The sequence below is a fragment of the Photobacterium angustum genome, assembly GCF_002954615.1.
Classification (GTDB): Bacteria; Pseudomonadota; Gammaproteobacteria; order Enterobacterales; family Vibrionaceae; genus Photobacterium; species Photobacterium angustum_A.
In genome coordinates this window covers 1,441,194-1,556,536 of sequence record NZ_MSCJ01000003.1, presented here as the reverse complement: position 1 = coordinate 1,556,536, position 115,343 = coordinate 1,441,194, and the positions used below count along the sequence as shown (strand labels likewise).

Genomic DNA, 115,343 nt, shown 5'->3' with positions numbered 1-115,343 from the left:
TCCAAGAGCTAAAATCTATCAGTTTAGTGGTAGTGGCATTGATGAAACGGCTTATGAGGATACCGAGCATTATGAGATCACTCGAAACTTCCTTAATCGCCATCAGCAGATGATGAAAATCTTAATGGAAGAAGAATAATTGAGTTTAATATTACTTGATGAATCGCCCAAATTTACGTATTCAGATTTGCAATGAAATCATAATTAGTCTATTAAATTAATGACATAGGTGTATTAAGATGTCATTGTTATCAGGGAAAAATGAAAAAAAAATTTATAGTTGTTTCATATATATGCATTACAGCGACAATGTTGCTGGGTTTACTTATTTCATACCTTTTGATTAATTTCTCTGATGTTGTTAGTAGCAATTATTTAACTTACCATCATGCAAAAAATGATAACTTGTTTGAAAGAGGATGGCTGCCTGATATTTTACCGCCATCAACATTTATGATTTCAGTAAATAATAATTTAGATTTGAATACGTCACATGGAAACTTCTATTTATCTAAGCCTGATATGAATGTATTTATCGACAACCTACTCATAACAGAAGATAAAGACAAGTATAAATATACCGATGAATATAATAGTGTTTGGTATTTCCATATTAATGATAATGGAAAAGTAACCTATGAGTTGAATTAAATAGCTGACTTATACCTTGTTATTATCTAATGAGTAAGGTCAGCTTTATATATTCTACGTTATTAAAACTTGCTTATTATTTAAGTTTACTTTGAATAAAGTTAATAAAACAGCGAGTCTTGGCGGGTAGTAACCGTGTTTCGGTTATGGCATAAATCGGTACAGGGGAGCTTTGCCAGTCCGGCAATATGCGTTGTAATTTTCCTTGCGCTAACTCATCAGTGATCATTTCTTGTGGAAGCAATCCCAATCCCATATTAAGCACTATTAATTGCTTGATCATGCCAATACTATTTACAAACAGCTTGCTGTTTACCTTAATATCTGCCGATTTATCTTTGCTATGTAATGCCCAATGGGCTGATTTTACGATACTAAAACACTGATGTTGGGTAAGTTCGTCTGGTGATTGTGGTTCGCCATATTGCGCTAAATAAGCGGGTGATGCATAAACATAGTGATGGAAGTTAGCGAGTTTACGAGCAATTAAGCTTGAGCTTTCACTTTCACCAGCTCGAATTGCCACATCGAAATATTCAGATGTCATATCCACACGCCGTGACGATAAATCAAATTCCAATTCAATCTCTGGGTACTGTTTTGAAAATTCGGGCAGTAATGGCGCAATGAAGTGGGTCGCAAAATCAATAGGGGCAGACACGCGAACTGTACCACTAGGGTTTTCTGCTATATCACTCAATTGTTGATGGGCGAGTTTGGCTTCTTCAACAATACGACGACAACGCTCGTAATACAGTTGACCTGCTTCTGTGAGTTCAATTTTTCGTGTTGTACGGTGGAGCAAACGCAGCCCAATGGCTTTTTCTAATGCACTAATGCGTCTTGAAAGGGTGGAATTAGGCACTCCAGTAATCTCAGCTGCTTGGCGAAAGCTCATTACGTTGGCGACTTCTACAAATAACGCCATATCATCAAGTGATTTCATGATTATCCCATTTTTGAACCAATCATTTCCATTTTATAGGATTTAATCCAAATATAGAATTATATAACATAGCTTCAACGTCAGAGATTAACGAGAAAATGATTATGCAAACTCAAAAGAAGAAAGTACTTGTTGTTGGTGCCACAGGTTTCCTAGGTCGTAAAATTTTACGTAGTTTAATGCAGCATTCAAACGTCGATATTAAAGCGATGTCACGCCGTGGTGCACCAAAAGGTGAATTTTCAGAGCTAGAGTGGGTACAGGCTGACATGATGGATCCTGCTTCTTTAGATGCTGCATTACAAGGTGTGGATGTTGTGATTAGCTCTGCTAACGGTTATATGAAAGAGAGCCTTGATGCCGATTTCCAAGGCAATAAAAATCTCGCAGAAGCAGCAGCACGAGCGAACATTGAACGCTTTGTTTTCTTGAGTATTGTTAATAGCGATGAAGCGCAGAGCGTGCCACATTTTCATGCTAAAAAAGTTGCAGAAGATGTGATTAAACAAGTCGGTATTCCTTATGTGTTTGTGCGTGCGCCAGCGTTTTTAGATCAAACGTCTGATTACGTTGCGGATGGTTTTAAAGCTGGTCGTTTTTACGCAATTGGCGATACAACGACTAAGTGGTCGTACATTTTAACTGATGATTTGGCTGATTATCTTGCTAAAGCAGCCGCATTTGAAGGCGATGAAATCAACAATAAGTCGATTGATGTAGGTTGGAGCGATGGTGCTAAAAGCCAAGCGGAATTGGTGCAATTAATTAGTGAAGTGACAGGTAAAAAGTTATCGACATGGACTGTGCCATGGTTTGTTTTCCAGTTACTTGTTCGCCCAATCAAACTATTTAGTGAGCTTGGCTATGACATGCTTGAAATGTTCCTGTTCTTCAAAAAAGGGCGTTTTGTTGCTGACATTAGCGATCAAGAACGTTTCTTTGGTCCAGCGCCATTAGCAAAAGATGTGATAACGCGTTGGGCAAAAAATAATAAGTTTATTGATTAATATACAATGTTTTTAATAGAAGCTGACTTAATGTCAGCTTTTTTATTTCAACTCCATTTAAGTAAGCATAAACCTCGCCAATAACATAATTCATTTTTGGTAAATGAAGTTTTGATAAATATTACTCGTCCTTGTTTGAAAATATTTTTATCGGAGTAGCATAAATGACAAGATAAAAGATAATAATTATTTGAAAGGTGCGTATTATGAAAACTTCAATAATTAAAAGAATAAATTTTGAAATTATTCCTGCTCAAATTTTCCTTTTTGCGTTTTGGCTTAAAAATGGGTTTATTGATAAAGTTTTTGGTGTTGCCTTAGGTGCATTATATCCGAATAACGCAATATATAGAGGTGACTCATGGGCTGGATGGGAGTCTTATATTGCAGGTAATTGGAATAAGTCAGAAGTTGCACATACTTTATTTTCACCTGTATATAACTATCTATTTCCTGTCATTATTATATTACAGTGTTTACCTGCTATTTTGATGATAGTTGCTTTTCTAAAAGGTGAGTTTTTAACTGGCGTTAATACGGTATTCACTAAACGCGCAGCGATTGCTTCTTTATTCGTTACTAGTGTATTGCTATTTAGTCAAACTATCGCTGGTGCACCTGATGGTCAGTACCTATGGCAACTTTTAGGATTGGGTATGATAGTGATGATGTATATTCACTATCAAGCAACGAAAAACAATCAATTAATTAACCTTCCTCATTAATTATGTGATTCTATTTATTATATAAAAGTCAGTTCCATGTGTGAGCTGGTTTTTTCATAATTTGTAATAATGATAGGGTATTAAAAACTTATTATGTTAATTTTTTCAATAAAACTGTTAACGATTGGTTTATTTGTTTAAGTGTTAATGGGTTTATGTGCTTTGTGCATAGATTGAATGCGGATGTATCATTTTACTACAAATTACCGCTGTAGTATTTTTATTCAATGTTAGTTAATTGCTTTAGTTCCTATTTTAAAAGTTACTTAAATTTAGCTGCTTATTTAGTGATTTTTAATATAAGTATTAATTATTATTGGAATATGAATCAGTGAATAAATTAACAGACGAAATTCAATTAGGCTTATCACAAGCAAAATTAAAAAATCGCATTGTTATGGCACCTATGACCATTCAATCTGCATTTTTTGATGGTGGTGTTACACAAGAAATGATCGACTATTATGCTGCTCGCTCTGGCGATGCTGGCGCAGTCATTGTTGAAAGTGCATTCGTTGAAAATTACGGCAGAGCATTTCCCGGTGCATTAGGTATTAATACCGACAGTAAGATTGCTGGGCTTAAGAAGTTAGCATCGGCAATTAAAGAGAAAGGCTCAAAGGCTATTCTACAAATCTACCATGCTGGCCGTATGGCAAATGGCGAATACAATGGTGGTCATCAACCTATATCGGCGAGTCCTGTCGCTGCGCTTCGCGATAATGCAGAAACACCACTTGAAATGACGAAAGAGCAGATTGGCTTCATGATTGATGCTTTTGCTAATGCTGTTCATCGTGCAATTGTTGCGGGCTTTGATGGTGTTGAGATCCATGGCGCTAATACATACATCCTTCAACAGTTTTTCTCTCCGCACTCAAACCGTCGAAATGATAAGTGGGGCGGTGATATTGAAAAACGTACGACATTCCCTCTTGCTGTTTTAAATGAAGCGAAAAGAGTTGTCGCTGATCACCAACGCGATGATTTCATTATTGGTTACCGTTTCTCTCCTGAAGAAATTGAAGAGCCTGGTATTCGTTTTGAAGATACCATGTACTTGCTTGATAAGTTGGCTGCGAGTGGTCTTGATTATTTCCACTTCTCGATGGGTAACTATACTCGAAATTCGATCGTAAACCCTGAAGATAAAGAACTACTTATTCGTAAATACCATGCGCTTAAATCTGACAATGTTGCCAAAATCCCTGTAATAGGTGTTGGTGGTATTGCTCAGCGATCTGATGCTGATCAAGCATTAGCGCAAGGCTACGACATGGTGAGTGTGGGTAAAGGTTTCCTTGTTGAGCCAACATGGGCGACTAAAGCGATCAATGGTGAAGAATGTGCCGAGTTCGCTGATATTGAGCAACAACATCAACTGAAGATCCCAACACCACTTTGGGAAATCATGGACTACATGATTGTTGATAGTAAAGCAGAGGCATTAAAGCACCAGCGTATTAAAGAATTACAAAACGTTGAGATCACCTTTGAGCCTGGTGAGTACACCGCTTATGGCTACGGTCATAATGGCAAATTACCTGTAACGGTGACGTTCTCTGAAGACAAGATCCTAGATATTATCGTTGATTCATCAAAAGAGTCAGACGGTATTGCTAACCCTGCGTTTGAACGTATTCCACAACAAATTATGGAAGGCCAAACGCTAAATATTGATGTGATTTCTGGTGCGACAGTGAGTAGCCAAGCGGTTATTGACGGTGTATCTGATGCTGTTGATTTAGCGGGTGGTAACTCGGAAGCGCTTCGTTGTAAAGCACGTGAAGCGGTTGAATGGTCTACGGAAGTTATCGAAAAAGCTGTCGATGTTGTTGTTGTCGGTGGTGGTGGTGCAGGTTTAAGTGCAGCGCTTACTGCTTTAGATAATGGCAAGTCTGTTATTTTGCTAGAAAAATTCCCTGCTGTTGGTGGTAACACTGTACGTACAGGCGGTTGGGTGAATGCAGCAGAGCCTAAGTGGGTCAAAGATTTCCCTGCGATTGCTGGTGAAGTAGATTACCTTAAAGCAATTGCTGATACACCTGAGTCAGACATTGCAGAAGAATATCTTGCAGATTTCCGCACTCTGAAGGATCAATTAGCCAACTATTTCCTTGATACTGAAAGTGGCAAAAATTACCTGTTTGATTCCGTTGAACTGCACCTAATTCAGACATACCTAGGTGGTAAACGTACTAACCTTGATGGCGAACCAATTCATGGTCAATACGATTTAGTACAGACGTTAACAAGTCGTGCAATGGAATCGATTGATTGGTTAACTGAAAAAGGCATCGACTTTAACCGTGGCATGGTGGATATCGCTGTTGGTGCGCTATGGCGCCGAGCACACAAACCTAGTCGTCCTAAAGGTGTTGAGTTTGTCGAAAAACTGCAAAAGCAAGTAATTGCCCAAGGTGGACATATCATTACGGATGCGCGAGCTGAAGAATTGATTGTTGATGATGGAAAAGTGGTTGGTATTAAAGCAACGCATTCAGACGGTACAAAATATGTGTTGACCACTCATTGTGGTGTTGTACTGGCGTCTGGTGGTTTTGGTGCTAACACCAAAATGCTGCAAAAATACAACAACTACTGGAACGAGATTGCCGACGATATTAAAACAACCAACTCACCTGCACTTATTGGTGATGGTATTGAAATCGGTGAAAAAGTCGGTGCTGATTTAGTGGGCATGGAATATGTTCAGTTAATGCCGATTGGTGATCCTAAATCTGGTGCGTTATTAACGGGTCTTATTGTTCCACCTGAAAACTTTGTCTTTGTTAATAATCAAGGCAAGCGTTTTGTCGATGAATGTGAAAGTCGAGACGTGCTTTCTCGCTCATTCTTCGACAATGGCGGTGTGGTTTATATGATTGCTGATGAAGCTATTCGTAAAACGGCAGCTAACACCACAGATGAAACCATTGAGCGTGAGATCGAAGAAGGTATTATTATTAAAGCGGATTCAATTGAAGAATTAGCTCAAAAAATTAATGTACCGACTGAAGCGTTAACAGAAACGATTCGCCGTTATAACAGTTACGTTGATGAAGGGCGTGATCCTGAATTCCACAAAGGCGCACTTGGCTTAAAAGTGGAAAAAGCACCGTTCTATGCAACGCCACGTAAGCCATCGGTTCACCATACGATGGGTGGTTTGAAGATCAATACTAAAGCGTGTGTATTGGATAAAACGGGGACACCAATCTCTGGGCTATATGCAGCCGGTGAGGTGACAGGTGGTATTCATGCTGGTAACCGTTTAGGTGGTAATGCGTTGATTGATATCTTCACTTATGGTCGCATAGCGGGTGATAGCGTATCTAACCGCATTTAATTAGATATATACCCAAGCATCTTGAAGTTACTTGGGTATAAAGGGAAGCCATGTGCTTCCCTTTTTACTATTTAACGAGAACAGACTTAATGGCAAGTTATAAAACACGTTTTCCTATGATGGGAACCTTTATTGATCTTGTAGTTCATCATGAACGTGGTGAAGCGTTGATCAAAGAATGTTATCTGCAACTTCAAGAATTTACTCAACGTTTTACGGTTAATCAGGCGCAATCTGAATTGATGCGCGTCAATAATTACGCAGGCATTCGAGCTGTCCGTGTAAAGCCGGATCTTTATGCGCTGATTAAGAAATCAAAAGCGATCAGTATCGATCCTCAAAATCCGTTTAATGTGGCGATTGGGCCACTAGTTAAAACATGGCATATCGGTTTTAAAGATGCCAAGTTACCCACAGATGCGGAGTTTGCGGAAAAATTACAGCTTGTCGATCCGTCAAACATTATCCTAGATGATGACTATCAGTCGGTATACCTTTCTCAAACGGGTATGCAGATAGATTTAGGTGCTATTGCTAAAGGATATTTTGCTGATCGGATCAAAGATTTTCTTACGGCTAACGGGGTCGAGCATGGCTTTATTAACCTTGGTGGTAATGTGCTGACCATTGGTTACTCGCCTGAGAATGCTTCACAAACATGGAATGTCGGTATTCAAAACCCGCTGGCATCTTCGCGTGGCGATATCTGTCGAGTTGTGCCTTTAAGAGGTTATTCAATGGTAACGTCTGGTATTAATGAACGTTATTTTGAATACAACGGGCAGCGATACCATCACCTTCTTGATGGGCAAACGGGTAAGCCTATCTCAACCAATATCGCGAGTGTGACGATTATTTCAAAGCTTTCTGTGGACGGTGAAATATGGAGCACTGCTGGCTTTTTATCATCCATTGATGATGCGCTTGCTTATCTTAATCGTCAGGCAGGCATTGAGGCGGTATTAATATCAAATCAAGGTGACGTTTTTTTCACTAATGGTCTTACTGACAACGGTACAGTTATTCAGATGCGCTAAATAGCAATATTTGACTATTAAAGTGAAATACAGCTCTATATTTTCCTGTTTTCACCACTTAAAACGACAAAAAATGTGTAAGTTGCATTTCCTACATTGCCCCATAATGATAAGTTTCTCACACAGATAGATGACTGGCTGGTATTTGAGTTTGTCAGTGTTTGTATAAATGAAACGATATTATTCAATTGCCAATTATTCGGTATGGAGAAATGAACATGGCGTGCTCAGCGATCAAAACAGCGGTTATTGGTTATGGTTTTTCCGCTCAAACCTTTCATATTCCATTTATTACAAGCCTAAAAGAGTTTGAGCTAACGGCGATAAGCACAAGTAAGCAACAACAACTTCAAGAAGATTGGCCATTAATTCAACATTTTGATAGTGCAGAAGCGCTGATAACTTCTTCCGATGCTGAATTAGTGATCATTACCGCGCCAAATGATGTCCACTTTCAGTTAGCTAAAGCAGCCTTAGAGAATGGTAAACACGTCATTATTGAAAAGCCATTTGTCACCAAGGTTGAAGATGGGGAAGTACTGATCGCATTAGCAAAAGAAAAGGGACTAATGCTGAGTATTTACCACAATCGACGTTGGGATGGTGATTTTCTTACCGTGAAAAAAATGATCGATGAAAAACGTTTTGGAGAGTTAAAACATTTTGAATCTCACTTCGATCGCTTTCGCCCTGTGGTTCGCGAACGTTGGAAAGAGCAAGCCGCAGATGGGGGCGGTATATTGTTTGATTTAGGCTCGCATTTGCTGGATCAATCGATCACCTTGTTTGGATTACCAGACGCGATCACTGCCGATTGTAGAGTCACGCGAAAAGGCTCTAATAATGTTGATTACTTCCACTTACTTTTACATTACTCAACTCACCTTGTTGTGCTTCATGGCGACATGATAAGTGCTGGCGAAAATAGGCGTTTTACTATTAAAGGTACTGGTGGCTGTTATGAAAAGCTGGGTATTGATCCGCAAGAGCAATACTTAGTTTCTGGTATTAAGCCTGTAAATGAAGATTGGTCGGCAGAATTACCCTCTCAGTATGGTCACTTTTATGATGAGAAAAACTGTTCGCCTGTACCAACAGTGAAAGGATGTTATCAGGAATATTATTACCAAGTGGCTAAAGCCATTCGCCAAGGTGCGACATGTCCTGTTAAAGCAGAAGACGCATTGTTAAACATTAAATTAATCGAGTTGGCGTTGGAAAGCAGCCGTTTAGGTAAGAAAATTCAACTTAGAGATGCAGTCTAAATACCGCTTCAATAGGCTTTAGATATTTAAGAACGCTAACCAGTTTTAAATAAAAGCCAAACTTAACTTTTTAAGTTTGGCTTAATTTTTGAGTTAATGAAATTAGATTGGTCTTATTGCACCGTTTTCATCTGTACTCCAGTCGACCATAGCATTATTTTTACCCACTAATCGACTTATGCTACTGACAAAATGACTTTCATCTGTGTTGGTATTATGACTATAAATTAAACCATAGAATTCATGAGCAAAAGCGTCAACGGTTTTGATACCATTATCATTTGAGAAGGTAAAAGTACCACCTAAATACACTTGGTCGGATTCGACTTCTTGAATATTGGCTTCTTGATCTGTTGCCTCTGGTATTTTAATAAAATTTGTTTCTTTTTGTGTGTTAGCAATATTATTTTGATTGAGCTTAAAAGTATTTGTGTTTTGATTAATTAAAGGTGCATGAAATTGTATGTCTTTAACAGTGCTTATCTGAATCTTATCAGCTTGCTTTTGAACAGATAAAGTCCCTGATATCTCTTCAATACTCAACCCTTCATTATGATTGCCACTATCGATAACTGCACAAGCATTATCGGTTTCGCCAATGTTAAGATCTTTTGCACAATTTAGAGCGCTTTCAGTAATAACTAAAAAAGTATCATAATTAACTTGTGCGTATTGCTTTTTAACATCAGATGTTAAATTACCAAGATCAAGTGGAGTAGCTTTGTCTGTACCACCGCCACCACCGCCACCACCGCTATTATTATCGTCATTACCGCCGCCACCGCCACAACCCACTAATATTGTTGAAATGAGTACGAATAGGCATAACTTTTTCATATAAAAACCTTTTTAAAAATGTGGGAAAATGTCATGTAAATAGATATATTTGAAAGATAATCAGCAAATAAATGTTAATAAATCAATTTTAAGTGACTGATTTAATTTGGTTATCGTTTTTAGGTTGGCTGTATTTTATTATTATCTATTGTCATGATATATAAACAAGCATTTATATAACCCATAACGAAATATTATGTTTTATATTGCTAATTATTATTGATAAGAAAATTAATTAGTGGTTTTTTAAATTAGGTCGTGAAAATATTTAATAAGCTTAAAAAACAAAGGTTATTGGTGATGTTTTTTACCAAGTATATTTTTACAGAAGTATTAAATAATAAAGACGTTTTCTTATGGTGGAGAGTATATACATAAATAGCTGGTATTACGCCGGCTTTTAAATGTATTGTTCTCTATTGGTCATATCTGGAGAGTTTGGTTACTAGAAATATGCAACCTCTATTCGCTGGAGATTCCGCTGAGTCTACCAGAATGAGTTATGTATACAGTAAACGACACATCGAGACTAGTAGTGATAAGTGGTGCGTAGCTATTACTACCAGTCCAAATGCTATATCCAATAAGCTCGACTAGCTGTGACTCTATCACCGAGATGCAGAGTCACATATTTAGCTAGATCAGAAAATACGTTTTAGGACGGGGGTCTTGCAGATAAGATAGCCAATTGCAAAAGAACCGATCACAGAGGGGATGGCAATGACCGCAAAGTTGATTAAGGGTGTTTGGGTCATAAGAGGTTGATAAAAGTCTACGGTTAACTTCATTGGGATAATCTGCACCACATAAGCCGCAAAAGCGGTGCGGGCTAAGATTGAACTCCATTGTCCCTTAGTATTGAATAGCATTTTGAAGCTATAGAGCAGAAACATCGACATCCCAATAACGGTAAATCCACGCATTACCATTTCACCATTCAGGTCATAACCGGAAGCTGTCGGAGAGATGAATGCGAATGCGACAATCCACATAAGAATCCCGAAAAAAGCATGTTTAAACTCTAGCTTATCCAGCCACTGATACCTATATGCTAAGATGCCAAAGTAAAACATGCTGATATACATCGGAAAATATTTTAGAAGGTGAAAACCTAAGAAATCGCTACCTAGAACTTCCATCATATACAAGCCAAAGAAATTGACAGGAATCATTATCACGGCAAACAGCAAGATCTGCCATGGTGCCGGAAACGGCTTATCAACGTAAACCTTTTGACTGCCAGTACGGCACAATGTAAATACCCCGCTAAATACAATCAAGGTCCAGCAGAACCAGGTTACTCCTAAGGAAATATTACCGTTGAGGAAAAAGCCTTTAAGATTTGATGCGGCAAGTTCAAGAGATACAATTGGAGTGATTATAAATAGGGTCATTAAGGTTGGGATACCGAGCCGCTTGAGCTTATCCAACATAAACGTCCTAGTTCCTTTACGCTCAAAAGAAGGGATCACGAAGTAGGCTGATATAAAGAAAAACAGCGACATAAAAAATGACTGGTTGAAACTCTGAAATATGCTTAAAACCCCATATTGATATTGCATCGATTCTTTAACATGGGGCAAATTAAATCCTATTTGATCGAGTCCTGCTGCGCCTGCACTATGGTGCAATATCACCAATACCGCTAACACCCATTTGATATTATCTAGGTAGTCGTAGCGTTTAACTTGTATTGAATTATTCATTGAGTATCCTGTTTTTATATGCATTTTTAATAAAGATATAAAAAGAGTGAGCCACTTAAATTCATGATAGAAATATTGGATGATTTGAGACGATTATCAGCAAATAAATATAAAATTTGATAAGAAACTGACTATTTTAAAGTATCTTTCTTTAAGTTGTGCGTACATTATTGATCTTTATTGTAATGATATATAATCACAAATTTAGATAATCCATAACCAAAAATTATGCTTTATATTTTTGTCTGTTTCATTAATAAGAAACGCATTTTCTGGAATTTATTTTCTTATTAATCGACTTTTATAGCATTTATCATTATTCATAATTGGATGATAAGGTGGATTGCTAAAAAGTAGAAATTCGTTTTAAGATGAGGTTGCTAAGGGTTTTTAATAAACTTGAAAAAATAAGGTTATTAGTAATGATATTTTTCAACCATATATAATTAGCCGACACTACGCCGGCTTTTAAATGCATTATTCAAAAAATGCTGGGTGATAGCTTACTTCACCTGTCGGAATTGAATCTTTAACAGGCAGGGCTAAGAAGTATTCAGCTGGCACACCTGTTAGGGTTAATTCTGGTTTGGCTTTAAAACCAAATCGACCATAATATTCAGGCTCACCTAATAGTACGAATCCCTCTGCACCATGTTCTTTTAACTGGGCTAATCCTTCGTTAATTAACGCTTTACCAATCCCTTTTCCTTGTTGTTCTGGCAATACTGATACAGGTGCTAAACCGTACCAGTTTGTAGCTTCACCATTGATTAGTACTGGGGAGAAAGCGATATGACCAATAACTTGATTGTTTACTTCTGCGACTAACGACAGTGTTAAGGCGTTAGCATCTCGTAGGCGGTTAACGATTAAGTGCTCGGTTGGTTCTGAGCCCGGTTCATGATGAGGATGATCTTTAAATGCACTGTAAGTTAGCGTTTCAATCACAGTAATGTCTGAATCTTTTTCTACTCGAATGATCATGTTTAACCTTTTTTCTTTAATACAAATAATTGATAGCCGTATTGACCTAAATAGTGCTCATGAATATGGATTTCGTTCTTAATATCTTTAATGGCATTGGACGTGAAATGTTGATTATCCAATTGAGCGATCTTGTTTTGTAATGGTGCTAGGTAGTTTGTCCATGACTGATCACTTTGGGTAAAGTGGCTGATCACTTCAAAACCTGCTTGCTGCATCTGTTTGACTCGTTGTTCGCTGGTGGTCATATCTGGATAGTTTTGCTGCCAGAAATCGACTGCTTCTTGGCTTGGATTATCGGCTAACCACACCAAGTCACTGATAACCAAATAACCATGAGCCTTAATAAATGGTTTCCATTGTTTAAGTGCTTGCTCAACCCCCATGATGTAAGCACTGCCTTCAGCCCACAGCACATCAAAATGTTGCTCTTCAAAAGGCATTGCAGTCATACTGGCGCAAACAGTAGTGATGCGATATTCAAGTCTGTTTTCAATGGCCGCTTCGTTTACACAACGTAAGTTATATTCATCGTTGTCTAATGCCGTGATATGAAAATCGCCATGTTTAGCTAATAGGGTGGTGACAACACCTTTACCACAGCCGATATCTAATACTTCACCAGATTTAATGGGTAATGTTTCGAGTACTTTTAGTGAGTCATCATCACAACTAGGGCCAAGTCGTTCTAAATCATCAAAGATCGATTCAAAGTCTGCCATGTATTGCTCATGTTCGTTCATATCTTTTGATAGCCATTTTAATCGTAAGGCTTGTTTTTCACTGAAACCTTGCTTCATTAGCCATTCTAAGTGAGCCGAGGGTGCTGCTGATTCCATTGATTGATGCCATTCTTTCATCGAATTTATACCCAGCATGGCAGAAAGCAAATCACGGGCTTTCAGTTTGTGGGCGATTTCTTCATCAAGAATATTTAGCCGTTGAAGTAGCAGATCTCGATCTATTTGGGCATCTAAACAGGATTGGCACTCTTTCAATGAAAGCCCGCCTGCTTGCAGTTGCTGTAACAGTTTTACCCGTTGCACATCTTTGTCGGTATAGCCACGATAACCATTGCTTAAGCGTGTGCCAGTGATCAGTTTAAGCTTTTCGTAATAAAGTAATGTGGAACGACTTAATCCCACCTTTTGCGCTAATTCTGAAATACGGTACATGGCAGTTTTCCCCTCATTGTTGATAGGCGAACTATAAACTATGAAGCTTTAGACAGGTCAAGGGTTTTGAGAGTGATGTAGTGAATTGAGATGTAATACGTATTGAATAAGTGCTTTGTGTTTAAAGCGATAGTTGAGATATGAAATTTGACTATAAAATTGCTTACTGTTGATAAGGCGTTTTAAAATTTGAACAAGCATAGGTTATAGAACACATGAAACAGTCTCTCATTACTGGCGTTATCTTAGCAGTTATTACATGCAGTGTTAGTGGTAAAGAAATTAGTGATTTAAAGGATTTTTTTATAAATGAGTCAACTGTTATCACTCAATATTCTGGTGTTTATATGCGTTTATTACGTGAAGAAATGGGGGATTTAAGCGCTTATCGTGGCTCAGAATGTTCTTTAAACATGCATCTAAGCGATAAAGGTTTGGTTGAGCGTGTAGAAATGCAATCACAGAGTAAGTTATGTCGAGTGGCATTTAATGCTATTTGGGATATTACGTTTTTTCCATTGCCTGCTGATAAACAAGATGCAGATAAGCTCAGAGATGTGAAGTTATTAGTGTCACCGCAATAGAATTGATTTAAAAAGCCGACATCACGTCGGCTTTTTCGTTTTATTGGTTACAGTAACTATTAATCATCCGCAATTTCATGGGTCCAGAACAAAATCACTGTCGCAATTAAGCTTAAGATTATTGGGACAAGTAACGCATACCTGAAGGAGTAATCCATCACTTGCGTTCCTGCAATTGCGCCAAGAAAGATGGATAACCATAAGCTGAAATGGCGAAAAAACGTGCTGCGATCGCCTTCACCCATAAATAGCATGGCAATAGAACGTCCAGTATTAACTAAAAAACCCGTTACGTAGGTTAGCGCGGTTGATTTTTCAATGGTTAACCGCAGTGCGATATTTTGAATCCCCATAGCAAAGCTTAAGAAGAAATTGGTCACAATCGGCTTAGCGATAGGTTCAACAAACAATGTTGCTGATAGCACTAATGTGACTAGCGCCATGATCATACTGCGATAAAAAGGTTTATTAGCAATCGCGATAGCTTCACCGACGGCAGCACCTAAAACAAATAATACAATAACCCCAATGTAGTGCCACGCTTGTGGTGTATTGCCTGATGTTAACAATATTCCCACATGGGTTGTGTTACCACTCATAAAAGAGATAAATAGGCCATTTTTCAGATGGATAAAGCCAATAGCATCAACAATACCTGCAATAAAAAGGAGATAGAAAGGCATGGTTGAATGAAGGTGTTTTTTCTTAATCATTTGTCATATTCATAAAGTAGGGTGGTAAATATCCATCTCGTGAAACTCAATTATAAAACAGTTCCTTCTTGTTCGTCGTTTTGTGTCGACACTACTGTCGAAATAAGGTGTCGACAGTAGTGTCGATGAGCGATCATCCTATGCTTATTTACTTTTGTTAGTGATAAAAAGTGAAGAGTAGGAGAGCGCGCTAAGTATAAGTGAATGATCTTTAGCTAATAAAACACAAGAATACCTTATTGGTATGATTATTGCTTTTTGTGATGCTTTTTGCAATTAACTGGAAAGATCATGAAAAGCTTTGTTGTTGCAGATCCCGACAAATGTATCGGTTGTGGTACCTGCATGGCAGCGTGCTCCGAAGAACATAAAAAAGTCGGACTGCAAAGTCATCCTCGTCTTACCGTGGTTAAGCATGACAATGCTACGGCACCTGTGATGTGTCGTCACTGTGAAGACGCGCCTTGTGCGGCTGTATGTCCGGTACAAGCTATTTCTAAACAAGCAGATCGTGTTGTTCTTAACGAGTCGCTTTGTGTTGGTTGTACATTATGTGCAGTCGCGTGTCCGTTTGGTGCTATCGCTTTTGATGGTAGTCGACCAATCGCGATGGCAAACAGTTACGATACCTATATCCCTTCTACTCCTCGTTCTAGTAACCCATCAACGTCAATCCCTAGCACTTTTGGTCAAGATATTTTGGCATGGGAGCCGGGCGTTAAAAGTATCGCTGTGAAATGTGATTTATGTGGTTTCCGTGAACAAGGGCCTGCCTGTGCGCAAGTATGTCCAACTCAAGCAATTGTGCTGATTGATGAGAGTAAAGTGATGAAAGCACGCCACAGTAAACGTGAAAGCGCGGCTGACAGTGTCGTTTCTGTGAAATCTGGAGCTATGAACAAATGAATCCGTTAGTTTTAGTTTTATTTGCTGTGATCAGCTACGGTGTAGCGGCCCTCATTTCTTGGCTTGGTCGTAAGGATGAACGCGATAGCTTACGTTTGGCAGGTGTCATTAGTGCATTTGGAGGTGTGTTTGGTGTTTTAGCTGGCGTGTCTACCATTGTGGGTCATTATGATTCAGCTGATTTTGCACTAGCGACGCGCTGCGTGGTGAATATGGATATGCTTTCAGCCTTAATGGTGGTGGTAATATCCATAGTGACCATGGCGGCGTCTATTTATTCGATTAACTATTTAAAAGAGTATCTAGGTAAATCTGGCTGGAAAATCAATATTCTATTTAACATCTTTGCTGCGGCAATGACGGTATTAGTGATTTCAGCCAATGTGATCACTTTTATGGTGTTTATGGAAGTGGTCTCAATCGCATCATGGTTGATTGTGATCAGCGATGGTAGTTTGGCAAGTCGTAAGGCAGGTTTGAATTACTTTATTGTCGATCATATTGCTAGCTTTTTGATCATGGCTGCATTTTTGATTCTATCGATAAATGCCCATAGCTATGACTTTAGTGCGTTCACGACTACACCATTAAGTGCTGGCTTTGCATCATTAACCTTCCTATTAGCGTTAGTTGGTTTCGGTATTAAATCAGCGGGTGTTGGTTTACACGGTTGGTTAATTAAAGCTTATCCTATTTCGCCTTCGTACTGTTCTACCTTGATCTCGTGTGTGATGGTGAAAATTGGTATCTACGGCATCCTAAAATTCAGCATTATTTTCCTTGGCGCAACCCAGTTATGGTGGGGCTTCCTTATTCTTATCTTCGGTGCGGTATCGTCTGTTTTAGGCGTAATGTATGCGTTAGCAGAACATGATATTAAGCGTCTATTGGCTTACCACACGATTGAAAATATTGGCATCATCTTAATTGGTGTCGGTGTCAGTATGATTGGTATTGCAAGTCATCATCCAGTGCTTGCGCTATTGGGCTTACTGGGTGGTTTATACCACTTGTTAAACCATGCGATCTTCAAAGGCTTATTGTGCTTAGGCTCCGGCTCTATTGTGTATCGTATGCATACCAAAGACATGGATAAAATGGGCGGTTTGGGTAAGACCATGCCAAAAACAGCCATTGCTTTCCTAATTGGTACCTTAGCTATTTGTGCGTTGCCACCATTTAACGGTTTTGTGTCTGAGTGGTTTATTTATCAATCACTATTTAGCATGGGTAAAGTAGGAACCGCTGCAAATATGTTGTTTGGCCCGTTCGGTATGGTAATGCTGGCACTGACAGGTGCATTAGCTTGTATGTGTTTTGTGAAGGTTTACGGTATCTGCTTTACTGGCGCACCGAAAACAGAGCAAGCGGCGAATACTCGTGAAGTGGGCGCTGGCATGACAACAGCAACAACGATGTTAGCGATATTATGTATCGTATTAGGTGTGGGGTCTCCTTGGATTGCACCTTATTTCTCTGATATTGCATCTTCAATTCTTCATCTTGGCCCTGTTCCTGTTGCAACAGGTAGTGCGGTTTATCCGGCTGTTGCTGATCAAGCGATCCTCTCTACGCCTGTTATTGCAATTATGCTAGCGCTATTAGCACTTGTTCCTGCGTTATTGCTTTATGTGTTCCGTCAACGTCGTTTGGTACGTCGCCAACAAGGCGATCCTTGGGCGTGTGGTTACCAATATGAGCAGCGTATGACAGTTTCTGCCGAAGGTATTACGCGTCCAATGCGTCATATGTTTAGCCTTATTTATGACAACCGCCCAAAGCAATCTTTGATTGATCGTCATGTATTACCTCATTTATTTGCGGTAGCTGACGGTAGTCAACTTAATGGTCGAAAAGTCTGCATTATGTGCTGCGCGGCTGCGCTATTTGTGGTGTTGTTCTTTCCTTTCATTTCAGGAGTGAGTTGCTAATGTCCCCACTTGAAATGCCTTCTGCTAGTTGGATCATGCTAGCTGTTGTTCAGGCTTTATTGATGCTACTGCTTGCCCCTTTGGCAACCGGATTTTCCCGTGTTATTCGCGCTAAAATTCATTCTCGTAAAGGGCCGGGAGTACTACAAGACTACCGCGATATTTATAAGTTATTGCAGCGCCAGTCAGTATCACCGTCAAATGCAGGCTTTATTTTCTGGATCACACCTTGGGTAATGGTGATCACTATGTTGTTGATCGGTATGGCATTGCCAACCGTGACGCAAGTGTCACCTTTCCCTATTTCGGGCGATATTATTACCGATATTTACTTATTGGCTATTTTCCGTTTCTTCTTTGCGTTATCAGGTATTGATTCAAACAGTATGTTTGGTGGCTTAGGTAGTAGCCGAGAATTGACTCTTGGTATCTTGGTTGAGCCAATGTTGATCCTGTCGATTGTGGTTGTTGCATTAGCAATGGGTACAACCGATCTTGGTTATATTAGCCATGCGATGGCAAATGACAGCTGGCATTCACCACTAGCGATTATCTTGGCAGGTCTTGTGTGTGCATTTGCACTGTTTATTGAGATGGGCAAATTACCATTCGATAGTGCAGAAGCAGAGCAAGAGCTACAAGAAGGTCCTGTGACTGAATATTCAGGTGCTGGGTTAGCGATGGTGAAATTAGGTCTAGGTCTAAAACAGCTCGTTGTTGCTCAGTTCTTCCTTGCGATTTTCATTCCTTGGGGTAAAGCCCAATCATTAGGTTTCGGCAGCTTATTCTCAGCAACCGTGATCTTATTCATCAAGCTTTTTGTGGTTTTCTTCATTGCAGGTATTGCGGAAAACACCATGGCGCGTTTCCGCTTTATGAAAATCCACCGCGCTATTTTCCCTGTATTTTTAGTGGCCGTGTTGGCACTTATCTTTTTAATTTTTGGTTGGTAAGAAACAGTAATGACAAACAATACATTTGAACAATATGCCACTAAACCGCAATCAAATCGGATTGGCAAACAGTATGTCGATGGTGTGAATCATTTCTTTCCATCAGCCATTATTGATGAAGAGTGGCAAACGGATAATCAAGTGACCATCACGGTAAAAATGACCTCTTTGGTCGAAGTGATGAAATGGCTTTATTACGATCAAGGCGGTTGGCTGACCGTTACATTCGGTAATGACGAGCGTACCTTAAATGGTCACTTTGCGGTTTATCATGCGCTTTCTATGGAAGGGGAAGTCAAAAGTTGGGTAACGGTAAAAGTACTGGTTGATGTCAATAGCCAAGAGTTTATTTCTATTACGCCAACTATTCCTGCTGCCGTTTGGGGCGAGCGTGAAGTACGTGATATGTACGGATTACGTCCAGTAGGTTTACCTGATGAGCGTCGCTTAGTCCTTCCTGATGATTGGCCTGAAGATCTACACCCACTACGTAAAGATGCGATGGACTACCGTCAGCGTCCACAGCCTACCACTGAAACTGAAACCTATAACTTTGATAACCAGTTAGGTGATGACAGCAACCGTATTGTACCTGTTGGTCCATTACACATTACCTCTGATGAACCGGGTCACTTCCGTTTATTCGTTGATGGTGAAGACATTGTTGATGCGGATTACCGCATGTTCTACGTTCACCGTGGGATGGAAAAACTGGCAGAAACACGTATGGGTTACCACGAGGTAGCGCAGTTAACTGACCGTGTTTGTGGTATTTGTGGCTTTACTCATAGTGTGGGTTACAGCAACACGATTGAAAACGCATTATCGGTTGATGTGCCATTCCGCGCCAAGATGATCCGCACTGTTTTACTTGAAGTTGAACGTCTACACAGTCACTTATTAAACATTGGCTTATCGAGCCACTTTGTTGGTTTTGACTCAGGTTTCATGCAGTTCTTCCGTGTCCGTGAAAAGACTATGGAACTTGCAGAGCTACTAACAGGTGCCCGTAAAACTTACGGTATGAACTTGATTGGTGGTGTACGTCGAGATTTTCTTAAAGATCAACGCTTAAAAGGTATTGCGATGGTCAAAGAAGTACGCAAAACCTTTTCTGAGTTGGTGGAAGTGCTTCTAGCAACACCTAATATCGAAAGCCGTATTGCAGGTGTAGGTATTTTATCGAAGCAAGTTGCTCGTGATTACAGCCCTGTTGGGCCACTTATTCGTGCTAGCGGCTTTAAGCGTGATGTACGTATTATTCATGGACAATCTTTAGAGTCTTACGGTGATGTTCCAATGGAATTACAAACCATGGACGGCGGTGATGTGCAATCACGTGTGATGGTTCGTATCCGTGAAGTATTTGATTCACTAAATATTGTTGAATACGGCCTTGATCACCTACCACCGGGTGCAATTCTCACTGAAGGTTTTAACTACGTACCGAATAAGTTTGCGTTGGGCTTTACTGAAGCGCCGCGTGGTGAAAACGTGCACTGGAGCATGACAGGGGATAACCAAAAACTATTCCGCTGGCGTTGTCGTGCAGCAACGTATGCGAACTGGCCTACGTTACGCTACATGTTACGAGGTAACACCGTTGCTGATGCGCCTTTAATTATCGGTAGTTTAGATCCATGCTACTCATGTACTGACCGTGTCACCATTGTCGATACGAAGAAGAAGCGTAGCAAAACTATTCCATATAAAGCGATTGAGCAGTACAGCATCGACCGTAAAAATTCACCGTTTAAGCTGTAGGAGGCGTTGTGTTTAAGTTATTAAAGACCGTCTTAAAAACCGGTGAAGTAACAACCAAATACCCATTCGCACCATTGGAAGTGAATGAAGACTTCCGTGGTAAGCCAGAGCTAGATGCAGATCAGTGTCTGTCTTGTGCTGCGTGTATGCGTGCTTGTCCTGCCAATGCGTTGGTAATGGAAACTGACGAAAAAGCGGGTACACGCCGTTGGGAATTGTCGATGGCACGTTGTATTTACTGTGGTCGCTGTGAAGAAGTCTGCCCAACGAAAGCCATTAAGCTTTCGCAGAACTTTGAATTAGCGGTAACCCGAAAAGAAGATCTGTATGAACATGCGGTGTTCCAACTGGCGAATTGTCGCCAATGTGAGCGTCCGTTTGTAGCGAAAAAGCTATTGGACTATGTGCTAGACACCTTGGCACAAACTGGTGTTTCAGCTGATCAATTAGAGTTACGTCGCCAACAATTAGAAACCTGTCCTGAGTGTCGTCGTAGTAACAATATGCTAGATAGCGAAAACGTTAGCCATCTACGTTACCTTGAGGAGGAAATGTGAAAGGTATTAAACAGCTAAATGGTACAGCTCATACCCAAACTGTTCCTGTTCCATTACCGCCTAATAGCCAGAAATTAAAAGACGCACTTATTAAGCAGATTCGTCGCTCGGCGTATGTGTACCGTGTTGACTGTGGTGGTTGCAACGCCTGTGAAATCGAAATTTTCGCAGCCACAACCCCTGTATTTGATACTGAGCGTTTTGGTATTAAGGTTGTCGCATCGCCACGCCATGCCGATATTCTTCTCTTTACGGGGGCTGTGACTCGCGCAATGCGTGCACCCGCCCTTCGTGCTTATGAAGCAGCACCTGATCCTAAGATTGTGATTTCTTATGGCGCGTGTGGTTGTGATGGCGGTATCTTCCACGACTTATATTGTGTCTGGGGCGGTACTGACAAGATTGTACCTGTTGATGTGTACATTCCGGGCTGTCCTCCAACACCTGCGGCAACGATTTATGGTTTTGCGGTAGCTTTAGGTTTACTTGATCAGAAACTGAAAGCGAAAACGCACAATCCTGATGAGCAAAAAGCGAGCCTTAAACATACTGAAATTCCACTGGATATTAAGGTGATGATTGAGCGTCAAGCCCGCTTACTTGCAGGTTATGTTCAAGGCCAACGTATTGCAGATGAAGTGATGGATGTATTGGCAACCTGTAGTGCAGATAACGTTGATAGCAAGATTGCTGATTACTTAACGGAAAAAGACGATCCACGTTTAACGGAAATCGTGAATATTCTGCTAAGCAAAACCATGGCTGCATTAACCGGACAACCTGCGTGTGCGGCAGAGCAAAAAGCGTGCTGTGGAGGCGAAAATGCCTAATAGCAAGATTGCCGATTTACCTGAAGAATTAACGCAATCTCGTCACCTTGAGCAGAATGTGTATTTCTACAGCTTGGGTCGCAAGTTTGTTGATGAAAGCTACGATGTACCAGAAGAAGCCAAGCAAATTATGTACTACAGCTTGGCGATTGGTCACCATCTTGGTGTGGTCGATTGCTTAGATGCGGTATTGAAATGCTCAGGTCATGAGTACCTTGAATGGATCAGTGGATTAGACCAAAGCGGTGAAGCTTTTCGTAAAATGAAAGGCTTTCTGGTGTTTGGTGAAATCACGATTTATCCCGAGCATTTAAACATGTTGGCACTGGCGTTTGATGGTATTGATAGTGCGACTCAAAGCGAGAAGTCAAAGCAGTTAACCCACGGATTTATTGAAGCCTTAGGGGATATTCATCGCGAACCAACCATGTACATGATGATCCGAGGAGGACAGTAATTGTGTTAGAGGAAATTAACCTCTCTTCTGTCATGGGCGTAACGGTGTCGAATGACGATGTCGATCTGTCGGTCAGCAATATTGTATTGACGGTTGGTAACAGCATGATGGCAGACGATGGTGCTGGTCCATTACTCGCAAAGATGATGAAAGAGAATCCGATTGCGGATTGGAGCGTGCTGGAAGGCGGCTCGATGCCTGAGGATTGCTTACACCTTATTCGTAAAGCAATGCCGAAGCGAGTGCTGGTGGTTGATGCCGCAGATATTGGTGAAGAAGCAGGAGAAGTGCGAATTATTGATCCTGAGACTATCGTTGATATGTATGTGGTGTCGACCCACAGTTTGCCGCTGAATTTCTTAATTGATGAATTGAAGACCTTTGTGCCAGAAGTGATCTTCATTGGTATACAGCCTGCGATTGTTGCTTTTTCATTCCCTTTAACGGAAATGGTACAACAAGGTATTGAGCAAATTTATCAACAATTGCCAACTTGGCAAGGATCAGGCGGATTCACCCATTGCTAGCAGTAAACTGCGATAGTGACGATGCTTAATCGTTTGCCTGTCGATAAAGTGTCGATGAGATGTGACGAAGCGTGTCGATGATGGTTATCGATACGTATCGCACATGTTCATTGCTGTAAATAAAGCCTGATCTCGATCAGGCTTTATTTTTTTGTCTTAAATATTAATGGGTTGAGTTTTTACTGTTCAAGGTGTAAAAACTGGCATAGCTCATGCTTATAAGGTATCGCAATGCAGATAAGTATTGCGATGTATCGACATCAACAAGGGATACACCATGAACCGATTTGTTTTTGCAGATCCAAATTTGTGTATTGGATGCCGAACTTGTGAAATTGCTTGTGCGTTATCGCATCAAGCAGAAAATACGGTAGCAGGAATGGCACCATCGGATTTTGCACCACGTTTAACCGTCGTGAAAAATGCCCATGTAACTACGCCTGTAATGTGTCGTCAATGTGATGATGCGCCGTGTGCTCAGGTTTGTCCCAATAACGCCATCGTATTAGAAGATGGTTTTGTCAAAGTGATTCAATCTCGTTGTATCGGTTGTAAAACCTGCGTTATTGCATGCCCCTACGGTGCAATGAATGTGGTGACAACGATGGTTGAAGAGACAAAAGGTGCTGCGTTGTTTACGCGTAAAGTACCGCAAACCCAAGCATTAAAATGTGATTTATGTCATCACCAAGAGTCAGGCCCTTCTTGTGTTCAAGTTTGTCCTACTGGTGCGATTCGAATCATTGAACCTGAGACGTTGACTGAAACTAGCCAACAAAAACGTGAAGCAGCGGCAATGAGCGCTGTAGTAGCAACAGGTTGCTAAGGTGATTGTTTAATCACAATGCTATTGACGTTTATTATTACAACCCAAGGTTAGTATGAAGAAATCAATTGTTGTTTGTCCCTACTGTGGTACTGGGTGCAAACTAAAATTGGTTGTCGAAAATAACAAAGTAATTGCAGCAGAGCCTGCAGATGGCCGTACCAACGAAGGTCAACTGTGTTTAAAAGGTTACTATGGCTGGGATTTCCTTAACGACACCAATTTATTAACTCCACGCTTGAAGCAACCGATGATCCGCCGTACACGCGATGCCGCGTTAGAAGCGGTTTCATGGGAAGAAGCTATTGATTTTGCCGGCGAAAAGCTAATGGCAATCAAGAAGCAATATGGCCCTGACGCGATCATGACAACAGGCTCTGCGCGCGGTCCAGGTAACGAAGCTAACTATGTGATGCAGAAGCTCGCACGTGCGGTGATAGGGACGAATAACGTCGATCACTGCGCCAGGGTGTGACACGCTCCATCAGTCTCCGGTCTGGAGACAACAGTAGGTAATGGCGCAATGAGTAACGCCATTCCCGAAATTCAAAAAACAAAATGTTTACTCATATTCGGTTACAACGCGGCTGATTCTCACCCAGTTGTAGCAAGGCACATTCTTAAGGCTCGCGCTAATGGTGCGAAGATCATTGTTTGCGACCCACGTAAGATCGAATCTGCACGTGTCGCTGATCAATGGTTAGCGTTGAAGAACGGTTCAAACATGGCACTGGTTAATGCGTTAGCGAATGTCATTATTGAAGAAAACTTATACGACAAAGAGTACGTTGCAAATAACACTGAAGGCTTTGATGCGTTCCGTGAACTTGTATCTCGTTATACACCTGAAAGTGTTGAAACAACGACAGGTTTAAAAGCAGAAGATATTCGTTTAGCGGCACGTACTTATGCAGCAGCACCTGAAGCGATGATCCTTTGGGGGATGGGTGTTACCCAATACGGACAAGCTGTTGATGTTGTGCGTGGTTTAGCTGGTCTTGCATTATTAACCGGTAACTTTGGTCGTGAAGGTGTAGGTTGTGGTCCTGTTCGTGGACAAAACAACGTACAAGGTACCTGTGATATGGGTATGTTGCCACACCAGTTCCCAGGTTATCAGTCAGTAGAAGATGCCGACATTCGTGCAAAATTTGAAGCGGCTTGGGGTGTACAATTATCTGGTAAGCCGGGTTACCGTTTAACAGAAATTGGTCACAAAGTTGAGGAAGGGATCTGTAAAGCATTTTATGTTTTCGGTGAAGATCCTGCACAAACTGAAGCCGATCTTGCTGCGATGCGTGAAACCATGCGCAAGATGGAATTGGTGATTGTTCAAGATATCTTCATGACACAAACAGCAGAATTTGCTGATGTGATTTTCCCTGCGACAAGCTGGGGTGAACATGAAGGTGTATACAGTAGCGCCGACCGTGGTTTCCAACGCTTCTATAAAGCGATTACGCCACCGGGAGACGTGAAACCTGACTGGGAAATTTTCAGTTTGCTAGCAACCCGTATGGGTTACCCAATGTCTTATCAAAATACCCAAGAAATTTGGGATGAGATGCGTCAGCTTGCGCCATTATATTCTGGTGTAACGTACGAGAAGATGGAAGGGTTAAAATCTGTACAGTGGCCATGTCCAACTGAGGATCACCCGGGTACACCTTTCTTGTTTGAAGGTAATAAATTCAGTACACCATCAGGTAAAGGTCAGTTTATTGCTGCGGAATGGCGTGCGCCATTAGAGCAACCTGATGCTGAATACCCGTTAGTATTATCTACTGTGCGTGAAGTAGGCCATTACTCTTGTCGTTCAATGACGGGTAACTGTTCTGCATTACAGACATTGGAAGATGAACCGGGTTATGTGCAGATGCACCCTGATGATGCGCGTCAGTTAGGTATTGACGATCAACAATTGGTTTGGGTTTCATCACGTCGCGGTAAAGTTATTTCACGTGCAAACTATAATGAGCGTGTAAATAAAGGCGTGGTATACATGACTTACCAATGGTGGATTGGTGCATGTAATGAATTAACCATTGAGCATGTGGATCCGATTTCAAGCACACCTGAATTTAAATATTGTGCCGTTAAGGTAGAAAATATTGAAGATCAGTCATGGGCGGAAAATTACGTACAAACAGAGTACAGTAATTTGAAAGCACGCTTGAAGAGCCATGTTGTTAATGCTTAATAACAAAAAATGAGTGTATTTGTTTATTTTATTATTCAAATAAACCATTAATGAAAATAAGGTTTCCAAGATAGAATATTGTATATTTTAAATTTGGAAACCTTATATTTCATTGCTTTGCTGTATATTGCTACTAGTCATTCATATCGCTCAAATAATTAGCGTTCACTCTATTTTTCATCATTAGTTTGCATTTATATTTATTGTTTATTGATTGATATCAATACTTGGTTATTAAAATGGTTGAGAATTGTATAACAAATGCTTGAATTATTACTCTCTATTCGAGCGACATTATCAGCAAGAGTTAATGCCAACATGGAACGCTTTGAAAGTGATTTGATGACTTTTTCTAAAGCCTTATTATCAATCAATGATATTTCAGGCGTAATGGATTTTCTAAACAATGAAGATCTATTATTTATCAATGTTGAACGTGTAAATCTACTTTTAAAAAATGATCTTGATAGTCAACCAAGCCTTTACTACCTTGATCAAGATAAACAATGTCAGCAATTTGATTATACAGGCGCAAGCATTGGGCTGCATGGGGTTACCATGCGTGACTATTGCCATCAGATGGATGGTGAAACGCTATATCAAACTTTTCCTCAGCTAGAAAGTCATCCTGCGTATGACTCGGTTTTTAATTATTGCAAAATACCGCTATCTATTTGTAATCAACCTTTAGGTGCTATTGAATATATTAATTTAACAATGCCTGATGATAGTGAGAGCGAGAAGCAATTCAAATTATTTAATAATATGATTTCAGCAATGATTGAACATATTATAGAGCACCAAACTGCATCAACGTTTACTGAAAAACTAACAACTGAGAAAAACAATTTTCAGGTTCTGGTTGATGTGACGAATACTGTTATAAGTCAAAGTACAAAAAAAGAATTGATAGGCTCATTATTACGCTTTTTATATCAGCATTTTGGTATGACTGATCTATCCATTATTCAATTACAAGATGGACATTACAATCAGCATTCTGCTTGTTTTATTAATAATGAAATTGATTATCAATGTCATTTCTTTACCAATGATAAATTAATTAAAAATGCAATTAAGTATAATCAACCGGTATTTTTAAATGCGATAGATATTAAGAAAATGCAGGATGATGATAATAGCCCGTATTTTCCTTGTCGTGTTAAAACCGCTTGTGTTATGCCACTCGTATTTAGAGGCATTGCAGTGGGTTACATCAGTTTTATGAAGCCTAATGAAGCCCCTTATAAAAACACGGATCTTGAGTTATTTAAACAGATAGCTGCACGTGTTGCCTTAGCAATGCATAGTATAAAAACACATCAAGCGAGCATTCCAAATCGACCAATAACTAAGTTTGTAAACATTGATGAAGGAATGGGTGAGCACGTTATTTTTGACGATATTATTAGTCAAAGTGAAGTGATGAATAAAGTCCTTGAACAAGTCGCCCTTGTTGCTAGTTGTGACAGTACGGTGCTGATTTTAGGCGAATCGGGGACGGGAAAAGAGTTAATTGCTCGTGCTATCCATAAGTTAAGCCTACGTAGCAAAACGGATATGGTGAAGATGAATTGTGCCGCCATTCCTGCTGGCTTGTTTGAAAGTGAATTATTTGGTCATGAACGTGGCGCTTTTACTGGTGCTATTAGCCAGCGTGTTGGTCGTTTTGAGCAAGCGCATAAAGGTACGTTATTTTTAGATGAAATTGGCGATATGCCTTTAGAGCTTCAGCCTAAATTACTACGTGCATTACAAGAAAATGAAATCGAACGTGTGGGTAAAAACGCATTAATTAGTGTTGATGTGCGAATTGTTGTTGCCACGAATGTTGATTTATTACGCCGTGTGGAAGAAAAGAAATTTCGTAATGATCTTTATTATCGTTTAAATGTTTTTCCTATACAAATTCCGCCATTGCGTGAACGTGCTGAAGATATCCCATTATTGGTTAAACATTTTACCCGTGAATTAGCCAAAAAAATGGGCAAAACGATCACCGTAATTGCAGCAGAAGATTTAGCGGTTATGAGCGCATTCCCATGGCCGGGCAACGTTCGTGAATTGCGCAACTTTGTTGAACGCTCTGTGATTTTAACGCGTGGTAATGTGCTTAATGTCCCTGTTCATGAGTTAAAAACAACGACTCATTCTGTCAGTGTACAAATAGAGAATGTGCCCCCTGTAGGATTGGTTAACCCTAAAGCTGAAGGTGATATCAATACGTCAGAATCAGCAATTAAAGGTGACGTAGTTAAACCCATTATTGGTAAAGAAGACGTCATCAAAGCATTAAAGGCTTGTCATGGTGTGGTGGCAGGGCCGAATGGTGCGGCAAACCAATTAGGACTGAAACGGACAACCTTGTTATCTCGAATGCAGAAAATGGGGATTAATAGCCAAGATTTTCGAGGTGGTATCTGATGCGTTTTATACCAGCCTACATTTTTATTTAATTATAGGATCACTATTTTGACCACTCTTGATGTGCAATCAACCGATGCCGTTAGTGATGCTTGTCAGCGTCCGATCATTCGCTATCGCAAAGGAGAAAGCGATTTTAGAGAGATGGATTTCATTATTGAAGAAACGCCAGTGGCTCTTGCGTTTAATGGCGTTGCGTACACCGTGATGATGTGTACCCCTCACGATTTAGAGCAGTTTGCGATAGGTTTTTCATTGTCTGAAGGAATTATCGATCATCACCGTGATATTCACGATATGGTGATTACCCATCATGATAATGGGATCAATCTTGATATTACGGTTGCTAATCGTTGTGCTGAGCGTTTAAAGCAAAAACGTCGTTCATTAGCGGGCTTAACGGGCTGTGGTATTTGTGGTGAAGAAAAATTGGAAACCGTATGTCGGATGCTAATGCCATTGCCGATGACAGTTGAATTTGATTTAAGCCACTTAGAGCAAGCGTTACAGCAATTACTTGAACACCAAGCTCTTAATCAACTCACTGGTGCTGCACATGCGGCGGCATATATCGACGCTAATGGTCAATTACTCGCAACATTTGAAGATGTTGGTCGCCATATCGCGTTAGATAAATTAATTGGTTATATCCATCAACAGCGTTTATCTGGCGGCGCTGTGTTAGTTACCAGTCGCGCTAGTTTTGAAATGGTACAAAAGGCGGCCTCAGCCGGTGTTGAAGTATTACTTGCCGTTTCTTCTGCAACAAAAATGGCCGTCGATTTAGCGGATCGCTTAAATATGACGTTATTAGGGCATTGTCGCCGCGGCCGAGCCGATGCTTATTCTCACCCAGAACGTGTTTTTGGCATGATTTGATCTCGTGCTTTCATCGTACTTGACGCTTAATCATCGCGTGAAGTGTTTTATAACTCTCCGGATTTCCGGTTACTTTTATTAAGAAGATATTAATATGAAAATGAAACATCTAATGTTGGGCTTGCTAACTACTTCTTTTTCTCCTCTTGCTTTAGCACACCCAGGTCACATTGGTCCTCACGCTTCTGCGTTCATGAGTGGTTTTGTTCACCCATTTACTGGCATGGATCACCTAAGTGTTATGGTGGGTGTGGGTCTATTAGCGGCAATGATGGGGGGGAAAGCGATTTCACGTCTACCTCTTGCTTTCATCTCAATCATGATTGTTGGTGCTGCATTAGGTGTATCAGGTGTTGTGATCCCAGGTGTTGAACTAGGTATTGCTGTATCTGTGATTGCAATGGGCGGCATGCTATTAGCGGGTGGTCGTATATCTGCGAAAGTAGCGACAGGTGCGGTAATGGCATTTGCATTATTCCACGGTATGGCTCACGGTATGGAAATGCCTTTAGGCGCAACGGCTGTTGAGTTCTTTATCGGTTTCGTACTAGCAACGGCAATTCTACACGCGTGTGGTGTGGTATTAGGTAAAGCTATTGCGGCTTCAGCTGCTAATCGTCGTGTTACTAATGTCCTAGGTGTCGTTATGGCGGCATTTGGTGGCATCTTAATGCTGTCTTAATTCAGGGCAGTTAGCGTGACAGACAACATTGCACGACAATATATTCATATTACCGGCATTGTACAGGGGGTCGGTTTCCGCCCCTTTGTCTACCAACTAGCGACACAACATGCGCTAGTTGGTTCGGTGATCAATGATTCAGAAGGGGTGAAAATAGATGTGCAAGGCTCTCTTGATACATTAACTATTTTCACTTCGCAGTTAATCGACCAAGCGCCTCCTTTAAGTCGCATTTATGATGTGGCAATTCGCACTTTATCGCTATGGTCTGAATTGGAAAAGCCGAATACCTTTGGTATAGAGCAAAGTCAGTGCCGTGAAAGCACAACGGTATCTATTTCACCAGATCAAGGGCTTTGTGATGCTTGTAAGCGGGATATTTCCAATCCAGATTCTCGATACTTCCAATACCCATTTACCAACTGTACCCATTGCGGTCCACGTTACAGCATTATAAAAGCGCTACCTTATGATCGTGCAGTAACCAGTATGCAAGACTTTTCGTTGTGCCCTGATTGTGCCAAGGCATATCAAAATCCAGTCGATCGTCGTTATCATGCTCAGCCGATTAGTTGTGACTGCTGCGGCCCTTGGGTAACGCTTTATGATGCACAGCAACGAGTGAGAACGAGTGCAGAATTACCACTTGTTGCAACTAAACAAACAGCGATTGAGCAGCTTGCGCAAAAGATTAAAGACGGCGAAATTGTTGCAATTAAAGGCATCGGTGGTTTTCATTTAGCGTGTGATGCCACTAACGCTCAAGCTGTGGCGAGTTTACGTAAGCTTAAATATCGTCAGTCAAAACCGTTAGCCATCATGGCGGCAAGTGATGACATTGCTCAACAATTCGTTGAAGGTTGTGATGCTGAATGGAGAGCATTAGCAGCGCAAGCTAGACCTATTGTTCTCATGAATAAGCGTTTAGATATTGTTGTAGAAGAAGTAACGCGAGCAGATGACGTATTAGCTGAAAATGTAGCTCCGAATGTACCGTATCTAGGAATCATGCTGCCGTATACGCCATTGCATTATTTGTTGTTTGATGAATTAAAAGCAATAGGTGCGACAAGTGCACTTGTTATGACCAGTGCGAACTTATCAGGTATGCCTATTGCCACTGAGTTAGCTCAAGTCTGTACTCAATTTTCAGGGAATATCAGCGGTATTTTAGATCATAATCGTCCGATTGAGAGTGCGTGCGATGATAGCCTTGTACATTATGCTGGCGGAAAGATCCGTGTGCTACGTATGGCAAGAGGCTATGCGCCTGTGAGTCATTTCGTTACAGGTAGCAAGCAAAGTACAGGCAATATCACCGTAGCCTTAGGCGCTGAGCAAAAATCAACCATAGGGTTAGCATTACCTCAGCAATGGCTAATATCTCCCTATATTGGTGATTTAGATGATCTCGATACAGAGCTGCGTTATCAAGAAACCTTTAACCATTTAACAGCGCTTTATAATGTTAAGCCACAGCAGTTGGTGTGTGATAAACACCCTAATTATCATTCCTCTCAATTTGCTGAAAAATACCAAACCCAAGCCCATTTGGTCACACCACTTTTAAAGGTGCAGCACCATCATGCCCATGTATTAGCAGTGATGGCTGAGCATAATTTAACGGAGCAGGTTTTAGGTTTTACCTTTGATGGGACTGGTTGGGGTGACGATCACACCGTGTGGGGAGGTGAAGTCTTACTTTCTACACCACAAAGTTATCAACGTGTCGGACATTTACGTCAATTTCGCTTAATTGGAGGCGAAAAAGCGATAAAAGAGCCTGCTCGTTTGTTATTTGCCCTTTTATTGGAATGTTACTCAGTCGATGCGATTAAAGCGATGCAGTTATCAGCCTTTAAAGAGTGGAGTGATATTTATTTTAATAATTTATACCAATTATGGCTAACAGGCAGTCAATCGCCTTATACCTCATCGATGGGACGTTTAATTGATGCGTGGGCAAGTTTGTTAGGTTTGGTTGATCGCGTTGATTATGAAGGTGAATGTGGGTTGAAACTCGAACAAGCGGCAATGAAAGATCGATGCCATCAACCTATTTCTTTTGCTGTTGATGCTAATGGTGTGATTGATTGGCAACCACTTTTTGAATATGCATTACCACTGTTAAGTTTAGTTGCCGATGATTATCGCCCAGCATGGCGAAATTGTTTGGCGCACAGTTTTATTAGTGCCATTGCTGACGTCATTGTCACCATCGGACAAACTTATAAGCCATTACCGATTGTTTTAGGCGGTGGGGTATTCCAAAACCGTGTATTAGTTGATGAAGTGTTTGAAAAAGCCAGCGCGCACAGTTTATCCCTTTTTTGTGGTGAATCACTCCCTACTAATGATGCATCTATTTCAGCAGGTCAGTTGTGGTTTGCCATACATCAAAAATAAAAATGAAGAGATCTCGTCATGCATGAATTATCACTGAGTATGAATACGGTAGATACCGTGGTTGAACAGGCGAAAAAGCAAGGCTTCCATCGTGTAACTCGAGTGACATTATCGATTGGGACATTATCGTGTATAGAGCCCCATGCATTGGCAACAGGATTTGAATTTGCAACACGAGGAACTATTGCAGAAGGCGCGAAGTTAGCCATTGAGTCTGTACAAGCTCAAGTTTGGTGTATGGAGTGTCAGCGCTATATCGAAATGGATGAGCGTGGTGTCTGCTGCCCTCATTGCCAAGGTTATCAGCTTAAAGTTGAAACCGGTGACGAATTAATGATAAAAAATATTGAGGTAGAGTAATGTGTAATGTATGCGGCTGCGGAGATAGCCATGTAGAAGGTGTCGATCACCATCATCATGGTTCTCACCACCACGATCATCATGGGCATAGTCATCACAATGACCATCACCATGATCACGCGCACTCCAATGTTCATAAAGCGAGTAATGAACAGCCTGTTGTGATCCATCATCACTACTATCATCAAGGTGATGTTCACCATCATGTACATTACACGTTACCCGCAACATCGCACCATGAACACAGCCACCCACATCATCAACATTCTCACCATGACCATGCATCGCACGAACATCACAATCACGCTCATGATAGCAATGGCCATCATCAGCCTGAAACCTTAGATAAAGGTGATTTGCACTACGGTAAAGGCGAAGCTGAAGTGCATGTAGCTGGGGTTTCTCAACGTCAACTCCTGACGTTAGAGATGGATATTCTAGGTAACAACAATAAACTGGCTGAACATAATCGCGAGCATTTCAAAGCCAATAAACAGCTTGTGCTGAATCTAGTATCAAGCCCAGGCTCTGGTAAAACGACCTTACTTACTGAAACCCTGATGCAGCTAAAACAGCAGTATCCATGTGCGGTGATCGAAGGGGATCAGCAAACCTCTAACGATGCGGATCGTATTCGTGCTACCCAAGTGCCCGCTATTCAAGTTAATACAGGAAAAGGCTGCCATTTAGATGCACAAATGGTGCACGATGCTTATCATCAATTAGCAATGAATGAGCCAGGTTTCTTGTTTATCGAAAATGTCGGTAATTTGGTGTGCCCTGCGAGTTTTGATTTAGGTGAAGCATGTAAAGTCGCGATTTTGTCTGTTACTGAAGGTGAAGATAAGCCGCTTAAATACCCTAATATGTTTGCTGCCGCTGACTTAATGCTGATCAACAAGGTCGACCTATTGCCGTATGTTGATATCAACATTGAAGATTGTATTGCTAATGCACGAAAAGTGAATCCCAATATTCAGGTCATAAAACTTTCAGCCAAAACGGGTGAAGGGATGGATGCGTGGTTAAATTGGCTGACTGAGCAACTTCAACAACATCAATAGTTATTACGGTTCAGTAGACATTTAAAACCACAGGTTCATGAAAAGTGCCTGTGGTTTTTTATAAAGATGCGCACAAAAGTATGAATTAAAATGTAATGCCCCTTATTTACCTTCCTCTCAATTCACATCCTCCGTGTTTAATTTTGCTATACCTCATTGCTTAATAGATATTTCTATAAAATTTCCAAGCAGGGATCTGCAATGCATAAATATGGTTGGCTTATCGCATTTTTATTGGCTGGGTGTAACTCTTCAAGTTCTGATCAAAATCCCTTACCCGTTAGTTATCAATCATTAAAGACTACTGATTTTAATGAAGATACCAGTGACTTATCGTCTTTTGTGAGTACGGTGAAAGGCTATGACATGGTGGGATTAGGGGAAAGCTCTCATCAAGGTAAGAAAACATTTAGCTATCGAGCAAGGATGCTAAAAGCATTACATGAGCAAGGTGATCTTGATTTCATTGCAATGGAGTCAGGTTTATATGATGGGCTTACGGCATGGCATAATTACTTAACGGGTAAACAATCTTTTATTGATGCCGTTACAGGACCTGATGCTAATTACTTATTTATGTATCGCTTAAGTGCTGATTTAGCACCGCTATTTAATTATGTAAATAATGTTGATCAAAATGATAATCCCTTATTGTTAGTGGCTTATGATGCAAGGATAAATAGCGACCCCGGTTGTAGTGTGATGTTTGATGAATTAGAAATGTATTTAACAGAGCAACATTTACTTCTGGATGAGTTTGCAACGATCAAAGCTATCTCTCCTAGAATGATGTGCCCTTGGTCTTTTGAACAAAAATATGTTCAGTCAGATCATGATTTGCTTATTTCTGCATTGGTTAAATTAGAAACTTTGCTTGCGCAGCAAAAGCAACATGAAATTGTTCCATTATACGAACACCAAAATCCTAGAGATTTTAGACATTACGCCTCATTCTGGCTACAGATCGCAAAAAGTCTTCAAGCTCATGCCAATACAAATTTAAATAATCTTAATCATGTTTATGCGGATTTTCAGTCTGCAGACAATATCCGTTGGCTAAGAGAAGAATGGTTTAATGTAAAAGGGCAAACCGCGGTGTGGGGACATAATATTCATGCAACCCCGCTAGATAACTCAGTTATTGATGCTACACAAACACGCTATCCGGATGTGTCTATTTATAGTGTGATGGATATAACGCATTCTGGTTATCGTGCACCATTTACTTCTGATACCACTAAATGGGCGACAGATGTAGAGAATATAGTAACGACGAAAGGAACTGTGAACCATCGTTTATTTGAATCAGGATTACCAGATTCATTTATCGATTTAACGGGGTTGAATAATGATGAGAAAGTGTATTTTGAGTCGATTCAAAAGATAACACCCTATACAGGCAAACTCCAAGTTGCAGCACCATCTTCATTGATGGATGGTATTCTATTTATTCCTGTTGAAGAGCCGACGGTTGCAAGGTAAGCCATTCATTATTGTTATATTTCTAATTAGAAATAAGGGTAAATATGATTAGTTCTAAAGGTATCGAGTACCATTACATTACAAATACTTACGCTAAAGATTGTGTAGTGATCAATACGGGAGCTAACGTTACCATCGAAGATAACCGATGGTTACAAGATGAGTTAGCAAAGCGTTACAGTGTACTTTTATTTAATCGAGGTGGTTATGGCAGAAGTCCACTCAATACAAAGGTAAGGACACCAGAGGTTGTATCTCAGGAGTTGCATAGTTTACTTATAGAGTTAGATATTAAAAATGCCATTTTGCTTGGTCCATCCTTGGGGGGACTTTACGGTCGATATTTTAACTATAAATACCCTGATTTAGTTAAAGCCTTGGTGGCTGTTGATTCGCCAATTAGCTTTATTTTTGAGAAAATTGAAGCGCATCTTCCAAAAGATATTAAGCAATTCGTTCAGCAAGAGCTTTCTCTTTTAAAGTCAATAAATCCCGTTGTTGACTCTGAGCTGCTGGAGGTAACTAAGTTGGAGTTTACGGACTTTTCTTATCATCAAAAGCCTGTACTTAATTTTTATAATACCTATTTAGGAGATGATGCAGAGTTCGTTAGTCAGTTAATTGTTGATGTTGCTAAGCAAGAAGCAGAAAAAGAAGGTTGCGTTAGATTGGCATTTTCAGCAACAGGACATGATATTATTTCTAATGATTTGGATTTTTTCTTGGCAACATTTCATCGTTTTATCGATGATATAAATAGTGACTCTAAATTTTAAATAACACAGTGACGTTAAGTATCTGCTTTGATTGAAGCCCTGATAAACAGGGCACTATTAGTTACTTTTTATAAATAACAGAAATGATATCTTCAGGTTGCTGATGATTTAATTGTGCTATTTGTACAATGGACTGCTTAGGATTATCAATTGTAAAACCAGCCAATTTTATTTTATCTATTAAGTTATCAATGGGTTGATGAGTTAGCTCTGACATCAACGTAATTGGAGCATTATCGATAGAATCAAACAATGCGACAGAGATATTGTTAGACTGTTCGACTTCTTTATCGCTTTGGATCATTGCGATACCCAGTAATAAAATAGCCGCCATCATTACAATGTTATTCTTACGTGATAAGTGCTTGATAATTGAGTTCTTATATAAGAAAGCATGCCCGAGAACGGCAATGACCATTAAGATGCCAATCCACTCATGCATAAGAACAATATTTTTCGAATTAATATCTAAAAATAGGAGAGAACCAGAAGTTAGCACAAGTAGTGCACAAACGAGTGTTAGTGGCGTCCAGTATTTTTTCATTTGATCTACTTTTAGTGTTTATAAAGACAGAGCAAAAAGTAGCATGATTAAGCTTTGCTCATTTTCGTTTGAGCGCCAACATCATCATTCTTTACGCCATTCCTATGAATAAAGACATTCTCTAAATTGTGTATCTTGAATAAGGTGCAACATTCATTAGCCTGTTGATTATTGATGCAACTAAGCAAGTTGCGTTAGATGGTTTTTTTCTCGATAGGACATGACACAACGGCTAATGATTTGGGATTTTTATTGGCAACACTTCATCGTTTTATCAGTGGCTTAATAGCTTCTTAATAGGATATTGCTTCGATAGTTAATTTCAGTAACGTTAAATTACAATGCCTATTAATTAAGTGTTATTTTTACAAGGAATTAACTTGGTGCTTTATGAGAGTGATCTTCTTCAAAAGAATAACTGTCGAGGTTAATTAACACTACCAATTTTTTTGTTTATCTATAGAATTCCGCGCAACTTCGCTAATGGCATTTCGTTGATAGTCATATTTCGCCTGCAATTAGTGACACATTTTGATGCTATGAATAGTCTACGATGAAAACTAAAATCTTACTGCTTGCTCTACTGCTTTCTGGCTGTGATATGACAGCGACTCCTTTTACTCCACCTTCTACCAACGATATCGAGCAGTGCCAAATTTTGGTAACGAATACAACGCAATATGCTGCTGAAACCATTATTGCCAATGATTTTGAAAATAAATCTGAAAGTAACCGAGGCTGGGTGTTTGTCGATCACATAAAACCGGCTCAACGTGGTGATATTAACTTTCGTTGTAATTTAGAGAAAAATAAAGTGGAAGTATGGGCACCGGGTGCCGCAATGTGGAATGAATTGTAATACTTTCATTGCTAGTGCTTAAAGTTAAGCTTAGCTTTCTGCTTATATAGTAAAACTACAGTAAAAAAACGGCGATACCCCAATATCGCCGTTTTTTATTAATCGTTATTTGCCGTTTTTAATCGGTAGTCAACACGTCCAAACTTTTTCTCTGCACTTGCTGTACGACCAATCATCGCCGTTGTAATTAACATGAATAAAGACGGCAATAACCAACCTGCATGTGCGTTGTAAAGCGGTAATGTATCGCTGAAAAAGTCACCGAGTTCTTTTGGCATCTTACCTAAGATATTAATAGCATCAATAGTACCGAAAAGCGTCGCTGTGATCAGAACCGCACTGTGTGTAAGGCGTGAAACGGTAAATGTTGATGCCGCCAATGATGCTAAGACTAATGCGATGGCAACCGGACAAAGTACAAGGATGGCAGGTAAGCTTACTTTTAGAATATCGTTTAAACCAAAGTTTGCGATAACCCCTGTTAGCACAACAATGATTGTTGCTGTGAAACCAAATGAAGCTTTAAACGTATCTTGGTAATATTCAGCACACGCATTGGTTAAACCCACTGTGGTGGTTAAACATGCCATTAAGATAATAGCGGCTAATAACCATTGACCATAATGACCAAACTCACCTGCAACGTAACGAGTTAAGATCACGCTACCATTAACACCATGTTCAGCAATCGTTGATGATGTTGCGCCTACATAGCCCATAATGATGTAACAAGACGCCATTAACGTGGCGTAAATTAATGCTACTTTAATGGAAGTTGATGCAATACCTTGTTGTGTTGTAACACCCTTAGCTTTTATTGCATGAATGATCACCCAGCCGAAACCGACAGCAGCAATGGCGTCCATCGTCATGTAACCTTGGATCAAACCACTTGTAACAGCACCGACTTGGTAATCACCAGATGGAGCAGCAGGTGTACCGAGAGGGCTAAGAAATGCAGCTAAGCCTAATCCACATAATAAAATAATCAGTGCCGGCGTCATGATCTTACCTATGTAAGTCACAAGGTTCCCTGGTTTAAATGCAAGAAATAGGGTAGCTGCAGAAAAAATGATTGAAAAAGCAACCAAATGGTCATTAGTAAAAAATGGTTGAATACCCATCTCATAAGCAACAGTAACGGCGCGAGGCATACCAAATGCAGGGCCAATAGCGGTAAAGAGTAATACCCAAAAAGTTGTACCTAGCCACTTAGGTAAAGCCTTGGTTAAATTATTGGTATTACCAATTCGACCTAGCACAATAATAGTAAATGCGGGTAAGCCTACGGCAGTAATTAAAAAGCCGGCCATTGCGGAGGTCAGAGAAGTACCGGCATCTAACCCCATTGCTGGTGGAAAGATCAAGTTACCTGCACCAAGAAAGAGGGCAAATGTTGTGAGACCGAGTACGAAGATGTCTTGTGTTTTCAAATGTAGTTCCTGCATTTTTGAAGTTATAGACAACCATCGCGATTAATGCGCAATGAGTTAAACGTCCATGATTGAAATCGTATTCCGCAGGTTTGCTGAAAGAAGATATTTGACTTGATAGTATCCTCCGCCAGCTCGGCTGACGGAAGCTTGCCCGCCAGCCTAGCGAATAATCACTAGGATAATAGCGGTAATAATTCGTGTTGTATGTTTTATATCAACAACAGAAGCCTCGCTCCAATTAGTCAATTGGCTCGATGCTAAGTTTTTTCGTGTTTTATGTTCGCTTAGTGCTGAATACATAACTTAACAACTTCTGTTTTGTGATTGAATTAACGCTTACAACATATAAAGAAAACGTAGAGTTGTAAACGAATTTTTTATGGTATGCGTTTTATTGTGACTAAATAAAACCAATTAACTAACTAAAATCATAATGATAGGTAAATATATGAGCATTTACGCAGAATTTTGTATTTTTATGCTTCTATATAAATGATGGAAGGCTGTAGTAACGCTGATATTGAAGCTATACCAGTGGCATAGCTTCAATTCTTTATGTTAGCCGATAGCAACTGCATTTCGATTACGTTGAATAATATGAATCACTTTACTGCTAAAAATGGTTACTAGAACAGGGAGTAGCCATGACGCATGAGCATTAAACAAAGGTAACCATGCTGTTAGATCTTGATGAATAGCGGAAGGGATTTTACCCAAAATGTTTAGTGCATCAATACTGCCAAATAACGTGGCGATAATGACGATCAGTGTTTGGCTCATCGAGAATTTACGCTTTTCGTTACTCACAGTGTTCGGCATAAAAATAATGGCGATGATGAGTGATACAGCGATAGGGCATAAAATCAAAATAGCAGGTAGGCTGACTTCAATAATCGTTTCTAAGCCAACATTAGAGATAATGGCTGTTAAGCTCATGATCACAGCGGCACTGATTTTAAAAGGGACGTTATAGGTATTCTTGTAATATTCGCCATTTGCATTGGTTAAGCCAATGGTTGTGGTTAAACAAGCCATTAAAGTGATAGTTGCTAATAAAATTTGACCAAATGTACCAAACTCACCAGCAGCATAGCGCGTTAAAATTTCACCGCCATTGGTTGAGTTGGGAGCAATAGAAGAGGAAGTCGCACCTAAATACCCCATAGCTAAATAACACAAAGACATCAGTAATGCGTAGATACCAGCAATACGCAATGTATAGTAAGAAATCGCTTTGTTACAGCTAATACCCGTACTACGAATCGTTTGAATAATCACCCAACCAAATGCAACCGCTGCGATAGCATCTAATGTCATGTAACCTTGGATCATACCGTTAACCGTCGGTGCTGATTTATAAACAGCATTGGCATCTGTCGGAGAGCCCAATGGGTTAATCAAAGCGGCAATCACTAAGACTGCTAGCATCACGATTAATGCAGGCGTCATTACTTTACCAATATAGCTAACTAACTTACCGGGCTTCAGTGCCAAGATTAAGGTTAATAAGCAAAATAGAACTGAAAATAGCATTAATCCGTTTCCGTGGTAGAAAGGTTTAATACCCATTTCATAGGCTACAGTTACCGCCCGAGGTAGAACAAAGGCTGGTCCAAGAGTCGTTAATACTAAAAACCAGAAAGTACGATCCATCCAATGTGGTAATGAGGCAGTGAGTTTATCTGCAGATGAGAGTCGACCTAAAACGATCAGTGTTAAGGCTGGTAAACCAACGGCGGTTAGTAGGAAGCCTACTATGGCGATTAACCAGTTTTCACCGGCTTGTTGTGCCATCATAGGTGGAAAAATAAGGTTTCCTGCCCCTAAAAATAAGGCAAAAGTCATAAATCCAATGGCGGCAAGTTCTCTTCTCTTCAAACGGCGTACCTTCTAAATGAATGGTCAGTTTGGCTGGAAGATAAAAAGGAGAGTTAACATATCCGCCAGCAATAGTAACTGACGAATAAGCTTAAACGTCAGCGTTATTTGACGACGACGACAACAGAGACAAGCGCAATAGTATTCATAACAAATACAGTAGAAGATACTGCTAAATTGTTGTGATTGATTGAATACATAATTTATGCGCTCGAATGAAATAATTGACCCAAAACTAAAGCTATTTAAGATGATTGTAAAGTGATATTCGGCAATTATTCGTATTTAATACGGAATGAACAGTGTATATATCGCGAATATAAAATAAAAATTCGCGATATATATCAGTTATCAGATTTAACTTGTTGTTTCTAAGCTAATATTTTTTCAAGTTCAGCCAGTGTTGATACTTGATAGGTTGGTTTTATATTTTCAGGTAATAATTGGTTTTGATGGTTAAACCAACATGTATCTAAACCTGCATTAATACCACCTAAAATATCTGACTGTGGGTTATCACCTACCATAAGTACAGAAGTTGGCGCAGGGTTACCCATTTTTTCAAGACTATAATCAAATATACGGCGATCGGGTTTAGCGACGCCGACCTGCTCTGAAATAACAAGTAGATCAAAATAATCGGCTAGTCCTGTTTTTTCTAAGCGGATTTTTTGCAGTGCAGTAAAGCCATTAGTAATAATGCCTAATTTAACTCGACCATTAAGAGAACGAATTAGTGATGTTGTCCCCGGTAATACTTCGCAAATATCAGCCATCGCTTGCATGTAATCATCATTAAGCTGTTGCTCTGTTGTTTTTAGTTTTTTTGCCCATTCCCGAAAACGTGTTTGTTGAAGCTCACTAGCTGAAATATCGCCATTTTGATATTGCACCCATAATGGACGATTAATTAACTCGTATTGTTTGAAGTCAGCGTCACTAAAGGCGATATCATAACGAGAAAACATGAGCTGTAGACCTTTAAAAGCGTCAAAATAGAACAGGGTTTCATCAGCATCGAAAAGAATCCAATCGTATTTCATATGTATCATCGCCTTATAACATCTATATAAAAATCATCGAGTAGCGCGCATATTACACTATAGTGAATGAATAAAAAGTGTGATTTTAGGTGAGAAGAAGTCAAAAGATCTTATGTGATAAAAGTTAATGTAATCATATTTGGTATATAAGTTTCTTATTATTTTATAAAATCTCTGACAAAGATTTGAACTTCGTTAGCTGATACCTGTCTACACTTACCAATTATAAGTATTTACAATTTTAATAAGTATAGGAGCTCTTAATGGGTATTTTATCTTGGATTATTCTTGGTTTGATTGCTGGTGCATTGGCAAAGTTTTTAATGCCTGGTAAAGATGGCGGTGGTTGGATTGTAACAATGGCATTGGGTATTGGCGGTGCATTTGTTGGTGGGTTTGTTGGTAAATTTATTGGTTTAGGCCATGCTACTGGTGTAAATATTGGCAGCATCATTACCGCTACCTTGGGTGCATTTATTATTCTGTTTATCTATAATCGTTTTATTCGTTAATCTAATGCAATAATAGATTATAAAAGCGAGAAATTACCGATAGTAATATAACTGGTGATTTCTCGCTTTTTCATTTTAGCTGTTTAATGCTAAATGCTGCTCCGCACCTCGTAACATCGCATGAATTAATTCATTCGCTTCAAATTTTGTCAGTGCTTCTTGAGCACCAACTTGGTGTGCTTGAGATACACTTATTTCACTTGAAAGGGATGTGTGTAAAATAATATAGGTTGAGACGAGCGCATCGGTGTTTTTGACATTGAATGCGAGTTCATACCCATCTAGCCCTGGCATTTCGATATCACTAACCAAAATATGGAATGGATCTTTTGCTTGCGCAGCCGTTTGCATCATATTAAAAGCATCTTGCCCATTTTTGGCAACAAAGTAGGGCACACTGATACTATCAAGTGCTTGAGTTAATTGTTTTCTGGCGACGGCGGAATCATCAACTAATAATATTTTTAACGGGCGTAAAGTCTCACGTTCAATATCTGTTAATGTCGGCAGTAACGTTGAAGGATCATCTGGAAAAATTTTAGAGAGAAGCAATTCAACATCTAATAGTTGAATCAATTTGTCTGCATCGCGCATAACACCAGTAACAAAAATATCACTACCTAAATGTTGGGGAGGTGCTTCAATATTTTGCCAGTTACACTCTGTGATCCGTTCAATCCCTCTTACCAAGAATCCGACTAACTTACGTCGACAATCCGTAATGATAATAAAGCAACGTTGACGCTCTTCTTGGCTGATAGCGGGATAACCAATTGCTTTGGCCATATCAATAACAGGAACGGTGTCACCACGTAATGTAGTGGTACCAAGTACAGTTGGGTGAGATTTTGGGATAACACTTAAATTTGTATAAGGTACGATTTCACGGACTTTAAGCGTACCAATCGCAAAGCTTTGTAGTGTGGACAGCTTAAAAAGTAACATCCCTTGTGATGCATTCGTTGCATTCTTTATCATACCGAATCCATTGCATAGATAATTTATATTAATAAGTCATTATAATAACACTATCGTAATTTATACCAAACGTTTATAAATAAAAATCCACAATTAATATATTAGTAAATTAACTTTAATATTATTTTTTGATCTTAGTGGAAATAATGAGTAAAAGTACATTTGTTATCTTTATTTACTGCGAATATCGTTACTAACGATAAGTATTATTCATTGGCATTGTCTTTCTTTCATCGTGGTTGGTTTTTTGATTGCTGACTAATAACTCGGCCTTATTTTTCTATCTAACATATCTTTATTATTTATTGATGAACAAGGTAAGAGATAAATTTGGTATGGCGACATAATGCTACTAAGTGGTTGGTTATAGAAATAGTGTTGGAAATATCACTACGTTGTCAGTGAGATGATTGCACTACCTGTACTAGGTAGATGGAGTGGAATATGTGTATAAAAATAAAAAAAGCATGGATAGCATGTGTTACATCTAGCCTAATTGTAACTTGTACCTCAACTAATGTGTATGCAGTACCTATGCATAATAAGAATGTTATTGGTTATCTTACGCAGTGGGAAGCCGCAAAAGGTGTTGAGGCTGGGTATTCTATTCAAGGTGAAGCGACACAGCTTAATATTAATTTAGATATATATTCTATGATTAATTTCTCTTTTTTTGGTGTCGCAAAAGATGGTTCTTTGCATAGTGGTGATTTTCGTAATAGTGAACTGTATCTAGAGAGCACAGCTCAAGAACCAGCCCCATTATTTAGTACATCAAATAGTTGGGACCTTCCAATCTTATGGGGGGAGGTAGAATATATTGATTACTTCCCTTTTAACGAAGTGTCTGATGCGGATAATTTTGCCAAAGTCAAAGCGCAAGGATTTGTTCCCCAGGGACATGGTTGGAGACATTTGCCATCAGGAGTTACGGGTAATATGCCGATCCCTCTAAAAACAAAAGGAGAGGCACTGGGGTTGCTTGAACTAGCTCACCGTAAAGACGTTAAAGTGATGGCATCAATTGGTGGCTGGAGTATGTCTAAACATTTTCCAGAGATGGCGGCTAATCCGGATAAAAAAGCCCGCTTTCTTGCAGATATCGATAAATTAATCGCCTTTGGCTTTGATGGTATTGATATCAACTGGGAATATCCTGGTTTTGGAGGCATGAATTTTAGTGGTAGTACCGATGATTTCGCCAACTTTGAACAATTAATGGAAGATATTCGTACTCATATCGGACCTGATAAATTACTGTCTGCTGCATTTTCAGCCTCGACATCAAAGCTTGCTGGATACGATTGGGGGCGTTTAGCGAAATCGATAGATTATTTTAATATGATGACGTATGACCTTGATGGAGGTTGGTCGACTGTTGCAGGTCATAACGCGCCACTTTACCCTTATCCGGAGAAAACCAGTGATTCACTTAACCTTGATACTCTTCGAGGTTGGCTATTAGAACGTGGTATCGCGCCTGAAAAAATAAATCTAGGCATTGCATTTTATGGTCGTGGAGTAAAAACCACAGCAGCCAATGCCTATGTCGGTGCCCCTACAGCTAAAAGTAAAATGGAATTCGTTATAGATGGTCCAGCTATGTCTGCTGCTGATACTTACCATTGGGCTGCACATGATGGTCAACCTAATTACAATAAGATTGTTAAAGCGATTGGCTGGGAGCATAAGTGGGATGCAAACGCACAAGTTCCGTATGCAATAAAAGAGCAATATTTTTTAAGCTACGATAACCCCCAGTCAGTAACGGAAAAAGCCAAGTACGTGGTTAATCACGATTTAGGTGGGGTCGTGGTTTGGCAGGTCAGTGGTGATATTCAATGTTATGGTCAGTTCCTATCTTACGGTGATAAGTTAAAGCAATGTACTCAGTTGTCTTCGCCATTAGCCGAGGCGATAGATAATGTTTTTTCAAATACAGAAAAGAATACAGCTCCAAAGCTTATCGTACCGTCTCAACAGTCGACTGCGTCACAGCAAACGTTACAATTTATGGTTGCAGCAACTGATGCGGAAAATAATTCATTAACTTTCACAGCAATAAATGCACAGATTGTCACTGCAGAAAATGGCAGTGCGATTGTTAGTTTTACAGCGCCTAAAACGACAACTGATGTCACCACAAGCGTGACGATTATCGTGTCAGACGGGCAAGCTGAAACGATAAAATCAGTTATTATCACTGTGAAAGGAAAAAAAGAACCCCCTTTAAATGAAGAGCTCTGGGATATAAATACCGTGTATCATGCAGGTGATAGTGTCATGTTTAACACTGTGCGTTATATCGCACAGTGGTGGACGAAAGGTGAAAAACCAGATGTATCACCTGTATGGGTTGCTGACAATCGCGATGATACGAATGTAACCCTTCAATGGCAGCCCAACAGTGTTTATCATGGTGGTGATAGCGTGAATTATCAGGGGCATATTTATCAAGCTAAATGGTGGTCACAAGGTGATAAGCCTGATCATAAAAATTCACCATGGAAATTAATTGAATAATTGAATGGCTATTTATTCATTGTATATTGCGTTAAATATTCATAATGATCTTTTCACGGCAGGATTTTTATTCAACGTTATACTCACAATGGTATATCAACAAAGATCGGTTAAGGAGTGAACATGGACTTAGTGAATAAAAAAGGCGAAATCGCAGTCTTGGCAGATAATCTAACATTAAAAGAAATTGTTGATATGGGATTTTCCGTCGACTTATGCGATAGCGCTTATGATAAAAATGAACATTGGACAGTAGAATCTAAATCAGAATCACAAGAGTAATCGGAAAAATAAGAAAAGCTTCTTTATTAAAAGAAGCTTTTTTGTGAATTCTATTATTGAATAAGAATCGATATTAATATCAATTAAATAAAAAATATTTAAGCGATAATCTAAATACCGATAAGATGTAATTTTTATCAGATAGGAGTAAGTTATTATTTTTTACGTAATGGGTATAACGAGTACTTTACGATGAATACTGCAGATCGAGAATTATTAGACAAAATTATTGAACTTGATGGTAAAGATTTAACTGCATTAAACCATGAAGAGAGAAAGATATTTGAAAGCTTTAAAAAACGTGAACATGAGTTTGGTTTACGTGTAGAAGTTGTTACTCAAGCACCGATTGAAGATTTACAACAAGGAACATCAAGCTATCTAGTCGAGAGTGAGGAGCATCGTTGCCCAAACCGAGTTTTGATCGTTAAAGAATAAGTGATGATATAGTCGTATCCGATTTTAAAAAATCTGTTCTAAATAATGCAACTTGATTCTTAATTGGTATTTGCTGTATATTTACAAAATATCGAATTCATGAATTATAGTAATGATTAATGCTGCTGAAGAATATTTAACGCCATTTTTAGCTGGTTTCCCTGGTTTTCTATGCGTTCGAAATAAAGAACATCGAATTGTTTTTATCAATGAAAACTTGAAGCATTGGCTGAATTTTCATACTAATGTTGATTTATTGGGTATGACGTATGAAGAAGTGATGTCGACTAATGTTCTTTCATCCTGTTTTATAACTTACGTTTACCACCATAATCTAGCTACGGATGTAAGTGCTCATTCATCGGCAAATGTTATTGAATGTAAACTAAAGAATAATACTCTCTATTTTGATGTAATAGAGTTTGACACAGTTATAAACACAGAGACGTTTTATTATACAGTTGCAAAAGATATTACTGATCTTTATTGTGAAAAAGAGCAATATCAGCATATATCATTAATTGATGATTTGAGTGGATTATATAATAAACGTTTTTTTAATAACTATTATTTCACAAATAAAAGTACCATTATTCTTATTGATTTAGATAACTTTAAACATGTGAATGATGATTATGGACATGTGAAAGGTGATGAATTAATTAAAAAATTCTCTTCATTGTTGCGTTCAATTTTTCGTTCAGAGGATTCGGTTATTCGTTATGGTGGGGATGAGTTTGTGATCATTACTGAAAATAATAATGCCTTGGCAATTAGAAATAGAATTAAGTTGATTAATGAAAAAATAAGTAATGATTTTGGTGACTTATCATTTGTATCATTTAGTTATGGTACTGAAAATTATCAAGGTGACATCGTTAAGACAATGAATATTATTGATAAAAAAATGTACGAGAATAAGAAATCAAAATTGTAAAATAATTTTACCTTGGATAAATTGAATGAGTTTAGACGTTGTTCATCTTCGATTAATTTAAGATACATAATATATCTGTTACAGGTTATGCGTGGTCAACCAGTATTTTAGACCTTTTAAATTAAGTCACTGTGCATAGAGGATATTTTATGAAACGTTCTATTCTAGCAGTTGCAGGTATTGCTGCTGTAGCGTGTATGAGTACTGCTGTATGGGCTGCTAATAATACCACTGAATCTATCAAGCTATATCAAGAGCCTAATGTTTCAGCCAAGGTAATTGAGACGATAAAAACAGATGTACCTTTGATCACTATCTTTAAAAATGAGGGTTGGTCTAAGGTCGGCGATCCAAGTAATGGTCAAACAGGTTGGATCCAAACGGTTGATTTAAAGAATGTAGATAGTGCATCAGCTAATGTGCAACCAAATCAAACGACTAAAACGGTAAAAACAGATAATGGTGAAAAAACCGTTACTAAAGGGACTGTGCAGACTCCACAGGGCCCAATGAATTATGAGATTGTTCAATTTCAATCCAAAGGTGATAACGCCAAAGTAGATAAAGCATTCTTTAAACAGTTGCAGCAACAACAAATTGAAATGAATAATGTATTTGCAAACTCATGGAATGATATGGGGGATATGCAAATGAATATGTCTAACTTAATGGCAAAACAGCAGCAGCAAATGATGGAAATGCAAAAGCAATTTCAGCAACTTGCGCAGCAAACAACGGTATCTTCCAATAATAAAATTGAATTAAAAGATGCAGCACCAGCGCAGGTACAGCCAGCAGCGAAATAAGCTTATTTTTAGTTAAGCAAGAAAGCCTCCAATAGCTTTAACTCTTAGAGTATAAAGATTATTGGAGGCTTTTTTTTGCTGAAATTAACAAGCCGTTTATGAAAAGCTCAGGTTTCAGATTGATTGAGGTGCTTGATTTGCTGAAATAGTTCATCAGCTTCTGCTGTTAACCGAGAATAGGTTCTGATGTCGCCATTCCTTTGTGCATGCATGGCTTCTTCAAGTAGCATTGAGTGGCGTTTTTTTAATTTTTTGGCGGGATAGTTTTTAAACCAAGAAAACATATAGATAACTCCATTAATTATATTTATATCGTATACGTAGTATGTGATATAAAAGATTAATTAAGCTAAAATTTAGACCTACTAATTATATTAACGCATTGAATAATAAACGTTCTTATGTTCTATTGTTTGTCTGACCTTGATTGGAAATATTACTGTGTTAATTGATATTCACTGCCATCTAGAAGGTGTGCTAGCGGTTGATAGGGAACGGTTTTTTAAGCAAAGCGGCAAAATAGGTGCTGTGTCTATGACCGAGGCAAGCGCGTTAGAATTGATACGCTTAAAACAACAATATTCAGATCAGATTTATCTATTTCTTGGTATTCACCCTGAGAAAGATGTCAGTGAACAAGAGATCCAAGCTGTTATTGATCTTATATACCAACATCGGCATTTATTATCTGGAATTGGCGAAATCGGTATTCCGTTTTTTTATTTAGATGAGAAAACAGAACAAGAAAAACACCTTATTAAACAGCACGGAAGTGAACGGTTAGCGCGTTTTGTTAAGATTGCAGCAGAGCTAAAACTACCTGTAAATTTGCATGTGGTAGAAGATGATATTCATTATGCGCTGCCTATTTTAAAGAACTATCAAATCAAAGGGGCGTTGTTCCATTGGTATGAAGGCAGTGACGAAAACCTCGCCTTACTTCATCAACAAGCGCATTTCATTTCAGTAAGTCCTTGGATCTTTGTCGAGCCCCATTACTTAGAGTTTGCGAAGAAAATTCCGCTTGATATGCTGTTGGTGGAGTCAGATTCACCGTGTAAATACAATGGCGTGCAAGGGGAGCCAAATATGATCAATCAAGTGATTGATGTATTAGCAGAACACCATCAATTATCTCGGGAACTAATGACAACACTAATCAATGAAAATACGAAACGCTTTCTGAAAATTTGAATTTGATGGTTTGTGGTTGTTTTCGCGTGCGACTATCAAGCTGACATATGAAAACCAAAGCCGCCTCGAATATATTAATTTGTGGAATACATTAAAGACGGCTTTTATTGTGGTGTGTTTAGCAAAGCAGAGGATTGCGCTTGGTTGCTTTAAGTACCCCAAGCTTGCACAACAACTGTTTTTCGATACGATTCGGTGAACGTCTGAAATAGAACAAATACTCGGTCATAACGGTGAGTTCTGCTTTTTCATTAACCGTTAGCGCATCAACACTTGCTAGTAACAAATCAACAGACTCAAGCTCTGTTATTACGCATTGTTTCTTTTTATGAAGTTGATCATAGAAGAATTCTAAATTGATATCACACTCTTGTTTATAGCTCTGTCTTACAGCAATTAAACGGAGTAGAGCAATAATGTAAGCTTGGCTCATCTCTTTAGCTTCAAGTTCAGCCAACTGGTTAAGTACATACACGCGCGCTGAAATACGTAATCGTACTTCGCTAAGGGCTTTTTGTTGTACCCATGCGTCCCAAAAGCCAGTGATTAAGGTAGAAACCAACGGAATATAAACACGTACGCTACTACGTGATAGCGATTTTTGTAGTAGTGCCTTAATAATAAAATTGCTGAGTATGTCTTTACCGGTATACAAGGCAACTTTGATATAGCGGAATTTACTAAACTGTTTATAAGGTTTTATTCCATGAATATTATCAACGGGCTCTGAAAGCTCCATAACGGCACGCACTAAGGATGCTTTCATTCTGTCACAAAACTGGTATTTAGCTGACGCGCGGTTGATGAGAATTGCGGTGGTAATAAACCCAATTTCAAATAGTAAAAATAATTCCAAGCTGATAAAGACAATGTTAATGACAACGAGTCTTATTAGGTTATCTAAGGCTAACCAGTTTTCTCCGAGTAACTCTAAATAGATTTCGAAAGAAACGATAAAAAAGGTTGTGATGAATCCAATAAAAAAAGAAAGCACAACACATAACTGACATAGTTTTTTATCATTTATAGTTTTGAAGAGACCCTGAGTTATTGGTAAATAACGCTCAACACGTTTGAGTCCCCAGTTTTCAATTTTTGCTTCAATCATGTTGTATATATCAAGCTCTTATAGAACATAATAATGGATGAGCATTTTAAATTGTAGAAAGGGAAACACATAATTAATTTCTAGAGGCGTATTAAAAATAAGCAGTTAGAAAAAATATCCAACTGCAATTTAAAATAATGAGTTGCTTTTAACGCATAATCACATAAAAAAGAGAACCTAATAAAACGGTAGTTTATTGTGACTGCTGTTTTGTTATTTCGTTACTTAGCAAGAAAACCAACATGAGATAATTGTTTTTTTGCTGATTGTTTTGATGGCTCATTTGATGATATTTGCGGTGTTTGTTCTGGCGTCTTAGCTTCTCTTGCAAGTAGACGGAAAACGGGTTGTCCATCTTCTTTTCTCACAAAAGCAACATCACGATAAAGTAGCTCGTCATCACTTTTAATGGCATCTAATTCTTGGTCTTTAATCAGTGATAATGGACCAATCATGGCTGTACAGTGATAGATTTTATGCTCGTAGTTATTAAATAACTTACAAGGCTGGTCGAGTACAAAAGTTTCACCAGGTTCTAAATGACGGCTATTTTCAACTGCACGGTTGATGTCAGAGATGCTAGCAAAAACTGTTGTTGATAAGCTAAGTAGTACAATACTCGTGAGCATTGTTAAGGGGGATTTTGATTTAAAAGTAGACATAATGATTATCCAAACAAAAAGCCAATACCTTATTCTCATCGACTAAAATATTGGCTTTATTAGTATGATGGCTATTGCGACTGGAGTTTACTATCCGTCAGGGGCAAATAAAAAGACAATTATCACAACGTTGTTTTTATTTACCACCTGGCGCTTGTTGTATAACCCAAAAGCGCAGCCTAATTTTCTGAGTCTACAGACCGTGAGACGCTAGCAAGTTATGAAAATACATTGAGATACTTGCCCAAATTCGGGTGAGCCAACCACCTTGCTGAACGCTATTTAGCGCGACAAGTGGCTCGGTTTTAATGACTTTGCCATTATAAGTTACCGTCATTTCGCCTAATTTTTCACCCTTATCAACCGGTGCTTTGATATCATGGTCAAATTGGAGATTAGTTAGCAGATCTTTCTCATCAATACTTGAAGGAAGAACTAAGGTTAGTGGCTTCTCAAGACCTAAAGAGACATTATCTTGCTGTCCTCCCCAAACGTGTTGTTCAGAAAGTTTGCTGTCTGCTTTATATAAGGTGTCTTGCTTGAAGAAACGGAAGCCATAATTGAATAGTCCTTTACTTTGAGCTGCGACATCATTCAGTGATTGCGTGCCTAGAACTACCGCAACCAAGTTCATTGGGTTATCTGGCATCTTAGCAGAGCTTACCAATGAGTACCCTGCGGCTTCTGTACTGCCTGTTTTCATACCCGTCGCATATTGATAAGTAAACAATAAGCGATTGAAATTTGGTTGGCGGATATGATTGTATTCAAAATACTTTTGACTGAAAAAATGAAAGTATTGAGGGTAGTCGTTCATGATGTGCTCTCCGAGAAGACCAAGATCATAAGCGGTAGAGAAATGTGCTGGTGCTGGCAGACCCATAACAGTGGTGAAGTGGGTATTGTGCATACCTAACTTGACTGCAGTCGCGTTCATCATCGAAACGAATGAAGATTGCGAACCCGCTACGTAATTTGCCAGTGTTACAGCGGCATCGTTCCCCGATTCAACAATGACACCTTGAATAAGATCTTTCACTGAAACATAAGAGCCTGGCTTCAAGAACATTCTTGAACCACCAGTGCGCCACGCGACTTCTGGCACGAGTACTTTCGAGTCTAGTGAGATTACACCGTCGGCCAGTTTTTGCTCAACAATGTACATTAGCATTAATTTTGTGGTACTGGCTGGAGCCATGCGCATGTTGGCATTGTTGGAAGCAATAATCTGTCCAGTGTTGGCATCAATTAAAATGAAAGCCCGTGCATTAAGACTCGGTGGGAATACTCCTGCCTGAGTCCACTTCTGCACCATAGTTTCAGGGATACCATTTGCACCACCGGCTTCTACTGGTGCAGGGGGCACTTGCACATTTTCTGGGATACTAACTTTTACGTCGATAGCACCAAAGTTATTGAGTGGAGCTTTTGCTTCTTTGTATTGTGTTGCCGCATAGTAATCACTATTAGGCATGGTGTTCGCCGCATCATTGCTAGGCGTGGCAAATACTGTACTGGAGGAAAATAATGCAGCGATTGCTACTGCTAAGGAAAGCTGTTTTATAGTTGTCATAAGGGTTTTAAATTTACAGTTATTCACTAAAAGCGCGATATAAAAAAGCGATTAGATAAGATACTGACTTCAGCGGGTCATTATTGCCCGCTGGGTCAATCCATCACTACCACGGCAATGGTGAGTGCTTTTCCGTTCTTAATCAGCTTTACGATGACTTTGGTCACGGACCGCATTATCCATAATGATGTCCTGAGCATTACGCGCTCTAGTGACCTGAATACTGTTGATAGCTATAACCAAATTATGGTGTTTAAGTCCTGCTTTCTCAGCAGGTCATTCGTTACCCGTATTGGTTATAGCCCTCGTATCTTGTCTGCTTCTATCCTACCAGCAGAACCATTATGGAAACCTGAACGGTAATGATATTTATGCAGCAGCAAATTCGGCAAGTAGCTCTTTTTGACGCTCACTTAGGTTCTGTGGTGTTTCAATTGTTAATTGAACAATTAAATCGCCAGTATTGCCTTTACGATCTGTGACTCCTTTGCCTTTGAGGCGGAATTTACGACCGTTTTGTGTCCCTTCAGGGATCTTAAGGCTAATCGCACCATTTAAGGTATTTACTTCAATCTTGCCACCTAATGCAGCAGTCACAAAGTCGGTAGTTGCTTTACAATGTAAATTATTACCTTCGCGCGTGTAACGTGGGTGAGGGCGAATATTCATTTGAATAAACACATCACCTTGTGGACCACCGTTGATACCCGGGTGACCTTTGCCACTTAAACGAATTCGACCGCCATCTTCAATACCTGCAGGGATCTTGATATTGAGCTTTTTATTTACTTGGCTCGTGCCTTCAAATACGGGTAAATCAATAACACGAGATGCACCATTAATCGCATCTTCTAAATCAATTTCCATTGTGTATTGAAGATCTTCGCCTTTTTGTGGACGAGTGGAATGACGGCTACCAAAGCCTCCACGACCACCACGAGCATTTGAGAACATGTCACCAAATGCGCCACCAAAAATATCTTCAAAATCACCGTAACCGCCACCTTGGAAACCGCCGTGATGACCGCTACCATGATGTCCACCGCCCATACCTGGGTTATCAAACGCAGCATGACCAAATTGATCGTAAGCTGTACGTTTTTCTTTGTCGGTTAAAATTTCGTAAGCTGCTTTTACTTCTTTAAATTTGTCAGCAGCCGTTGGATCATCCGGATTTTTGTCTGGGTGAAACTTCATTGCGAGTTTTTTGTACGCTTTTTTAATTTCTTTTTCTGATGCAGTTTTGGCGACACCAAGAACTTCATAAAAATCACGTTTTGACATTGGTAACACCTCTTATCTCAACTGAGATAACTATCTGGAACATTCTCCGCTAATCATACCCAAAAACGATAATTGATTTAAGCGTAATGAACGATTAAAGGCACAGATAGTTAGCCAAATTAGATTTACATTTTGCATGTTGTTATTGTAGAAAAGGGCGAGAGATGTTGATCTCTTCGCCCGTCTCTATTCATTGCGATTGAATGCTACCACTGATAGCAAACTATCGGGAGTAATTACTTCACTTCTTCAAACTCTGCGTCCACAACATCGTCGCTTTTTGCTTCATTTTGCGTTTCTGCTTGATGCTGGTTGTTCGCTTGAGCCTGCTCCATCAGCTTTTGTGCTGCAGTCATCAATGCTTGAGTGTGTTTTTCAATGGCGTCTTTATCATCGCCAGATTTCACACTCTCAAGTGCAGAGATAGCTGCTTCAACGCTTGCTTTATCTTCTGCTGGTATATTATCGCCAGCTTCAGTTAACTGTTTGCGTGTGCTGTGGATCAATTGATCTGCTTGGTTACGCGCTGTGACCAGTTGTTCAAATTGCATGTCAGCTTCTTTATTTGCTTCAGCTTCTTGAACCATTTTTTCAATCTCAGCCTCAGTTAAACCACCTGATGCTTGAATCGTGATCTTTTGCGCTTTACCTGTCGCCTTATCGGTTGCTGATACATTCAAAATACCGTCAGCATCTAAATCAAAAGTAACCTCAATTTGTGGCATGCCACGAGGCGCAGCTTGAATACCTTCAAGATTAAACTGACCAAGCGATTTGTTATGCATCGCTTGTTTACGTTCACCTTGAAGAACATGGATCGTTACTGCACTTTGGTTATCTTCAGCGGTTGAGAACACTTGCTCAGCTTTCGTTGGGATTGTGGTGTTCTTGTTAATTAAACTTGTCATCACACCACCCATGGTTTCAATACCAAAAGAGAGAGGAGTAACATCAAGTAAAAGAACATCTTTTACATCACCCGCTAATACGCCACCTTGAATCGCAGCACCCATAGCAACTGCTTCATCAGGGTTAACATCTTTACGTGGTTCTTTACCAAAGAAGTCTGCAACTGTTTTTTGTACCAGTGGCATACGTGTTTGACCACCTACTAAAATAACGTCAGTGATATCACTTACATTCAAGTTAGCGTCTTTAAGTGCTGATTTTACAGGGGTCAATGTACCTTGTACTAGCTCATCAACTAGTGATTCCAATTTTGCACGCGTGATCTTAACATTCATGTGCTTAGGACCTGTTGCATCCGCTGTCACATAAGGTAGATTCACATCAGTTTGCTGTGCAGAAGAAAGCTCAATTTTCGCTTTTTCAGCCGCTTCTTTTACACGTTGCATTGCAAGTGGATCATTGCGTAAATCAATACCTTGATCTTTCTTAAATTCATCAACAAGGTAGTTGATCATACGAGTATCGAAATCTTCACCACCAAGGTGTGTATCACCATTGGTTGCTAATACTTCAAATGTTTGTTCGCCATCAACGTTATCAATTTCGATAATAGAAATATCAAAGGTACCACCACCTAAGTCGTACACTGCGATTGTGCGATCGCCACCTTTTTTATCTAAACCATAAGCTAGAGCTGCTGCCGTTGGTTCATTGATAATACGTTTAACTTCAAGCCCTGCAATACGACCAGCATCTTTGGTTGCCTGACGCTGTGCATCATTAAAGTAAGCTGGTACTGTAATTACAGCTGCTGTTACTTTTTCACCTAAGTATTCTTCTGCTGTTTTCTTCATTTTTTTCAGAACTTCAGCAGAAACCTGAGGTGCCGCCATTTTTTGACCTTTTGCTTCTACCCATGCATCGCCGTTGTCAGCTTTGATAATTTTGTATGGCATCACAGAAAGATCACGTTGAATTTCTTCGTCTTCAAAACGACGACCAATTAAACGTTTAATTGCAAATAACGTATTTTCAGGGTTGGTTACCGCCTGGCGTTTTGCTGGTTGACCGACTAAGGTTTCACCATCTGTATATGCGATCACAGAAGCTGTAGTACGTTCGCCTTCCGCATTTTCAATAACACGTGGCATGTCACCGTCTAATACAGAAACACAAGAGTTAGTTGTACCTAAGTCAATACCGATAATTTTACTCATAAATCTTTTCCTCAATGTATCGCATTGATTAGTTATTCTTATCTGAACCATGTTCGATATTTTATTAACGATAAGAGTGATGTTAGTTGAAGCGCTTACTTCAAGCCAAATATCAATGCAATTTAAATATGTTTTCCCAATAGGGGATGAATATAGTGAGCTATCAACCAGTCGAATTTAGGTCGAAATAAGGTGATAGCTCTAAATATGTTATCTACTTAAGGCTAATTAGTAGCGTTGAAATTACTCTTCAGTTGGCAGTGTTGCTGCTTTACCAATAGCAATTTTGCGTGGTTGCATTGCTTCAGGTACTTCACGCTCTAAATCGATATGAAGTAAACCATTCTCTAAATTTGCACCAACAACTTTTACGTAATCTGCAAGTTGGAATTTACGTTCAAAGTTACGCTCAGCAATACCTTGATAGATAAAGTTCTTGTTTTCTTCAGGAGCCTTAGTTCCTGTTACAACAAGCATATTTTCATTTTGAGTAAGATCTAAGCGATCTTCAGAGAAACCAGCTACCGCCATTGTAATGCGGTAATTATTCTCGTCAGTTTGCTCGATATTGTACGGAGGGTATCCGGTTGCCTGTGCTTTGTTGCTGCTTGCTTCAACAAGGTTGAATAAGCGATCAAAACCAATAGCGTGGCGGTATAGGGGAGTGAAATCTACATTACGCATAGTAACTATCCTCAATAATAAGCAATAGTCTTAGTGTTGACAGAGGTTATATAAAGCTGTCGTTTTACACTAAGCGGATCGATTAAGTGATCCGATAAAACAGAACTAATAAGGCATTCCCTAATCAGGCGAATCTTATTAGCATTTTGAACTCCATTTGGCAGTTCGTGTAATTAATATATGCTTCCGTGGTTGTTCGGTCAATACATTTTAATAAGTTTTTCTAATCTTTTTATTGTCTGGTTTGTAACTGATTGATTTTACATGTTAACCATAACTAAAAAAGTTGAACTTTCATCTAAATATGTACGATTTACACGTTTAATAAACGTAAATCGGTGTAACTAAATAGTCTCTCTAAATAAGAAATAAGGGCGTGAAAGTGATTTTCAAGGGGGAGTTATGAGCAAAGTTTAACCGTTTATTACTTGGGTTGATGCTTATTGTGAGGTGGTGTGTACGAGATAAGGTACTGCTAATAGATCACATGATTAACAGATGGAATGTATAAATAATCAAAAATAAGAATGACATAGTGAACAAATTCACACTCTATTACGTATAAATTAATCGCATGTTTCTACTTTTGACCATTCATCTATGCTCTACACTAGAAACAAGATCTGATTATTGAAATGCGCTGATTAGGGATTAAAAGCATGCATGTAATGGTAAGACGATTACTACCTTTGGTTATTATTACAATATTTATTGTGGCATCAGTGCTGTTGATTAATACCAAAAAACGCCCAGAGCAGCAAAAAGTCACTGTGCAGGCTCCTGTTTTAGAAGTCATTAAAATACAAAAACAAGATGTACAACTCACCGTAGGTTCATATGGAATTGTTGAACCCAAGCAAAAAGCTGAAGTTGTCTCTGAAGTAGTGGGCTCGGTTAAATATATTTCTCCTGACTTTGCTGTGGGCAAGTTCGTTACGAAAGGAGAGTTATTAGCACGCTTAGATGATAGCGACTATCATGCTGATCTTGCTCAAGCTGAAGCGACACTGGCACAAGCTCAAGCGAAATTAAAAGAAGAAATTGCGCGAGGAAAAGTTGCTAAAAAGATTTTACGTGATGTTTCTCCGAATAAAAAAACGTCTCTTGGTTTACGCGAGCCTCAACGCAAACAAGAAGAAGCTAATGTAAAGTTTGCTCAAGCTGCTGTAGAGCGTGCTAAACGCAATCTGACTAAAACAGAAATACGTGCCCCTTTCGATAGTTTAGTGACAGCTAAAGAAATCAATATCGGTAGTTATGTAACGAAAGGTAAGTTAATTGGTGAGTTGTATGGTACGCAAACGGCTGAAATTCGCTTACCTATCACGCCGCAATCTATGGCTTATCTTGATTTACCCGGTCTTGAAACAACAAAGATCACCTTAGAATCTCAATATAACGAAGTGAAAGTTATTCATTGGGCGGCACAGTTAGTGCGTAATGAAGGTGTAATTGACAAAGGCAATCGAATGATTTATCTCGTCGCAGAAGTTAATGATCCTTATAACCGTCATTCACCCCTCGTCAACAATTCAGCGTCGTTCTCACTACCAATTTTGCAATTTGGTACATTCGTAACAACAAAGATCCAAGGACGGAAAGTCAGTGATGTGATTAAGTTACCTCGACACGTTGTACGATCTGAGCAGGTCATTGTGGTTGATGCTGATAATAAAGTCACAACTCGAAAGGTGCATGTTGTCCGTTCAGATAAAGAGAACGCTTATATTATCGGGGGGCTAAAAGATGGAGAGTTAGTTTCCTTAATAAGCCCTGATAGCTTAATTGATGGTACTGAAGTCACAACGGTGATGAGTAAAAGCTATTCCCCTGATATTTCACCGCTAATGGCTGCCGATAAAAAAGTGGTAAATCCTAAAGTCGTGAATAAGGGAGAATAGCGATGAAAGCAAAAGGATTAATTGCTTGGTTTACCCATAATCATGTTGCTGCCAATTTACTTATGTTGCTTGTTATTTTAGGTGGCTTATTTTCTATTAGTTTAATTAATAAAGAAATTTTCCCCGCTTTTGCTTTGAATCGCATTATGATCACGGCAAGTTATCCAGGCGCATCTCCTGAAGATATAGAGCAAAGCATTAATATTAAAATTGAGCAATCGCTCGATAATGTAAAAAACATCAAACGCATTGAATCTGTCGCTTCCCAAGGGTTGGCTTCATTGACTCTAGAGCTTGATACGGGGGCCGATCTTGAGAAAGTGTTAGATGATGTCAAACAACAAATTGATGCTATCACGACGTTTCCAGTCAATATGGAAAAGCCCTTAATCAAGCGAGCTGAATTTACCAGTAATGTTATGTTCATTTCGCTTTATGGCAATCTCAATGAACGGCAATTAAAAGAATATGGCAAACAAATTCGAGACGATATTTTACTCCAAACCAGTGCTTCTGACGTTGTAGTTTCAGGCGTAAAAGATTATGAAATAGCGATAGATGTCTCTGAAAATGCACTAAGAAAATATGGCTTAACCTTTGAGCAAGTTGCAAATGTCGTTCAACAGCGATCTATAGATTTACCCGGTGGCATTATTAAAGCCAAAGATGGTGATTTATTGGTTCGAACTAACGGTCAACTTTATAGCGGTGATGCGTTTTCATCGATTGTTTTACGGACACGCTCAGATGGGAGCCGATTATTATTATCAGATGTAGCCACTGTTTCAGATGGTTTTGTTGAAAATCGGATTTTAAATCGTTTTAATCGCCAACGAGCCGCAGTCATTCAAGTACGGAACTTAACAGATGAAGATGCGACTAAAATCTCACAACAAGTCAGTGAATATATAGTCAAAAGACAAGCCCAATTACCTTCGGGAGTCTATCTCGATACATGGGGAGATATGTCACATTATTTGGAAGGGCGTTTGAATATGATGCTTTCCAATATGCTATATGGTGGCGTATTAGTCTTTGTTATTCTGGCTCTTTTCCTTGATATACGCGTTGCGTTTTGGGTCATATTAGGGATCCCATTTTGTTTTCTTGGTACCCTTTTGTTTATGCCAACACCGTTTATTGCGGTATCAATTAATCTTATCTCGCTGTTTGGTTTTATTTTAGTGCTAGGGATAGTTGTTGATGATGCAATAGTGGTGGGGGAAAGTGTTTATACCGAAGTAAAAGACAAAGGCCAGAGAATCGAAAATGTCATTAAAGGCGTAAAAAACGTTGCGATTCCAGCAACATTTGGTGTTTTAACGACGATGGCGGCGTTTATCCCGATGCTTATTTCGGATGCGCCCAGAACTGAATTTTTTAAAGCCATTGCTTGGATTGTATTGCTTTGTTTAAGCTTTTCTTTGATTGAGTCAAAACTTATCCTTCCGGCTCATTTAGCGCGTATGCGTTTAACACCGCCGAGTAAGGCACCTCATTTACTTTCACGCTTAAAATTGCGTTTTAATAGCGCAGTCGATCGGTTTATTAATCATAACTATCGTCGATTTATTACCGTGTGTACGAGGCATCGCTATAGTGTCTTAGCGACTTTTTCTGGCATCTTAATGCTTGCTATCGCACTTGTTGTGAGTGGCCAATTGCGATGGGTCTTTTTCCCTAACCTTCCATCTGATTATATTCAAGTGAATGTAGATATGGACGTGTCTTCTTCCGATGAAAATAACGCACGTGTTGCGGCTCAAATAGAAGATGCATTGTATCAAGCTGATGCCAAAATATATCAAGAGTTGGGTGTGAATGTGGTGAAACACACTTTTATGAATATGGCGAATCGCCAAGATTTATTTATCTTAGCAGAGCTTCATAAAACAGAAACGTTACCGATCAGTAGCTTTGAAATATTAAAACAATGGAAAGCACAAATGCCGCCTTTGGTCGGAGTGAAAAATATCACCTATGATGCCTCGATTGATCGTAAGCAAAGTGATTTACAGTTTAGTTTAAAAGGCGAAAATTTAACGGAACTTACTGCCGCATCGAAAGCAATGCAACAACTGTTATCTGAGTATGATGGCACGTTGAATATTAAAGATGATCTCTCATCACCAATACCTGAAGTGAAATTACAATTAACCGCAGCAGGGGAAGCATTAGGCTTGTCATTATCAGCGTTAGCTAACCAAGTTCGTCATGCTTTTTTTGGTTACGAAGCACAGCGTGTTTTGCGCAATAATGAAGAAGTTAAAGTCATGGTCCGTTATCCACAACAAGAACGCAGTACGATTGGATATTTGGAGAATATGAAGGTGAGGTTACCAAATGGCAAGTTTGTTCCTTTTACAGAGGTTGCTACGGCTAATATTGAATCTTCTTATACCAACATCAATCGAGTTGATCGTAAACGTTCTGTGATTGTGTCTGCTAATGTTGATAAAGCACAAACAGCACCTTCTGATATCTATAATGATATTTTGACAAATAAACTCGACAAATTACAACAGCAATACCCCGATATTAAGATAGCGTTAGATGGTCGAGCAAAAGATGAAAAAAATACTAAAGGTAGTTTAATTCGTGATTCTTTACTGGCACTGCTTACTATTTTCGCTCTAATGGCGATTCCGCTGCGATCTTATAGCCAGCCACTGATTATTATGTCAGTGATCCCATTTGGTATTATCGGCGCAATAGCTGGGCATTATTTAGCTGGACTTACCCTTAATTTACTCAGTGTGTTTGGTATTTTGGCGTTAGCCGGGGTAGTGGTAAATGACTCGTTAGTTTTAGTCACATTTATTAATCGAGCATTAAAGCAAGGCGTTGCATTACAACAAGCGGTCATTGATGCAGGATGTGCTCGATTTAGGGCGATTGTATTAACGTCATTAACGACCTTTTTTGGTCTAGCGCCTATTTTATTAGAAGATAGCTTACAAGCACAGATCGTGATCCCGATGGCAACATCATTAGCTTTTGGGATTTTATTTGCCACCGTTGTGACCTTATTATTAGTTCCATCACTGTATTTAATATTACAAGATGTTCAATCTATAATAAGACGCTTTTATCACTGGTGGTGGCAACCACGCACATCCGAATAATGATTACGGATGGACGTGATTATTGAGTCTGGGATCTTATTATTTTCAGTAAAAATATGGCGTAATCTAGAAACCAATGCCGACACCAGCAGAAATACCCGTATCATGCTCTGAGTCGTCAGATGCAGCAACAGTAATGATGCCTCGTTGTCCAACATCAAATTTACCACCTAATGCAATTGCAGATTGGTTATCGTAATTTGCCGTACCTAGGCCAATGGTATAGTGATAGCCTTGACGGAAAGGGATTGCACTCATCGCCATTGCACTTGCAGTACCAGCATTGGCTTCGTTATGTACTTTGTTTATATCTTGGCTAAGTTCACCAAAACGTTGATCGGTATAGCTATTAGCTTTATTGAGTGTTGATGCCGAACTTTGATCCGCATAATGGTCAGCTTTATTTACGGCATTATTAGCGTCAATATCTGAATAATGGTTAGCCTGTTTAACGGCTGCTGCTGTTTTATCATCGGTATATCGATTAGCTTGATGTAAAGTGTTAGACGCTGAAGTATCGGTATACTCATTAGCTTGGTGTAAAGTGTTAGCCGCTGAAGTATTGGTATAACTCTTTGCTTGGTTTAATGTTGATGCTACTTGAGTATCAGTATACTTATTTGCTTGTGAAATACCTTGATGTAACTGACTTACGTTAACCGCATCTGTTTGTGCTATACCGGCTTGAATATGCTCTAAACGACGCTGGATCTTATCGCTACCAAATGATACTTGGCCATCAGTAGAAACAGATTGATTGCCAATCGCAATAGAACCTGGTTTGCCTGATGCAGTCGCATAGTTACCAATTGTAATATCTTTTTCACCCGCAGCCGCTTTAGTCCCTAATGCCATCGAATAGTTACCGTCAGCATGGCTACTTGTACCCATAGCCATTGCATATGTACCTTTCGCTACACTACTGGTACCCAACGACGTCGTTGAATACCCAGTGGCTTTAGCACTAGAGCCAAAGGCAATAGAAGCATTGCCATCAGCATTGGCTGTAGATCCAAATGCTTCAGTTTGAACGCCTGTTGCACTAGCACCAGAGCCAAATGAAGATGAACTATTACCGTTTGTTTGTGCATTAGAGCCAAAAGAGGCGGATTGATCACCTTGGCTTTTTGCTGCAATCCCCATAGCTATCGCAGCATTACCATTAGCACTGGATGAGTAACCTTCAGCAACACTCGATTCCCCTTTCGCTGATGATGCATAACCAATTGCAACAGAATTATTACTTTGCGTAACAGAGGCACCTTGGCCTAAAACAACATTATTCGTATTCATTGTTGCATTAGAGGAATTATCACTTAAATTAAGAGGCTGAGCGAAAGCTGGTAATGAAAAAAGTGACATTAATAAATAGGTCTTTTTATTTAATAGCATGGCATAACTCTAATAGTTTAATTTGTTGTTAGCATATACAAATTAATTAATAACGTTAGAGTTAGGAATAGAATTAAAGTTACCATAAATGCATATTATGCATAAAACTGGGTCATATATTCGCTATTCGTGAGTTTTTATTAAAAAATAACGCCGAACGTGTCATTTTTTTGACTTTTCAGGTGTTTTGAAATTTAAGGAAAATATGGTTTTTTTTAAGGTAAAAAGAAAGATAATTAATTTTGACTAAAAATCTACATTTAATTTTTAGATTTAATTTCATCTTTAATCTTATTTCTTTTAACAGTTAAACAAACTGAATAATCATTAATGCCATTTTCTTGACACTTGATAACATTTTCTTTTAATTTTTTTAACTCTTTTTGATTGCGAACAGAATAAACCATCCCGTTTACGCAAGAAATCGTGATCATACCTTGAGGTGAGAATTGATAACCTTTTACCTCACTCCCGCACGGATTAAAGTCAATGCCTGCATTTACACTGACTTTTTTGGGTACAACTCTCACACTTTCAGTTACGCAACCTACTAGTAAAAAAAGGCTTAAAACAATGATTGGGGTAGGTATCAATTTCATGAGAATTCTCTGATTGCAAATCTTAATAATGTCGTGTCTCAAGTTAGGATGCAGCAATGATCGATAGAATGCTAACGAATAAGAACAATACATGATTCTAACATCTCGCTTTGCTATTTATCTATAATACGAGCTATTCATATGTTAATAAGCATTTAGCTTGATTAAACAATAGAGCTACTTATTATTTTTTACTAAGTTTATGAAAATATTGCGTTATAATAGATATAATAAAAATGAATTTGTTTAAACTTAAAGGAGGACAACTTAATGTTTAGTGATGTACTGTGGTTTGTTCCCTTTATAATTTTGTTTCTTGTCTTTAATTTACTTGTTATAAAAAAACGAAAAAAGAAATCACATGGCAGTTATTTCTCTCTTCTTAAAAATCGCTTTAACACTTATCAATCAATGCAAGATAGTGAGAATGACGAAGACGACAGTATGATTGAAGATGACACCATCGAAGAAAAACCGACCAAAAAACAGGGTATAAAAAAGCGTCGTCAACCTGATGTGACAGAGCCTGTGAAGAAAACAAGCAAGAAAACACCACCACCAAGAAAGAATACCCAGATAGACAGTGATCATTGGTTAAATCAAAAAGCGAAGCGAACGCCTAGTAATAAATTATAGGTGTTTTGTATTTTTATTGGTGTCACTAGAACGCTATATAGCCGCTATAGAAAAGGATAAAGGATTATGAAACCAAAGAATAAAGCTCTCTGGGGAAGGGGGAGTTGGGTTGATGTCACGATAAGAGTGACGCTGCTATTAGTCTTTGCTTATGCGGTAAAAACGTTCCATGAATTCGTGACCATTGATCGCTGTTTAGATGCAGGCCATAGCTATAATTACATTGAGAAACAATGTAATACGATAGAGTAAACCGCTTAACACTGCCTATTGGCGGGATATGGTTATAGTCTGATATCCCACTTTAACTATTCTACAATCATCTTTCCCTCCCTGAAGATTTACATACATCGAACAAACGCTTTTTTACTCTTGGTTCATTGTTGACATTAAAAGTATATCTACATATATTAAAAATCATATATATGAAAAATCGTATGTGAGTTTATGGAAACACTATCTTTCTTCAAATCAATGGCTGATGACACTCGTCTTAAAGTATTAATGCTCCTTAGCTTGAAAGGGGAGCTTTGTGTATGTGATTTACAACAAGCATTAGATATTAGCCAGCCTAAAGTGTCTCGTCATTTAGCAGAATTACGTCGTACTGGGTTGTTGGTCGATGAGCGCCGAGCAAAATGGGTGTATTACCGACTGAATCCGACAATACCACCTTGGATGAGCGAGATAATTTCAACATCGTCACAAAACAGTAATAAATATTTAGAAGACTGTTTATCTCGACTCGAATCAGATTGTTCTAGTTGCTAATTACATATCGATTAGTGACAGGGTTAAAGACTGTTTATACATAGGCCATAAGATGGAAATTAAAGACTTATCGTTACCAAATCTTGATGAAAACCAGTTCAATGTTACGACATCAGAAGATTTAGTTGCGCCGAAATCAACCCATAAACCACGTATTCTGTTGCTTTATGGATCATTACGTAAGCGTTCTTTTAGTAAGTTAGTGATTGAAGAATCAGCGCGATTATTAGTAAAAATGGGCGCAGAAGTCCGTATTTTTGATCCAGAAGGATTACCACTGCCTGATGCAGAAGATCCAACGCACCCCAAAGTCGCAGAGTTAAGAGATCTTGTGATCTGGTCAGAAGGGCAAGTGTGGTGCTCACCAGAGCGACATGGCTCAATGACTGGCATTATGAAAGCACAAATTGATTGGATCCCACTTTCAATGGGGGCTGTTCGTCCTACTCAAGGGAAAACACTGGCGGTAATGCAAGTGTGTGGCGGTTCTCAGTCATTCAATGTAGTAAATCAGCTTCGTGTATTGGGTCGTTGGATGCGTATGGTGACTATCCCTAACCAATCATCAGTAGCGAAGGCGTTTTTAGAGTTTGACGATAATGATCGTATGAAGCCATCTGGTTACTACAACCGCATCGTTGATGTTATGGAAGAGCTAGTCAAATTCACGCTATTAACCCGCGATAACAGTGATTTCTTAGTCGATCGTTATTCAGAACGTGTCGAAAGTGCAGAGCAATTAATGCAACGTGTAAACCAAAAAGAAGGGTAATAAAATGGGACTGTTTGAACGTTACTTAACCGTATGGGTTGGGGCTGCCATTATTGCCGGTATTATTCTTGGCAGTGCAATCCCACAATTATTTAGTGTGGTGGCATCGTTAGAATACGCGCACGTTAATATCGTCATTGCGGTATTAATTTGGTTAATGATCTTCCCAATGATGATGCAGATTGATTTCTCATCGATCAAAGATGTGGGTAAAAAACCGAAAGGCCTAGTACTAACGCTAGTGATTAACTGGTTAGTAAAACCATTTTCTATGGCATTTCTAGGTTGGTTATTCTTCAAAGTTTTCTTCGCCTCTTGGGTTGACCCAGAAACCGCTTCTCAATACATCGCAGGTATGATCTTATTGGGTGTTGCACCTTGTACCGCAATGGTATTTGTGTGGAGCCAAATGACTAAAGGTGATGCGAACTACACCTTGGTACAAGTATCAGTTAACGATCTGATCATGATCTTTGCTTTCGCACCAATTGCTGCATTCTTGCTAGGCGTGACAGACATTACTGTGCCTTGGGATACCCTAGTGTTATCAGTAGTACTTTATGTTGTGATCCCATTAGTGGCGGGTGCCATTACTCGTAAAGCGTTAGATAAATCAAACGACCATTCTCGTTTAGATAGCCTATTAGCCAAGCTAAAACCTTGGTCAATCATTGGTTTGTTATCAACAGTGGTTTTATTGTTTGGTTTCCAAGCTGAAACAATTATCGCTAACCCTGAAGCGATTGTATTAATTGCGATTCCATTGTTAATTCAAACCTATGCGATTTTTGCTATTGCTTACTGGGCTGCAAAACGCATGAAGTTAGCCCATAACATTGCAGCACCCGCTTGTATGATTGGTACCTCTAACTTCTTTGAATTAGCGGTAGCCGTTGCAATTTCATTGTTTGGTTTACACTCAGGTGCAGCTCTTGCCACCGTGGTTGGCGTGCTGGTGGAAGTACCTGTTATGTTGTCTTTAGTATGGTTTGCTAACCGAACCCGTCATTGGTTTGATGAAAACGAAACTGCATCAAACACTATTTCAAAAGTACACGGAGAGTAAAAACATGGTTGTTATTCACCATAATCCAGAATGCGGTACCTCAAGAAATGTGCTGCAAATTATCCAAGATGCAGGCTATGAGCCTGTAGTGATTGAATACATTCAAGAAGGGTGGACGAAACCTCAGCTTCAAGCGTTATTTGCAGCGGCAAACTTAACCCCACGTACCGCATTACGTACCAGTAAGTCGCCAGCTAAAGAGCTTGGTTTATTAGATGAAAGCGTATCAGACGACGTGATTTTAGAAGCAATGCTAGAACACCCTGTATTGGTGAATCGCCCAATCGTATGTACGGCAAAAGGTGTAAAACTGTGTCGCCCTAGTGAAGCGGTCTTAGATGTGCTAGAAAACTGGCCGAAAGGACCACTAATTAAAGAAGATGGTGAAGTCATCATCGATGCCAACGGAAACCGTCTACTGTAATTGCTTTTGCCACTACAACTTAAGTAAGTATAAATAGACATGTTTAAAGCTCTGATGAAAGTCAGAGCTTTTTTTGTTGTAAGATGGTCTTGTTTGACAAAGTGAGACCCATTAACTTTGAGGCTATAGGTCTGATATTTTGATAAAAGGTTTTTCGTTTCATGTTTTCTTGAAACCTCAAGATATTAGGATTTTCTTTTGCAGCTTTTAAAATATTGTTTCTACTTTTCCTTGCGCAAAAACACGAGCATGAATGACTTTTTGAGTCGCCGTATTCTTCACTTTTATTTGTTCGTGCATTTTTCCATGTTCTAAAGCCACTCCCTTGGTTGATGCTTCAAACTTACCTTTCTTAGCGACAATCAGTACTTGCTCCCCTTTATTAATAAGAAACGGCTTTTTTAACAAGTTTTCAGTAATCAGCTGCCCTTGGCGAATTTGACGGATGGTATGTAAGCCTATCACTTGATCCGCATCAGTGATGATGTGCTTAGGTACTTTAAGCTGCAGATTTTGGCTATCTAGCATGTCCCTCGTAATAACCTCGTCGCGATGGATTAACGTGCGGGCAATTATTACTGGAAGTGTTAATTGGACGTAAACCGTAGCATTTAGTCGCCAGTTCACCGTTGAGCTTTCACACGTTATTTGTTTTTTTAAGCGTCCAATGGGCTGTTGTTGATTATCTTGGCTAGCAATCATGAAGGTAGTTGGACAAACAGGTAATGAGGCTGCTGCAGCTGGCAGTTGTACTTTAATTTTACTGACTCCGTTCGACCAATGATGGCGCTTGCTATATTGCTGGATCTCTTTATTGACTGTTTCTTTTAGCTCTTCTGTTAATGCGTTGGTATCGAGTTTTTGTGCTTGAGACGTCAGATTTTGTTGCTCAGCATTGGCCCAGCAAGAAAGCAGTAAACAAAGTAATAAAGTAAGGCGTAAAAAAGTCACAGATTTTCCTTTCCGTACTGCTTCCCTGAGGGGGAAGTTCCTGTTCCGTTGTGGTTTTAACTTATTGAATATTAATGCTTATATTTATGGCACGTATTTTGGATTAATACACTCTATTGCAATCTTGGTTGTACTGTCTAAGGAGTGGTTAATGGCAATAAGTTTTGAAAATGCACTCGGTGTTCATCCTCAAACGCTCGACTTTCGGGTGCAAAGAGCCAAGGTGCTTGCCAGTAATTTAGCAAATGTCGATACCCCTGGATACCTAGCAAAAGATATTCGCTTTGATGCCATTGTAAGTCAAATAGAGGTTGGAAAAGTACAAAAATCACCGACCCAATTGGTGGTGTCTGATGGTTACGCTGTGCCTTACCAAAATTCGAAAGATGGCAACACGGTGGAGCTCAGTGTTGAACAGGCGAAGTTTACTAAAAATAACATGGATTTTCAGAGCAGCTTAACGTTTATGAATATGAAATTTAAGGGTTTAGCTGCCGTGATTAAAGGACGTTAATAATGGCATTTACTGATATTTATTCCATTGCGGGTTCCGCAATGAATGCGCAAACCATACGTTTAAATACTGTCGCAAGTAATTTAGCGAATGCCGATGCAGTCGCAGCCAATCCCAACGATGCTTACAAGGCTTTAAAACCTGTATTCGCCACAGTTTACAACAAAACTCAATTAACTGGAGATCAAGCAGACTATCCGAGTGCTGAAGTACGCATTATGGATGTGGTTCAACATGCTGGAGAGGCTGAAAAACGCTTTGAGCCGAGTAACCCACTGGCCAATGAAGAGGGATATGTCTATTACCCTGATATAGATGTAGTCGCAGAAATGGCAGACATGATGTCAGCAACTCGCAGTTTTGAAACCAATGTTGAAGTGTTGAGTAATGTGAAAAGCATGCAGCAAGGGTTGCTTCGTTTAGGTGAGGGTAACTGATGACCATTGCACAATTTAACGCACTGAGTACCGATGTGCCTGCGATTGAGTCGACCAATATGGCTGTCGCGGGTAACCCGAATAATGCTAACGATGCTAACTCATTAAAAAATGAATTCATTAATTTAATGGTGGCTCAAATTCAAAACCAAGATCCGTTAAATCCGCTTGATGGTACTGAATACGTCGGGCAATTAGCACAATTTTCTCAGGTTGAAAGTACTGAGAACATGGCGAAGTTGATGCAAAACAGCATGGTTTTACTGGATAACATGCAAGTTCTGTCAACGGCTGGGTTAGTAGGGCAAACCGTGTATGTTGAAGGCAGTGAGGTTGAATTAACGGATGCTAAGCAGCAAGGGCGAATTGAATTAGATCATGCATCGAGCACCGTCTCGATTGTTCTAACTGATCTTGTTGGTAACAAGAAAACCATGCCGTTAGGCCCTAAAAATAAAGGTGAAGTGGAATTTACGATTGATCCTAACGCATTGGGTTTGGCTAAAGGGCAATACCAGATCAGTGTTGAGGTCGCGAAAGATTTACCACAACCCAGTGTTTTGCTTGCAGGAGAAGTGTCACAGGTTCGTGTGCCCTCTAATGGTGGTGCCGCGTTGGTAAATGTTGAAGGTATTGGTCGAGTACCGTTTTATCAAATTAGCCAGTTTGGCGAGTAAATCTATTTAAGCTTTCGCTTGGTTTAAACCGTGAACGAAAGTAATCAAGGAATGAAGAAAAGAGGAAGTTATGAGTTTTGATATCGCATTAAGTGGATTAGACGCAACCAATGTTCAGTTAAATACTATTAGTAATAATATTGCCAATGTTTCTACCTCGGGCTTTAAGGAGTCACGTACTGAATTTTCAGCGGTATACAATGGTATGCAAGCAGGAGGGGTTGAAGTAGCAGCTATTTCGCAGAATTTTGATAAAACAGGTTCAATTACCGGGACCGGTCGACCGTTAGATTTGGCGATTTCGGGAAGCGGATTTTTTGTTACTAAAGATCATACTGGGCAAACCTTATATACCCGATCAGGTGTGTTTGGTTCTGATAAAGATAACAACATTGTTAGTAATAATGGTGCCAAACTTCAAGGCTATACCGTTGATGCGAATAACAATTTACAAGCAGGCGCGGTAGGGAATTTAAAAATCACTACCGCTTCACTGCCGGCAAAAGCGACAGATGAGCTTGCTTTTGTGGCTAACTTAGATGCCCGTTCTAGTGTGATTGATCCTGCTATTAATCCTTTCGATCCTAATGCGACTGACAGCTTTAACTCGTCTTATACCTCTAAAGTTTATGATTCTTTAGGCAACCCCCACACCGTTACACAGTATTTCACAAAAACCAATGCCAATGAGTGGCAGGTGAATGTGGTCGTTGATGGTGCGGCGACCCCGACGCAAACCCAAAATGTTGTTTTCAATACCGACGGTACATTGCAATCACCAACGACTCCTTTCGCTGTGAATTTCAACCCTGCAGGTGCGGATGCGGCGGATATAAATATTGATATTGCAGGCACAACCCAGTTTGGTGCGGATTTTGGCGTGAGTACCAATGCGCCGAATGGCTATACCTCGGGTGAACTTGCTGGTGTGCGTGTTGAAGATAACGGGATGGTGTTTGCCACTTACACTAATGGGCAATCTCAGTTACAAGGTCAAGTGATGCTGGCTGATTTTGCTAACCCTCAAGGATTGGTAAAAACCAATGGTACTTCTTGGATCCAAAGTTTCAGCTCGGGTGCTCCTGTTAATGGTGCGCCAAGTACGGGGACCTTAGGTGGATTAGTTGCTGGCGCTTTAGAAGGCTCAAATGTTGATCTTACTAGCGAACTGGTAAGTCTAATGACCGCTCAGCGCAACTATCAAGCGAATGCTAAAACTATTTCGACGTCAGATAAATTAACTCAATCACTCTTTAACGCGGTGTAGTGAGAGGCTGTTATGGATAGTTTTTTATATACCGCAACCAGTGGCGCAAGCCGAGTGATGAAAGCCCAGCACGTGCGTTCAAATAACTTATCAAATGCTGACACAGCAGGTTTTCGTGCGGATATGGAGCGGGTGAAAAGCATCCCGTTACAGGGCGCGGGATTTGATGGTCGCACTATGGTTGTGACTAATTCAGCAGCGACACGTTTTGATGCAGGGGATGTAATCAAAACAGGGCGCGCACTGGATATTGCAATTAATGGCGATGGTTTTTTTACCGTACAAACAGTCGCTGGTAATGAAGCCTATACCCGTGCTGGCAACATTCGTGTTGATGATCAAGGCATGATGCGAGTTAACGGTTTTCCATTGATGTCTGAAGGGGAAGCCTTAGTGCTACCAGAACATCAAGATGTGGAAATCAGTGATAAGGGTGTGGTGACTGTGGTACCTCCTGGCGGTGGTGCCAAGCTTGAAGTCGGACAATTAAAGTTGGTTAATCCGGACTTTAATCAACTGCAAAAACAAAGTGATGGCTTGTTACATCCAGTGAATGATCAAGTCTTTGCTCAAGACCCGAGTGTAGCGATGACGGCTGGGCATTTAGAAGGCAGTAATGTGTCGGCAATTAATGAGCTCGTCAGTGTGATGTCGTTAACTCGTAACTTTGAAATGCAAGTGCGAATGATGAAAACCGCAGAAACATTAGCACAAGCTGGAACCCGCTTAATGAACCCACGTTAATCACGTAGGACGCAATAACTACAAGGAGAGTCATCATGCATTCAGCACTTTGGGTCAGTAAAACAGGAATGGCAGCACAAGATACAAAAATGACTGCGATTTCCAACAATCTTGCCAATGTTAATACGGTAGGTTTTAAGCGTGATCGTGTTGTTTTTGAAGATTTATTTTACAGCATTCAACGTCAACCAGGCGCACAAGTTGATCAGTTAAATCAATTACCGAGTGGAGTTCAGCTTGGTAGTGGTGTGCGTGTAGTCGGTACACAAAAAGTGTTTACGCAAGGGAATTCACAAAATACCCAACAACAGTTGGATCTTGCTGTAATGGGATCGGGCTTTTTCCAAATAGAAAATTCCGATGGTGAAGTGATGTTTAGCCGTAATGGACAGTTTCACGTTAATTCTGAAGGCTTAATGGTGAACGGACAAGGTCTGCCACTTCAACCGCAAATTCAAATACCTGAAGAAGCGAATACGATATCTATTGGCGTTGATGGCATTGTCACGGCGACGCTTGCAGGGGATCCTCAGCCGCAAGAGTTGGGACAAATTACCTTAGCGAAATTTATTAATCCAGCAGGCTTAGAAGCGGTTGGCGGTAACCTTTATAAAGAAACACAAGCCAGTGGTCAGCCGCAAGAGATGATTGCAGGAACTGATGGCGCAGGTAGTTTGAAACAAGGGGCGCTAGAAGGTTCGAACGTGCAAGTGGTTGAAGAAATGGTTGATATGATCACCACTCAACGCGCTTATGAAATGAATGCCAAAGTAGTGTCTGCTGCTGATGACATGCTGAAATTTGTCGCTCAAGCCGTATAGGGAGTGAGGATGAAGACGCTTTTAATGCTGCTATGTTTTCTCGCTTTTGTATCAGGTTGTGCAGTGCGTGAAGAATTTATTCCGCCTGAACCTAATGATGCTGCATTTGCGCCACCGGATCTTGATTACAGCTTACCTGAAGCCAAGCATGGCAGCTTGTATCGCCATAATTATTCGATGACCTTGTTTCAAGATCGCCGTGCCTATCGGGTCGGCGATGTATTAACGGTAGAGTTGGATGAGCAAACGCAGTCAAGCAAAAAAGCCAATACCAAGTTTGGTAAATCCTCTTCAATTGAATTTGCAGCGCCGACATTAGGTAATAAAACCTTTGATGATCTCTCAGCCAGTGTTAGCGGTGATCGAGGTTTTGATGGCACTGCTGCCAGCACTCAAGGCAATAAGCTTCAAGGGGCAATTACTGTCACTGTACATAAAGTATTACCAAATGGTGTGCTGATGATTAGAGGTGAAAAGTGGATCCGACTTAATCAAGGGGATGAATACATACGCTTAACGGGCGTGGTTCGGGTTGATGATGTTAATCGTCATAACCAAGTGTCTTCTCAACGTATTGGTGATGCGAGGATCACTTATTCTGGCAGAGGCGCACTGGCTGATAGCAATGCTGCAGGCTGGTTAACACAATTTTTCACTAGCCCATGGATGCCTTTCTAATGAAAAAAATGGTTTATTTTATCCTTTCTTTTTTGTGTGTGACGTTTGGTTGGATGCCGCTTAACGTTAGCGCTAAAACAGCAGTACCTATGATGGATTTAGTGGATGTGCAAGGCATACGCTCAAATCAGCTGGTGGGTTATGGTTTGGTGGTTGGTCTTGATGGCTCAGGAGATCGAAATCAAGTGAAATTTACCAGCCAGTCTATCACCAATATGCTGCGTCAATTTGGGGTACAAATTGGCGATAGGATCGATCCAAAGCTTAAAAATGTCGCTTCAGTGAGTGTGACGGCTACCGTTGAAGCGATGGCGGGACCTGGCCAAGAGCTCAATGTTGTTGTTTCATCTATTGGTGATGCAAAAAGCCTACGTGGCGGTACTTTATTATTGACGCCACTTAGAGGTATCGATGGTGAAGTTTATGCTGTTGCACAGGGGAATGTTGTTGTTGGAGGGGTAAAAGCAGAAGGGCAAAGTGGCTCAAAAATCACGGTCAATACACCCACAACAGGACGCATTCCTAATGGTGCAACGTTAGAGCGAGAAATACCGACAGACTTTAATAACAGCAGCATTGTCACGTTAAATTTACGCCAACCGAGCTTTACTACAGCGAAAAATATTTCCCGTGCAATAAACGCGACTTTCGGCCCAAAAGTGGCGACTGCGATCAGTAAAGGTCGAGTGGAAATGCGCGCGCCACAAGACTTACAACAGCGGGTGACTTTTATGTCGATGTTGGAAGACTTAAAAGTGATGACAGGGAGAAAAGCTGCGCGGGTGGTATTTAATGCGAGAACAGGAACGGTTGTGGTTGGCAAAAATGTCCGTGTTAGTGAAGCGGCTGTGAGCCACGGTAATCTTACAGTGACGATTTCAGAAAGTGATCAAATCAGCCAGCCCAATGCCTTTAGTCAAGGCACAACAGAGCGAGTTAATAATTCTAAAGTTGATATCAACCAAGATGAGGCACAAATGTATATTTGGCCTGAAGGGACTGAGCTTAATACTATCGTAAATGCCGTGAACAGTTTAGGTGCGTCACCTGATGATCTTATGTCTATTTTGCAGGCGCTACATGAAGCAGGCGCATTGAATGCAGAGCTGGTAGTGATTTAGGAGAGTTAGATGAAGATCGACGACAATATCAGCACAATTAACAAAAATAATGTTCTATACCATGATAATAATGGTTTGCAGCAAATCAAACATTCGCTATCTGATGAGCAAGGTTTAGAAGTGGTTGCTGGGCAATTTGAAGCGATGTTTTTACAAATGGTTTTACGCCAAATGCGAAGTAGTAGTGATGTCTTGGCTGATGAAGATAATCCATTTTCCAGCAAACAACAGAGTGTCTATCGCGATTTTTATGATGGTCAGTTGGCAATTGAAATGGCGAAACAACAGCAAACAGGCATTAAAGAAATGTTGATGAAACAGTTAAATCCTAACCAAGGATTTAATGATGTTCAAAATAGTGCCGCATTAACTCATCAAGCACTGGAAAAACAAGACACACCAAAGCCTGTTAATAATGAAGCGGCCGATCAATTGGCAATGCGAACGTGTACTGCTTTTCAACAATCATTGCAATCTTACAAGGAGCAGTAATCGCTATGAATATGATTAATATTGGTTTAACAGGATTAAATGCCAATAAAACGGCGCTTGATGTTACTGCTCATAATATTGCTAATGTTAATACGCCTGGATTTAGTCGACAGCAGGCGATGATGAGCGCTCTTGCTGGCAACGATATATTAAGTGCGGGAAGTGGTGTTGAAATTGCCAGTATTCGACGTATATCAGATCAATTCATTGTAAAACAAACATGGGCAGCAACCAGCCAACAGGCAGCAAGCAATGCGAATTTAGACAGTATGACGATGCTCGAAAGCCTATTAGGTGGAGAGGGCTTTAATATTAGTGCAGGTCTTGATTCTTTATATTCGGCGTTAAATGACGCGACACTTAAACCGGAATCTACCCCTAATCGCCAGCAAATTATTAATGAAGCTAAAGCGTTATCTCGTCGCTTTAATACTTTGTCTGAATCTTTACATGGCCAAGGTAAGCGTATTAGTGACAAGGCTACGGCGTCTATTGAGCATGCTAACAGCTTAATGAACAATATTGCAGATATAAACCACCGCGTTGTAGAGACACAAGCGACAGGCGGTAATCCTTCTCAGCTTATTGATGAACGTGATGTATTAATTAAACAACTTTCTGAAGTGGTAGAGATCAGTTCAACTCAGCAACCAGATGGTAGCCTACAAGTTACTCTGGCATCTGGTCAGCCTTTGATTTTAGGTAGTGATGCTGCGCAATTAAAATCGACTCCGATAGTTAATGAGCCGTTTATTAAGAACATCGAAATTAATTTTTCTGGGCAAACCTTTGCTGTTACAGGTGAGTTAGGAGGGCAGTTAGGATCATTTGATAACTATCTCAAAGAAACCTTAAAACCGACCCAACAAGCCCTTGATGAGATGGCACAAAACCTAGCAACCGAATTTAATCAGGTATTAGCGACGGGTTTTGATTTAAATGGTAATCCAGGCCAAGCATTGTTTTCATTCGATCCTAATTCACCAGCGGGCAGTCTTGATATCACAGCGATCACACCGGCTGAGCTGGCATTATCTTCAGATGGGGCACCGGGTAACAGTGATACGTTACAAGCCTTGATCGATTTGTCGACAAAACCAATGGCGATCAATGGGTTAGGTAGTGTGACCTTGAGTGATGCATTTGCTTCTATGGTGGGTAAAACGGCAATAGAAACGCGACAAGCCTCCGTTGATCAAAAAGCCGCAGAAACCTTATTTAGTCAAGCCAACGCAGCACGAGATAATTTAAGTGCGGTTAACAGTGATGAAGAAGCGGCAAACCTAATGACATTTACTAATGCTTATCAAGCAAACATGAAAGTGATCAGTACAGCCAATGAACTGTTCGACTCAGTATTACGATTATTGTAAGGGATGAATGATGAGAGTCAGTGATACGCAATTTAGCCAGCTAATGTTAACCAGCCTATCAAAAAATAACCAAGGTTTAGGTGAAGTGTTAGCGCAGATGTCAACAGGTCAGCGCTTACTCAAATTATCTGATAACCCAATTGATTCTATTAACTTATTGAATTTAGATCGTGAAAATAGCGCGATAAATCAGTACCAAGATAACATTAGTAATGTGAAAACCGCGCTATCTTCGCAAGAAGTTCATTTAATGGCCGCAAGTGATACGTTAAAGGATATGCGAGATACGTTGTTATTAGCGTCAAATGGTGCCATATCAGATGCCGATAGAGAAAGTTATGCGAATAAATTAGTCAGCTTACGTGATGCTTTTATGTCTTCATTTAACGTTCAAGATGAAGAGGGTAATTACCTTTTTTCCGGTACTCAAAGTGATGTCCCAGCGATTACAGCACAACCTGCTGGTGGCTATATTTTTGAAGGTAATAGCGATAAGCGCGTAGTGACGGTAGCCAAAGGCGTTACGATGGAAGCAAATTTTGCTTCACAAGAAATGCTCGATCTTGGCGGTAATAATATCTTAAATCAGATTGACGCAGCGATAACCGAGTTACAAGCCCCGACAGCAAATCTCAATAACACCTTACAAGCAACGTTAAATACTCTAGATATAACGCATGATAATGTTTTAGCAGCAGTAACCGATATTGGTGGGCGCCATAATAATTTAGATTTAATGGAATCCAGCCATGGTGATAATAAGTTATTTGTTGAAGCCGTAACCAATGATCTAGAAGCGTTGGATTATGGTGAAGCATCGGTTCGTTTAAATAATTATATGGCTGCGCTTCAGGCTACACAGGCAAGCTACATGAAAATTAACGACCTTTCATTGTTTAATCGATTGTAAGGTAGCAAAGAACTATGGTTACAAGTACATCGGAAGTTAGAACTCAGAGTATAAATTTTGCTAATGCGAGCAAGAAAGCTGCCATTGTTCCGTCAGCCGCAGACACAATCGATACCAAGAAAATCGCTGGTTCGAACTTAAAACAATTAAGCTATCAGCAAGATGGATACACGGTTTCCAAAACCTTACTCGCCAAGGGTCAGCAGCAAGTAACATCGGTACAAATAGCACAACAAGCTTTAGGAGTTGTAGGACGGGACTTACAAGCAATAAAGAAGATCTTAAGTACTGAGCTTATTGCTCAACGCGCTGTTTCTCCGTCAGCTCAAAACAATGCGAATCATCATCTTGATTCGATAAAACACACATTGAATAACGCTAAGAGCGATGGACTTCGTGTTATTGATGCAGAGCTAAAAGTTAATATTGATAGACCAATAACACGTACATTTTCTGTTCCCGGTCTGAATGTTAAGCGTCAGCGAGAGCACAGTGAGCTGATTAAATTAAGTTTTCAACAGTTGGGAACGGTTGTTGTGAATATGGATGCGAAACTAAGTGATAAAGCCTTAGTTTCGCAAATAGATCGTCATGTGATCCCTTTTGGTCTTCGAGCATCGCAACAAGATAACGGCGATATTGTATTTCGAACCAATGAGCAAGGCTTTCAAGGGTTGGAAGGAAAAGTACAGGTAATTGGTCAAGGGCATCGATACCCTGCAGGACAGGCCAATACACTTACGATTAAGCCTGAGCCCGAAGGTATTGAAGATAATCAATTTACTTTTAATAACCGTGAGCAAATTCGCGATGCTTTAGTAAAAGTGAACCAACATTTACGGCAAGTGCAACAAAGCCTTGATGATATCAAAGCTTATCAGGCTGTATTGGCTAAACAAATGGCAGATGCGAAGGCAAACACATCGCTGGGAGATGTTAAGCAAGTAGAAGAAAAACTTAGCCAACTCTCAGGGGCAGGAAACCAGCAATTTAGTGCAACGTATCGCTCTTTAGCAGCACAAGCGAATGTACATCGTCATACGGTTGTCGCTTTATTAAAATAATGGCACGTACTACACGTTTATTTTTGATTTTCGTCAGCACAACATTCATCTTGTAGATATGCCATCACTGATTCTAGTTTTTGGTATTCAGCGACACAAAACAAAGTTCGTCCTTCTCTGCGTTGTGAAATGAGTCCAGCAGAAGCCAGCCCAGCAATATGATGAGAGAGGGTTGAGCCTGGAACGGACAGTTTTTCTTGTAGCCCCCCAACAGCAATACCTTGATGACCCGCTCTAATCACTGTTTTGTAAATCATCAATCGTGTCGGATGTCCTAATTCTTTCAATGCTTTAGCGATGATCTCTGTATCCATTGTTACTACCCTTACTGACTTTATATTTCGATATTACTAGAAATAACTTGATCTATCCAATAAAGATCAACTATATTTCGATTATTCTAGAAATATAGATTGGTATTGTGATGTTAAAAGATACGTTAGAGATGTTCCTCTTTTTGGCTACTGAATTAACGCTACTATTTTTGTTGATTAGTTTTTTGGTTGGTGTATTACAAAGCTATATTCCACCGGCAAAAATTCAGAGAATATTAAGTGGAAAGAAAGGTAAAGGTTATGTTGTTGCTGCATTATTAGCAGCTATTACTCCGTTTTGTTCTTGTTCAACAATCCCGTTTTTAAAAGGATTACTTAGAGCTAAAGCGGGCTTTGGAACCATGATGGTGTTCCTTTTAGCAAGTCCTCTGCTTAATCCCGTAATCATTGGCTTATTTGTTGTAACCTTTGGTATTAAAGTTGCGGCATTCTATTTTGTAATGGCGATGGGTGTATCTGTTATTGCCGGCGTTCTATTAGAAAAGCTCAATTTTGAACGCTTTGTAAAACCAGAAGCCTATATTGAACCTGAATCATCATGTGGTGCTAAAAGCTGTGGCGGAGCGAAAGTTGAAACCAATAAATGGAAAAAAATCTGGAACACAACATGGAAAGACTTTAAAAAAGTACTGCCATACTTAATCGGTGGTATTGCTATTGGTTCATTGATTTATGGTTTTATGCCAACTGAATTCATCGCAAAAATAGCAAGTGATAATAATCCATTTGCCATTCCGGTAGCGGCTGTCATTGGTATTCCATTGTATATTCGTGCAGAAGCTGTCATTCCATTAAGTGCCGCATTAGCTGCAAAAGGAATGGGGTTAGGGGCGGTGATGGCATTAATTATTGGTAGTGCTGGCGCAAGTTTAACAGAAGTTATCTTATTAAAATCGATATTTAAAACACCAATGATTATAGCTTTTGTTACGGTTGTTTTAACCATGGCTATGAGTTCAGGTTACTTATATAGCTGGATTTTTTAATTCTTACCATGGAATTTCAGTGCCATCGTAGCTAAAGAATTTTCCATTATCTTTTAAGCTCAGTCGCTGTAGCAAGTTAATTAATGCTGCAGCGACTTTTTCTGGTGTTTGTAAATTACCTTCTGGCACGTTGCGCTGAAAAGGCTTTGATAAGTCTGTGTCTGTAGTACCGGGGTGAAAAGCGAATACACAGGTATTAAATTTTTTATTTTTCCATTCAATACTAATGGTTTTCAACGCCATATTTAATGCTGCTTTTGAACTTCGGTAACTTATCCATCCACCTAAATTATTGTCTTCAATACTGCCAATTTTTGCCGAAACAGTAACAAAGTAATTCAATGTTTTTGATTTTAATTTAGGAGATAAGTGCTTAGCGATTAGCAGTGTAGGTAATACGTTCGTTGCGATATTTTGATTGAAAAAATCACTATCAAATTGAGTAATAGTTTTTTCTGGCATCATATCGCCACTGTGTAACATGCCAACCGCATTGATCACGATATCAAGCTGGCCAACTGTTTCTGATAATTTAGCCACATCAGAATCTTTGCTGACATCAGTACGATGCCAAGTGAGTTGAGGGTGTTCAATAGTTGGATGGCTGTTGTGGTATGTCGCATGGATACGATTGACAACGCCTTGGCTTAGATATGCTTTTATTAAAGCTGAACCAATGCCACCTGTGCCACCTAATATCAATATATGCATAAAGAGAAACTCATCGTATTGAAATAACAAAGTATCTATACGATGAGTTTAGCTAAATAGTTTTGTTTTAATTACTTACGCTTAAAGTAATCTCGAATAGATTCGAAAATGAGTAATACACTATAAAAGGGATTATCAGCTTTGTTATATTCTTCTAATACGTAGATAAAGTTCGACTTATAGTGCTCTACTGCTTCTTCACTTGTTTCTGCATAAATCACATCATCTAACACTTCAAAGCCTTGAGACAGTAATGCTTCTTTCTCTTTCAGAAATGTTGAAGATGACATATCTATAAAAGTGTATTGTTTTCTGTCGTTGTTAAGCGTAAAGAACTGAAATTTAATCGCCATAATTATTCCTCTATAATTCACCAAGCGTATAAAAATTGAAAACGAAAGTTTGAGTAATACGTCTTTGGTTCTGCAAATACATTGAAATAATATTTAGCTATAGCGTTCTAATTAAAATTAGCTGTAAAAGTATGCTTTTATCCTATGTGATCAATAACTAGACAAACAAGGGAAAGCTTCTCAGTTTTATTTGTAAGAGGATGTAAATGCCTTAGCGATGATCATCTACATAGCGTGTTGTTAGAACTGTGATTAAAGGGGAGCGCTCAATTCATATTACTTTTACAGTGTTTGGTAAATAAAATTTATCGTAATGATAAAAATCCGTGTTTTTGAACGGACGTCAATTACTATACTATCCGCGCCAGTTAATAACCCTACACGGTATAAGATATTGGCAACAACCACTTCTACAGCGCTGTATACAGATCTATCTTCTTACTACGATTTAATGTGTGCTGATATTAATTATCAAGCTCAAGCCGAGTGTATTCGTCGACTTCACCAGCTTTTTGGTAATAAAGGTACGCGACATCTAGATCTAGCATGTGGTACAGGCCCTCATGTTCGTCACTTTATTGATCATGGTTTTCAAAGTGCTGGTTTAGATATCAATCAGCCAATGCTTGATCTAGCAAAAATTCGTTGTCCAGAAGCAGACTTTGTTTTGCAGAATATGTGTGAGTTTAAAGTTGATCAGCCATTGGATTTGATCACCTGTTTCTTGTATTCCATTCATTACAGCGATGGTCTTGCCAATTTAACGCGTTGTATTGAAAGTGCACATGCGGCATTAAAAGAAGATGGTATATTTTGTTTCAATGCGGTTGAAAAGAACTTAATCAACAATAATTACTTTGTCAGCCACAGTGTAGAACATGATGACAGCCGCTTTACTTTTAGCTCTGGTTGGTATTATCAAGGTGAAGGTGAAAAACAAGCGCTGAAATTGAGTATTGAAAAAACAGATATGCTAAATACCGAAATTTGGCATGATGAGCACCCGATGGTAGCGGTAAGTTTTGTTGAACTCCAAGCGCTACTTGAACCATATTTTGATGTTCATATGTTTGAGAATGACTATGAGAAACTTATTCCTTGGAATGGGGAATCAGGTAATGCAATCGTAGTGTGTGTGAAGAAGTAACAACAAAAGGGTCATCCAACGGTGATTAATGGTTACAGTTGGGTGATCCGTTTTAGATGTTACCCGTTTGCATTTTTCTATTTATTTAATTGTTTTACCTCAATTAATGCTGAAGTCATTCTATGGTAATTTACATATTCGTTTATAAAGCACAATAACGAATACTGAGCTGATGAATAAAATGAAGCATGTCGAAAATAAACTGGGCTTATGTATTGCCTGCATTGTTTTAGTTTGTGTGGTTGCAACAATAGGAAGTTCTACCAATACGCCATGGTTAGAGATGCCGTTTGAAGCATTTAATGGCATTGCATTTAGCTTTGGGTATTTCTTTCGTTTATCTGCTATGTGGGCGTACGTATGTAGTAGTGTCTTTTTTGTTTCATTGTTTGCTGTCAGTTTCTGGCTGGGGAAAATAGCGGTTAATTTTTTTTGTCGCCGATGTTAAGCCACTAAAAAGAAGAAATATAAAAAGCAGACGAAAGCGAGCAATATAGCTGAGATGATAGGGTAAATAATGTAGCTATCATCTATTCTATTCGCGCGATGAAAACAAAAAAACGCTAATAAACCATTATAAAAGATCAATAACAGGCTGATCATTGTACCAGTACGTAAATCGAGCGAGCCTAGCTGAAATAGAAAAAAAGACAGCAGAATATAATCAATGACGATAAGCCATAGAAAAGTCTTTTGTAAATTATCAGCTTTACGCTGTTTTATTTGTGTATGAGTCATTGGGCACACATCCACTAAAATCTCACCAAAACCAAGCATAGTATTCAATATTTATAAAATATAGCTTATAAATTAGACACGACGGGCTGTATTTCTTTTGGTTGGGTAACTGAATGGTTTATATAGTCGCTTCTTAGCACAGGTTGATTAAAACGCGCTTTTTCGTAAGCTTTATCAACAATGTTATCAGGATTTCCTGTACCAAAAAGAGCATCTACAACACTGGCTGCTGGCGTGGTTAAAATAAATAACTCAATACGACGATTTTCACTGGCGTTGGGGGATTGCTTGTTCAGTAGGGCGCGTTCAGCCATTGCTGCAACTTGAAGTACTCGATTGCTTGGCATGCCGCCAGCAATCAGCGTCTGTCTTGCGATATTGGCACGGGAAGAAGAGAGTTCCCAGTTTGATCTATTACTAAACTGGCGTTTAAACGGAGTTGCATCAGTATGGCCACTGATGATCAGTGAATTGCTGATTTGTTTAAAAATAGGGGCAATGCTTAATAATACATCTTCAAAAAAGGGCGTTAAATTAGCACTGCCACGATGAAACATATTTTGTTTGAAGTCATCTTGTAAAATGATCCTCAACCCTTGTGGTGTCACATCAACCGAAATATTACCTTGAGCTGATACTTGCTTAGCGGTTTCTTCAACGACCGAAGCAAGGATAGCTAATTGCTCTTGGGTTTCAAAACTACCAGGAATTAACGCATCACGCTCTGGGCCATCACCGTTACCATCAAAAAACGATTTTATTGTCATGGCTGCATTGTGAGAGCTTAGATCGGCAGCTTCGCCACCGAAATCAATAGGGGATAAACTGTTGGCGGTATCAAAAGGATTGCCAGCCCCTTCGTCAAAAACGCTGGCACTATTTACGTAAGCGACAATGGCTTTACGTTCTTTTTGATCAACTACTTGCATCAACCAAAGCACTAAAAATAGTGCCATAAGAGCAATCATAAAATCAGCAAAAGCGACTTTCCATGCGCCACCGTGATGTTGATGTGAATGTCGTTTTGCTGCACGTTTAAAGACGATCTGCTCTGTGTTCTGCATTATCCCTCCTGTTCAGTTAGCCACCTCTCCATTTCGTTAAATGTAGGTTTAATGTCTAGCTGAATATGTTTTCTTCCTGCGTCAATAGCTAATAAGGTCGGCTTTTTAGCGACATAGGCGACAAGTGTTGCTCTTATACATTCAAATGCTGACATATTGCGTTTAACACGCTGTGCCATGGCATTACTGGCAGGATCAAGAATGCAATAACAACCAAAAATCCCAAGAAAAGTACCGACTAATGCGGCAGCAACGTGATAGCCGATCATGGCGATAGAGCCATCGATGGCTTGCATAGTAATGATGATCCCCATGACAGCCGCTAAAATACCAAATCCAGGTAAGGCTTCTGCGGTACGTTGCATAGAACGCGAAGGCAAGAGTAAATCTTCTTCTATTGCACTGATTTCTTGTTCTAATAACCCTTCAAGTTCATAAGGCGACATTTGTCCCATTGCCATTAAACGTAAATTGTCTGTAATGAAAGAAATAACATGATGATCATGCTTAATGAGAGGATAACGATTAAAAATTGTGCTGCTTTGAGGCGACTCAATATGCTCATCGAGTGCTTTAAAGCCTTTATTACGAACGGTATCAAGCAAGGTTTGTAGCAATGCCATCAATTCCATGTAGTACTGAGCCTCATTATTACGAGGCGAGAGTACTTGACGAAATTGTTGGCGCATTTCCTTTAATACATGCGGTGGATTACCAATAATCAACGATCCCAATGTTGCTCCGGCAATAATTAAAAATTCAGCAGGTTGCCAAATCGCACGTAAATTTCCGCCAGCCCAAACATAGCCACCAAAAACACAAATAATAATGATGATGGCACCGATAAACTTTTGCATATACAGCTCCTAAGCCGATAAATAGTGATTGAGGGATTTCAGTGCTTGTTTATGCAGCTGACAAATACGCGGTGGAGTAAGGTTTAGCACCAACGCGATCTCATGTAGATTGAGCTCATGTTGATAAAACAGGGTCAGCAATAACTGCTCTCGTTTTGATAATTGCGTTAAAGCGTGTTCGAGTGTTCGACGCATATGTTCATGTTCAACACCGTTATATTCTAACGGTGCATCCAGCTCCTTACCGGCCTCTAGCAGTTGATCAAGGCTTTGCATTTCACTTGCCATACAGGCTTGTAAACGCAGTTGATAATTTTCGCTATCAATGCCAAGTGCAGACGTGATCTCAGCTTCTGTGGGCTGTCGGCCAAGTTGCTTCATTAAGTCACGGGTGATGTCGTTAAGCTCATGGGCTTGCTGGCGCGTATGACGTGAACGCCAATCTAATCGTCGAAGTTCGTCTAAAATTGCACCACGAATACGGCATACAGCAAAAGCTGGAAATTGAGGATCTTCGACATCACCATAACGTCGCGCCGCTTCTAACAGTCCAATTAATCCAATTTGCTGCATGTCTTCATAACTGCAATGTGAGCTAGTATGGTGACGAAGTTGATTTACCACGCGTTTAACTAAAACAAGGTGATTATGGATTAATAGATCTTCATCAATATGATGCTGTTGTGGCGAAGGGGTAGTGTCGAGCTCATAGTGAGTGGTTGGGTTGTGATCAAGCATACTCACCTCATTATTGAATGACGTATTTGGTAAAAAGCACATCATCGATATCACGAGCGATCGTGGTATTGGCAAAGGCTGCGGTCAGAGTTTGTTTTACTTCTTGCTGTAATTGATCAATAGATTGCTGGTTTTGTAACTCTTCATACTTCTTCTTACTGAACATTTTGAGTAATGCATTACGAACGAGCGGCATGTAGCTATCGATTTGTTTTATTCGTTCGGGATAGTGGGTTTGGACTGCGAGCTCAATCATCACATAATGAGTTTGGCGTTCGCCTTTTACACTGACAACGACCTTATCGAGAGGATGAAAGGCAGGTTGTGCCGTGGCTTCTGGCTCTGATTGAAAGACTTTTTTGAACCATACATCTATGTTTGGAGTGGACGTATTCTGTTGGCTATACCATAGGGTGGCACTAAAAGTGGCAACAGCAACAATAATGCTGATCAGCAATATGATAAAGAGGTTAGAAAGCGTTTTTTTATTAGTCATCATCCTGATCCTAAAAAAGAAAATTATGCGAGCGTGGATAGCCAATGCTCATTGGTTGTCGATGTTTCAACGTCTGCTGATGACGAGGAAGTGATTACCCTATGATCGTTATCATCTTGGGGTGAATGTTGTGCGGTTTGATCTGAATGAGAATGTTGTTCGCCGTGACTGATGTTAACGTCGACACTGACAAATTGTTGCTGGAGATCATGACGTAAACGTTCAGAGACTTGGTTAAGTGCATCACGTACTGCATTGTTATTGGCACTGATTTGAACATTCAATTTGTCGCCATCCATTTTGACGATCAGATCAAGCTTGCCAAGATCCGGTGGATCTAAACGAATACGTGCTTCTTGCATGTTTTGTGTCGCTTGAAGAGAAACGCGATCTTGGAGAATATTCAGCATTTTCTCACCCCATTGTGGAGATTGAGGATCAACACTTATAGGAGCCCAATTCACACGATTAACCGTTATGTTAGTTTGTGTTTGTGCTTGAGCAGATAAAACTTGTTCGACTGCTGTAAGATTTTGAACCGGTTGTGCAACGGGCATTTCACCATTGAAAACCGGTGTTTTTACCGCGTTCAACGATGACATTTGCTCTAAGGCTGAACTTGGTAGTGAAGTTATGGTTAGTGGTGCTATTACTCCCTTAGTAGGATTGTTTGCATGGTTGAACGCAGATGGATTGACACCGTCTAGCATCTGATGAGAACTTGATAATGCACTCTTAAGATCTGGTTGCTGCTTAAATGAAGCAGAGGACAGTGTGCTTGTGGTTGGCGGTGTAGCTAAGTGATTAAGTGAAAAATTGCCTATAATTGGTGTAGTTACGGTTGTTTCAATTTCACTTGGCGGTACCGGCTGCAATGCTTGATTTTGCGATATTGTTGCTGGGTCTCGCTGTTCAAGAGCTGTTGCATTAGCATTGCCTAATAGCAGCTCTGGTAACGTACTTTCGCTTTGTTGAGAAAATGTTTGTAATGTTTGTAATGTTTGCGAGAAACTTTCTTGCTCTACTGTCGCGTCTGAGTGTTCAGCAAGCATCCCAGCTTGTTTGATATCAGATGATGACGATACATTGTCAATTTTGGTGAGCGCAGTATTAATTAACATTGTTCACTCCATATTGTTGGCTGACTGATAAGCGTCAAGGCGTTCTTTTTCCTTGTCAGCAGTTGCGATTTTTTGTTGCAGTATTTGTTGTGCTTGTTGTAACGCAAGATATGCTTGGCGATGTGCAGCCATTAACGCCTTTATTTGTACTTGCTGTTGCGCTGTTTTAGGCTTCGAGTTAAGCGGTAGTAACAGCGTACGTAACACATCATCAAGCTGCTGTAAGCGAGACCAATTTTCAGTCGCAGCAGCTTGCTGAATTTTTGCGGTGAGCACTTTTAGCGATATGGAATTACTTGGCTGCATGCTGCCCAAATCCTTGCCAGCCTTCACGAATGTTGTTCATCACTAAAGTGACATTATCGAGGTGGGAGATATCGTTTTTGACACTTGCTTGGTAAAGCTCAAGCTGACAAAACTCATAAAGATCATGCAAATTAGCTGCAACTTCGCCGCCAAGTTCTAGATCTAACGCACTATCTAGCCCTATTAAGATGTTCATGCACTTATTAATACTTATCCCCTTGGCATCGAGTCGTTTTGCTTCGATATGACCTTGTGCACGTATTAGTTCATCTTGAAAGCCATCAATAAGCATCAAGACTAATTGATGGGGTGAGGCTGAAGCGGCTTGTGCATCCAAGTCGACTTGTTGATATGAATTAAAACCTGCATCTTGCATTAACATTGTTGTACTCCTTTTAACCAAATAAACCTTGGGTTTGCTGCATTTGGGTCATGATTTGATTCATTTGGGTGAATTGTTTGAGGTAGCGGGTGTAGGCCATGTCGTATTTACGTTCAAGATTGGCTTGCTTATCGTCGATACGATCGATGTTGTTTCTCAGTGCATCTTTGCGAGAAGTAAACATGCCTGAAGAAAATTGAAGAAAAGGCTTAAGTGAATCTTCTAATGAATCGAATAAATTACCGTCACCGTTAAACATGGATTCAATGGTTGAACCCATGGTTTGTTGTGCGTTTTTAAAGGTATCTTTATCAACTTCAAGTTTGCCTTCGCGGTTAATACTGATCCCAATTTCAGATAGCCTCTTGCCTTCAAATTGATCGCGTAAAAGGTTATTTAATTGCGATTCTATTGAACGAAGAGTGGGATCATTTGCCAGTGCACCACGTTTGGTATCTGCTGAGCCTGTTTGGGTATAACTATCAAGGTTGGATATCACCTTGTTATAGCTTTCAATAAATGAATTAACTTGCTCCAAGGTGGCATCTTGATCGGCATCGATAGCCATAGAAATGGCTGTATCACCAGAGGTTTGTGCTTTGGTTGCAGTGATATCAATACCATCAATAACATTTGAAAACGTATTGCTGCTATTGGTCAGTTTTAAGCCCGTGGTTTTCGCGCCAAGCCAAATCACTGCATCTTGTGGCGCACTTATTTCAGTTAAGTTAGTAAAAGCACCATCAAACCATGTTGTGCCTGTGCTTGAAGAAACACTTAATGTGTTCGCAATCCCTGTTTCGTTACTTGCTAGCATGAAATGAGTTTGACCACTGGTACGAACTAACGTGGCATTCACTCCGGGGTTATCGGGGTGGTTATTAATTGCTGTGGTGAGCTCTGATATGGTGGATTGCCCGTCACCATCGCTATCTATTGTTGAAAGGTCGAGATCAAGAGTTTGGCCATCGACAGTGAATGAGAGTGTTCCTGTGTTAGGTACAGAAGTCGTTGACTCCAAGTTTGCTGGCATATCAGTTTTGACCTGATGGGCGCTGGCAACTTGCTCAACAAAGACTTGATAATTGCCGCTTAATGCTTTTGCATTTGCACTGACGGAAAAGTGGCTGTCGTCACTTAATGTCGCTTTATTTTGAATAATGCTTGCAGTTGAGCTGTTGATGCTTTGAATTGTTGCGCGAAAATCACGTAGGGCAGATTCTACTTTACCCAATGCACTTAATTGGCTCTGGTACTTATCAGCTTGTAATTGATACCGCTGCTGAAATGGCTGTACATCAAAGGTGGCGAGTTGAGTGGCCATTTGAATAGGATCTAACGAATTCATTGATTGCTCCTTAAGTGACTATTTATATTGGCAAGAGCTATGCCAGAATACTTATCAAAATAAACATTTAAAAACAGTGGGTTAGGTTTTGTTGGAGATGTGGCGGAAATCTGATTTCCGTTTGTTGTTTCCTGTTTTATTCCTATTTTCCGTTTATTAACCAAAGGTTTACTAATCGTTCGCTTTCCTACATACCGACTTACTGATATCTAATAATGGCTACAAAAAAGCCTCCACGAGGGAGGCTTAGGAAAAAGAAACCACTGTTTAGCGAAGTAGTGACATTGCCATGCCCGGTAACTGGTTAGTTTGGGAAAGTACCGTTGTGCCGGCTTGCATTAACATTTGGTTTTTAGTCATGCTTGAAGATTCAACAGCAAAGTCAGCATCAACAATACGACCTTTGGCTGCAGATACATTCTCAACCATGTTGCCTAGGTTAGTGATGGTGTGGTCAAGGCGGTTAATGTTGGCACCCAGTGCTGAACGTGCATCACCAATTTCTTTCAGTAAACCTGCTTCACCGTTAGCACCTGTTAGGGTCGTTAGTGCTGTTTGTGCGTTAGCTGCAGAAGTCAAATCACCTAGAGCTAACGAACCTGCAGTACCAATGGTGGCATTCACGGCTTGTACTTCAGTTGATACATCAACAGCTAGTTGATCACCTGATTGAGTACCAATTTGGAAATTAACTGCGCCTGCACCAAATGAGCCTGCATCGGTCAAAATGTCTTGTCCACCAAAGCTGGTTGATGCCATTACGTTGGCAAGCTCTTCACCAAGCTGTTGGAATTCTGCATCAAGCGCTGTTCGGTCGTTTGCTGATACTGTGCCGTTTGATGCCTGTGTTGCAAGGTCGTTCATGCGGTAGACGATATTAGTCATTTCATCCATCGCACCTTCAGCGGTTTGCATCATTGAAATACCGTCTTGCGAGTTACGCATAGCTACAGACATGCCACGAGTTTGCGCATCTAGACGAGTTGCGATTTGAAGACCAGCAGCATCATCTGCAGCTGAATTTACACGGAAACCTGTACTTAAACGTTCCATTGCTGTGTTTAACAAATTGCTAGTATTGCTCAGTGTATTTTGTGTAACCAGTGATGCGTAATTGGTGTGCATAGATAGAGCCATGATAGTTCTCCTTGTAATCAATCTATCGAGGTATTTCCTGCTCACTGTATCTATGCGGTCAGTTGGAAAAGAACATTAATTTTTATTTTTAATATTTTCAAAAAATAAAAGAATAGGGGAATAAATTTGATATTGAGCCAAATAAATGAGGTTTTCTTATTAAATCGTGATGATATTAAATAAGAAAACCTCATTAATTTTTATGGGGCTGTAGAGATATAAAAGTCATAATTTTATATTTGATTATTATTCGCAACCTTTTTTTTCATTGATACCGACATTGGTATATCACTGACGTAACCGAAATAATATTGCGCACCAAGTAGTCGATATTGGTTTAATTCATGCTGGCTACCCACTCGTCCTGCAATAAATAATGTATTGTTTTTACGGATAAAACGAATGACGGGAATCAGGCCTGAGCGCTTATGATCATCATTAAGAATATGCGACGTTTTAATTGCATCAGGTTTAATTGTTTTTATTGTCTCTAAATAGCGGGTGGGTGGGATAATATCTATCCAGAGTTTTACCGCTTTCTTTTTTAATGATTCTAAATTTGCATTTAACGTCATCATGTTATGGCATTCACTATTTTCCATGTCATGAAGTTGAACACAGGGAATAATGTACTGCATTGCAACGGAATGATGTTGAAAGACCTGATTAATAAAGCCTTGTCCAATAGGCCATGATAGCGTTTCTGAATTTATCGGAACCACCAAGGGGTTAATAATATCTTTATGGAAAGTCGATAGCTGAAACTCAATATGGCGGATGGCTAAATATAAGCTGTAGAGATCAAATAGAAACTGTACAGGTTTAGATACATCAAATTGGTAAACACTTTGTTCGTTATTGCTACCAAAACGTAATGTTAGGTGTTGGTAGGTTACTTGATTGGTGGTGGTTTCTCGAATTGCCTGACAGACATGACTAATATCGTTTTGATCAAATGCGTCAAGTAGGATCGCATCGTCGTTATTACGGGTTAACGATGGGATAATACTTTGAATATAGCTGTAAAGTTCGTCCATGGTGTGTAATGTGTGTTGAGTTGTCATAGCTCGTCCTCGTTCAATTTCACAGGAATGAATTAACCTAAGTTGCCAATGATATTGATATTCTTATTTTCAGGAACTTCGTTATAAGACAATACTGCTAAGCCTTGGGCGAAAGTACGCGCATAGCGAGATAGCAGTGGTCGTAATTGTGGCATTACTAGTAAAACAGGGGCTGCGCCTTGCTGTTTTAATTGTTGCTTCGCAAGCGGCATATTTTGTTGAAATTGGCTTAAAATATTTGGCTCAATTGGAAAACTATCTAGCATCACATTGCCACTCGCTTGTGCTTGTTGGAGCGATGTTAATAACATCTGTTCAAGTTCATCGGATAGGGCATAGACGTTAAGATCTTTCTTATCACCATTGAGTAGATTCACCAAGGTTCGGCGTAAGCTGCAACGCACATCTGCAGCAATTAAGATTGGATCTTTGGTGTTTTCAGATGCTTCTAACATGGTATTGGCAATGGTACGGATATCTTTAAGTGGCACTTGATCAATGAGTAATTGGCGATAGACCTTTAGTTGCTGAGCAGGCGTTAATGCAGCACTTAAACTTTCTGCTAATTTCGGCGCCTGCTGCGCTAAACGTTGGTTAATGAAATCTACATCATCATGGGTAAACAAATCGGCTAAATGTACTTTCATCACTTTGCTTAAGTGAGTGGCAATTACTGTCGCGTCATCAACGACTTGGTAACCCATGTTCAAGGCCTTTGCCTTGTTGCTATTTTCAATCCACACCGCAGGGAGTTGATAAGCAGGATCATGGCCAAGGATGCCATCTATTTCGCCATAGGTATCACCCACGGCAATAGCCATTAAACGCTCAGGCTCAATGCTGCCTTGTTCAATGATCTCGCCATGAACGGCAATAGTATAGTGATTCGGTTTTAAGCTTAGGTTGTCGCGAATATTCACTTCAGGCAGTAAATAGCCGACTTGTTCCGAGAGATTTTTACGAACACCGCGAATACGTTGGGTAAGTGGCGCTCCTTGCTCTTTATTAACCAGATGGACTAAACGAAAACCGAGCGACAACGACATACTTTGAACATGAGGAATGTCATCCCATGTTAATGGCGTTTCGTGGTCGAGTTGCATGGCTTGAGAAACGGCTTCAACCTCTTCAAGTTGCTGGTGGTGATGAGGTTTTTTATATTGTCGCCAGCCCGCAAAGGCTAATACTGCGGCAAAGCTGAAAAATGCCAAGTGCGGCATGCCTGGCACAATACCTATGATTGCCATCACAGAAGCAACAGTGAATAAGGTTGCAGGTGAGGCAAGCAGTTGGTTCTGCATAGCTTGCGTCATGTCATCATCACTGTCGTTAATACGAGTGACAATAATAGCGGCAGAAGTTGCTAATAGCAGTGAAGGAATTTGCGCGACAAGACCATCACCAATAGTCAGTAAGGCGTATGTTTTAAAAGCATCAGAGGCGCTGAGTCCGTATTCAAAAACACCGATACTGATACCACCAATGATATTGATAAATAGGATCAATAAACCCGCAATGGCATCACCACGAACGAACTTTGAAGCACCATCCATTGAACCGTAAAAATCCGCTTCATTAGCAACATCACGACGGCGCTGTTTTGCTTGGTTTTGGTCAATAATGCCAGCGTTTAAATCGGCATCTATTGCCATTTGTTTACCAGGTAGGGCATCAAGGGTGAAACGGGCTGCTACCTCAGAGATACGTTCGCCACCTTTAGTGATCACCACAAAGTTGATGATCATTAAAATCACGAAAATCACCATACCCACAACGTAGTTACCGCCAATAACGACTTCACCAAAAGCTTGGAGCACTTTACCTGCGGCATCGCCACCATTATGACCTTCCAGTAATACAATACGTGTTGAGGCCACATTCAAAGTGAGTCGCATTAATGTCGCGACTAATAGAATGGTGGGGAAAACAGAAAAGTCTAACGGCCTTTTTGCTGTGGTACTGACTAACAATACCAAGATTGCCAAGACAATATTAAAGGTGAATAAGGCATCGAGCAGCATAGGAGGTAATGGCAAAATCACCATAGCCAGAATCATCAGTAAGGCGATAGGAATACCGATATAACCTTTACTCGACTGTTTGAGTGTTGTGAGCCAATTTAACATGTGAAGTCCTTCATCCAATCCGGTAAAAATGCGCTTAAATTAATGCTGTAAATGTTTTGGGATAACAAAATTGGGTAACGTTTGTGGTTGATTTCCTTTACCTTGTCGAAAGGCTTTAAGCTGTAAAACATAAGTTAATATATGAGCCACGGCGACATAGAGTTGACTTGGGATCGCTTGCTCTATCTGGGTACTGTGATAAATCGCACGCGTTAATGGTGGTGAATGTAAGATCTCAACATCGTGTTGTTTGGCGATGGTTTGAATATGCATTGCTGCTTCGTCTATGCCTTTTGCTACCACAAAGGGCGCTTCAGACAGTGTGGTATCGTATTTAATCGCAACGGCATAATGGGTTGGGTTGACGATCACCACATCAGCTTTAGGTACTGCTTTATCTATTTTTCTACGGGCAAATTGCTGTTGAATTTGACGAATGCGTTGCTTGATTTCTGGGCTACCTTCATTACTTTTAAATTCTTCTTTCAGCTCTTGTTTGGTCATTTTCAGCTCTTTGGCGTGCTCCCATTTTTGGTAAGGAATATCAATTAAACCAAATAACAATAGCGCTATGCCCATCAGCAAAATGCCATGAAAGAGAATCGTCAGAATTAATGACACGCCTTGTTTCAGTGGCAAGTTTTGCATCCCTAGTAAACGGCTTAAATTGGCATCAAGATAGAGATATAGCAGGAGGAAAATCACACAGACTTTGAGTGTCGATTTTAAAAGTTCGACTAAAGATCGCGTTGAAAACATCCGTTTTATCCCCGCAATGGGATCGATTTTTGATAATTTTGGCAATACGCCAGCAGGATAGAATAGCCAACCACCAATCAGTAGACTGCTGGCGATAGCGGCGATCAGAATCAAACCAAATAATGGCAGTAGTAATTGAATGATAATGGCTAAGCTTGCACCTAATGCTTCAATCGCTAGCCAAGGTGAGCGTAGATCATCACGAGACATTGTCATGTTTAATTTAAAGACGCCATTCAGCGTCTGCCAAATCACATCAATTTGGAAATAAAAGAAAACCACAACCGCAATAAAAATCGTAGCTGCAGTGAAGTCTTTGGCGCGTGGGATCTGACCTTGATCTCGGGCTTTGCGGATCTTCTGCGGAGTCGCTTTTTCAGTTTTATCTTGTGCAGATGACTGACTCATACGCCCCCCGAAATATAGAGTTGAAGTTGATCTAGGCTGTAATGGACTAACTCGACATAACGCGCAGGCACACCGCTGACAGAAATTAAGACACTAAAGAGTCCTAACAACATGGTCATAGGAAAGCCTAATGCATAAACGTTTAAACTAGGCGCGGCGCGGTTCATAACACCGAAACTGATATTAGCCAGAAGCATCGAAACAATAGCGGGCAGAGCGATGGCAAGGGCTGAACTGAACATCCAACCAAAAAGTGTGAGTATTTGTTTTACTGAAGATAGAGCCAACCCACTGCCTACAGGCCAAGAGGTAAAGCTTTGCACCAGAATATCAATGACCAATAAATGCCCATCTAAAGCCAGAAACAATAAGGTAGAAAACAATAGAAACATTCGCCCAAGAATCGCAACTGAAACACCATTAACGGGATCGTTCATCATTGCCATCCCTAAGCCCATTTGCAGTGAAATGATCTGACCTAATAATGTCATAATTGAAAATAGGAAATGGATAATTAAGCCAAATAACAGCCCCCATATTGCTTGCTCAAAAGCCAGCATAAGTGCCGAGAGAGATAGTAAATCTGTCGTGGGCATAGCTGGCATCAGTGGCGCGGCAATAAAACTGATAGCAAGTGCTAATAAAGCGCGTACCCAAATAGGAATTAACGCATCACCAAAAAATGGCATGGCTAACATGGCAGCCCCAATACGAAAAAACGGCCACCAAAACTGAGCGAGAAGGGCGTTGAGCTCTGCAAACGAGATAGCCATTAGCCAATCATTCCCGGTATGTTATGAAAGAGGTAATCAAATAATTCCATTAAGCGCCTTAGCATCCAATGTCCGGCAAAAATTACCATCAGCAAAGTCATGATTAAACGAGGTAGAAAACTTAAGGTTTGCTCGTTGATTTGGGTCGCGGCTTGAAAAACGGCAATCACTAACCCGACTAATAACCCTGGGATAACAAGTACCATTACCATATTGATAATTAGCCAAACCGCATTGGAAAATAGATCGACAGCAAGCTCTGGGGTCATCATTTACTCCTTTCTTTTTTATCCAAAGCTGGCAGATAGCGATCCGACCGTCATGGTCCAGCCATCAGCGAGTACAAACACAATTAATTTGAAAGGAAGAGAGATAATCAGCGGTGACAGCATCATCATACCCATTGCCATCAAAACACTGGCAACCACGAGATCGATGATCAAAAAAGGAATGAACAACATAAAACCAATTTGAAAGGCTGTTTTAAGCTCACTGATCACAAAAGCAGGTAACACGATAGCAAACGAAATATCTTCCACATCTTGGTCTAATGGTTCGTTGGCAATACGCATCATCTGCTCTAAAGCACTTTGATGGGTTTGTTTTAACATGAAATCACGAACGGGCTTTTCGGCAGTATCAAAGGCTTGTAAAAGGGTAATATCTCCGTTGTCATAAGGGACAAAAGCATTATCGTAGACATCAGTCCAGACCGGACGCATGATCAAAATAGTCAGTGACAAAGCGATACCCACTAGTATTCTATTTGGCGGACTTTGTTGTAAACCCAGAGCTTGGCGCAAAATAGAAAGTACGATAATTATGCGGGTAAAACTGGTCGCCATTAGTAGAAAGGCAGGGATAAAACTCAGTGCTGTCATTAACAACAATATCTGTAATTTCACACTGTATTCTTGTTCGCCTTGATCATCCGTAACGGTCAAGAAATTCAGCCCGCTATTGGCTTCTGCGCCCGAAGAAAATAGTATGCTGAGCGCAATAAGTAGCAAAGTGAGTAAATACAAATAATGGCGCTGTTGACATGCCTTTGTCAGCCAGTGGTATCCCTGAGCGATCATTGCTTAACTATCCATGGTGTTAAGAGGAGATTCGACGACATCAATTAGCCGTAGGCCATATTTCTCATTGATTACAACCACTTCGGCATGCCCCATCAGTGATCCATTCACTTTCACATCAAGCGGTTCACCGTTGAGTTTATCTAGCTCAATAACACTGCCTTCACCGGCTTTCATTAACTCACCTAATGAGATTTCTGTGCTTGAGACTTCAAGAGTGACAGTCACGGGGATCTTTTTGAAAAAACTTAAGCTACGTTGCGACATGCTGCTATCGAGTTGAGGTGTTTCTTCAAACTGTTCTAGCTGAAGATCGTCAAAATTAAGGTCATCACCATTGAATAGGTCGGATTCGTTAATATCGCTCATGCTTATGTGTCCTTACTGGTGTTGATGATTAAAACAAGTTGACCGTTTTGCTCTGCGACATGGCCGTTAAATAAGTGCTCTTGACCGATACTGATCGGTGAGGATTGCAGTAAATCAATATCGAAGATATCACCGGGCTTTAGCTGCAATACTTGGTCTAAAGGCATCTTTTTTTCACATAAAACTGTGTTGAGTTTGACCTTGGTCGATTCAAGTTGCTGACTAAAGAGTGCATTAAGTTCAGATGTGGGTTGTAAGCCAATAACATTGGTTAATGTTTGAATTAATGCGGAATCAATACAGATAATGATGTCGCCAATCGTCTCTTCACAGGTAACGGAAAGTTGAATGACTAAGCCGATATCGTCTGATAGTGAATTATCACATGATTGCCACATCTCCTCTGGTGCTATCTGTGCTGAAAAAAGTCGTCCTATTCGTTCTTGTAAACGTAAATCACTCGTTGTAATCGTTTGACTTTTAACACTATTTAGACGATTTACAGGCGAGTGATAAAAGCGATCAGCGAGTGCAATAAGCAAGGGTGCAGAACAGCGGAAATTCATCATGCCACTCTCATTATGGGCTACCGTAAATGCCGCATGTTGTCCCTGTTTTGGGGATTGGAAATCAATGCTAGTAACCGACATCGTCAGTTCATGAGTTTTAACCCATTTTTGGATTTGATCAGTTAAGCCCAGTAATGAATTATTTAAAATATTAGCTAATTCATCTTTGATTATATGAATAGGTTTTCCTAGCAATTCCACATTCAATATGGGATATCTTTTGTCAAAATCTGATTTTATATATTCCATAGCTATCATAATTAAGTGGGTAAAAATAAAGTGTAGTTGATGTTTATTCGTAATATATAAATATGTTTATCGTGTTTATAACTATGAAGATATAAATTAAAAACATTTAAGAGCAAAAATGTGACTTTAGTTCATACCATTAGTATTCGATGAAATAAAAATTGTTTTAATGTTTAAATTTAAAAAACTTCGATTATGATGAAGTTAAATCAAATGGATATTCACGGCTAAACTTATGATTAATAATGAAATAGCATTAGACTTTAGTATAATATTTAATCGTTATTACAATCGTCAAAAAAATGCCTTTAAAAGCGTCAAACAATATTTATTCGACTTGTTTTCTATGATTATTAAATAGATATATTCAAGTGTAAGAACATAAGAGTTAAATATAAAATCGATATGCAATTATTTAGCTATAATAAAATCTGAGATTAACATGTAGAGGTGAGTGCTTATTATGACACTCATAAAACATACAATTATATTTATATCTGCAATTTTCATTGCTTTATTCGCTCCCATAAACTCTATCGCTAAAGAGTTATTTTTACCTATGGATCTTGTTTCGTGGAAATATAAAGGCGATAAATTTAGTTGTTCATTGAGTCAAACAATTAGCCAATTTGGGGCAATTACCTTTGTTGCAAAACCTAGGCAGCCACTTGGCATACAGGTACAAAGTTACCATGTAAAACCACCTTATGAGCGTGCCATATTAAGCCAAGTACAGTCTCCTTGGGCATTGAATACCGCGCCTATCACTGTAGATGAAGTGGATTTAGATAAAAAATCAGGGAAAGTGTCTTTTTATACTGATATTGAGACGTTACTTGAAGCCATGGCGCAAGGTAATTGGTTAGGAGTAAGGCTGTCATCGTCGAGTCAACATAACACGTTTGATGTAACAGTCCCTTCAGTGAATATGACGCAGGCTATGGCTAATTTTAATCTATGTCGAGCTAAGTTACCTGCAATGGCATACCGCGATGCGAGAGACGTGGTCTTGCAATTTAAGTTAGGTCAACGTGTGGTCAGTTCATCGCAAAAACAAATCTTGGCAGATTTAGCGAGTTATTTAAAACATGACAAAAATGTCAAACGTGTATTGATTGATGGACATACAGACAATGTAGGATCCAATGTTGCCAATCTACAGATTTCAAAAGTTCGTGCTGACGATGTAGCCAGCATTCTGCGTGAAAACGGTGTGCGTTCATCGCTGATGGAAATTCGCTCTCATGGATCTCGCTATCCTGTTGCCAACAACAATACCCAAGATGGAAAAGCTAAAAATCGTCGCGTGACTATTCGCGCTATTCGCAAGGAAGATGCAGTAAAAAGGAAGGGTAGCTAATGCAGCCTAACAATATTCAATTAGTCGAGCCAAATTTAAGTGCAGCAAACCAAATTATTGCTGTGCTTGAAGGCAATGGTTATAGCGTCAATCACTTCACTTCTGGACGTGCTGCGTTATATCAATCTCGCTCAGCCATTACTTTGGTCAGCTCGCATATTACAGATATCTCACTTACCGATTTTATTCGTCAATTCCATCAAAAAACTGTCGCGACTAACCGTGCTTCCACACCTATTTCTATTGCTATTGTCGATCAGGCGCAAGGAATGATGGCGGCGGATGCAATGAAAGCAGGTGCAACCGATTATTTACTTCGTCCTTTTGAGTCTGAACAGTTACTGGGCTTGCTCGCACGCGTTGAAGCATTAGATAAACCCTTAACCAATATCGTGGTTGAATCTTGGCGTAGCAAGCAAGTGTTGCAGTTAGCACACCGTGCTGCAGGGACAAATGCGACAGTATTGATCACCGGTGAATCTGGCACCGGGAAAGAAGTATTAGCGCAGTATGTTCATCAACATTCATCTCGTTCAAATGCGCCTTTTGTTGCTGTTAACTGTGCAGCTATTCCTGAATCTATGCTCGAAGCGGTATTGTTTGGTCATGTGAAAGGGGCTTTTACTGGTGCAACACAAACGCAAACCGGTAAATTTGAAGAAGCCAATGGCGGTACGATTTTATTGGATGAAATTGCTGAAATGTCACCCAGTCTTCAAGCTAAATTACTGCGTGTGTTGCAAGAGCGTGAAGTGGAAAAAGTGGGTAGCCATAAAACTGTTCCATTGGATATTCGCGTCATAGCGTCAACTAATAAAGATCTTCGTGTAGAAATTCAAAAAGGGACGTTCCGAGAAGATCTTTATTACCGCTTAGATGTACTGCCGTTGCATTGGCCTTCACTGCGAGATCGTAGCGCTGATATTCTTCCTCTTGCACGATTTTTCATCAATAAATATCAAATGGGAAGTGCGTGTCAGTTGTCGGAAGATGCGTGTTTTGCGCTGTCTAAATATCACTGGCCGGGTAATATCCGAGAGTTAGAGAATGTCATGCAACGAGCCTTGGTGATGCGCCATGGTGATTTCATTACTGCACAAGATTTAATGCTGCCGATTGATCCTAATACTGCGCCATCTTTACCTCAAACTGAGGGAGGGAATGGTCGGGTAGAAGCGAAGAAAATGGCAGAGTTTCAATACATTATCAAAATTCTTAAACAATTCGGTGGTAACCGAACCAAGACGGCTCAGCAATTGGGCGTTACTACTCGCGCACTGCGTTACAAGTTAGCCGCAATGCGTGAACAGGGAATAGACATCGATGCTGTATTAGGTTCTGCGGCATAAAAGGAGAGTTAAATGAGCACAAATAATTCGCTACCGTCTGTATCATCTGAACAACTCATGCTTGATAAAATGCAGCAGATGCAGCAGATGCAGCAGATGCAGCAACGCACTCAAGTTGATTTCATCGTAAAACCTAATCTGATGCAGGTCGACGCGACCAATACACAATTTGCCGCTTCGCCATTATCTTTTTCGCAGGCCATGACAGGTGTTTTAAATACCGTTAATCAACATCAAAAAATCGCCAGCGACAAAGTTACAGCGGTTGAATTGGGGAAAAGTGACGACTTAGTAGGCGCGATGGTGGCAAGCCAAAAAGCCAGTTTATCTTTTTCAGCCCTCATGCAAGTGCGTAATAAAGTGGTTGCGTCCTTTGAAGATGTTATGAAGATGCCGGTGTAACTTATGTCTGAAATCATTGCCCAACCATCGATGACAAATACGGCAGCAGGTCCAACCGCTACCAGTGGGTTGTCTTCAAATCCGTATATTAATAATCTTAAAAACCTTTGGCATAGCAGTCAGCGCAATCTGGTTTTGTCTGCTGTACTTGCTGCGATTGTGGCTGCCATTATTGTGGTGGCGTTATGGAGTTCAAGTCAAAACTACCGCCCCTTATATGGTCAGCAAGAACGTTTTGATAGCGGTGAAATCATCTCGGTATTAGAAACGGAAGGGATCCCTTACCGCCTACAAGAAGCCAACGGACAAGTGCTGGTGGCGGAAGGTGAAGTAGCAAAAATTAGAATGTTACTGGCAGCAAAAGGGATCAAAGCCAAGTTACCCACAGGGCTAGATTCATTAAAAGAAGATTCGTCGTTAGGAACCAGCCAGTTCATGGAAACCGCACGTTACCGTCATGGATTGGAAGGCGAGTTAGTGCGTACTATTATTGCCCTTGATGCTATTGCTAATGCCCGAGTTCACTTAGCCATTCCTCGAAAAACCTTATTTGTTCGCCATAATGCGGAAGCGCCGACAGCGTCAGTAATGGTTGAGCTAAAACCGGGTGAAGATCTAAAAACTGAGCAAGTTGAAGCTATCATTAACCTTGTTACTGGCAGCGTAACAGGGATGAAAACAGAAAATGTTTCAGTTGTTGATCAATACGGGCGTTTACTCAGTGCCGATATTGGCTCGTCTGAAATGGGTAAAGTGAATGCTAAGTACCTTGATTATCAGAAGAATCTCGAAAAGCAGGTGATCCAACGTGCCGCTGATATGCTAACGCCGATTGTCGGACCAAGTAATTACCGCGTGCAAGTCGCCGCTGATCTTGATTTTAGCCATGTTCAAGAAACCAAAGAAGTTGTTGATTCAACGCCTGTAGTGAAAAACGAGCACCGTATTGAAAATAACAGTATTGATAATATTGCTTTAGGTGTGCCGGGTTCATTAAGTAACAAGCCACCCGTTACTGGCGAAGAAGAGAACAAAGACAGTAAAAATACCAATGAACGAACGGAAATTAATCGTCAATATGCGTTAGGCAGCAGTGTTCGCCATACCCAATATCAACAAGGTAAATTAAATAAACTCAATGTCTCTGTGTTGCTTAATTCTACGGCTGCACCCAATGGTAAAGCATGGACAGAAGCGGAAACACAGCAAATTAGCAATATGATCAAAGATGCTGTGGGGATCAGCGCTGATCGTGGTGACAGTTTGAGTATTTTAAGTTTCAACTTTACGCCGATTGCGATTGATGCGCCACCTGCTATTCCATGGTGGCAAGATCCAACAGTACAACAACCATTACGCTACATGATCGGCGGTATTCTCGGCTTATCGATGATTTTCTTTGTGCTAAGACCGCTTATTAGCCATTTAACAGGATTAGATCGTCGACGTGATGAGTTAACTTTTGCTGAAGAAGATATGGCGCACTCTTACGATGAAAGCCTGCAAACTCGCGAAGAGCAAGAACATGAAGAAACGTTAAATGAGCGTTTAGCCGCGAAAGGTATAGACGGAACTAATAACGCCTTTAATGCCAGCAATGATTTGTTGCCACCACAGGGCTCGCCATTAGAAATCCAACTAAAACATTTACAGCTTATTTCAACCGAAGAGCCAGAGCGTGTTGCTGAAGTCTTAAAACAATGGGTGAATGTTAATGAGTCAATCACAAACAAAAAATCAGACGGATAGTAAAGCCCCTGCACTGACTTATGTTGATAAAACAGCAGTCGTGTTGTTGGGTATGGGAGAAGATGCTGCTGCCGAGGTATTGAAGCACTTTTCTCGTGACGAAGTGCAGCGTGTGACCCGTTCGATGGCGGCATTAAGTGGTATTCAAAGTGATAGTGCGAAAGGGGTGATTCAGCACTTTTTTGAAGATTTTCGTGCTCACAGTGGTATTCGTGGCGCATCGAAAGAGTACCTTTCAAATACCTTGCGTAAAGCGTTAGGTAATGATTTAGCCAAAGGGTTACTTAATAACATTTACGGTGATGAATTACGTAACAACATGCAGCGATTGCAATGGGTGGATGCAGAATTATTGGCTAAATACGTTAGCCAAGAGCACCCACAAATGCAGGCGATATTCTTAGCCTATTTACCGCCAGAAACCTCATCGAAAGTGTTGGCGAAAATGCCAGTGGATTATCACGACGAGCTGCTATATCGCGTCGCGCAACTCGATGAAATAGATCATGATGTTGCCGCTGACTTACATGATTTGATTGAACGTTGCATTGCTCATATGTCGCAAGCACAAAATGCACCTATTTTAGGTACCAAGCAAGTTGCCGATATTATCAACCGTTTCGAAGGTGATCGCGGCCAATTAATGGAATTACTTCGTCTGCATGATGAAGACATGGTGAACGAAATTGAAACCAACATGTTTGACTTTATGGTGCTAGGTCGCCAGAAAGAATCGACCATGGATAGGCTGGTACAAGAAGTCCCTGTTGCGACTTGGGTGATTGCGTTAAAAGGTGCTGAGATCAGCTTACAACAAGCGATTAAACGTTCAATGCCACAGCGTATGGTGAAAACCCTAGAAGATGAAATGGCACTAAAAGGTGCAGTTCCTGTGAGTGAGGTAGAACGCGCCCGTAATGCCATTATGGATCAAGTACGTGAGCTGGCAGAAAATGGCGAGATTGATCTTCAGCTCTATCAGGAAATGACGGTGGAGTGATGATGAAGAAAGTAAAAATACATCAGTTATCACCGGGGCAATATCGGCCTCATCGTTTTCCTCCTGTGGCAGAGCCAGTAAATCATGGCTTTAATGATGGATTAGGTGATGTTGATCCTGCGATTAATTGGCAAGACAACCAGTTTGAATTACAACAAAAACTGGATGAGGGCTTTCAACAAGGGCTCAACAAGGGCTATGACGAAGGATTTAACCAAGGTGTTGAGCAAGGTCGTGATCAAGGTATTATCGAAGGACAAAAAGACGGTTTTCAACAAGGTTATGGACAAGGTGAGCAAGCAGGGCGAGAGATCTTTAGCCAAGCAGTAAAACCGGTTGAGAAAATCTTGTTTGAATTAAAACAATGGCAACAAGAAAAAGACAAACAACAACGTCAGCTCATTTGCGACTTGGTACAAAAAGTGTCGCAACAAGTTATCCGCGCTGAACTGACATTGATGCCACAACAAATTCTCGCTTTAGTCGAAGAAGCACTGGATGCGATTCCGGGTAAAACAGAAAAAATCATCATTGAACTTAACCCGCAAGATATCGATCGGATCCATACCATCAATAAGAGTTTACCTGAGTCTTGGAAGCTGATTGCTAACCCGACATTACCTGTTGGAGGTTGTCAGCTGATAACGGATAACGCAGAAGCCGATGTGGGTTGTGATGCGCGACTAGAAGCTTGTATCGAGAATGTACAGCAACATTTAGTTGAGCAGAATCATCCGTTAGATACCCTAATCCGTGTTGAACAAGGAGATCAGCATGAATCGTCTTCAAGCGGATAGTTTAACCGCACTTGCCGCTCTTGATAGTGTGCCTATTGCACGGGTCACAGGGCGGTTGGTAAAAGTGAATGGCTTAATGCTACAAGCTGTGGGTTGTCGTTTTAAACTTGATCAACGTTGTTTAATCGTGGCTGATGATGGTGAGCAGATTGAAGCACAAGTGGTCGGTTTTGATCACAACATTGCGTATTTAATGCCAGTTCGTCAACTCGGTGGATTATATGCAGGTGCGAAGGTGATCCCGATGCAAGGTGGCAGTACAGTGAATGTTAGCCATAAGTGGATTGGACGAGTTGTTAACGGGCTAGGAGAGCCGCTAGATAATGGTTTACCGCTACAAGGTGGTGAGAGTTTATCGTTAGAGCCAAAGCCTATTAACCCTATGAAACGCCAGCCTGTTGAGTCACCATTAGATGTTGGTATTAAAGCGATTAATGGTTTACTTACTGTTGGTAAAGGACAGCGAATTGGTTTAATGGCTGGCAGTGGTGTAGGTAAAAGTGTCTTGATGGGGATGATCACCAAATACACTGCCGCTGATATTATTGTGGTGGGGCTGATTGGTGAACGTGGTCGAGAAGTTCGTGAATTCATTGAGCGTAACTTAGGTGAGGAAGGACGAAAACGTGCAGTGATCATCGCCGCACCTGCTGATGAATCACCACTTATGCGCTTACGAGCGACCAAGCTTTGTCACCGCGTTGCCGAATACTTTCGTGATCAAGGCAAAGACGTATTGCTACTAATGGACTCATTAACTCGATATGCCATGGCGCAGCGTGAAATTGCACTCGCATTAGGAGAGCCGCCAGCCTCTCGGGGTTATCCACCATCGGTATTTAGTTTATTACCTCAATTACTTGAACGTGCTGGTAATGGGGAAAATCCTAATGGCAGTTTAACTGCGATTTATACCGTGTTAGCAGAAGGGGACGATCAGCAAGATCCTGTAGTGGATTCGGCACGCGCCATTTTAGATGGCCATATTGTGTTATCTCGCACATTGGCAGAGCAAGGGCATTATCCTGCTATTGATATCAATGCTTCCATCAGCCGATGTATGAGCAATTGTACCGAACAAGCTCATGTCACTGTTGCTAACCAATTTAGACAGTTAAATGCTAACTATCAGCAAGTAAAAGAGCTACTACCATTAGGTGGCTATCAAAAAGGACAAGATCCTGAATTAGATCAAGCGGTAATGATGCAACCCCAGCTTAAACAGTTCTTACAGCAACCTGTAACTGAACACTGTGATTACCAAGCGAGCTTAACCCAATTAGCCAACTTGTTTTCAGTCAATCAACCCAGTCCGTCAGCACCATAGCCACATCGTGTTTTAGGAAATGGAGCAAGAATATGTCATGAATTTGCCAGTCAAAGCTGTTGAGCAATTACAACGATTATCAGAGCAAAAGCGCGATAAACTCAGTGTTGTTTACCAGCAGCAGCGCCTGCAAGTGGATAATTATCAGCAACAACTACAGTTATTAGGTCAGCTAAAACAGCATTATATGGGGGCTGAACAAACACACGGCTCTGCGATAAACAGTGCGATGCTTAATAACAGCAATCAATTAACGTCACAGTTAACGACCATGATTGATCATCATCAGCATGAGCAAGCAATCATGAGCGCTGAATGTGATCACAGTAAACAGCAATTACAAGCCAGCAACCAACAAGTTAAACGCTTTGAAGAAGTAAAAAAACGGTGGCTTGCCAAACAACAATACGAACAAGCCCGTAAAGAGCAAAAGCAATTAGAAGAATTGATTAATTTGCGGCATAAAAAGCGGATGGTCTGAAATGCTAATTACAGGGAGATATTATTGAATATTTATTTGAGGCAATATTCCCATAGCTAAACCCTATTTAAAGTTAATATACGTGTTGTGTTACTTGTCGTTTTACTGATAAAAACAATCAAGCTTTTATCACTTTTCAATACTCTCAAATACCCCTTTTAAGCATATTCTATGTAAGCATAACACTCTCACCTAAATCCTTACAAAGGTTAATGCCTTGTTTATTATGTAATTAATTAATATATCCAAGGTTGCAAATTCGTTTCTATGTGGTTGATTTGCACTTTTAAGTGGTATATAAAATGTACCTTAATGCTTGTGGGGAATTGGACTATCTATAATGAAATCGGCAAAAGAAAAACTTCTTTATGCGCCATCATCCATTGCTGGTCTTGCACTGGGAGTGGGTAGTCTCGGCTGGTGCTGGGAGAATGCATATACTTTCAATGGTTTTTCTAAGTGGTTTGCCGCAACAATTGCATGTTCTCTGTTATTTATTTTATTCATCAAGTTTTGCCTTCACCCTAAACAGTTGCAATCCGAGCTTGCTCACCCTGTGATTGGCAGCGTTCTTCCAACGTTTGCCATGGCGCTAATGATCGTTTCTCATTCTGTTGGAGAATTTAATCAAACTGTCGGCGATGGCATTTGGCTATTTGCTATCATGATGCATGTGATTTTCATGATCACGTTTGTTTATCATCGAATCAAAAATTTCAAATTACATCACATGGTACCAAGTTGGTTTATTCCTCCTGTTGGAATTATTGTTGCGGACGTTACTTTTTCAGGGCAGTCTGATTTAGCTCCAATTGCTCATATAGCGTTATTTTTTGGAACTGCGGCCTGCGTAGTAATGCTACCTCTCATGTTCTACCGTTTGCTTTTTACTGATCCCATCGCTGACACTGAAAAGCCAACTATTGCGATACTTGCAGCACCGGCAAGTGCAACTTTAGCTGGTTACTTAAGTTTGATAGAGCAGCCTTCCCCAGTGCTGGTAGGCATTTTATTTGGTATCGCAATTCTATTAACAAGTGTTATTTATTGCGCGTTTTTCAGGTTACTTAGGTTGCCATTTAACGCGAGTTTTGCGTCCTTCACGTTTCCTATGGTTATAGGTTCTACTGCTTTGTATAAATTAGCTCATTGGATGGAACAACAAGGCATACCTACCCAATATGTACATCAAATTAATCAGTTAGCATATTTAGAGCTTATTATAGCCACGCTGGTGGTGGTGTATGTGTGTACTCGATTCGTTATTTTTTATGGTAGATTTGAAAGCATAAATAAAGCGATTTAAAGTAAATTACTAGGCTTGCTAAACAACGATGTAAAGAATAAAAGTAGTCATAATCAATTTTGTATTTCTGTTGGTGCATCGATATGGCGGTTAAATATGGAAATTAAAGGAATTCACATTGCAAAATGTCACTGTGGTGCAGTTGAGTTAGAGCTGTCCATGCCAAACGGATTAGAAGATCCTCGTCGTTGTTCATGTTCTATGTGTCGAAAACGTGGTGCCATCGCAGCTTCTGTATTACTTGAAAACCTAAAGATAATAAAGGGAGAAGATAACTTGACCCTTTATCAATTCAATACAAAGACTGCTAAACATTACTTCTGTAAGACTTGCGGTATATATACTCACCATCAAAGACGTTCTAATCCCCATCAATTTGCAATCAATGTTGCATGTCTTGATGGTGTTAATCCTTATGATCTGGAGCCCGTCAAAATTTACGATGGGATCAATCACCCAAAAGATAGTATCAACTTGTAACCGCAAACATTAATGCGTTTTATAAGAAAGTGTATTGTATTACAGTCCAATACATAGTTTTAGAGACACTTTAGTGCTTAAAGTAATGGGGTAGTGCTGCCCATATTTTAATTAAGCGTGATATGTTCTTATTTATAGGATCAAACGAATGGATTTAAGTGTTGCACAAAAATTTGAAACTTATCCTGATGAAGTATCAGAGTCTCTCTTAGTTATTCGTTCTCTTATCATAAATACAGCAAATGAACATGGGATTGCTGATTTAATCGAAACACTAAAGTGGGGAGAGCCAAGTTATATTTCTAAAATTGGAAGTACTATTAGATATGACTGGAAACCCAAATCCCCAAATGAATATCGTATTTACTTCCACTGCCAAACAACCTTAGTTGATACCTTTAAAGAGGTATACGGAAATGCCTTTGAGTATGAAGGTAATCGGGCATTAATATTTAAGCTTGGCGACGATGTACCAACTAAAGAGTTGTCACACTGTATATCTATGGCGTTACGCTACAAAAAGCTAAAACACCTTGATTTGTTAGGTGCTTAGAACATATAACAGAGTAATTAAACAAGGATAATACGCTGTGGGCTTGTTTCTATTGTCGGTCAACAGGCTCTGAAATTAGTCGTGGTAAATAATACACATCTGAATAAGTTGGTATTTATTTGCCTACGAACATTCTACGTTTGAACTTTAGATTATGTAGAAGTGTGCTAATTACTTTATTAAGAGTTATGTGAATACTCTCTACCAAAAGAAAAGTAAAGAATCAGGTTTAGTTTATTTATCTGACTTCTTAGGGAGAAGTTTAGTGATCACAATAAGGAAAGCAATCCAAGCAGATGCGGTTTTAATTTGTGAGTTGAGAAGCCGCGCAATCTTAGATAAATTCTCAGCGTACTACAGTAAAGAACAGCTTTCATTGTGGACTGATGGGGGAGTGTCTGACGGATTCATTCAAGATGTAATGGAAACTTTCTATGTTTCTGTCACTGATGGGCGAGTTATTGGTAGTGGTAAGCTCAATATCGAAACAGGTATGGTTGATGCTATTTTTGTTGATCCTGAGTACTGTGGAATAGGTGCGGCAAAGCAGATGCTTACTTTTTTGGAAAACTTAGCTAAAGAAAACGGCCTATTATTGCTGAAATTAGAATCCACCATAAATGCGGCGCCTTTCTATCGCTCATGTGGGTTTATAGGGGAGAAACTATCCACCTATTATTCACCAAGAGGTATTAGTTTGGATTGTATTCCAATGCAAAAGCCACTGGTAAAGCACGTTTAATAAACTCATTTTTGCCCCCAAATGGCTTGAGGTAATTCATTGACCACAAATTACGGTTGTGGTAACTCTTCTACCACAACTTACCACTAATTGAGATACCATCAAAAGCATGTCAGTCCAATGGGCTAGTTCTCTTGGCTAGCTCATATCAGCCCCAAAGTTACTTAGAACAAATACTCATTCATATTATGATAACGTGATTTTGTATTAGCTTTATTTACTGTGTATATAAACAGTTTAATGACACGTGGTGATTTTATCGCATGAGTTCTGTTTTTAATAAGAAATATTTCTTGTTAAAAACGGAATAAAATCCATAACCGATTGAAAATTAATTAATTTAACATTCTATATTGTATTAAATAAGACTGATTAAATACATTTCTTACTTTTCACATCCCCTCACAAAGCGTTGTGTGTAAAAAAGTGCTATCAACTTCATGATATATAAAGATTATATCGAGTATAATAAAAGCTTTTTATGAGTATATTTTTGCGCGGAAGTAAGAATGCTTATTAATATACTGTTAGTTTCTCAAAGGAATGTTGAAAGATGGAGTATGCAAAAGAATATACGAAAAAAGAGGTGATTATTCGGCTTTCACTATTCGCTTCCCTTGGATTTGTAGCAATTGTTGCAAACAGCTATTGGTTTCAACCAATGGTGGAAGATTTTGGTAACCGCCCCCATTGCTATGAATTTTGGGGTTTTAATGGTGCAGACTATGTGTGGCACATATTGTTTATTGGTCTCCCACTATCGTTATTTATAATAGTAGGTATTGCTATGTTTCCCCTTGGAATTAAAGGGATAAAAGAGGGGCGTTTTCCCCCAAGGTCGGTGAAGGTATATAAACGGACAGCCATCAAAACAGGTGCAATTGCTTACTTTAAATCGGTAATTTGCATTCTTTCTCCAACCGTAGTTTTGATTCTTTCTATATGGGGTTACACTCAAGTGAGTGATATGCCACCAATTGACAAGCAAAAGCTCGATTACAGTTTGTGCCAAAACTAACAAGGCACTCAAACTGACCTCCAACACGTGGCACTTTTGCTTCGCAAAGTATATGCCACGGTTTCCGGCAGCTTAGTGCGGCGTTATACAAATGAGGTAATTCATGAGTGAATTAATTGAAAAGGCAATCGCAAGGATACTCTACAATAAGCTAATGGAGCATTTTGATGATTTAGAGTCACTTAGTCAGATTCAAAGTTCCCAAGATTTCGCTCTTGTATGTGAACTTGAAGACTCTCTTAAGGGTGACCGAGAAAATTCAAATGTAGATTACTACCTAGTAGTTAGTGCTTGGAGCGAAATTTATAATTCAGTTAAGCAATTGAATGAAAATTACAGCGATCTGATTGGTCATATATCAAAAGAGTTTGATGTGATAATTAATGATGACTTTGCGCTTTCTGGAACGTTATATGACCATGAAAAGCTATTTGTTAGAAAGCTTGGTGCAACATGGATTACAGAATATAGAAGTTATCTTGTTGAACTTAACACGATAATAGTTACTTTCAAAATTAAGTTGTTGAGTTATGGAACGGCAAATATTCAGGATGAATTCTTTGATAGTTATTCTGTAATTAATAATGAAAATATTAAGTTCAATAAGTCAAATTTTAATGGGAAATCAGTATACCTAGATACAAACGCAGTTCAAGTGTTAGCGGCAGACCGGAAAGTAAGAGAGTACATATCTAAATCTGAGGTTGGTTTTGTTTATAGCTCTTTTTTAATCGAAGATGCTGTAAACAGTAATCCAGTTTTCTTAAGCTCGTTCTTGTCCGATTTGCAATTGATAACTGACGGAAATATGGTTGGTTATATGGATGCGGGGCTTTGTTATGTACATGAAAAAATAGAAGATACTATTAGTAGAGTTAAAAAATACTCTAAATTAACAAAGCTGTATGAATCAAAAATAATGAACGATGTCATTCAGCACTTTCATTTCTATCCAGAGCTAAGAAAAGGTAGGGAGTTGAGTAATACAATATCTAACGATTTGGTAGGTTACTTTAAGGGTAAGGAAAAGAAAGACCTAACAGGTTACGATAAAATAGTTTCTCAATTTTATAATACAAGTATTGGAGAGTTTGTTCATTCTGGTGATATTGGTAAAGTTGATGATTATAGGGACACGATTGAGAATTTAAGTGATCTATTTGATTTTGTAAACTTCGAAACTGAGCATGTAAAATTTTCTAACAAGAACAAAATTGCAAGCTCTTACAGGGATAGACAGCATTTAGAGCATGCTTATATTTGTGATTACTTTGTTTCAGATGATACTAGATTAAGAAACAGAGCTCAGGTTATTTTTGAAATTCTAGGTGCTAAGACAAAATCGATAAGTATAAATGAACTGAAATCTCATATCAAAGCAGGAAGTCTGTAAATTTGTATAACAAACAATTTAAGAGTGATTCAGCACGCTTGGCATTTTTGGTTTGAGTTAAGTCCAGTGTTTACGGTGGTCAAATTGAGTATAGTGGTCGCGTGCTTCACACCTTAATTGGGCGTTAAATGCACCTCGGAGTATTGTCGTAATGGAAGTGAACACCTTATTATTGTTTGTAATTGCAGCTCTATCTATAAACCTGATACCTGGGCCTGATGTAATTTACATTGTAACGAATACAATGAAAGGGAAAATGAAGTCAGGTATCAAAGCTTCACTGGGTTTAGGTGTTGGATATTTGATTCATACATTAGCTGCTGTTTTAGGTCTTTCTGCATTAATTCTTAGCTCTGCATTTTTATTTACGATAATCAAGTGTTTAGGTGCGGCTTACTTACTCTATCTTGGCGCAATATCAATTATTAATTGTTACCGTAACAATTCTAAAATTTGTGTGGATATTTCAGATGAAAAACAAAGTAATATTTTCAAGCAAGGCGTCATCGTTAGTGTATTAAACCCTAAAGTCGCAATGTTCTTTTTAGCATTCCTGCCTCAGTTTATTGATCCAACGGCAATTAATGCTACAGGCGAATTGCTGACTTTAGGTTTGTTATTTAGTCTGTTAGCAACAGGTTGTAACTTGTTCTATGCCAGTTTAGGAAGCATTTTGTTTAGCAGTCCTAAAGCTCAGAAATACTCAAGAACACTTGAAGGAGTATCAGGTACAATCTTAATTGGTTTAAGTGCAAAGATAGCCTTAAGCAGCAATAAATAGTGCATATAACAAATAAGGATATGTGTCGCGCAGACGATATCTATCCGAAGTGTTGGACAAGCCCAAGCCACCTTATATAAGTAAATATTGAAAATATCATGAAGGGTGATGCCAAAAAGAAGTCGAGCCTTATCAAGTTGGTGTGTAATGCGACGTAGAGCACGACTATAAGCATCAATTGTAGCGGGACGTTTACCTTGCAAGGTGAGATGGGTAAGGTATTGTTCATAAGAATATTCTGAACGATGTTACTGTGATTTGTTCATGATAAATATTCCTTTTTGAGAGGTGTATTTACCGTAGTTAAGGTTGTGGGTTTTGACTCTACCGCGCAGCGGCTTCGTTCAACAAGTCATTTCAGCAGGACAAAGAACAGCTGGTTTTTGCTCGTTCCTCGCTAATTTTAACCAGCTATTTATTACCTCTGAATGAGGCGTTATGCTTATCGTCGAATTAGCGAGATTAAGGAGGATATATGTCAAAGGAATTGAAGTCTTCATCATTGAAGGTACAAGAGTTTTTGTCCCGAAACGGCCAAGATTTTGTTGTCCAGGAAATGCCTAGTTCTACACGTACAGCATCTGATGCCGCTGAATCTATCGGATGTACTGTTTCTCAAATAGCGAAGTCGGTAATCTTTAAGCATGGAGAAACCGGTGAACCTGTGCTAGTTGTTGCGTCTGGCTCTAATATGGTGTGCGCTGACAAAGTTAAAGAAGCTACAGGAATTGTTCTTACCAAAGCAGACGCTTCTTTTGTTCGTGAAAAAGTTGGTTACGCTATCGGCGGTGTACCACCAGTCGCTCACAATTCATCAGTCCACACAATTTTGGACAAAGATCTGAATCAGTATTCTGAAATTTGGGCTGCTGCGGGAACACCTAATTCAGTGTTTAAGCTCAATCCGCAGAAATTGGGTGAACTTACACAGGGCCAGTGGGTAGATTTGGCAAAATAAACATAACAGGGTGTTATGTGGCTAAAAGTAATGAACTATGCGTTAGTTTTAGCGTTTAAGGTGGTGTGCGGCAGCTTTTGTATTGCGTTGCTCACCGCTTGCTATCAAATATCAAACAAATACTAATTGACGATACTAATGTTAATTTCCTTATATCAAGAGTGTGAAAGAGTTGGGGGGTTTGGACTTTGATACTTCAACAATAAAAAAAGCGTGTGACCATGTATCATTTACTTTAATTGAAGCACCTTTCGAGCGTGGTGTGGTTAAGACAGAATTTGATTTAACAGTTTGCTATTCAGCAAGCTCATAATAGCCCCAATGTAGCTTAGGAAAAATACTCATTCATATTGTATTAATGCGTTTTTGGATTAGTTTTATTTACTGCGTATATAAATAGTTTAATGACATGTTGTTATTTTATCGCATGAGTTCTGTTTTTAATAAAAATATTTCTTGGTAAAAACAGAAGTAAAATAATAACAAATTGAAAATTAAGTGATCATAATTTCCGTTTTGTATTTAATAAGACTGAATAAATACATTTCTTACTTTTTACATCCTTTCATAAAGCGTTAAATGTAAAAAAATGCTACCAATGTCGTGATAAAAAAGATCAAATCGAGTATTGTAAAGGTATTTATGAGTATGTTTTTGCACAAAAGTAATAATGCCTATTAATATACTTTATTCAAAATAAGGAATGTTATGGATGAGTGAAATACAAGAAATAAACCTTAATAAAGTTAAGGTTAAGCTTGCTGATACAGATGATCCGGTAGCTTCAAAGGTAAGTTGGAATCCTGTAAACCCAGGTGGCTCCAACTTTAAGTCTCAAAAAATGACAATATTCGACGACAAAATCATTATAAAGAAAACAATCGGCGCATATATTTTTGCACTAGTGTTCACTGTGCCAGGAATCTTGGCACTAGTCATTGGGGGGCCTTACTTTCTGCTCTTTAACAGTAACATTGTTTTAGGTCTTTTTATGATTGTATGGGGAGGAATGTTTGGTGGTGCAGGAATACTAATACTCAAAAGAGATAAAAATTTTACTATAGACAAATTTAATGGCTCTTACTACAAAGGAAAAGAGTTTGATAATTTAAATTCACAAGACCGTTTTAAACAGGGTTATGTTAAAGATATTTATGCTATACAACTTATTAATGAGAGAATTCAATCAAAATCAAGCAATGGCAGGTCAAGTTCATATACTAGCTATGAACTGAATTTGGTTTTTAAAGATGGCGAACGAATTAATATAATGGATCATGGAAAAGGAAAAGATATAGCTGATTCCGCTAAATATCTGGGTAAGTTTCTGAACGTGCCAATTTGGAAAGCTCAATACTAAAAATGCATAACAAAGCTCTTTTCAAACACACGCCATTCTCGCTTCGCTCAAAGTATTGCCGTGTGTTTTTTGCCGTTTATAGGGGCGTTATATTTTTAACAGGGATGGTGGAATTATGAAAAAACTAGTTTCTTACGGTGTTCCGCTGATTGCAGGCATGCTTCTGTGCTTTCTATACTCAACTGTTTATCATTCTGAGTGGTATACCAAGTCTGCTGCACTAGCTATAATCACTTTGTTTCAAACCTTTCACGTCGAGCATTTGATCGCACAACTTCCATTTCCGGAAGCTAGTCTAGTACTTGATTTAGTTCGTGCTGTAGTCTTAAGCTCACTATTTACAACTATATTAGTGTTGCTAACTGTAAAGCTAAAAATACTAGCTCATAACTCTCAACTTATTACTCTTGGTGTGCTATTAGCTTGTATTACTGAGTTAGTATCGCCGATAATTATTTTAACGTTCTTGAAGCAGGGGGCATTAGAATCATTGCAAGAATTGAATTTAACACTATTTGAGCGGCTACCAGTTACAGTAGCATCTTGGTATTTACCACTTGTAGTTTT

117 protein-coding genes (2 of these 117 cut by a window edge) are annotated in these 115,343 nt (G+C 39.7%); 75 read left to right on the top strand and 42 right to left on the bottom strand.

From position 1 onward, the window contains the following. Window positions 1-139 carry the end of an AAA family ATPase gene (locus BTO08_RS21870; RefSeq protein ID WP_105062633.1) on the top strand. It extends 602 nt beyond the left edge of the window, so only the last 139 of its 741 coding nucleotides appear in the window; the start codon falls outside the window, past its left edge; it ends in the stop codon at window positions 137-139. A gap of 122 nt (window positions 140-261) precedes the next feature. After that, window positions 262-651 carry a hypothetical protein gene (locus BTO08_RS21865; RefSeq protein WP_105062632.1) on the top strand — a complete coding sequence of 130 codons (390 nt, stop codon included), beginning with the start codon at window positions 262-264 and terminating at the stop codon, window positions 649-651. A 76-nt stretch (window positions 652-727) separates the two neighbouring features. On the opposite strand, the gene BTO08_RS21860 is transcribed toward BTO08_RS21865, so the two are convergent. After that, on the bottom strand, window positions 728-1,597 hold the full coding sequence (locus tag BTO08_RS21860) for a LysR family transcriptional regulator (RefSeq protein ID WP_105062631.1): 870 nt from the start codon (window positions 1,595-1,597) through the stop codon (window positions 728-730). 104 nt (window positions 1,598-1,701) lie between these two features. Between BTO08_RS21860 and BTO08_RS21855 the strand changes: the two genes are divergently transcribed. The 5 genes from BTO08_RS21855 (at window position 1,702) to BTO08_RS21835 (ending at window position 8,980) form a co-directional block, all read left to right on the top strand. Further along, entirely contained in the window at window positions 1,702-2,604 is a 903-nt protein-coding gene (locus BTO08_RS21855; RefSeq protein ID WP_105062630.1) for an SDR family oxidoreductase, read from the top strand. Window positions 2,605-2,822: 218 nt separating this feature from the next. Next, entirely contained in the window at window positions 2,823-3,329 is a 507-nt protein-coding gene (locus tag BTO08_RS21850; protein WP_198038540.1) for a hypothetical protein, read from the top strand. A 331-nt stretch (window positions 3,330-3,660) separates the two neighbouring features. Beyond that, window positions 3,661-6,678 (top strand): flavocytochrome c, encoded by a 3,018-nt coding sequence (locus tag BTO08_RS21845; protein WP_105062628.1) that lies wholly within the window; start codon window positions 3,661-3,663, stop codon window positions 6,676-6,678. Between the two features lie 89 nt (window positions 6,679-6,767). Beyond that, window positions 6,768-7,715: an FAD:protein FMN transferase gene (locus BTO08_RS21840; protein WP_105062627.1), complete on the top strand. Its 948-nt coding sequence runs from the start codon at window positions 6,768-6,770 to the stop codon at window positions 7,713-7,715. A gap of 218 nt (window positions 7,716-7,933) precedes the next feature. Next, window positions 7,934-8,980 carry an oxidoreductase gene (locus BTO08_RS21835; RefSeq protein WP_105062626.1) on the top strand — a complete coding sequence of 349 codons (1,047 nt, stop codon included), beginning with the start codon at window positions 7,934-7,936 and terminating at the stop codon, window positions 8,978-8,980. Window positions 8,981-9,082: 102 nt separating this feature from the next. Here the strand turns inward: BTO08_RS21835 and BTO08_RS21830 are convergent, their stop codons facing one another. The 4 genes from BTO08_RS21830 to BTO08_RS21815 form a co-directional block, all read right to left on the bottom strand. Further along, the gene (locus BTO08_RS21830; protein ID WP_105062625.1) at window positions 9,083-9,817 is read right to left on the bottom strand and encodes a hypothetical protein; all 735 of its coding nucleotides are present in this window, start codon (window positions 9,815-9,817) and stop codon (window positions 9,083-9,085) included. A gap of 641 nt (window positions 9,818-10,458) precedes the next feature. Next, entirely contained in the window at window positions 10,459-11,523 is a 1,065-nt protein-coding gene (locus tag BTO08_RS21825) for an acyltransferase family protein (protein ID WP_105062624.1), read from the bottom strand. Window positions 11,524-12,000: 477 nt separating this feature from the next. Further along, a complete protein-coding gene (locus BTO08_RS21820; RefSeq protein WP_105062623.1) occupies window positions 12,001-12,507 on the bottom strand; it encodes a GNAT family N-acetyltransferase in 507 nt (168 codons plus the stop codon). A 2-nt stretch (window positions 12,508-12,509) separates the two neighbouring features. Further along, window positions 12,510-13,682, bottom strand: coding sequence for a MerR family transcriptional regulator (locus BTO08_RS21815; protein WP_105062622.1), 1,173 nt, complete (start codon window positions 13,680-13,682; stop codon window positions 12,510-12,512). Between the two features lie 215 nt (window positions 13,683-13,897). On the opposite strand from BTO08_RS21815, the gene BTO08_RS21810 reads away from it, so the two are divergent. Next, entirely contained in the window at window positions 13,898-14,266 is a 369-nt protein-coding gene (locus BTO08_RS21810; protein ID WP_105062621.1) for a cell envelope integrity TolA C-terminal domain-containing protein, read from the top strand. 59 nt (window positions 14,267-14,325) lie between these two features. Here BTO08_RS21810 and BTO08_RS21805 read toward each other — a convergent pair whose 3' ends face one another. Then, window positions 14,326-14,979 (bottom strand): YoaK family protein, encoded by a 654-nt coding sequence (locus BTO08_RS21805; RefSeq protein ID WP_105062620.1) that lies wholly within the window; start codon window positions 14,977-14,979, stop codon window positions 14,326-14,328. A gap of 291 nt (window positions 14,980-15,270) precedes the next feature. Between BTO08_RS21805 and BTO08_RS21800 the strand changes: the two genes are divergently transcribed. The 18 genes from BTO08_RS21800 (at window position 15,271) to BTO08_RS21715 (ending at window position 36,003) form a co-directional block, all read left to right on the top strand. Next, the gene (locus BTO08_RS21800) at window positions 15,271-15,885 is read left to right on the top strand and encodes a 4Fe-4S dicluster domain-containing protein (protein ID WP_105062619.1); all 615 of its coding nucleotides are present in this window, start codon (window positions 15,271-15,273) and stop codon (window positions 15,883-15,885) included. Continuing rightward, window positions 15,882-17,816: a proton-conducting transporter membrane subunit gene (locus BTO08_RS21795; RefSeq protein WP_105062618.1), complete on the top strand. Its 1,935-nt coding sequence runs from the start codon at window positions 15,882-15,884 to the stop codon at window positions 17,814-17,816. The genes BTO08_RS21800 and BTO08_RS21795 overlap by 4 nt, the downstream gene beginning before the upstream one ends. Then, window positions 17,816-18,769 (top strand): respiratory chain complex I subunit 1 family protein, encoded by a 954-nt coding sequence (locus BTO08_RS21790; protein WP_105062617.1) that lies wholly within the window; start codon window positions 17,816-17,818, stop codon window positions 18,767-18,769. Before BTO08_RS21795 ends, BTO08_RS21790 begins: the two co-directional genes overlap by 1 nt. Before the next feature lie 9 nt (window positions 18,770-18,778). Next, entirely contained in the window at window positions 18,779-20,533 is a 1,755-nt protein-coding gene (locus BTO08_RS21785; protein WP_105062616.1) for an NADH-quinone oxidoreductase subunit C, read from the top strand. Window positions 20,534-20,541: 8 nt separating this feature from the next. Then, window positions 20,542-21,090, top strand: a complete 549-nt coding sequence (locus BTO08_RS21780; protein WP_045132255.1) for a formate hydrogenlyase complex iron-sulfur subunit — start codon at window positions 20,542-20,544, stop codon at window positions 21,088-21,090. Next, entirely contained in the window at window positions 21,087-21,920 is an 834-nt protein-coding gene (locus BTO08_RS21775) for an NADH-quinone oxidoreductase subunit B family protein (protein WP_045132254.1), read from the top strand. The genes BTO08_RS21780 and BTO08_RS21775 overlap by 4 nt, the downstream gene beginning before the upstream one ends. Further along, window positions 21,913-22,377 carry a formate hydrogenlyase maturation HycH family protein gene (locus BTO08_RS21770; RefSeq protein ID WP_045132253.1) on the top strand — a complete coding sequence of 155 codons (465 nt, stop codon included), beginning with the start codon at window positions 21,913-21,915 and terminating at the stop codon, window positions 22,375-22,377. Before BTO08_RS21775 ends, BTO08_RS21770 begins: the two co-directional genes overlap by 8 nt. A gap of 32 nt (window positions 22,378-22,409) precedes the next feature. Then, window positions 22,410-22,904 (top strand): hydrogenase maturation peptidase HycI, encoded by a 495-nt coding sequence (gene hycI, locus BTO08_RS21765; protein WP_105062717.1) that lies wholly within the window; start codon window positions 22,410-22,412, stop codon window positions 22,902-22,904. A gap of 277 nt (window positions 22,905-23,181) precedes the next feature. After that, complete coding sequence (locus BTO08_RS21760) at window positions 23,182-23,730, top strand: 4Fe-4S binding protein (RefSeq protein ID WP_005366157.1); 549 nt, start codon at window positions 23,182-23,184, stop codon at window positions 23,728-23,730. Between the two features lie 55 nt (window positions 23,731-23,785). Next, window positions 23,786-25,930, top strand: coding sequence for a formate dehydrogenase subunit alpha (fdhF, locus tag BTO08_RS21755; protein ID WP_105062615.1), 2,145 nt, complete (start codon window positions 23,786-23,788; stop codon window positions 25,928-25,930). 261 nt (window positions 25,931-26,191) lie between these two features. After that, window positions 26,192-28,354, top strand: coding sequence for a sigma 54-interacting transcriptional regulator (locus BTO08_RS21750; protein WP_105062614.1), 2,163 nt, complete (start codon window positions 26,192-26,194; stop codon window positions 28,352-28,354). A 48-nt stretch (window positions 28,355-28,402) separates the two neighbouring features. Beyond that, window positions 28,403-29,233 (top strand): formate dehydrogenase accessory sulfurtransferase FdhD, encoded by an 831-nt coding sequence (gene fdhD, locus BTO08_RS21745; protein ID WP_105062613.1) that lies wholly within the window; start codon window positions 28,403-28,405, stop codon window positions 29,231-29,233. Window positions 29,234-29,327: 94 nt separating this feature from the next. Beyond that, window positions 29,328-29,915, top strand: a complete 588-nt coding sequence (locus tag BTO08_RS21740; protein ID WP_005366124.1) for a HupE/UreJ family protein — start codon at window positions 29,328-29,330, stop codon at window positions 29,913-29,915. Window positions 29,916-29,930: 15 nt separating this feature from the next. Continuing rightward, entirely contained in the window at window positions 29,931-32,321 is a 2,391-nt protein-coding gene (hypF, locus tag BTO08_RS21735) for a carbamoyltransferase HypF (RefSeq protein WP_105062612.1), read from the top strand. An 18-nt stretch (window positions 32,322-32,339) separates the two neighbouring features. Next, window positions 32,340-32,681, top strand: a complete 342-nt coding sequence (gene hypA, locus BTO08_RS21730) for a hydrogenase maturation nickel metallochaperone HypA (protein WP_045128683.1) — start codon at window positions 32,340-32,342, stop codon at window positions 32,679-32,681. Next, complete coding sequence (hypB, locus tag BTO08_RS21725) at window positions 32,681-33,745, top strand: hydrogenase nickel incorporation protein HypB (protein WP_105062611.1); 1,065 nt, start codon at window positions 32,681-32,683, stop codon at window positions 33,743-33,745. The genes hypA and hypB overlap by 1 nt, the downstream gene beginning before the upstream one ends. Window positions 33,746-33,946: 201 nt before the next feature. After that, a complete protein-coding gene (locus BTO08_RS22415) occupies window positions 33,947-35,227 on the top strand; it encodes an erythromycin esterase family protein (RefSeq protein WP_198038521.1) in 1,281 nt (426 codons plus the stop codon). 44 nt (window positions 35,228-35,271) lie between these two features. Beyond that, window positions 35,272-36,003: an alpha/beta fold hydrolase gene (locus BTO08_RS21715; protein ID WP_105062610.1), complete on the top strand. Its 732-nt coding sequence runs from the start codon at window positions 35,272-35,274 to the stop codon at window positions 36,001-36,003. Between the two features lie 61 nt (window positions 36,004-36,064). Here the strand turns inward: BTO08_RS21715 and BTO08_RS21710 are convergent, their stop codons facing one another. Continuing rightward, window positions 36,065-36,547 (bottom strand): hypothetical protein, encoded by a 483-nt coding sequence (locus BTO08_RS21710; protein WP_105062609.1) that lies wholly within the window; start codon window positions 36,545-36,547, stop codon window positions 36,065-36,067. Between the two features lie 553 nt (window positions 36,548-37,100). Between BTO08_RS21710 and BTO08_RS21705 the strand changes: the two genes are divergently transcribed. Beyond that, window positions 37,101-37,406, top strand: coding sequence for a hypothetical protein (locus tag BTO08_RS21705; protein ID WP_105062608.1), 306 nt, complete (start codon window positions 37,101-37,103; stop codon window positions 37,404-37,406). A 98-nt stretch (window positions 37,407-37,504) separates the two neighbouring features. Here BTO08_RS21705 and brnQ (BTO08_RS21700) read toward each other — a convergent pair whose 3' ends face one another. The 3 genes from brnQ (BTO08_RS21700) to yjjG all read right to left on the bottom strand — a co-directional run bounded on the left by brnQ (BTO08_RS21700) (window position 37,505) and on the right by yjjG (window position 41,763). After that, window positions 37,505-38,839 carry a branched-chain amino acid transport system II carrier protein gene (brnQ, locus tag BTO08_RS21700; protein ID WP_105062607.1) on the bottom strand — a complete coding sequence of 445 codons (1,335 nt, stop codon included), beginning with the start codon at window positions 38,837-38,839 and terminating at the stop codon, window positions 37,505-37,507. A 561-nt stretch (window positions 38,840-39,400) separates the two neighbouring features. Further along, the gene (gene brnQ, locus BTO08_RS21695; protein ID WP_105062606.1) at window positions 39,401-40,720 is read right to left on the bottom strand and encodes a branched-chain amino acid transport system II carrier protein; all 1,320 of its coding nucleotides are present in this window, start codon (window positions 40,718-40,720) and stop codon (window positions 39,401-39,403) included. A 371-nt stretch (window positions 40,721-41,091) separates the two neighbouring features. Next, window positions 41,092-41,763: a pyrimidine 5'-nucleotidase gene (gene yjjG, locus BTO08_RS21690; RefSeq protein ID WP_105062605.1), complete on the bottom strand. Its 672-nt coding sequence runs from the start codon at window positions 41,761-41,763 to the stop codon at window positions 41,092-41,094. 263 nt (window positions 41,764-42,026) lie between these two features. Between yjjG and BTO08_RS21685 the strand changes: the two genes are divergently transcribed. Beyond that, window positions 42,027-42,275: a GlsB/YeaQ/YmgE family stress response membrane protein gene (locus tag BTO08_RS21685; RefSeq protein ID WP_105062604.1), complete on the top strand. Its 249-nt coding sequence runs from the start codon at window positions 42,027-42,029 to the stop codon at window positions 42,273-42,275. A gap of 75 nt (window positions 42,276-42,350) precedes the next feature. On the opposite strand, the gene BTO08_RS21680 is transcribed toward BTO08_RS21685, so the two are convergent. Continuing rightward, entirely contained in the window at window positions 42,351-43,253 is a 903-nt protein-coding gene (locus BTO08_RS21680) for a chemotaxis protein (RefSeq protein WP_105062603.1), read from the bottom strand. A gap of 444 nt (window positions 43,254-43,697) precedes the next feature. On the opposite strand from BTO08_RS21680, the gene BTO08_RS21675 reads away from it, so the two are divergent. The 5 genes from BTO08_RS21675 to BTO08_RS21660 all read left to right on the top strand — a co-directional run bounded on the left by BTO08_RS21675 (window position 43,698) and on the right by BTO08_RS21660 (window position 48,239). Beyond that, window positions 43,698-45,776 carry a glycosyl hydrolase family 18 protein gene (locus BTO08_RS21675; RefSeq protein ID WP_105062602.1) on the top strand — a complete coding sequence of 693 codons (2,079 nt, stop codon included), beginning with the start codon at window positions 43,698-43,700 and terminating at the stop codon, window positions 45,774-45,776. Window positions 45,777-45,899: 123 nt separating this feature from the next. Further along, window positions 45,900-46,058, top strand: coding sequence for a hypothetical protein (locus BTO08_RS22410; RefSeq protein WP_198038520.1), 159 nt, complete (start codon window positions 45,900-45,902; stop codon window positions 46,056-46,058). 192 nt (window positions 46,059-46,250) lie between these two features. After that, the gene (locus BTO08_RS21670) at window positions 46,251-46,496 is read left to right on the top strand and encodes a hypothetical protein (RefSeq protein ID WP_105062601.1); all 246 of its coding nucleotides are present in this window, start codon (window positions 46,251-46,253) and stop codon (window positions 46,494-46,496) included. A 112-nt stretch (window positions 46,497-46,608) separates the two neighbouring features. Next, window positions 46,609-47,433, top strand: a complete 825-nt coding sequence (locus BTO08_RS21665) for a GGDEF domain-containing protein (RefSeq protein WP_105062600.1) — start codon at window positions 46,609-46,611, stop codon at window positions 47,431-47,433. A 149-nt stretch (window positions 47,434-47,582) separates the two neighbouring features. Further along, window positions 47,583-48,239 (top strand): SH3 domain-containing protein, encoded by a 657-nt coding sequence (locus BTO08_RS21660; RefSeq protein ID WP_045132245.1) that lies wholly within the window; start codon window positions 47,583-47,585, stop codon window positions 48,237-48,239. A gap of 107 nt (window positions 48,240-48,346) precedes the next feature. Here BTO08_RS21660 and BTO08_RS21655 read toward each other — a convergent pair whose 3' ends face one another. Further along, complete coding sequence (locus BTO08_RS21655) at window positions 48,347-48,523, bottom strand: DUF6435 family protein (RefSeq protein ID WP_105062599.1); 177 nt, start codon at window positions 48,521-48,523, stop codon at window positions 48,347-48,349. A gap of 157 nt (window positions 48,524-48,680) precedes the next feature. Between BTO08_RS21655 and BTO08_RS21650 the strand changes: the two genes are divergently transcribed. Continuing rightward, on the top strand, window positions 48,681-49,433 hold the full coding sequence (locus BTO08_RS21650) for a TatD family hydrolase (RefSeq protein ID WP_105062598.1): 753 nt from the start codon (window positions 48,681-48,683) through the stop codon (window positions 49,431-49,433). 118 nt (window positions 49,434-49,551) lie between these two features. Here the strand turns inward: BTO08_RS21650 and BTO08_RS21645 are convergent, their stop codons facing one another. The 6 genes from BTO08_RS21645 to BTO08_RS21620 form a co-directional block, all read right to left on the bottom strand. After that, the gene (locus BTO08_RS21645; protein WP_105062597.1) at window positions 49,552-50,541 is read right to left on the bottom strand and encodes an LBF_2804 family protein; all 990 of its coding nucleotides are present in this window, start codon (window positions 50,539-50,541) and stop codon (window positions 49,552-49,554) included. A gap of 221 nt (window positions 50,542-50,762) precedes the next feature. Next, window positions 50,763-51,203 carry a hypothetical protein gene (locus tag BTO08_RS21640; RefSeq protein WP_105062596.1) on the bottom strand — a complete coding sequence of 147 codons (441 nt, stop codon included), beginning with the start codon at window positions 51,201-51,203 and terminating at the stop codon, window positions 50,763-50,765. A gap of 193 nt (window positions 51,204-51,396) precedes the next feature. Further along, entirely contained in the window at window positions 51,397-52,776 is a 1,380-nt protein-coding gene (locus BTO08_RS21635; protein WP_105062716.1) for a D-alanyl-D-alanine carboxypeptidase family protein, read from the bottom strand. A gap of 369 nt (window positions 52,777-53,145) precedes the next feature. After that, window positions 53,146-54,060, bottom strand: a complete 915-nt coding sequence (locus tag BTO08_RS21630) for a DnaJ C-terminal domain-containing protein (RefSeq protein WP_105062595.1) — start codon at window positions 54,058-54,060, stop codon at window positions 53,146-53,148. Window positions 54,061-54,296: 236 nt separating this feature from the next. Beyond that, on the bottom strand, window positions 54,297-56,186 hold the full coding sequence (gene dnaK, locus BTO08_RS21625; protein ID WP_105062594.1) for a molecular chaperone DnaK: 1,890 nt from the start codon (window positions 56,184-56,186) through the stop codon (window positions 54,297-54,299). A 243-nt stretch (window positions 56,187-56,429) separates the two neighbouring features. Beyond that, window positions 56,430-56,870: an Hsp20 family protein gene (locus tag BTO08_RS21620; protein ID WP_006644850.1), complete on the bottom strand. Its 441-nt coding sequence runs from the start codon at window positions 56,868-56,870 to the stop codon at window positions 56,430-56,432. Window positions 56,871-57,529: 659 nt separating this feature from the next. On the opposite strand from BTO08_RS21620, the gene BTO08_RS21615 reads away from it, so the two are divergent. Next, entirely contained in the window at window positions 57,530-58,771 is a 1,242-nt protein-coding gene (locus tag BTO08_RS21615) for an efflux RND transporter periplasmic adaptor subunit (RefSeq protein WP_105062593.1), read from the top strand. A gap of 2 nt (window positions 58,772-58,773) precedes the next feature. Beyond that, window positions 58,774-61,896, top strand: a complete 3,123-nt coding sequence (locus BTO08_RS21610; protein WP_105062592.1) for an efflux RND transporter permease subunit — start codon at window positions 58,774-58,776, stop codon at window positions 61,894-61,896. Between the two features lie 66 nt (window positions 61,897-61,962). Here the strand turns inward: BTO08_RS21610 and BTO08_RS21605 are convergent, their stop codons facing one another. Together BTO08_RS21605 and BTO08_RS21600 are read right to left on the bottom strand one after the other, a co-directional pair. After that, on the bottom strand, window positions 61,963-63,258 hold the full coding sequence (locus BTO08_RS21605) for a YadA-like family protein (protein ID WP_242446320.1): 1,296 nt from the start codon (window positions 63,256-63,258) through the stop codon (window positions 61,963-61,965). A gap of 290 nt (window positions 63,259-63,548) precedes the next feature. Continuing rightward, window positions 63,549-63,887, bottom strand: a complete 339-nt coding sequence (locus BTO08_RS21600) for a hypothetical protein (protein ID WP_105062590.1) — start codon at window positions 63,885-63,887, stop codon at window positions 63,549-63,551. 270 nt (window positions 63,888-64,157) lie between these two features. On the opposite strand from BTO08_RS21600, the gene BTO08_RS21595 reads away from it, so the two are divergent. The 6 genes from BTO08_RS21595 to arsC all read left to right on the top strand — a co-directional run bounded on the left by BTO08_RS21595 (window position 64,158) and on the right by arsC (window position 67,556). Beyond that, on the top strand, window positions 64,158-64,523 hold the full coding sequence (locus BTO08_RS21595; protein ID WP_105062589.1) for a hypothetical protein: 366 nt from the start codon (window positions 64,158-64,160) through the stop codon (window positions 64,521-64,523). Window positions 64,524-64,589: 66 nt separating this feature from the next. Then, window positions 64,590-64,775 (top strand): hypothetical protein, encoded by a 186-nt coding sequence (locus BTO08_RS21590; protein WP_105062588.1) that lies wholly within the window; start codon window positions 64,590-64,592, stop codon window positions 64,773-64,775. Between the two features lie 222 nt (window positions 64,776-64,997). Beyond that, window positions 64,998-65,294, top strand: coding sequence for a metalloregulator ArsR/SmtB family transcription factor (locus BTO08_RS21585; RefSeq protein WP_045128711.1), 297 nt, complete (start codon window positions 64,998-65,000; stop codon window positions 65,292-65,294). Between the two features lie 52 nt (window positions 65,295-65,346). Then, window positions 65,347-66,066, top strand: coding sequence for an arsenical resistance protein ArsH (gene arsH / locus BTO08_RS21580; protein ID WP_005366065.1), 720 nt, complete (start codon window positions 65,347-65,349; stop codon window positions 66,064-66,066). Between the two features lie 4 nt (window positions 66,067-66,070). Then, window positions 66,071-67,132, top strand: a complete 1,062-nt coding sequence (arsB, locus tag BTO08_RS21575) for an ACR3 family arsenite efflux transporter (protein WP_105062587.1) — start codon at window positions 66,071-66,073, stop codon at window positions 67,130-67,132. A gap of 4 nt (window positions 67,133-67,136) precedes the next feature. Beyond that, window positions 67,137-67,556: an arsenate reductase (glutaredoxin) gene (arsC, locus tag BTO08_RS21570; RefSeq protein ID WP_105062586.1), complete on the top strand. Its 420-nt coding sequence runs from the start codon at window positions 67,137-67,139 to the stop codon at window positions 67,554-67,556. Window positions 67,557-67,763: 207 nt separating this feature from the next. Here arsC and flgA read toward each other — a convergent pair whose 3' ends face one another. Beyond that, window positions 67,764-68,507 (bottom strand): flagellar basal body P-ring formation chaperone FlgA, encoded by a 744-nt coding sequence (gene flgA / locus BTO08_RS21565; RefSeq protein ID WP_105062585.1) that lies wholly within the window; start codon window positions 68,505-68,507, stop codon window positions 67,764-67,766. Window positions 68,508-68,658: 151 nt separating this feature from the next. On the opposite strand from flgA, the gene flgB reads away from it, so the two are divergent. From flgB to BTO08_RS21505, 12 genes are all read left to right on the top strand, one after another. Then, a complete protein-coding gene (gene flgB / locus BTO08_RS21560) occupies window positions 68,659-69,021 on the top strand; it encodes a flagellar basal body rod protein FlgB (protein ID WP_005364287.1) in 363 nt (120 codons plus the stop codon). Between the two features lie 2 nt (window positions 69,022-69,023). After that, window positions 69,024-69,458: a flagellar basal body rod protein FlgC gene (gene flgC / locus BTO08_RS21555; RefSeq protein ID WP_005364289.1), complete on the top strand. Its 435-nt coding sequence runs from the start codon at window positions 69,024-69,026 to the stop codon at window positions 69,456-69,458. Beyond that, entirely contained in the window at window positions 69,458-70,135 is a 678-nt protein-coding gene (gene flgD, locus BTO08_RS21550; RefSeq protein ID WP_105062584.1) for a flagellar hook assembly protein FlgD, read from the top strand. The genes flgC and flgD overlap by 1 nt, the downstream gene beginning before the upstream one ends. 70 nt (window positions 70,136-70,205) lie before the next feature. Further along, the gene (flgE, locus tag BTO08_RS21545) at window positions 70,206-71,402 is read left to right on the top strand and encodes a flagellar hook protein FlgE (protein WP_105062583.1); all 1,197 of its coding nucleotides are present in this window, start codon (window positions 70,206-70,208) and stop codon (window positions 71,400-71,402) included. A gap of 12 nt (window positions 71,403-71,414) precedes the next feature. Next, the gene (locus BTO08_RS21540) at window positions 71,415-72,146 is read left to right on the top strand and encodes a flagellar basal body rod protein FlgF (RefSeq protein WP_105062582.1); all 732 of its coding nucleotides are present in this window, start codon (window positions 71,415-71,417) and stop codon (window positions 72,144-72,146) included. A 35-nt stretch (window positions 72,147-72,181) separates the two neighbouring features. After that, window positions 72,182-72,967, top strand: coding sequence for a flagellar basal-body rod protein FlgG (flgG, locus tag BTO08_RS21535; protein ID WP_105062581.1), 786 nt, complete (start codon window positions 72,182-72,184; stop codon window positions 72,965-72,967). Window positions 72,968-72,976: 9 nt separating this feature from the next. Continuing rightward, window positions 72,977-73,645 carry a flagellar basal body L-ring protein FlgH gene (flgH, locus tag BTO08_RS21530; protein WP_045152304.1) on the top strand — a complete coding sequence of 223 codons (669 nt, stop codon included), beginning with the start codon at window positions 72,977-72,979 and terminating at the stop codon, window positions 73,643-73,645. A gap of 53 nt (window positions 73,646-73,698) precedes the next feature. Beyond that, a complete protein-coding gene (locus BTO08_RS21525) occupies window positions 73,699-74,766 on the top strand; it encodes a flagellar basal body P-ring protein FlgI (protein WP_230627007.1) in 1,068 nt (355 codons plus the stop codon). Between the two features lie 9 nt (window positions 74,767-74,775). Continuing rightward, window positions 74,776-75,258 (top strand): rod-binding protein, encoded by a 483-nt coding sequence (locus BTO08_RS21520; RefSeq protein ID WP_005364299.1) that lies wholly within the window; start codon window positions 74,776-74,778, stop codon window positions 75,256-75,258. A gap of 5 nt (window positions 75,259-75,263) precedes the next feature. Then, a complete protein-coding gene (gene flgK / locus BTO08_RS21515) occupies window positions 75,264-76,631 on the top strand; it encodes a flagellar hook-associated protein FlgK (RefSeq protein WP_105062580.1) in 1,368 nt (455 codons plus the stop codon). Between the two features lie 10 nt (window positions 76,632-76,641). Further along, window positions 76,642-77,541, top strand: coding sequence for a flagellar hook-associated protein FlgL (gene flgL / locus BTO08_RS21510; protein WP_105062579.1), 900 nt, complete (start codon window positions 76,642-76,644; stop codon window positions 77,539-77,541). A 14-nt stretch (window positions 77,542-77,555) separates the two neighbouring features. Then, complete coding sequence (locus BTO08_RS21505; RefSeq protein WP_105062578.1) at window positions 77,556-78,605, top strand: flagellin; 1,050 nt, start codon at window positions 77,556-77,558, stop codon at window positions 78,603-78,605. A gap of 17 nt (window positions 78,606-78,622) precedes the next feature. Here the strand turns inward: BTO08_RS21505 and BTO08_RS21500 are convergent, their stop codons facing one another. After that, window positions 78,623-78,919, bottom strand: coding sequence for an ArsR/SmtB family transcription factor (locus tag BTO08_RS21500; protein ID WP_105062577.1), 297 nt, complete (start codon window positions 78,917-78,919; stop codon window positions 78,623-78,625). Window positions 78,920-79,029: 110 nt separating this feature from the next. Here BTO08_RS21500 and BTO08_RS21495 point away from each other — a divergent pair, with 110 nt between their 5' ends. Further along, window positions 79,030-79,926, top strand: a complete 897-nt coding sequence (locus BTO08_RS21495) for a permease (RefSeq protein ID WP_005364309.1) — start codon at window positions 79,030-79,032, stop codon at window positions 79,924-79,926. A 3-nt stretch (window positions 79,927-79,929) separates the two neighbouring features. Here the strand turns inward: BTO08_RS21495 and BTO08_RS21490 are convergent, their stop codons facing one another. Beyond that, the gene (locus tag BTO08_RS21490) at window positions 79,930-80,637 is read right to left on the bottom strand and encodes an SDR family NAD(P)-dependent oxidoreductase (RefSeq protein WP_105062576.1); all 708 of its coding nucleotides are present in this window, start codon (window positions 80,635-80,637) and stop codon (window positions 79,930-79,932) included. A gap of 71 nt (window positions 80,638-80,708) precedes the next feature. Beyond that, window positions 80,709-80,990, bottom strand: a complete 282-nt coding sequence (locus BTO08_RS21485; protein ID WP_105062575.1) for a hypothetical protein — start codon at window positions 80,988-80,990, stop codon at window positions 80,709-80,711. A 451-nt stretch (window positions 80,991-81,441) separates the two neighbouring features. Between BTO08_RS21485 and BTO08_RS21480 the strand changes: the two genes are divergently transcribed. After that, window positions 81,442-82,137, top strand: a complete 696-nt coding sequence (locus BTO08_RS21480) for a class I SAM-dependent DNA methyltransferase (RefSeq protein WP_242446333.1) — start codon at window positions 81,442-81,444, stop codon at window positions 82,135-82,137. Between the two features lie 172 nt (window positions 82,138-82,309). After that, window positions 82,310-82,585: a hypothetical protein gene (locus BTO08_RS21475; protein ID WP_105062573.1), complete on the top strand. Its 276-nt coding sequence runs from the start codon at window positions 82,310-82,312 to the stop codon at window positions 82,583-82,585. Here BTO08_RS21475 and BTO08_RS21470 read toward each other — a convergent pair. The 18 genes from BTO08_RS21470 to BTO08_RS21385 form a co-directional block, all read right to left on the bottom strand. After that, window positions 82,582-82,875, bottom strand: a complete 294-nt coding sequence (locus BTO08_RS21470; RefSeq protein WP_045082413.1) for a hypothetical protein — start codon at window positions 82,873-82,875, stop codon at window positions 82,582-82,584. The two genes, BTO08_RS21475 and BTO08_RS21470, sit on opposite strands and share 4 nt — an antisense overlap. 65 nt (window positions 82,876-82,940) lie before the next feature. Continuing rightward, entirely contained in the window at window positions 82,941-83,939 is a 999-nt protein-coding gene (locus BTO08_RS21465; protein ID WP_105062572.1) for a flagellar motor protein MotB, read from the bottom strand. Beyond that, complete coding sequence (motA, locus tag BTO08_RS21460; RefSeq protein WP_005364325.1) at window positions 83,939-84,796, bottom strand: flagellar motor stator protein MotA; 858 nt, start codon at window positions 84,794-84,796, stop codon at window positions 83,939-83,941. Before motA ends, BTO08_RS21465 begins: the two co-directional genes overlap by 1 nt. 9 nt (window positions 84,797-84,805) lie before the next feature. Then, entirely contained in the window at window positions 84,806-85,534 is a 729-nt protein-coding gene (locus BTO08_RS21455; protein ID WP_105062571.1) for a FliA/WhiG family RNA polymerase sigma factor, read from the bottom strand. Between the two features lie 10 nt (window positions 85,535-85,544). Then, window positions 85,545-86,030 carry a flagellar basal body-associated FliL family protein gene (locus BTO08_RS21450; RefSeq protein WP_105062570.1) on the bottom strand — a complete coding sequence of 162 codons (486 nt, stop codon included), beginning with the start codon at window positions 86,028-86,030 and terminating at the stop codon, window positions 85,545-85,547. A 23-nt stretch (window positions 86,031-86,053) separates the two neighbouring features. Next, a complete protein-coding gene (locus BTO08_RS21445) occupies window positions 86,054-87,151 on the bottom strand; it encodes a flagellar hook-length control protein FliK (protein WP_105062569.1) in 1,098 nt (365 codons plus the stop codon). 3 nt (window positions 87,152-87,154) lie between these two features. Continuing rightward, entirely contained in the window at window positions 87,155-87,457 is a 303-nt protein-coding gene (locus BTO08_RS21440; protein WP_105062568.1) for a hypothetical protein, read from the bottom strand. Further along, the gene (gene fliS, locus BTO08_RS21435) at window positions 87,444-87,839 is read right to left on the bottom strand and encodes a flagellar export chaperone FliS (RefSeq protein ID WP_005364335.1); all 396 of its coding nucleotides are present in this window, start codon (window positions 87,837-87,839) and stop codon (window positions 87,444-87,446) included. Before fliS ends, BTO08_RS21440 begins: the two co-directional genes overlap by 14 nt. A gap of 13 nt (window positions 87,840-87,852) precedes the next feature. Then, entirely contained in the window at window positions 87,853-89,187 is a 1,335-nt protein-coding gene (gene fliD, locus BTO08_RS21430; protein WP_105062567.1) for a flagellar filament capping protein FliD, read from the bottom strand. A gap of 267 nt (window positions 89,188-89,454) precedes the next feature. Continuing rightward, window positions 89,455-90,324 carry a lateral flagellin LafA gene (gene lafA / locus BTO08_RS21425; protein WP_105062566.1) on the bottom strand — a complete coding sequence of 290 codons (870 nt, stop codon included), beginning with the start codon at window positions 90,322-90,324 and terminating at the stop codon, window positions 89,455-89,457. A gap of 233 nt (window positions 90,325-90,557) precedes the next feature. Beyond that, the gene (locus BTO08_RS21420; protein ID WP_105062565.1) at window positions 90,558-91,388 is read right to left on the bottom strand and encodes an EAL domain-containing protein; all 831 of its coding nucleotides are present in this window, start codon (window positions 91,386-91,388) and stop codon (window positions 90,558-90,560) included. A 32-nt stretch (window positions 91,389-91,420) separates the two neighbouring features. Further along, complete coding sequence (flhA, locus tag BTO08_RS21415) at window positions 91,421-93,514, bottom strand: flagellar biosynthesis protein FlhA (protein ID WP_105062564.1); 2,094 nt, start codon at window positions 93,512-93,514, stop codon at window positions 91,421-91,423. Window positions 93,515-93,553: 39 nt separating this feature from the next. Beyond that, complete coding sequence (flhB, locus tag BTO08_RS21410) at window positions 93,554-94,681, bottom strand: flagellar biosynthesis protein FlhB (protein ID WP_105062563.1); 1,128 nt, start codon at window positions 94,679-94,681, stop codon at window positions 93,554-93,556. Further along, window positions 94,678-95,454 (bottom strand): flagellar biosynthetic protein FliR, encoded by a 777-nt coding sequence (gene fliR, locus BTO08_RS21405; protein ID WP_105062562.1) that lies wholly within the window; start codon window positions 95,452-95,454, stop codon window positions 94,678-94,680. Before fliR ends, flhB begins: the two co-directional genes overlap by 4 nt. Continuing rightward, window positions 95,454-95,723, bottom strand: a complete 270-nt coding sequence (gene fliQ / locus BTO08_RS21400; RefSeq protein ID WP_005364345.1) for a flagellar biosynthesis protein FliQ — start codon at window positions 95,721-95,723, stop codon at window positions 95,454-95,456. Before fliQ ends, fliR begins: the two co-directional genes overlap by 1 nt. Before the next feature lie 18 nt (window positions 95,724-95,741). Then, a complete protein-coding gene (gene fliP, locus BTO08_RS21395) occupies window positions 95,742-96,533 on the bottom strand; it encodes a flagellar type III secretion system pore protein FliP (RefSeq protein WP_105062561.1) in 792 nt (263 codons plus the stop codon). A gap of 3 nt (window positions 96,534-96,536) precedes the next feature. After that, window positions 96,537-96,902, bottom strand: coding sequence for a flagellar motor switch protein FliN (gene fliN, locus BTO08_RS21390; RefSeq protein WP_105062560.1), 366 nt, complete (start codon window positions 96,900-96,902; stop codon window positions 96,537-96,539). A gap of 2 nt (window positions 96,903-96,904) precedes the next feature. Continuing rightward, window positions 96,905-97,672, bottom strand: a complete 768-nt coding sequence (locus BTO08_RS21385) for a FliM/FliN family flagellar motor switch protein (RefSeq protein ID WP_242446332.1) — start codon at window positions 97,670-97,672, stop codon at window positions 96,905-96,907. 511 nt (window positions 97,673-98,183) lie between these two features. Here BTO08_RS21385 and BTO08_RS21380 point away from each other — a divergent pair. From BTO08_RS21380 to BTO08_RS21280, 18 genes are all read left to right on the top strand, one after another. After that, the gene (locus tag BTO08_RS21380) at window positions 98,184-99,080 is read left to right on the top strand and encodes an OmpA family protein (RefSeq protein ID WP_105062558.1); all 897 of its coding nucleotides are present in this window, start codon (window positions 98,184-98,186) and stop codon (window positions 99,078-99,080) included. Further along, window positions 99,080-100,429 carry a sigma-54-dependent transcriptional regulator gene (locus BTO08_RS21375; RefSeq protein WP_105062557.1) on the top strand — a complete coding sequence of 450 codons (1,350 nt, stop codon included), beginning with the start codon at window positions 99,080-99,082 and terminating at the stop codon, window positions 100,427-100,429. Before BTO08_RS21380 ends, BTO08_RS21375 begins: the two co-directional genes overlap by 1 nt. 12 nt (window positions 100,430-100,441) lie before the next feature. Next, window positions 100,442-100,831: a flagellar hook-basal body complex protein FliE gene (gene fliE / locus BTO08_RS21370; protein ID WP_105062556.1), complete on the top strand. Its 390-nt coding sequence runs from the start codon at window positions 100,442-100,444 to the stop codon at window positions 100,829-100,831. Window positions 100,832-100,834: 3 nt separating this feature from the next. Then, on the top strand, window positions 100,835-102,580 hold the full coding sequence (gene fliF / locus BTO08_RS21365) for a flagellar basal-body MS-ring/collar protein FliF (RefSeq protein ID WP_105062555.1): 1,746 nt from the start codon (window positions 100,835-100,837) through the stop codon (window positions 102,578-102,580). Next, a complete protein-coding gene (locus BTO08_RS21360) occupies window positions 102,546-103,580 on the top strand; it encodes a flagellar motor switch protein FliG (RefSeq protein ID WP_105062554.1) in 1,035 nt (344 codons plus the stop codon). Before fliF ends, BTO08_RS21360 begins: the two co-directional genes overlap by 35 nt. Then, window positions 103,580-104,377, top strand: a complete 798-nt coding sequence (gene fliH / locus BTO08_RS21355; protein ID WP_105062553.1) for a flagellar assembly protein FliH — start codon at window positions 103,580-103,582, stop codon at window positions 104,375-104,377. The genes BTO08_RS21360 and fliH overlap by 1 nt, the downstream gene beginning before the upstream one ends. Beyond that, window positions 104,355-105,704, top strand: a complete 1,350-nt coding sequence (gene fliI, locus BTO08_RS21350) for a flagellar protein export ATPase FliI (protein ID WP_105062552.1) — start codon at window positions 104,355-104,357, stop codon at window positions 105,702-105,704. The genes fliH and fliI overlap by 23 nt, the downstream gene beginning before the upstream one ends. A 37-nt stretch (window positions 105,705-105,741) precedes the next feature. Then, window positions 105,742-106,185, top strand: a complete 444-nt coding sequence (gene fliJ / locus BTO08_RS21345) for a flagellar export protein FliJ (RefSeq protein WP_105062715.1) — start codon at window positions 105,742-105,744, stop codon at window positions 106,183-106,185. A 340-nt stretch (window positions 106,186-106,525) separates the two neighbouring features. Further along, a complete protein-coding gene (locus BTO08_RS21340; RefSeq protein ID WP_105062551.1) occupies window positions 106,526-107,491 on the top strand; it encodes a TDT family transporter in 966 nt (321 codons plus the stop codon). Between the two features lie 96 nt (window positions 107,492-107,587). Then, window positions 107,588-107,971, top strand: coding sequence for a GFA family protein (locus BTO08_RS21335; protein ID WP_105062550.1), 384 nt, complete (start codon window positions 107,588-107,590; stop codon window positions 107,969-107,971). Window positions 107,972-108,119: 148 nt separating this feature from the next. Further along, window positions 108,120-108,524: a DUF1801 domain-containing protein gene (locus tag BTO08_RS21330; RefSeq protein WP_105062549.1), complete on the top strand. Its 405-nt coding sequence runs from the start codon at window positions 108,120-108,122 to the stop codon at window positions 108,522-108,524. Window positions 108,525-108,789: 265 nt separating this feature from the next. After that, window positions 108,790-109,266, top strand: coding sequence for a GNAT family N-acetyltransferase (locus tag BTO08_RS21325; RefSeq protein ID WP_198038536.1), 477 nt, complete (start codon window positions 108,790-108,792; stop codon window positions 109,264-109,266). 553 nt (window positions 109,267-109,819) lie between these two features. Next, window positions 109,820-110,284, top strand: a complete 465-nt coding sequence (locus BTO08_RS21320; protein ID WP_105062548.1) for a hypothetical protein — start codon at window positions 109,820-109,822, stop codon at window positions 110,282-110,284. A gap of 103 nt (window positions 110,285-110,387) precedes the next feature. Then, window positions 110,388-111,677: a hypothetical protein gene (locus tag BTO08_RS21315; RefSeq protein WP_105062547.1), complete on the top strand. Its 1,290-nt coding sequence runs from the start codon at window positions 110,388-110,390 to the stop codon at window positions 111,675-111,677. 151 nt (window positions 111,678-111,828) lie between these two features. After that, a complete protein-coding gene (locus BTO08_RS21305; protein ID WP_105062545.1) occupies window positions 111,829-112,458 on the top strand; it encodes a LysE family translocator in 630 nt (209 codons plus the stop codon). A gap of 475 nt (window positions 112,459-112,933) precedes the next feature. After that, a complete protein-coding gene (locus BTO08_RS21295; protein ID WP_105062544.1) occupies window positions 112,934-113,416 on the top strand; it encodes a YbaK/EbsC family protein in 483 nt (160 codons plus the stop codon). A 712-nt stretch (window positions 113,417-114,128) separates the two neighbouring features. Next, a complete protein-coding gene (locus BTO08_RS21285; protein WP_105062543.1) occupies window positions 114,129-114,776 on the top strand; it encodes a hypothetical protein in 648 nt (215 codons plus the stop codon). A 115-nt stretch (window positions 114,777-114,891) separates the two neighbouring features. Then, a protein-coding gene (locus BTO08_RS21280) for a hypothetical protein (RefSeq protein ID WP_105062542.1) crosses the window boundary here: on the top strand, window positions 114,892-115,343 show its 5' portion. Its footprint extends 40 nt past the window's final position; only the first 452 of its 492 coding nucleotides appear in the window; the start codon lies at window positions 114,892-114,894; the stop codon falls past the right edge of the window.

Excerpts from the sequence above, each read along its gene's own strand:
- BTO08_RS21585 (WP_045128711.1), top strand. The coding sequence starts at position 64,998 with ATGGCTGATGACACTCGTCTTAAAGTATTAATGCTCCTTAGCTTGAAA.
- hypA (WP_045128683.1), top strand. The coding sequence starts at position 32,340 with ATGCATGAATTATCACTGAGTATGAATACGGTAGATACCGTGGTTGAA.
- BTO08_RS21340 (WP_105062551.1), top strand. The coding sequence starts at position 106,526 with ATGAAATCGGCAAAAGAAAAACTTCTTTATGCGCCATCATCCATTGCT.
- BTO08_RS21505 (WP_105062578.1), top strand. The coding sequence starts at position 77,556 with ATGGTTACAAGTACATCGGAAGTTAGAACTCAGAGTATAAATTTTGCT.
- BTO08_RS21665 (WP_105062600.1), top strand. The coding sequence starts at position 46,609 with ATGATTAATGCTGCTGAAGAATATTTAACGCCATTTTTAGCTGGTTTC.
- BTO08_RS21500 (WP_105062577.1), bottom strand. The coding sequence starts at position 78,919 with ATGGATACAGAGATCATCGCTAAAGCATTGAAAGAATTAGGACATCCG.
- BTO08_RS21445 (WP_105062569.1), bottom strand. The coding sequence starts at position 87,151 with ATGTTAATTAATACTGCGCTCACCAAAATTGACAATGTATCGTCATCA.
- BTO08_RS21590 (WP_105062588.1), top strand. The coding sequence starts at position 64,590 with ATGAAACCAAAGAATAAAGCTCTCTGGGGAAGGGGGAGTTGGGTTGAT.
- BTO08_RS21320 (WP_105062548.1), top strand. The coding sequence starts at position 109,820 with ATGGAGTATGCAAAAGAATATACGAAAAAAGAGGTGATTATTCGGCTT.
- fliE (WP_105062556.1), top strand. The coding sequence starts at position 100,442 with ATGAGCACAAATAATTCGCTACCGTCTGTATCATCTGAACAACTCATG.
- BTO08_RS21295 (WP_105062544.1), top strand. The coding sequence starts at position 112,934 with ATGTCAAAGGAATTGAAGTCTTCATCATTGAAGGTACAAGAGTTTTTG.
- hypB (WP_105062611.1), top strand. The coding sequence starts at position 32,681 with ATGTGTAATGTATGCGGCTGCGGAGATAGCCATGTAGAAGGTGTCGAT.
- fliP (WP_105062561.1), bottom strand. The coding sequence starts at position 96,533 with ATGATCGCTCAGGGATACCACTGGCTGACAAAGGCATGTCAACAGCGC.
- BTO08_RS21685 (WP_105062604.1), top strand. The coding sequence starts at position 42,027 with ATGGGTATTTTATCTTGGATTATTCTTGGTTTGATTGCTGGTGCATTG.
- BTO08_RS21380 (WP_105062558.1), top strand. The coding sequence starts at position 98,184 with ATGACACTCATAAAACATACAATTATATTTATATCTGCAATTTTCATT.
- arsH (WP_005366065.1), top strand. The coding sequence starts at position 65,347 with ATGGAAATTAAAGACTTATCGTTACCAAATCTTGATGAAAACCAGTTC.
- lafA (WP_105062566.1), bottom strand. The coding sequence starts at position 90,324 with ATGGCTCTATCTATGCACACCAATTACGCATCACTGGTTACACAAAAT.
- flhA (WP_105062564.1), bottom strand. The coding sequence starts at position 93,514 with ATGTTAAATTGGCTCACAACACTCAAACAGTCGAGTAAAGGTTATATC.
- BTO08_RS21715 (WP_105062610.1), top strand. The coding sequence starts at position 35,272 with ATGATTAGTTCTAAAGGTATCGAGTACCATTACATTACAAATACTTAC.
- BTO08_RS21635 (WP_105062716.1), bottom strand. The coding sequence starts at position 52,776 with ATGACAACTATAAAACAGCTTTCCTTAGCAGTAGCAATCGCTGCATTA.
- flgD (WP_105062584.1), top strand. The coding sequence starts at position 69,458 with ATGACCATTGCACAATTTAACGCACTGAGTACCGATGTGCCTGCGATT.
- BTO08_RS21465 (WP_105062572.1), bottom strand. The coding sequence starts at position 83,939 with ATGCAGAACACAGAGCAGATCGTCTTTAAACGTGCAGCAAAACGACAT.
- BTO08_RS21620 (WP_006644850.1), bottom strand. The coding sequence starts at position 56,870 with ATGCGTAATGTAGATTTCACTCCCCTATACCGCCACGCTATTGGTTTT.
- flgK (WP_105062580.1), top strand. The coding sequence starts at position 75,264 with ATGAATATGATTAATATTGGTTTAACAGGATTAAATGCCAATAAAACG.
- fliR (WP_105062562.1), bottom strand. The coding sequence starts at position 95,454 with ATGGCTATCTCGTTTGCAGAGCTCAACGCCCTTCTCGCTCAGTTTTGG.
- BTO08_RS21450 (WP_105062570.1), bottom strand. The coding sequence starts at position 86,030 with ATGACTAATAAAAAAACGCTTTCTAACCTCTTTATCATATTGCTGATC.
- BTO08_RS21770 (WP_045132253.1), top strand. The coding sequence starts at position 21,913 with ATGCCTAATAGCAAGATTGCCGATTTACCTGAAGAATTAACGCAATCT.
- motA (WP_005364325.1), bottom strand. The coding sequence starts at position 84,796 with ATGCAAAAGTTTATCGGTGCCATCATCATTATTATTTGTGTTTTTGGT.
- dnaK (WP_105062594.1), bottom strand. The coding sequence starts at position 56,186 with ATGAGTAAAATTATCGGTATTGACTTAGGTACAACTAACTCTTGTGTT.
- fliJ (WP_105062715.1), top strand. The coding sequence starts at position 105,742 with ATGAATTTGCCAGTCAAAGCTGTTGAGCAATTACAACGATTATCAGAG.
- BTO08_RS21705 (WP_105062608.1), top strand. The coding sequence starts at position 37,101 with ATGAAAACTAAAATCTTACTGCTTGCTCTACTGCTTTCTGGCTGTGAT.
- BTO08_RS21480 (WP_242446333.1), top strand. The coding sequence starts at position 81,442 with ATGTGTGCTGATATTAATTATCAAGCTCAAGCCGAGTGTATTCGTCGA.
- flgL (WP_105062579.1), top strand. The coding sequence starts at position 76,642 with ATGAGAGTCAGTGATACGCAATTTAGCCAGCTAATGTTAACCAGCCTA.
- BTO08_RS21655 (WP_105062599.1), bottom strand. The coding sequence starts at position 48,523 with ATGTTTTCTTGGTTTAAAAACTATCCCGCCAAAAAATTAAAAAAACGC.
- BTO08_RS21615 (WP_105062593.1), top strand. The coding sequence starts at position 57,530 with ATGCATGTAATGGTAAGACGATTACTACCTTTGGTTATTATTACAATA.
- hycI (WP_105062717.1), top strand. The coding sequence starts at position 22,410 with ATGGGCGTAACGGTGTCGAATGACGATGTCGATCTGTCGGTCAGCAAT.
- yjjG (WP_105062605.1), bottom strand. The coding sequence starts at position 41,763 with ATGAAATACGATTGGATTCTTTTCGATGCTGATGAAACCCTGTTCTAT.
- BTO08_RS21360 (WP_105062554.1), top strand. The coding sequence starts at position 102,546 with ATGAGTCAATCACAAACAAAAAATCAGACGGATAGTAAAGCCCCTGCA.
- BTO08_RS21670 (WP_105062601.1), top strand. The coding sequence starts at position 46,251 with ATGAATACTGCAGATCGAGAATTATTAGACAAAATTATTGAACTTGAT.
- fliD (WP_105062567.1), bottom strand. The coding sequence starts at position 89,187 with ATGAATTCGTTAGATCCTATTCAAATGGCCACTCAACTCGCCACCTTT.
- BTO08_RS21805 (WP_105062620.1), bottom strand. The coding sequence starts at position 14,979 with ATGATTAAGAAAAAACACCTTCATTCAACCATGCCTTTCTATCTCCTT.
- BTO08_RS21470 (WP_045082413.1), bottom strand. The coding sequence starts at position 82,875 with ATGACTCATACACAAATAAAACAGCGTAAAGCTGATAATTTACAAAAG.
- BTO08_RS21855 (WP_105062630.1), top strand. The coding sequence starts at position 1,702 with ATGCAAACTCAAAAGAAGAAAGTACTTGTTGTTGGTGCCACAGGTTTC.
- arsB (WP_105062587.1), top strand. The coding sequence starts at position 66,071 with ATGGGACTGTTTGAACGTTACTTAACCGTATGGGTTGGGGCTGCCATT.
- BTO08_RS21375 (WP_105062557.1), top strand. The coding sequence starts at position 99,080 with ATGCAGCCTAACAATATTCAATTAGTCGAGCCAAATTTAAGTGCAGCA.
- BTO08_RS21525 (WP_230627007.1), top strand. The coding sequence starts at position 73,699 with ATGCCGCTTAACGTTAGCGCTAAAACAGCAGTACCTATGATGGATTTA.
- BTO08_RS21840 (WP_105062627.1), top strand. The coding sequence starts at position 6,768 with ATGGCAAGTTATAAAACACGTTTTCCTATGATGGGAACCTTTATTGAT.
- flhB (WP_105062563.1), bottom strand. The coding sequence starts at position 94,681 with ATGAGTCAGTCATCTGCACAAGATAAAACTGAAAAAGCGACTCCGCAG.
- BTO08_RS21750 (WP_105062614.1), top strand. The coding sequence starts at position 26,192 with ATGCTTGAATTATTACTCTCTATTCGAGCGACATTATCAGCAAGAGTT.
- flgH (WP_045152304.1), top strand. The coding sequence starts at position 72,977 with ATGAAGACGCTTTTAATGCTGCTATGTTTTCTCGCTTTTGTATCAGGT.
- BTO08_RS21865 (WP_105062632.1), top strand. The coding sequence starts at position 262 with ATGAAAAAAAAATTTATAGTTGTTTCATATATATGCATTACAGCGACA.
- BTO08_RS21420 (WP_105062565.1), bottom strand. The coding sequence starts at position 91,388 with ATGACAACTCAACACACATTACACACCATGGACGAACTTTACAGCTAT.
- BTO08_RS21660 (WP_045132245.1), top strand. The coding sequence starts at position 47,583 with ATGAAACGTTCTATTCTAGCAGTTGCAGGTATTGCTGCTGTAGCGTGT.
- BTO08_RS21455 (WP_105062571.1), bottom strand. The coding sequence starts at position 85,534 with ATGCTTGATCACAACCCAACCACTCACTATGAGCTCGACACTACCCCT.
- BTO08_RS21330 (WP_105062549.1), top strand. The coding sequence starts at position 108,120 with ATGGATTTAAGTGTTGCACAAAAATTTGAAACTTATCCTGATGAAGTA.
- BTO08_RS21645 (WP_105062597.1), bottom strand. The coding sequence starts at position 50,541 with ATGATTGAAGCAAAAATTGAAAACTGGGGACTCAAACGTGTTGAGCGT.
- BTO08_RS21785 (WP_105062616.1), top strand. The coding sequence starts at position 18,779 with ATGACAAACAATACATTTGAACAATATGCCACTAAACCGCAATCAAAT.
- BTO08_RS21285 (WP_105062543.1), top strand. The coding sequence starts at position 114,129 with ATGAGTGAAATACAAGAAATAAACCTTAATAAAGTTAAGGTTAAGCTT.
- BTO08_RS21830 (WP_105062625.1), bottom strand. The coding sequence starts at position 9,817 with ATGAAAAAGTTATGCCTATTCGTACTCATTTCAACAATATTAGTGGGT.
- BTO08_RS21605 (WP_242446320.1), bottom strand. The coding sequence starts at position 63,258 with ATGTCACTTTTTTCATTACCAGCTTTCGCTCAGCCTCTTAATTTAAGT.
- BTO08_RS21640 (WP_105062596.1), bottom strand. The coding sequence starts at position 51,203 with ATGTCTACTTTTAAATCAAAATCCCCCTTAACAATGCTCACGAGTATT.
- BTO08_RS21835 (WP_105062626.1), top strand. The coding sequence starts at position 7,934 with ATGGCGTGCTCAGCGATCAAAACAGCGGTTATTGGTTATGGTTTTTCC.
- BTO08_RS21825 (WP_105062624.1), bottom strand. The coding sequence starts at position 11,523 with ATGAATAATTCAATACAAGTTAAACGCTACGACTACCTAGATAATATC.
- BTO08_RS21610 (WP_105062592.1), top strand. The coding sequence starts at position 58,774 with ATGAAAGCAAAAGGATTAATTGCTTGGTTTACCCATAATCATGTTGCT.
- BTO08_RS21630 (WP_105062595.1), bottom strand. The coding sequence starts at position 54,060 with ATGTCAAAACGTGATTTTTATGAAGTTCTTGGTGTCGCCAAAACTGCA.
- flgE (WP_105062583.1), top strand. The coding sequence starts at position 70,206 with ATGAGTTTTGATATCGCATTAAGTGGATTAGACGCAACCAATGTTCAG.
- BTO08_RS21485 (WP_105062575.1), bottom strand. The coding sequence starts at position 80,990 with ATGGCGATTAAATTTCAGTTCTTTACGCTTAACAACGACAGAAAACAA.
- BTO08_RS21495 (WP_005364309.1), top strand. The coding sequence starts at position 79,030 with ATGTTAAAAGATACGTTAGAGATGTTCCTCTTTTTGGCTACTGAATTA.
- BTO08_RS21475 (WP_105062573.1), top strand. The coding sequence starts at position 82,310 with ATGAATAAAATGAAGCATGTCGAAAATAAACTGGGCTTATGTATTGCC.
- BTO08_RS21540 (WP_105062582.1), top strand. The coding sequence starts at position 71,415 with ATGGATAGTTTTTTATATACCGCAACCAGTGGCGCAAGCCGAGTGATG.
- flgB (WP_005364287.1), top strand. The coding sequence starts at position 68,659 with ATGGCAATAAGTTTTGAAAATGCACTCGGTGTTCATCCTCAAACGCTC.
- fliN (WP_105062560.1), bottom strand. The coding sequence starts at position 96,902 with ATGAGCGATATTAACGAATCCGACCTATTCAATGGTGATGACCTTAAT.
- BTO08_RS21710 (WP_105062609.1), bottom strand. The coding sequence starts at position 36,547 with ATGAAAAAATACTGGACGCCACTAACACTCGTTTGTGCACTACTTGTG.
- BTO08_RS21335 (WP_105062550.1), top strand. The coding sequence starts at position 107,588 with ATGGAAATTAAAGGAATTCACATTGCAAAATGTCACTGTGGTGCAGTT.
- BTO08_RS21760 (WP_005366157.1), top strand. The coding sequence starts at position 23,182 with ATGAACCGATTTGTTTTTGCAGATCCAAATTTGTGTATTGGATGCCGA.
- BTO08_RS22410 (WP_198038520.1), top strand. The coding sequence starts at position 45,900 with ATGGACTTAGTGAATAAAAAAGGCGAAATCGCAGTCTTGGCAGATAAT.
- BTO08_RS21860 (WP_105062631.1), bottom strand. The coding sequence starts at position 1,597 with ATGAAATCACTTGATGATATGGCGTTATTTGTAGAAGTCGCCAACGTA.
- BTO08_RS21815 (WP_105062622.1), bottom strand. The coding sequence starts at position 13,682 with ATGTACCGTATTTCAGAATTAGCGCAAAAGGTGGGATTAAGTCGTTCC.
- BTO08_RS21800 (WP_105062619.1), top strand. The coding sequence starts at position 15,271 with ATGAAAAGCTTTGTTGTTGCAGATCCCGACAAATGTATCGGTTGTGGT.
- BTO08_RS21600 (WP_105062590.1), bottom strand. The coding sequence starts at position 63,887 with ATGAAATTGATACCTACCCCAATCATTGTTTTAAGCCTTTTTTTACTA.
- BTO08_RS21795 (WP_105062618.1), top strand. The coding sequence starts at position 15,882 with ATGAATCCGTTAGTTTTAGTTTTATTTGCTGTGATCAGCTACGGTGTA.
- BTO08_RS21680 (WP_105062603.1), bottom strand. The coding sequence starts at position 43,253 with ATGATAAAGAATGCAACGAATGCATCACAAGGGATGTTACTTTTTAAG.
- fliF (WP_105062555.1), top strand. The coding sequence starts at position 100,835 with ATGTCTGAAATCATTGCCCAACCATCGATGACAAATACGGCAGCAGGT.
- BTO08_RS21520 (WP_005364299.1), top strand. The coding sequence starts at position 74,776 with ATGAAGATCGACGACAATATCAGCACAATTAACAAAAATAATGTTCTA.
- BTO08_RS21820 (WP_105062623.1), bottom strand. The coding sequence starts at position 12,507 with ATGATCATTCGAGTAGAAAAAGATTCAGACATTACTGTGATTGAAACG.
- BTO08_RS21305 (WP_105062545.1), top strand. The coding sequence starts at position 111,829 with ATGGAAGTGAACACCTTATTATTGTTTGTAATTGCAGCTCTATCTATA.
- BTO08_RS21810 (WP_105062621.1), top strand. The coding sequence starts at position 13,898 with ATGAAACAGTCTCTCATTACTGGCGTTATCTTAGCAGTTATTACATGC.
- fliH (WP_105062553.1), top strand. The coding sequence starts at position 103,580 with ATGATGAAGAAAGTAAAAATACATCAGTTATCACCGGGGCAATATCGG.
- arsC (WP_105062586.1), top strand. The coding sequence starts at position 67,137 with ATGGTTGTTATTCACCATAATCCAGAATGCGGTACCTCAAGAAATGTG.
- BTO08_RS21490 (WP_105062576.1), bottom strand. The coding sequence starts at position 80,637 with ATGCATATATTGATATTAGGTGGCACAGGTGGCATTGGTTCAGCTTTA.
- BTO08_RS21790 (WP_105062617.1), top strand. The coding sequence starts at position 17,816 with ATGTCCCCACTTGAAATGCCTTCTGCTAGTTGGATCATGCTAGCTGTT.
- fliQ (WP_005364345.1), bottom strand. The coding sequence starts at position 95,723 with ATGACCCCAGAGCTTGCTGTCGATCTATTTTCCAATGCGGTTTGGCTA.
- BTO08_RS21595 (WP_105062589.1), top strand. The coding sequence starts at position 64,158 with ATGTTTAGTGATGTACTGTGGTTTGTTCCCTTTATAATTTTGTTTCTT.
- flgC (WP_005364289.1), top strand. The coding sequence starts at position 69,024 with ATGGCATTTACTGATATTTATTCCATTGCGGGTTCCGCAATGAATGCG.
- BTO08_RS21315 (WP_105062547.1), top strand. The coding sequence starts at position 110,388 with ATGAGTGAATTAATTGAAAAGGCAATCGCAAGGATACTCTACAATAAG.
- BTO08_RS21440 (WP_105062568.1), bottom strand. The coding sequence starts at position 87,457 with ATGCAGCCAAGTAATTCCATATCGCTAAAAGTGCTCACCGCAAAAATT.
- fliS (WP_005364335.1), bottom strand. The coding sequence starts at position 87,839 with ATGTTAATGCAAGATGCAGGTTTTAATTCATATCAACAAGTCGACTTG.
- fliI (WP_105062552.1), top strand. The coding sequence starts at position 104,355 with ATGAATCGTCTTCAAGCGGATAGTTTAACCGCACTTGCCGCTCTTGAT.
- BTO08_RS22415 (WP_198038521.1), top strand. The coding sequence starts at position 33,947 with ATGCATAAATATGGTTGGCTTATCGCATTTTTATTGGCTGGGTGTAAC.
- BTO08_RS21675 (WP_105062602.1), top strand. The coding sequence starts at position 43,698 with ATGTGTATAAAAATAAAAAAAGCATGGATAGCATGTGTTACATCTAGC.
- flgG (WP_105062581.1), top strand. The coding sequence starts at position 72,182 with ATGCATTCAGCACTTTGGGTCAGTAAAACAGGAATGGCAGCACAAGAT.
- BTO08_RS21740 (WP_005366124.1), top strand. The coding sequence starts at position 29,328 with ATGAAAATGAAACATCTAATGTTGGGCTTGCTAACTACTTCTTTTTCT.